Genomic DNA, 115,343 nt, shown 5'->3' with positions numbered 1-115,343 from the left:
TCTTGGGTGGTGGAGTTTCGCCATCGTCGCGGTGGGTTAGTGCTGTTGACGGATGCTCATGGCGAGGAGTGTCTTTATCGAGATATCGACTTGGCTTCCAAGTCAGCGATGGCGGTGGGCTTTCAACAAGTTCGCATCGAAGATATCTAAATTATTAACCAGCCCCTTACCTTTCTGTACAAAAAGTTATAAAACATTCACTTCTATTCTTTCTAGTTATTAATGAGAGTGGTTAATCTATCGTCACGCAATGAATAGGGATGTCGTGACAATGTCCAATGGAAACTCTCAAAAACAAGAACTGCCGGCTCTAGCCGCACCTCTGAATGACCAGCAGCTCGGGCAGCTGCAACAAACGGTCTCCGATCTTTCTTCTCAACAACTGGCGTGGGTCAGCGGATACTTTTGGGGATTAGCGCAAGCGCAGCCTGCGTCAGCTTCTGCACCATTAGTGCAAGCAGCGGCTGCGGTAGCAGCGAAGCCTGCAGGTAAGCTAACTATCATTTTTGCTTCTCAAACGGGGAATGCGAAAGGCGTTGCAGAATCATTGGAGCAACAAGCAAAAAGCTTGGGCGTTGAGGCCCAACTGTTTGATGCCTCTGATTACAAAGGTAAACAACTCGCTAAAGAGACACATGTTATTTTCGTGGCCTCGACCAATGGGGAAGGCGAAGCACCAGACAATGCAATTGAACTGCATGAGTTCCTGCAGTCCAAGAAAGCCCCCAAACTGAATAACTTAAAGTACGGTGTGATTGGTTTGGGTGACTCAAGCTACGAGTTCTTCTGCCAAACCGGTAAAGATTTTGATGCCTTCTTGTCAAAGCTAGGGGCAACGTCTTTCATTGAGCGAGTCGATTGTGATGTTGATTACGAAGCATCAGCTCAAGAGTGGGTTGCGAAAGCGCTTGATGTGGTTCAACAAGATTTAGCCTCTGCGCCGGAAGCGGATGTGGTTCAGTTACCAGTAGGTCAATCAGCCAATCAAGCTTCGGTGTACAGTAAGCAAAACCCTTACACAGCGACACTATTAACGAGCCAAAAAATCACGGGTCGTGATTCGGGTAAAGATGTTCGTCATATTGAAATTGATCTAGAAGAGTCGGGTTTGACCTATCAACCGGGAGATGCACTGGGTGTTTGGTTTGAGAACAGTGCAGATCTTGCCAAAGCGATTCTAGAGCGAGTGGGGTTATCAGGTGTTGAAAGCGTTACGGTTGATGACGAGAGTCTCTCTATTCACAGTGCGCTTATCAGTAAGTTTGAGATCACCAGCGCAAATCCTCAGTTTGTGACTCAATATGCCCAGCTGTCTGGCAGTAAGAAGCTACTTAAGCTGGTGGAAGATAAAGACAAGCTGCGTGAATATTCGGGCAACACGCAAATTGTCGATGTGCTTGCAGAGAAGAAAACCCAGTTGTCAGCCGATGAGCTAATTGGGTTATTACGCAAACTGACACCCAGACTATATTCCATCGCATCGAGTCAGAGTGAAGTTGATGAGGAGGTTCACCTTACCGTTGGTTTAGTTGAGTACGACAAGGGGGATGAGAAACGCTATGGCGGTGCCTCAAGTTTCCTAGCCCAAAGACTTGAAGAAGGTGGTGAAGTAAAGGTTTTTGTAGAAAACAACAACAACTTCAAGCTGCCTGAAAATGATAGTGCGCCGATCATCATGATTGGCCCTGGTACGGGCATTGCGCCATTCCGTAGCTTTATTCAAGAGCGAGACAATCGTGACGCTTCAGGTAAGAGTTGGCTCTTCTTTGGCGACCGCACATTTACTCAAGACTTCTTATACCAAGTTGAATGGCAGAAATATCTCAAATCTGGCGTGCTTGATCGCTTAGATGTCGCCTTCAGTCGAGATCAAAAAGAGAAGGTCTACGTTCAACAGCGAATTTTAGAAAACGCAGAGCAAGTGTGGCAATGGCTGCAAGACGGAGCCTATATCTATGTGTGTGGTGATGCGACCCGCATGGCAAAAGATGTTCATGAAGCACTAATTCAAGTGGTAGAGCTTCAAGGCAATAAGACACGCGAGCAAGCGGAAGAGTGGGTAAACACACTACGTAAAGAAAAACGTTATCAAAGGGATGTGTACTAATGAGTCAGCAACAAGAAGTATTAGGTGAAGTGTTAGGCCCACTGTCTGATAACGAACGCCTCAAAAAAGAGAGTCACTTTCTACGTGGAACGATTGAGTCTGATTTGAGCGATCAGATCACCGGTGGCTTTACCGCGGATAACTTCCAGCTTATTCGTTTTCATGGCATGTACCAGCAAGATGATCGTGATATTCGCAATGAGCGAGCTAAGCAGAAACTAGAGCCTTTGCATAATGTCATGCTTCGAGCTCGAATGCCTGGCGGTATTATCAAACCGAAGCAGTGGTTGGCGATTGATAAGTTTGCAACAGACCATACTCTCTATGGCAGTATCCGACTGACAACGCGTCAGACCTTTCAGTTCCATGGAGTATTAAAGCCAAACATTAAACTGATGCACCAAACACTCAATAGCATTGGTATCGATTCGATTGCTACGGCGGGGGACGTTAACCGCAATGTGTTGTGTACAACCAACCCAGTGGAATCTGAATTGCATCAAGAGGCTTATGAATGGGCCAAAAAGATCAGTGAGCATCTACTACCTAAGACTCGTGCATATGCAGAGATCTGGCTTGATGGCGAAAAGGTAGAGGGTACACAGGATGAAGAACCTATTTTGGGTAGCAACTACTTACCACGTAAGTTCAAAACCACGGTTGTAATACCACCCCAGAACGATGTTGATGTTCATGCCAATGACCTCAACTTCGTTGCAATAGCCGAGAATGGCAAGTTAGTTGGGTTTAATGTCTTGGTGGGGGGCGGACTAGCAATGACGCATGGTGATACTTCGACCTACCCACGTAAAGCGGATGACTTTGGTTTTGTACCGTTAGAGAAAACCCTCGACGTTGCTGCCGCTGTCGTGACGACGCAGCGAGATTGGGGTAATCGCTCGAACCGCAAAAATGCCAAGACAAAATATACCCTCGACCGAGTAGGTATTGATGTATTTAAAGCTGAGGTAGAAAAACGCGCGGGTATTGCGTTTGCACAGAGTCGTCCTTATGAGTTCACTGAGCGAGGCGACCGCATCGGTTGGGTTGAAGGTATTGATGGAAAGTTCCATTTAGCCCTGTTTATTGAGAATGGACGTCTACTAGATTACCCAGGCAAACCCCTTAAGACTGGCGTAGCGGAAATCGCCAAAATTCATAAAGGCGATTTCCGAATGACCGCAAATCAAAACTTGATTGTGGCTGGCGTAGCTAAAACTCAGAAGGCGAAGATTGAGAAAATCGCGCGAGCGCATGGCCTCATGGACGATGGAGTTAGTGAGCAGCGTAAAAACTCAATGGCTTGTGTTGCGTTTCCAACCTGTCCGTTGGCAATGGCCGAAGCTGAACGATTTTTACCAGAGTTTGTTTCCCAGGTGGAAGAGATCTTAACCAGCCACGGTATCAATAAAGAAGAGAGCATCATTCTTCGAGTCACAGGCTGCCCTAATGGATGTGGTCGAGCCATGCTGGCGGAAATCGGACTGGTCGGGAAAGCACCGGGTCGTTACAACTTGCACTTGGGCGGTAATAAAGCCGGTACACGAGTGCCGAAGATGTACAAAGAGAACATCACTGATCAGCAAATCTTACAAGAGATTGACTCGCTGGTGGCTCGATGGGCTGCAGAGCGCGAAGTTGGTGAAGCGTTTGGTGATTTCGTGATTCGTGCGGGAATCATTGAAGAAGTCATCGTATCAAAGAGGGATTTTCATGCTTGATTCTGTCACTTCAAAATTGAAGTTAGCAGAACTACTCTCATTAACTAAGACGGAGCAAATACTCCGTCTTGCAGAAATCAATGCAGAGTTAGAACAGCTAACTGCGCAACAAAGAGTTGAATGGGCTCTGGAGAATCTACCGGGTAACCATGTAGTGTCATCCAGTTTCGGGATACAGGCTGCATTGATGTTGCATCTTATGACGCAAGCCAAGCCAGATATTCCGGTAATACTAACGGACACTGGATATCTATTCTCTGAAACTTATCGCTTTATCGATCTTCTAAGTGAGCGTTTGACACTTAACTTGAAAGTCTATCGATCAGGGCAAAGCCCTAATTGGCAAGAAGCCAGATATGGGAAACTTTGGGAACAAGGTATAGAGGGAATAGAAAAGTATAACAAACTGAATAAGGTCGAACCAATGCGAAGAGCGCTCGCTGACTTAGATACCCAGACTTGGTTTTCTGGCCTGAGAAGAGAGCAATCAGAGTCGAGATCGAGTTTGCCTATTCTATCTATTCAAAATGGAGTATTTAAGTTTCTCCCTGTAATTGATTGGAGTAATAAAGATGTGCACTACTATTTAGAAGAGCACAACCTGCCTTACCACCCATTATGGGATGCAGGGTATCTTTCGGTTGGTGATACTCATACTACGAAGAAGTGGGAACCTGGGATGTCTGAAGAGCAAACACGTTTCTTTGGCTTAAAAAGAGAGTGTGGCCTGCACGAAGACGATGGGGAACAGTACGGTTCAGGAATATAGAGAGTAATTTAAGACTCTTGATAGAAAAGAAGGTCGCGTTTAGCGGCCTTTTTATTGGCGTTATATCTCCATTGTGGATAACTCTGTGAATTATCGGTTTGTATAATTGGGGTAAAGTTGAATAAATAGGGTTTTGATGGGAATATCGGCACTTAAGCGTTATTTTTGCAATTTTATGAAAATAACGCTTGCCAATGTGATGCCGATCTCTATAATGCCTCCTCGTCGACAGGGCAAGGGCTCACAAGGGTTTCAAGCATGTCTGACAGGTCAAATTAGAAAAGAAAAAAATTCAAAAAAAGTGTTTGACACTTTGAATTAAATCTCTAGAATGGCCGCCTCTTCCGAAGTGATTCAAGTCACAAAGAAGAGAAGCTCTTTAAAAATTAAAACCTATCAATCTGTGTGGGCACTCGTTGATGATAATCCAAAATGAAGCTTAGGCTTCAACTTAGATTTCAATGAACTGAGTGACCAATCGATACTTAGTATCGGCACAGTCAATTCATTATCGTTCTGTTGGAACGATAATAGCTTTAAAATTACATTAGTAGTTTTGAAGTCAGTATTCATTGAGTCAGTTCTTCGGAACATCAAAATCTTAAATTGAAGAGTTTGATCATGGCTCAGATTGAACGCTGGCGGCAGGCCTAACACATGCAAGTCGAGCGGCAGCGACATGATAGAAGCTTCGGTGGAAATCATGGGCGGCGAGCGGCGGACGGGTGAGTAATGTCTGGGAATATGCCTTGATGTGGGGGATAACTATTGGAAACGATAGCTAATACCGCATAATGCCTTCGGGCCAAAGAGGGGGACCTTCGGGCCTCTCGCGTCAAGATTAGCCCAGGTGGGATTAGCTAGTTGGTGAGGTAAAGGCTCACCAAGCCGTCGATCTCTAGCTGGTCTGAGAGGATGACCAGCCACACTGGAACTGAGACACGGTCCAGACTCCTACGGGAGGCAGCAGTGGGGAATATTGCACAATGGGGGGAACCCTGATGCAGCCATGCCGCGTGAATGAAGAAGGCCTTCGGGTTGTAAAGTTCTTTCGGTCGCGAGGAAGGCGTTGATTTTAATAGAATCGGCGATTGACGTTAACGACAGAAGAAGCACCGGCTAACTCCGTGCCAGCAGCCGCGGTAATACGGGGGGTGCAAGCGTTAATCGGAATAACTGGGCGTAAAGGGCACGCAGGCGGACTTTTAAGTGAGATGTGAAAGCCCCGGGCTTAACCTGGGAATTGCATTTCAGACTGGGGGTCTAGAGTACTTTAGGGAGGGGTAGAATTCCACGTGTAGCGGTGAAATGCGTAGAGATGTGGAGGAATACCGAAGGCGAAGGCAGCCCCTTGGGAATGTACTGACGCTCATGTGCGAAAGCGTGGGGAGCAAACAGGATTAGATACCCTGGTAGTCCACGCTGTAAACGCTGTCGATTTGGGGATTGGGCTTTAAGCTTGGTGCCCGTAGCTAACGTGATAAATCGACCGCCTGGGGAGTACGGCCGCAAGGTTAAAACTCAAATGAATTGACGGGGGCCCGCACAAGCGGTGGAGCATGTGGTTTAATTCGATGCAACGCGAAGAACCTTACCTACTCTTGACATCCAGAGAATCCTGTAGAGATATGGGAGTGCCTTCGGGAGCTCTGAGACAGGTGCTGCATGGCTGTCGTCAGCTCGTGTTGTGAAATGTTGGGTTAAGTCCCGCAACGAGCGCAACCCTTATCCTTTGTTGCCAGCACGTTATGGTGGGAACTCAAAGGAGACTGCCGGTGATAAACCGGAGGAAGGTGGGGATGACGTCAAGTCATCATGGCCCTTACGAGTAGGGCTACACACGTGCTACAATGGCGTATACAGAGGGCGGCGAGCCAGCGATGGTGAGCGAATCTCACAAAGTACGTCTAAGTCCGGATTGGAGTCTGCAACTCGACTCCATGAAGTCGGAATCGCTAGTAATCGCAAATCAGAATGTTGCGGTGAATACGTTCCCGGGCCTTGTACACACCGCCCGTCACACCATGGGAGTGGGTTGTACCAGAAGTAGATAGCTTAACCGCAAGGGGGGCGTTTACCACGGTATGATTCATGACTGGGGTGAAGTCGTAACAAGGTAACCGTAGGGGAACCTGCGGTTGGATCACCTCCTTACCAAAAAAATCAAGCGCGAAGCTAGGCGAGAGTTTAGCGTCGCGACGACAGCAAGTGTTCACACAGATTGTTTGATAGAGTAGACAGGACAGAGATGAATGAAAGTTAGGCATTCAAGCGGTTAAAATCTTGCAGAAATTTGCAAAATCGCTAAAATACTTAACGCTCAACTGGCAAAAGGAAAGCATCTTTAAATGATGTCCCCATCGTCTAGAGGCCTAGGAACAGGAGGTCAGCGGTTCGATCCCGCTTATCTCCACCAAGCATCGTGAGTCGTCATACCTAAGGTAGCAAGCGGTTGAATTTGAGCAAAGATTTGCAATATTCAATAAAAAAGAGACCGCTTGTTAATTTAGGTATGATGAGAGTCGAAAGACATTATCATCGTTGTTCTTTAAAAATTTAGAAACAAGCTGAAAAACTGAGAGATTTTCGAAAGAAAGTCTGAGTATGTAATAAAATCTTAGCTGAACAAAAGCAGCTAAGTGTTTAGTTTAAAACAGACTTTAAATGTGTTGTTATGTTGTTTTTTCTTTCCTTTTGATTGAAATACAAAAACAAAAACATTTGAGGTTGTATAGTTAAGTGACTAAGCGCACAAGGTGGATGCCTTGGCAATCAGAGGCGATGAAGGACGTGCTAATCTGCGAAAAGCTTGGATGAGTCGATAAGAGGCGTTTAATCCAAGATGTCCGAATGGGGAAACCCAGTAGATGAAGAATCTACTATCACTTGCTGAATACATAGGCAAGTGAAGCAAACCGGGAGAACTGAAAACATCTAAGTACCCCGAGGAAAAGAAATCAACCGAGATTTCGTTAGTAGCGGCGAGCGAACGCGAAAGAGCCAGTGAGTAATAGCGGATTTATTAGAGGAATGAGCTGGGAAGCTCAATCATAGAGGGTGATAATCCCGTACTCGAAAATATTTCCGTGGTACTAAGCTCACAACAAGTAGGGCGGGACACGTGATATCCTGTTTGAAGATGGGGGGACCATCCTCCAAGGCTAAATACTCCTGATTGACCGATAGTGAACCAGTACTGTGAAGGAAAGGCGAAAAGAACCCCGGCGAGGGGAGTGAAATAGAACCTGAAACCTTGTGCGTACAAGCAGTGGGAGCAGATTTATTCTGTGACTGCGTACCTTTTGTATAATGGGTCAGCGACTTATATTTTGTAGCAAGGTTAACTGAATAAGGGAGCCGTAGGGAAACCGAGTCTTAACTGGGCGTATAGTTGCAAGGTATAGACCCGAAACCCGGTGATCTAGCCATGGGCAGGTTGAAGGTTGGGTAACACTAACTGGAGGACCGAACCGACTAATGTTGAAAAATTAGCGGATGACTTGTGGCTGGGGGTGAAAGGCCAATCAAACCGGGAGATAGCTGGTTCTCCCCGAAATCTATTTAGGTAGAGCCTTATGTGAATACCTTCGGGGGTAGAGCACTGTTTCGGCTAGGGGTCCATCCCGGATTACCAACCCGATGCAAACTGCGAATACCGAAGAGTAATGCATAGGAGACACACGGTGGGTGCTAACGTTCATCGTGGAGAGGGAAACAACCCAGACCGCCAGCTAAGGTCCCCAAGTACTAGTTAAGTGGGAAACGAAGTGGGAAGGCTTAGACAGCTAGGATGTTGGCTTAGAAGCAGCCATCATTTAAAGAAAGCGTAATAGCTCACTAGTCGAGTCGGCCTGCGCGGAAGATGTAACGGGGCTAAAACTAGTCACCGAAGCTGCGGCATCAATGGAAACATTGTTGGGTAGGGGAGCGTTCTGTAAGCGGAAGAAGGTGAGTCGAGAGGCTTGCTGGACGTATCAGAAGTGCGAATGCTGACATAAGTAACGATAAAACGAGTGAAAAACTCGTTCGCCGGAAGACCAAGGGTTCCTGTCCAACGTTAATCGGGGCAGGGTGAGTCGGCCCCTAAGGCGAGGCTGAAAAGCGTAGTCGATGGGAAACGGGTTAATATTCCCGTACTTGGTGTAATTGCGATGTGGGGACGGAGAAGGTTAGGTTATCAGGGTGTTGGATTACCCTGTTTAAGCTGGTAGTTGGGAAGATTAGGCAAATCCGGTCTTCTATTAACAACGAGAAGTGATGACGAGACTCTACGGAGTTGAAGTAACCGATACCACGCTTCCAGGAAAAGCCACTAAGCGTCAGATTACACTAAACCGTACTATAAACCGACACAGGTGGTCAGGTAGAGAATACTCAGGCGCTTGAGAGAACTCGGGTGAAGGAACTAGGCAAAATAGCACCGTAACTTCGGGAGAAGGTGCGCCGGCGTAGATTGTAATCCCTCGCGGATGAAGGTTGAACCGGTCGAAGATACCAGCTGGCTGCAACTGTTTATTAAAAACACAGCACTCTGCAAACACGAAAGTGGACGTATAGGGTGTGATGCCTGCCCGGTGCTGGAAGGTTAATTGATGGTGTTATCGAAAGAGAAGCTCCTGATCGAAGCCCCAGTAAACGGCGGCCGTAACTATAACGGTCCTAAGGTAGCGAAATTCCTTGTCGGGTAAGTTCCGACCTGCACGAATGGCATAATGATGGCCAGGCTGTCTCCACCCGAGACTCAGTGAAATTGAAATCGCCGTGAAGATGCGGTGTACCCGCGGCTAGACGGAAAGACCCCGTGAACCTTTACTATAGCTTGACACTGAACATTGAATTTTGATGTGTAGGATAGGTGGGAGCCTTTGAAGATGACACGCTAGTGTTGTTGGAGGCGTCCTTGAAATACCACCCTTTAACGTTTGATGTTCTAACGAAGTACTCGGAACGAGTACTCGGACAGTGTCTGGTGGGTAGTTTGACTGGGGCGGTCTCCTCCCAAAGAGTAACGGAGGAGCACGAAGGTTGGCTAATGACGGTCGGACATCGTCAGGTTAGTGCAATGGTAGAAGCCAGCTTAACTGCGAGACAGACAAGTCGAGCAGGTGCGAAAGCAGGTCATAGTGATCCGGTGGTTCTGAATGGAAGGGCCATCGCTCAACGGATAAAAGGTACTCCGGGGATAACAGGCTGATACCGCCCAAGAGTTCATATCGACGGCGGTGTTTGGCACCTCGATGTCGGCTCATCACATCCTGGGGCTGAAGTAGGTCCCAAGGGTATGGCTGTTCGCCATTTAAAGTGGTACGCGAGCTGGGTTTAGAACGTCGTGAGACAGTTCGGTCCCTATCTGCCGTGGGCGTTGGAGAATTGAGTTGGGGCTGCTCCTAGTACGAGAGGACCGGAGTGGACGAACCGCTGGTGTTTCGGGTTGTGTCGCCAGACGCATTGCCGAGTAGCTAAGTTGCGGAATCGATAACCGCTGAAAGCATCTAAGCGGGAAGCGAGCCCTGAGATGAGTCTTCCCTGGCACTTTAAGTGTCCTAAAGGGTTGTTCAAGACTAGAACGTTGATAGGCAGGGTGTGTAAGCGTTGTGAGGCGTTGAGCTAACCTGTACTAATTGCCCGTGAGGCTTAACCATACAACACCCAAGGGGTTTTGATGGACTCAAAGCAAGAATATTGAATGTGTGCACATTAACTTTTAAAAGCTTTCCGAATTAAGAATTTGCTTGGCGACCATAGCATTGTGGACCCACCTGATTTCCATGCCGAACTCAGAAGTGAAACGCAATAGCGCCGATGGTAGTGTGGGGCTTCCCCATGTGAGAGTAGGACATCGCCAGGCTTTAATTTCGACTTGTCTCGATGAGACGAGTCACCATAAAGTTTTAAGAAATATCTTAAAGTTTTATGTTGACTTACAGAGTCAATCGCGTATTATACGCATCCGCTTCGAGGTTAAGGTCTTGATAGCAAAGCTCTTTAACAATATAAACCTATCAATCTGTGTGGGCACTCGTTGATGATAATCCAAAATGAAGCTTAGGCTTCAACTTAGATTTCAATGAACTGAGTGACCAATCGATACTTAGTATCGGCACAGTCAATTCATTATCGTTCTGTTGGAACGATAATAGCTTTAAAATTACATTAGTAGTTTTGAAGTCAGTATTCATTGAGTCAGTTCTTCGGAACATCAAAATCTTAAATTGAAGAGTTTGATCATGGCTCAGATTGAACGCTGGCGGCAGGCCTAACACATGCAAGTCGAGCGGCAGCGACATGATAGAAGCTTCGGTGGAAATCATGGGCGGCGAGCGGCGGACGGGTGAGTAATGCCTGGGAATATGCCTTGATGTGGGGGATAACTATTGGAAACGATAGCTAATACCGCATAATGCCTTCGGGCCAAAGAGGGGGACCTTCGGGCCTCTCGCGTCAAGATTAGCCCAGGTGGGATTAGCTAGTTGGTGAGGTAAAGGCTCACCAAGGCGACGATCCCTAGCTGGTCTGAGAGGATGATCAGCCACACTGGAACTGAGACACGGTCCAGACTCCTACGGGAGGCAGCAGTGGGGAATATTGCACAATGGGCGCAAGCCTGATGCAGCCATGCCGCGTGTGTGAAGAAGGCCTTCGGGTTGTAAAGCACTTTCAGCAGTGAGGAAGGCGGGTACGTTAATAGCGTGCTCGTTTGACGTTAGCTGCAGAAGAAGCACCGGCTAACTCCGTGCCAGCAGCCGCGGTAATACGGAGGGTGCGAGCGTTAATCGGAATTACTGGGCGTAAAGCGCATGCAGGTGGTTTGTTAAGTCAGATGTGAAAGCCCGGGGCTCAACCTCGGAACAGCATTTGAAACTGGCAGACTAGAGTACTGTAGAGGGGGGTAGAATTTCAGGTGTAGCGGTGAAATGCGTAGAGATCTGAAGGAATACCGGTGGCGAAGGCGGCCCCCTGGACAGATACTGACACTCAGATGCGAAAGCGTGGGGAGCAAACAGGATTAGATACCCTGGTAGTCCACGCCGTAAACGATGTCTACTTGGAGGTTGTGGCCTTGAGCCGTGGCTTTCGGAGCTAACGCGTTAAGTAGACCGCCTGGGGAGTACGGTCGCAAGATTAAAACTCAAATGAATTGACGGGGGCCCGCACAAGCGGTGGAGCATGTGGTTTAATTCGATGCAACGCGAAGAACCTTACCTACTCTTGACATCCAGAGAACTTTCCAGAGATGGATTGGTGCCTTCGGGAACTCTGAGACAGGTGCTGCATGGCTGTCGTCAGCTCGTGTTGTGAAATGTTGGGTTAAGTCCCGCAACGAGCGCAACCCTTATCCTTGTTTGCCAGCACTTCGGGTGGGAACTCCAGGGAGACTGCCGGTGATAAACCGGAGGAAGGTGGGGACGACGTCAAGTCATCATGGCCCTTACGAGTAGGGCTACACACGTGCTACAATGGCGCATACAGAGGGCAGCCAACTTGCGAGAGTGAGCGAATCCCAAAAAGTGCGTCGTAGTCCGGATTGGAGTCTGCAACTCGACTCCATGAAGTCGGAATCGCTAGTAATCGTGGATCAGAATGCCACGGTGAATACGTTCCCGGGCCTTGTACACACCGCCCGTCACACCATGGGAGTGGGCTGCAAAAGAAGTGGGTAGTTTAACCTTCGGGAGGACGCTCACCACTTTGTGGTTCATGACTGGGGTGAAGTCGTAACAAGGTAGCCCTAGGGGAACCTGGGGCTGGATCACCTCCTTATACGATGATTATTGCGATGAGTGTTCACACAGATTGATTAGGTTTGTAAGTTAAGAGTAAGGAAACCTTTTCCAGATGGGGCTATAGCTCAGCTGGGAGAGCGCCTCGCTGGCAGCGAGGAGGTCTGCGGTTCGAACCCGCATAGCTCCACCATCTTTAAGTGTTCTTCCTTAAGAATCTTTAAAAATGGTTACTTCTTTTGAAGTGATTAGCTCTTTAACAATTTGGAAAGCTGACGAATAACAACAATCCCCATCTCTTTGAGATGCGTTGTTATTCAATTAAAAGTTCTCAAATCCTAAAACTACGGTTTTAGGTACCAACACACATTCAAGTGTTCTTGGAAGTATCGAAAGATACTTATATTTGAGTCCGGCAAAATCGAGTCTGCATCATGTATAAAAATTGCAGACAACTTTGGTTGTTTAAACAACAACTCGAAACTCCTTCGGGTTGTATGGTTAAGTGACTAAGCGTACACGGTGGATGCCTTGGCAGTCAGAGGCGATGAAAGGCGTATTAACTTGCGATAAGCCTAGATTAGATAGTAAAAATCTTTGAGTCTAGGATTCCTGAATGGGGAAACCCAGCACCATAAGGTGCTATCACTAACTGAATACATAGGTTAGTGAGGCGAACCGGGGGAACTGAAACATCTAAGTACCCCGAGGAAAAGAAATCAACCGAGATTCCGAAAGTAGCGGCGAGCGAAATTGGATTAGCCCTTAAGCTTTTAGTGAGACAGGTGAAGCCTCTGGAAAGTGGCGCGATACAGGGTGATAGCCCCGTAACCGACATCTCATCATCAGTGAAATCGAGTAGGGCGGGACACGTGATATCCTGTCTGAATATGGGGGGACCATCCTCCAAGGCTAAATACTACTGACTGACCGATAGTGAACCAGTACCGTGAGGGAAAGGCGAAAAGAACCCCTGTGAGGGGAGTGAAATAGAACCTGAAACCGTGTACGTACAAGCAGTAGGAGCACCTTCGTGGTGTGACTGCGTACCTTTTGTATAATGGGTCAGCGACTTATATTCAGTAGCAAGGTTAACCATCTAGGGGAGCCGTAGAGAAATCGAGTCTTAACTGGGCGTCGAGTTGCTGGATATAGACCCGAAACCAGGTGATCTAGCCATGGGCAGGTTGAAGGTTGAGTAACATCAACTGGAGGACCGAACCGACTAATGTTGAAAAATTAGCGGATGACTTGTGGCTAGGGGTGAAAGGCCAATCAAACCTGGAGATAGCTGGTTCTCCCCGAAATCTATTTAGGTAGAGCCTCGGACGAATACCACTGGGGGTAGAGCACTGTTAAGGCTAGGGGGTCATCCCGACTTACCAACCCTTTGCAAACTCCGAATACCAGTGAGTACTATCCGGGAGACACACGGCGGGTGCTAACGTCCGTCGTGGAGAGGGAAACAACCCAGACCGCCAGCTAAGGTCCCAAAGTATAGCTAAGTGGGAAACGATGTGGGAAGGCTTAGACAGCTAGGATGTTGGCTTAGAAGCAGCCATCATTTAAAGAAAGCGTAATAGCTCACTAGTCGAGTCGGCCTGCGCGGAAGATGTAACGGGGCTAAGCTATACACCGAAGCTGCGGCAATGACTTAGGTCATTGGGTAGGGGAGCGTTCTGTAAGCCGTTGAAGGTGGACTGTAAGGTCTGCTGGAGGTATCAGAAGTGCGAATGCTGACATGAGTAACGATAAAGGGGGTGAAAAACCTCCTCGCCGGAAGACCAAGGGTTCCTGTCCAACGTTAATCGGGGCAGGGTAAGTCGACCCCTAAGGCGAGGCCGAAAGGCGTAGTCGATGGGAAACGGGTTAATATTCCCGTACTTCTTACAATTGCGATGGGGGGACGGAGAAGGCTAGGTGGGCCTGGCGACGGTTGTCCAGGTTCAAGTGCGTAGGCTTGAGAGTTAGGTAAATCCGGCTCTCTTTAAGGCTGAGACACGATGTCGAGCTACTACGGTAGTGAAGTCATTGATGCCATGCTTCCAGGAAAAGCCTCTAAGCTTCAGATTGTAAGGAATCGTACCCCAAACCGACACAGGTGGTCGGGTAGAGAATACCAAGGCGCTTGAGAGAACTCGGGTGAAGGAACTAGGCAAAATGGTACCGTAACTTCGGGAGAAGGTACGCTCCTCGCGGTGAAGTCCCTTGCGGATGGAGCTATGGGGAGTCGCAGATACCAGGTGGCTGCAACTGTTTATTAAAAACACAGCACTGTGCAAAATCGTAAGATGACGTATACGGTGTGACGCCTGCCCGGTGCCGGAAGGTTAATTGATGGGGTTAGACTTAGGTCGAAGCTCTTGATCGAAGCCCCGGTAAACGGCGGCCGTAACTATAACGGTCCTAAGGTAGCGAAATTCCTTGTCGGGTAAGTTCCGACCTGCACGAATGGCGTAATGATGGCCACGCTGTCTCCACCCGAGACTCAGTGAAATTGAAATCGCTGTGAAGATGCAGTGTACCCGCGGCTAGACGGAAAGACCCCGTGAACCTTTACTACAGCTTGGCACTGAACATTGAGCCTACATGTGTAGGATAGGTGGGAGGCTTTGAAGCGAGTACGCCAGTATTCGTGGAGCCATCCTTGAAATACCACCCTTGTATGTTTGATGTTCTAACTTAGCCCCATTATCTGGGGTGAGGACAGTGCCTGGTGGGTAGTTTGACTGGGGCGGTCTCCTCCCAAAGAGTAACGGAGGAGCACGAAGGTGGGCTAATCACGGTTGGACATCGTGAGGTTAGTGCAATGGCATAAGCCCGCTTGACTGCGAGAATGACAATTCGAGCAGGTGCGAAAGCAGGTCATAGTGATCCGGTGGTTCTGTATGGAAGGGCCATCGCTCAACGGATAAAAGGTACTCCGGGGATAACAGGCTGATACCGCCCAAGAGTTCATATCGACGGCGGTGTTTGGCACCTCGATGTCGGCTCATCACATCCTGGGGCTGAAGTCGGTCCCAAGGGTATGGCTGTTCGCCATTTAAAGTGGTACGCGAGCTGGGTTTAGAACGTCGTGAGACAGTTCGGTCCCTATCTGCCGTGGGCGTTGGAAGATTGAAGGGGGCTGCTCCTAGTACGAGAGGACCGGAGTGGACGAACCTCTGGTGTTCGGGTTGTGTCGCCAGACGCATTGCCCGGTAGCTAAGTTCGGAATCGATAACCGCTGAAAGCATCTAAGCGGGAAGCGAGCCCTGAGATGAGTCTTCCCTGGCACTTTAAGTGTCCTAAAGGGTTGTTCAAGACTAGAACGTTGATAGGCAGGGTGTGTAAGCGTTGTGAGGCGTTGAGCTAACCTGTACTAATTGCCCGTGAGGCTTAACCATACAACACCCAAGGGGTTTTGATGGACTCAAAGCAAGAATATTGAATGTGTGCACATTAACTTTTAAATAGCTTTCCGAATTAAGAATTTGCTTGGCGACCATAGCATTGTGGACCCACCTGATTTCCATGCCGAACTCAGAAGTGAAACGCAATAGCGCCGATGGTAGTGTGGGGCTTCCCCATGTGAGAGTAGGACATCGCCAGGCTTTGAACATTATCTATTTGAAGCACGATTTAGATAAGACTTTAAATAGACCACTGCGGAGTGGTAGTTCAGTTGGTTAGAATACCGGCCTGTCACGCCGGGGGTCGCGGGTTCGAGTCCCGTCCACTCCGCCACTTATACTAAGCCCTAGTCGAAAGACTAGGGCTTTTTTACGTTTGTGCTTTTTGATTGAAGATAAAAATCGCTTTTATCTTCCACATTCACTTCAAGTTAAGAAGACTTGTCTGGCTCTTCGGTTGTAACCTGCAAGCGACTTTCTAGATTCGTCAGCTCTTGTACTTGATTAATCAGGTCCATACGACGGGCGTCATTGCTATCTGACCAAGTTAGGCCAAGGAATGTAAATAGGTCACCCTCATCGCGTTGATAGACAACATCGGCTGTAAACTCATCACCGTCTGGGATCGCTACAATGACCTTTTCAGGTATTTGAATACGGTTTGATACTAATACGCCAGCTCCTCCCATACTGATATCTTTTATCACAGCACGTCCCAATAGCTTGTTTTTGAACCAACCAGGCTGTTTCAATTGAACAGCAAGTCCATTAGCTTGCGACTTAAATGGCTCTTCAGGCATCCAAAAGTACCAGCGAATATATTTTCTTTTTGCTTCGTTATCTGACTTCATTCTGACTCATATTATTTTCGGCATAGCTCTAGTCATTAAAAACGACCATGTTGGCTAAAAGTAAAATGGCTAGACCTGTTTTCTTTGTTGTTTAGACGTCTAGATATCTGAATTTTGTGTGGTAGGATGTAGGAAATGAACAAGGAATGAGGCTGTAAAGTGGGAACAAATGTAAGACAGCAGATCGAAGCACAACTGAAGCAGAAGATCTTGTTAATCGACGGCGGCATGGGCACTATGATTCAAGATCATAAGCTTGAAGAGAGTGACTATCGTGGCGAGCGCTTTTCTGATTGGCATTGTGATCTTAAAGGGAATAACGACCTGTTGGTTCTTACTCAGCCAGAGCTCATTAAAGGTATCCATAATGAGTACTTAGAAGCAGGGGCAGACATTCTTGAAACGAACACTTTCAATGCTACGACCATCGCTATGGCCGACTATGACATGGAGAGTCTAAGTGAAGAAATCAACTTCGCTGCCGCGACATTGGCGAGAGAAGCAGCAGATGAATGGACTGCGAGAACGCCCGATAAACCAAGATACGTCGCCGGTGTTTTAGGGCCAACTAACCGTACATGTTCAATTTCACCGGACGTTAATGACCCTGGCTATCGCAATGTCACTTTTGATGAGCTCGTTGAAGCTTACTCTGAATCAACTCGCGCTCTGATCCGAGGTGGTAGTGATCTTATCCTTATCGAAACCATCTTCGATACGCTGAACGCGAAAGCGTGTGCTTTTGCTGTAGATAGTGTTTTCGAAGAGCTAGGTCAATCACTACCAGTCATGATCTCGGGGACGATCACGGATGCCTCTGGCCGAACGCTTTCTGGACAAACAACGGAGGCATTTTATAACGCGCTTCGTCACGTCAATCCAATTACTTTTGGTCTCAACTGTGCCCTTGGCCCAGATGAGTTGCGACCATATGTAGAAGAGCTATCACGTATTTCGGATACGTTTGTCTCAACACACCCAAATGCGGGCTTACCAAATGCGTTTGGTGAGTACGATCTGTCGCCAGAAGATATGGCGCTTCATGTCAAAGAGTGGGCTGAGAGCGGCTTCTTAAATATGATAGGTGGTTGTTGTGGTACAACCCCTGAGCATATTCGTCACATGGCACTTGCCGTGGAAGGCGTTGCTCCTCGACCTTTACCGGATATTCCAAAAGCTTGTCGTCTATCTGGTCTTGAGCCTCTAACGATCGAAAAAGAAACTCTGTTTATTAATGTCGGTGAGCGAACCAATGTTACCGGCTCGGCACGATTTAAACGATTGATCAAAGAAGAGCTTTACGATGAAGCACTTGAGGTCGCAAGACAGCAGGTCGAGAATGGTGCCCAAATCATCGACATCAACATGGATGAGGGGATGTTGGATGCTGAGGCTTGTATGGTCAGATTCCTCAACCTTTGTGCATCTGAGCCTGAGATTTCTAAAGTACCCATTATGGTCGACTCCTCTAAGTGGGAAGTCATAGAGGCGGGTCTTAAGTGTATTCAAGGTAAAGGCATCGTAAACTCTATCTCTCTTAAAGAGGGTAAAGAGAAGTTTGTAGAGCAAGCGAAACTGATTCGACGCTATGGCGCAGCTGTTATTGTGATGGCCTTTGATGAAGTTGGTCAGGCGGAAACGCGTGAGCGCAAATTGGAAATTTGTACCAATGCTTACCGTATCTTGGTGGATGAAGTGGGTTTTCCTGCTGAAGATATTATTTTTGACCCGAATATCTTTGCTGTTGCGACAGGTATCGAAGAGCATAACAACTATGCGGTCGACTTTATTGAGGCCGTCGCTGATATCAAACGAGATCTGCCTTATGCGATGATCTCTGGGGGGGTATCAAACGTCTCCTTCTCATTCCGTGGTAACAACTATGTTCGTGAAGCTATTCACGCAGTCTTCCTCTACCACTGTTTTAAAAACGGTATGGATATGGGGATCGTTAACGCAGGTCAGTTGGAGATCTATGACAACGTCCCAGAGAAACTTCGAGAAGCGGTAGAGGATGTGGTTCTTAACCGACGTGATGATGGCACAGAAAGACTGCTAGAAATTGCTGAAGAGTATCGCACCAATGCTGTTGGTAAAGAAGATGACGCTTCTGCTCTAGAGTGGCGTACTTGGCCGGTTGAGAAACGTCTAGAGCATGCCTTGGTGAAGGGCATCACAGAGTTTATCGTTGAAGATACAGAGGAAGCTCGAGTCAATGCGACTAAGCCACTTGAGGTGATTGAAGGCCCGCTTATGGACGGCATGAACGTGGTCGGTGATCTCTTCGGCGAGGGTAAGATGTTCTTGCCTCAGGTTGTTAAGTCAGCCCGTGTAATGAAGCAGGCAGTTGCCCATCTTGAGCCTTATATTAATGCCGAAAAACAAGCGGGAAGCTCAAACGGTAAAATCCTTCTTGCGACGGTGAAAGGTGACGTTCACGACATTGGTAAGAACATTGTTGGTGTGGTTCTGCAGTGCAATAACTATGAGATTATCGATCTCGGAGTCATGGTTCCATGTGAGAAGATCCTAAAAGTCGCTAAGGAAGAGAACGTTGACATTATCGGTCTCTCTGGCCTAATTACGCCTTCTCTAGACGAGATGGTTCATGTTGCTAAAGAGATGGAGCGACTAGACTTTGACTTACCGCTATTGATTGGCGGTGCAACCACCTCAAAAGCGCATACGGCTGTTAAAATCGAGCAAAACTACAAGAATCCAGTGGTTTATGTAAACAATGCGTCTAGAGCGGTGGGGGTATGTACCTCACTACTTTCTGATGAGCTAAGACCTAAATTTATCGAGAAACTTGATGCGGACTACGAGCGTGTTCGTGAGCAACATAGCCGCAAGAAGCCAAGAACAAAACCGGTAACGCTCGAGCAAGCTCGTGCGAATAAGGTTGCTATTGATTGGGCTAGCTACACGCCACCTCAACCTGCAAAGCCGGGGATTCATGTGTTTGATGATGTGAGTGTGGCAACACTTCGTCAATATATCGACTGGACGCCGTTCTTCATGACTTGGTCACTGGTTGGTAAATACCCGAAGATCTTAGATCATGAAGAAGTGGGCGAAGAGGCGAAGCGATTGTTCGCCGATGCTAACGAGTGGCTAGACAGAATTGAAGCGGAACAGCTGCTTAAAGTTCGCGGTATGTGTGGTTTATTCCCTGCAGCCAGTGTCGATGATGATATTGAAGTTTATACCGATGAGTCTCGCACGCAAGTCGCTAAGGTTCTGCATAACCTACGTCAACAAACCGAGAAGCCGAAAGGCTTTAACTACTGTCTGTCAGACTATATTGCGCCAAAAGGCAGTGGTAAGAAAGACTGGATTGGTGGCTTTGCGGTTACAGGTGGCATTGGAGAGCGTGAGTTAGCGGACGAGTTCAAAGCGCAGGGTGATGATTACAACGCGATCATGATTCAAGCGGTAGCAGACCGTCTTGCTGAGGCTTTTGCAGAATACCTTCATGAGCGCGTACGAAAAGACATTTGGGGTTATTCGCCGCAAGAGCAGCTCAGTAACGAGGACCTGATTCGTGAGAACTATCAAGGTATTCGTCCAGCACCAGGCTATCCAGCGTGTCCAGAGCATACTGAAAAGGGCAGTTTGTGGGACCTACTTAATGTAGAAGAGACGATTGGGATGTCACTTACGAGCAGTTACGCGATGTGGCCAGGAGCATCGGTTTCAGGATGGTATTTTTCACACCCTGACTCGCGCTACTTTGCTATCGCTCAAATACAACCCGATCAGGTAGCAAGCTATGCAGATCGTAAAGGTTGGGATCAGCTAGAAGCCGAAAAGTGGCTAGGTCCTAACATTAATGGTTAATTGATTAAGCCTAACTAGAAAGCCCCTCTCGATGAGGGGCTTTGTTTTGCTACCGAGAAAAATTACTGTTCAAACAGCTCTTGGTGTAAACGCTGTATTGCCTGTTTGGCTACAGATTCATGCAGAAGGAAGCATAAGTTATGTTGGCTAGCACCGTAACAAATCATGCGTAAGTTGAAATCTTCTAGCGTCCCAAAGACTTGCTTCGCTGAGCCTTTTGACGAGCTCATATTATTGCCAATAAGAGCGACAACACTTAGGTTGTGTTCAACTTCAACATGACAAAGCTCTTCCAGCTCTTCACGCACCGCCTGTGGAAGCTGAGGTGCGCCACCACTGGTATCTGTTTGATCAAGGGTGAGTGATACACTGATCTCTGATGTCGTAATAAGATCGACAGAGATCTTATGTTTAGCCAGGATCTCAAACACCTTTGCTAAAAAGCCATAAGCGTGGAACATTTTGGCACTGCGCAGAGTTACCATGGTTTGATTATTGCGAAGTGCTAGCGCACGGTACAGAGGCGATGTTTCCGCATGATGGCGAATCCAAGTTCCCCCTTTTTCAGGCTCGCGTGAAGATCCAACAAAAACAGGAATGTCGTGTCTGAGGGCAGGCACGAGCGTAGAAGGGTGAAGGATCTTTGCGCCAAAATTTGCCATTTCTGAGGCTTCACTAAAGCTTATCTCAGAGATTGGTGCCGCTTTTGGCGCGATTCGCGGGTCAGTCGTATAGATACCCGGGACATCGGTCCAAATTTCTAGGCCGGAAGCCTGTACAGCCTCTGCGATAAGCGCGGCACTATAATCACTACCACCACGGCCTAGTGTTGTGGTATCGCCGTCTTGATTTGAGCCAATGAAGCCCTGTGTAACAACCACTTGTTCTTTGCAAAGCGGAACCAGTAGCGCTTGTGCTTGTTGTGCTGTCTCTTCGAGATCCGGTTCAGCGCGACCAAATTGACTGTCCGTCTTGAGCACATCACGTATATCGAAACGAGTGGCGTTGATACCACGTTCGCGCATCAGTTGAGCGAGGATATGTGTCGACATCAGCTCACCACAGGCAACAAGATGGTCGGTGAGTTTTGTACTCGATTGAATAGACGCCGCCTCTGCCAAGCTGGTGACGGTATCAAGAATGGCGTACACCTCACTAGCCGCTTCTGCACCATTTTCTAGTTTAGATAGAATCGCTTCGTGAATATCAGCCAGTTGCTGTAGTACTGACGTGCGTTGCTCTTGGTCTTGTACGCCGTTTGCTAGTTCAACTAACAAGTTTGTGACACCAGAGCAAGCACTGCTGACCACTAGGCGGGTTGATGGGTGGCTCTCGATAATAGAGGCACAACGGCTCATTGCTTCAAAATTAGCGACACTTGTTCCGCCAAACTTAGCGACATTGAATGTGCTCACGGTAGTACTCCTGATACTTCAAAAATTAATACATCCAGTGTGTTTGAAGAGGAGTGAGCATTCAGAGGTGATATGAAAGTGAAATTACCTCAGAAGCTCATCATCAGGCCGTGCTGATGACAGTTGAAGGGATTCAGCCCATTCAACCGACAGGAGTGTATCGCATTGTGCTCCCATCTCGGCGCTACTCCCCCTGAGTGAATAGTATTGGAACTGCGATTCCACTATTACACCTGCCTGGGCAGCGCTCCTCTTCTGTTATTGTGTAATCATTGAACGGCTTTAGTATAAAAATGTCAATGAATATTTGAGCTTGGCAACAGTTTTACCATTTAGTCTCTTAAGGAGTGGTACTACCTCTATAATTAAGAGCCCAATAGCGAAAGTTACTCAACTGATAAATTTAGTTTGGGTAGCAGAGATGGAATAACAACAACGATATAACGGAGTGATGAATGTCTATCCAAAGCTTTTTTCCCCCAAGACGTGTATTGATGGGCCCTGGTCCATCGGATATCTCCCCACAAGTTCTTCAAGCGATGAGTAGACCAACCATTGGTCACCTAGATCCATTGTTTATTAATATGATGGATGAGGTTAAGTCGCTTCTAAAATATGCTTTCCAAACACAAAACGAGTTCACGATTGCAGTTTCTGCTCCTGGCAGTGCCGGCATGGAAGCGTGCTTCGTCAATTTGATCGAGCCTGGCGATAAAGTCATTGTTTGTCGCAATGGTGTCTTTGGTGAACGCATGCGTGAAAATGTGCTTCGAGTCGGCGGTGAGGCCGTTCTGGTGGATGATGAGTGGGGTAAACCTGTTTCAGTTGATAAAGTAGAACAAGCCTTTGCAGATCATCCAGACTGCAAACTGCTTGCCTTTGTTCATGCAGAGACGTCAACGGGGGCATTGAGTGATGCACAAGCCCTGGGAGCTCTGGCTAAGCGTCATAGCGCTTTGACGATTGTTGACACGGTGACTTCATTAGGTGGCGTACCACTAAAAGTCGATGAGTGGCAGCTTGATGCAGTCTATTCAGGTAGCCAAAAATGTTTATCGTGTGTACCTGGATTATCACCTGTGACCTTTTCTCCAGCAGCGATTGAGAAGATTCAATCTCGGTCGACACCTATCCAAAGCTGGTTTCTAGATCAAAGCTTGGTGCTGGGCTATTGGAGTGGGGATGGCAAGCGCAGTTACCACCACACTGCACCAGTAAACAGTTTATATGCATTGCATGAGTCACTCGTTTTGCTGCAAAACGAAGGGTTAGAAAATGCTTGGCAGCGTCATAAAGCGATGCATAACAAATTAAAACAAGGTTTAGAGTCTTTGGGGTTTGAGTTTGTTGTGGATGAGGCCTATCGTCTCCCACAGCTCAATGCCGTTTATGTTCCACAGGGCATCGACGAAGCGAAAGTTCGTAGCGAGCTTCTCAATGTGTTTAATCTTGAAATCGGTGCAGGGTTAGGCTCGCTTGCGGGTAAGGCGTGGCGCATTGGTTTGATGGGCTATGGTGCCTCTGAGCAAAATGTGGCGCTGTGTTTGAAAGCACTTGAAGAGAAAATCAAGTAAGCGCTTAAAATATCGAATAAAAAAATGGCGTAGGTGATTGTCTACGCCATTCAACTGTTAATTACTCACTCGCTGCGCTCGTTGTCCTTTCAGAGCTCACCGAATTCGCATTTGAGACTGTGCTACCTGCCTTGCTGGGACCAGCATAAGTGATGGTGGAAAAGTCAGTGTTTGGGAACAAAAATTCGCCCTCTGAGCGTATCTGCGCCGCTTTCAACTCATCACCCATTCCCAGGTGTGCCAACACCAAGTTTTTATAAAATGCTGGTCGCGGTTTGTTCTGGATAACATTAAGAGACCAATCAATATAAGATTGAATATAAGCCTTTTCACCGGTCTGCAAGCCTATATCGAGATAGGTAACGTAGACATCCCAATCATAACGCTCTTTCCATGCGAATGGGTTCGATACTCGCTCTAGGATCTCTGGCTCTTTGGGGTTGGAGCGTTCGTATTGTGTTAGAACATGGTTAGAGTGCAGTGCACTTGCCATGTACATGATCGTCAGTGTTGGGATAAGGATACTCGCTATACGCAGTAGGCTCTTGGTAATGGCAGAGAAGTGCAGAGTGCTGGTACGGATCACACGCTGATCAAGCCAATAGAGTAGAACGATTAGGGTAATCCAGTGTATCGCAGAGTGATAAAATGGATACTCGAGCTGGGAGTGCAGCAGTATCGGAACAAATAGCGCTAACAGTGCTAGTCGCGTGCCTTTTTTGGCTTGAACCATACGAGTGAGTGTGAGCACAGCCGCTACTATCAGGCCCAACAAGGGGACAATACCGCCTTCTACACCCCAGAAGAGGGTCTCGTTGTGGGGGTGATCCATCGCGGGCAAACCGGGAGGATAGTTGTTATTGATTTGATGCTGGCGGGCGGTATACAGAGTGTAGGTTGATTCAAAGTTACCATAGCCCCAGCCAGTGAAAGGCTTCTCAATCAGCATATCGAGCGCTTGTGGAAAGGTGTAACGTCTCGGGCTTTCAAGATCGGCTTTTTGACCAATAAAGTCTGATTTTTGCTGTGATTGAGCGGCGCTAAACCCAAGCGCAACACCAAGGATCACTAGGCCAATCCATGTGAATGCACGGCGTTTAGTGGAAAAGCGCAGTAAGTAAGGGATGATTAGGGCAACCCCAATGAGAGCAGCCAACCAACCCGTTCTCGATGAGAGAACCACTAACAGCGGAGTTGTCATTAGCGGGGTTAGGTAAAGGATAGCGGTATCACCTAACGAGCTGTATTTGTTGTTTTTTCTAGCGAGCAAGTACCCAGACAAGACCAAGCCCGTAGCAAGAAAGCTCGCCATTACATTCGGTTGCTGAAAGATGCCGTAAGGGCGATTAGCAACGGTGTTGTAGCCTAAGCCGTTACCTGGTTCTAAAAAGAAGTACTGCATAAAGCCGATGGCTGATTCAATCAGGCAGGCGAGAATGATGTATTCTAAGATGCGCTGTTTGTCTTTGTTGCTAAATCGAAATTGCTGAAGGACAACAAAAAACACAAATCCTGCCCACAAGCCAAGTAAGCGCGTTGCTGCCCCTTCAGCATAAGCGGCTGGATATAAAATGGGTATAGTAAGAAGACCACATGCGATGAGCAGACCAACAGTGAACTTATTGTACCGCAGATAGTGGTTGGTACTGATTTGATATAATCCCACCCCTATAGCCAAACTCATACCAGCCCAAACGGTATTGTTGAAGGAGAGGGCTAACCCTGAGCCGCCAGGATTAGGCATAAAAACATGCATCAGCAGTAAGAAAACCAGTGCTAGACAGGTGATAAAGGGCTGATTTAAAGGAATAACGGGTTTGCTCTGTTCCAGTTGTGTTCCACTCACATGAATTGTGGCCATAGCTTATCTAACTCTTTGTCCTTAAAAGAAGAAACCAGCATTCAGCTGGTTTCGTTATTCTATCTGATATGCCTACTTTAACATAGGTTTCAAGAACCGAGCAGTATGAGAACCTTCGACTTCACTCACATCTTCTGGAGTTCCTTCGGCAATGATTTGACCACCACCTTGCCCGCCTTCAGGTCCTAAATCGATGATCCAGTCAGCGGTTTTAACCACGTCTAAGTTGTGTTCGATGACAACAACCGTATTGCCGTGGTCACGTAATCGGTGAAGGACGGTAAGCAGTTGCTGAATATCGTGGAAATGCAGACCCGTTGTTGGTTCATCCAAAATATACAGTGTTTTACCTGTGTCTCGTTTTGAGAGCTCGCGAGCAAGCTTCACACGTTGCGCCTCACCACCCGAGAGAGTCGTAGCGGCTTGCCCCAAACGGATATAAGACAGACCTACGTCTACCAGTGTTTTTAGCTTGCGTGCAATGACAGGTACAGGCTCAAAGAAGTCATGAGCATCTTCTACCGTCATCTCTAACACTTCATCAATGGTTTTACCCTTGTAGCGAACCTCTAGTGTTTCGCGGTTATAACGCTTGCCCTTACACGCGTCACAAGGAACATAAACATCGGGTAAGAAGTGCATCTCAACCTTAATTACCCCATCACCCTGACAGGCTTCACAGCGACCGCCACGCACGTTAAAGCTAAAGCGACCCGGCTTATAGCCGCGAGAGCGGGCCTCTTGAGTGCCAGCAAAGAGCTCTCGAATTGGCGTGAAAATGCCAGTGTAAGTTGCAGGGTTTGATCTTGGGGTACGGCCGATAGGGCTTTGGTCGATATCAATGACCTTGTCAAAGTGCTCTAACCCTTCAATGTTCTTGTAAGGGGAAGGCACCTGAGTTGTCGCGCCGTTAAGCTGGGTATGCGCAATCTTAAAGAAAGTATCATTGATGAGCGTTGATTTACCTGAGCCAGAAACGCCAGTAATACAGCTAAATAGGCCAACAGGAAGCGTAAGGGTCACATCCTTTAGGTTGTTGCCTGAGGCGCCGGAAAGCTTAACCACTTTCTTGCGATCAATAGGCGTACGCTCTTTCGGGACAATGATCGCTTTCTCACCCGATAGGTACTGACCGGTTAACGAGTTCGGATTAGCAAGTATGTCATCCACTTTACCTTCCGCGACGACTTGGCCACCATGCACACCCGCTCCAGGGCCAATATCAATCACGTGGTCAGCCATGCGGATCGCATCTTCATCATGCTCAACAACCAGTACCGTATTTCCAAGATCGCGCAAGTGGGTCAGTGTTTGCAAGAGGCGTTCGTTGTCGCGCTGGTGGAGACCAATCGATGGCTCATCGAGCACATACATGACACCAACAAGTCCTGCACCGATTTGGCTTGCTAGGCGAATACGCTGCGCCTCACCACCCGATAAGGTTTCTGCACTGCGTGATAGGTTGAGGTAGTTTAAACCGACATTTACAAGAAAGTGCAAGCGGTCATTGATCTCCTTCATCACCTTGTCGGCAATTTGTGCTCGCTGGCCTTCAAGCTCCAGCGTTTGAAAGAAATTAAGGGCATCAGCGATACTCAATTCAACGATTTCAGGCAGTGTGGTTTCGTTGATGAACACATTGCGAGCTTCGATTCTTAAACGCGTCCCATTACAGCTCGAACAAGATTTGGTGGAGATATACTTCGCCAGATCTTCTCGTACAGAGTTTGATTCGGTATCTCGGTAGCGACGCTCTAGCGTGTTGAGGATCCCTTCAAAAGGATGGCGTTTTACACGAATGTCGCCACGATCATTAACGTAGTGGAATTCGATTTCGGTACGACCAGAGCCTTTGAGGATCACCTCTTTCATCGGCTTCGAAAGTGATTTGAAAGGGACATTCAGATCGAAATCATAATGACTCGCCAATGAGGTCAGCATTTGGAAGTAATAGTAGTTCTTTTGATCCCATCCGCGAATGGCTCCTTCAGCCAGGCTTAGTGAATCATCGACAATGACTCGGTCTGGGTCAAAATACTGCTGTACCCCAAGGCCATCACATGTGCCACATGCACCTGCAGGGTTGTTGAATGAGAACAGACGTGGCTCAAGCTCTTGCATACTGTAGCCACAGTGAGGACAAGCAAAATTGGCCGAGAAAACGACCTCTTCACCTTCATCATCCATAGGGGCGACAACCGCAATACCACCAGAGAGTTCAATAGTCGTCTCAAACGACTCGGCAAGCCTTTGTTGAAGATCATCACGAACCTTAAAGCGATCGACAACCACCTCAATTGTGTGCTTCTTATGCAGTTCTAAAGGTGGTGGATCAGAAAGATCGCAGATGTCACCATCAATTCGAGCGCGGATAAAGCCTTGTGCAGCTAGGTTTTCAAGTGTCTTAACATGTTCGCCTTTACGCTCTTTGATAATCGGAGCCAGCAGCATCATTTTGCTGCCCTCTGGCATTTCGATGACTTTATCTACCATCTGGCTGATGGTTTGCGCAGCCAATGGCACCTTGTGAGTAGGACAGCGAGGCTCACCAACGCGGGCATATAGGAGGCGTAGGTAGTCATACACCTCAGTAATCGTGCCGACGGTTGAGCGAGGGTTATGTGACGTTGACTTTTGTTCAATAGAAATCGCCGGAGAGAGGCCTTCAATATGGTCAACATCTGGTTTTTCCATTAGAGACAAGAACTGGCGAGCATAGGCAGAGAGAGACTCTACGTAGCGTCTTTGACCTTCGGCGTATAGAGTATCAAACGCAAGTGAAGACTTACCCGAGCCAGATAGACCCGTGATCACAATCAGTTTGTCTCGAGGGATGGTGAGATGAATATCTTTCAGGTTGTGGGTTCTCGCCCCACGAACTTCTATGTTGTCCATAATGGCTTCGCTGTAAACTCCGAGTGGAATAAGTATTACATAGTGTGCGCTGTGTTCAAAGAAAATACTGTTTATAAAAACAGTAAGGCCACTCATGTGAGCGGCCTTAGATTAAAGTTTAGAGCGGATTTGGCGCTTAGCTAGATTTTTGCGTCGCGTGTTTACCAAGCTCTGCTGCTTTCTCATCTTTAAGGTAAAGATTTTCAAAGCAGTAGTTGGTTGCCTCGATGTAGCCTTCTACGCTACCACAGTCAAAACGCTTACCTTTGAACTTATACGCTAGAACACAGCCCGCTTTTGCTTGCTTAAGTAGCGCATCAGTAATCTGAATCTCACCACCTTTACCCGGTTCTGTGTTTTCAATCAGTTCAAAGATATCTGGTGTCAGAATGTAACGACCGATGATGGCAAGATTGCTTGGCGCAGTGCCTTTCTCTGGCTTCTCAACCATGTCATCAACACGGTAGATATCATCTTTGATCATCTCACCTGAGATCACGCCATACTTGTGAGTTTCATCTTCTGGCACCTCTTGAACAGCAACAATTGAGCAGCGGAACTGTTTAAACAGAGCAACCATTTGAGCGAGAACGCCTTCTTGTTCATTCACACACAGGTCATCAGCCAGAACCACAGCGAAAGGTTCATCACCAACAAGTTCACGGCCTGTTAGAATCGCATGACCTAAACCTTTCATTTCGCGCTGGCGAATGTAGGTGAAGTTTGCACTGTCAATGATCTCACGAATATCAACCAGCAGCTCTTCTTTGTTGGTACCGCTGATTTGATGCTCAAGCTCGTAGTTCTTGTCGAAGTGGTCCATGATGGAGTGTTTGCCACGCCCGGTCACAATGCACATGCCATTCATACCGGCTTGAATTGCTTCTTCAACGCCGTATTCGATCAGTGGCTTGTTAACGACTGGCATCATCTCTTTAGGCATGGATTTTGTTGCTGGTAGAAAGCGCGTACCGTAGCCTGCCGCTGGAAATAGACACTTCTTAATCATGTCAAATAGTCCTATGTGTTTTAGTTATGTCATGCTGCTAGATTATCACTGCATAGATGACTTAAGCATGAACCCTGATGGATTTTGTCTCGGGGAAGACTGACTCAAGTCTTAAACGCTAATCTTGCAACAGATAGTGATCCGCCCATGCTATCGCTTGTGACCGCTTTTTAACAGAGAGTTTGCGAAATATTTGATACAGATGTGATTTAACCGTGTGCTCAGTAATGCACAGAGTTTCTGCAATTTCCTTGTTCGAAGAGTTCGGTAGGCTCCTTAGTATTTGTAGCTCGCTAGCTGTCAGATTAACCACGACGGCAGGCTTTGGTGGTTTGAGAGTTTTCCGATAGTAGTGGAGTAATTGGCTGGTGACCTTTCTGGGAAGCCAGTTTTGACCATTGATCACCTCTCGCACCCCAGTTGCTATTTTATCTGTAGTTTCTGTTTTGAAAAACAGTCCTTTGAGATTGCCGTATTTGAGCAGTTCATCCGTGGTCAATCTTTTGGTGACATTGATGAGAATGGTATCAAACTCAGCAATATCAATTTCGAGCAGTGCAAGCTTTTTCAAAAGTGTGCTGCTTGATGAGTAGTCAAGAATGACTATTTTATTCAGGTGTCTAGGTTTCTCTTCGCAAAGGCCTTGTGGGTTTGTTTTGTAAATTTTTGTTTTTAGGCATGCCTCTAGTCGATTGATATGCATAAAGTTATCTTCTGGGTTCTGACACAAAAAATAGAGAGTGCGAGTATAGATTCCTCTCATAAAAGACGATCTCCTTAATCATTATTGTGTCTTTCATAAAAGCACAACAATACCTAGCTAATGGCATATCCTGTGAAAAGTGCGTGACGGTATAAAAAATAACGCTTTGGCAATGAAATTAGGTCTTAGAGTTATTGATATCACTCGCAATTTTACAGTTTGCAAGGGGCTACAAAACCTGCTTTCAGGTGGATAATAGAGTTTGCAAACTAGGCGATATCTGGATAAGCATGTTATCCTATCGATTGTCTTTTGAAACGAAACAAGAATACGGAGCGAAACATGGCTAGCCGTGGAGTAAACAAAGTTATCCTGGTCGGTAACCTGGGTAACGATCCTGAAATTCGCTACATGCCAAACGGCGGTGCAGTAGCAAACATCACTATTGCTACTTCTGAAAGTTGGCGTGATAAAGCGACTGGCGAACAGCGCGAAAAAACAGAGTGGCACCGTGTGGCGCTGTTCGGTAAGTTAGCGGAAGTTGCGGGTGAGTATCTGCGCAAAGGTTCGCAAGTTTACATTGAAGGTCAACTTCAAACGCGTAAATGGCAAGATCAAAACGGTCAAGACCGTTACACAACTGAAGTGGTTGTTCAGGGCTTCAATGGTGTAATGCAAATGCTGGGTGGTCGTGCTCAGCAAGGTGGCGGTATGCCAGCTGGCAATCAAGGTGGCCAACAGTCTTGGGGTCAGCCTCAGCAACCGGCTGCTCAAGCTCCACGCCAACCACAGCAAGCTGCGCCGCAACAAAATGCACCTCAGCAGCAACCGCAATATAATGAACCACCAATGGATTTTGATGACGATATTCCGTTTTAAGGATATCTCAGCGGTTCGATGATTATTGTTGATTTAGTAAATAACCCCAGCTTTATTCGCTGGGGTTATTTTTTTGTCGTAAAAAGACAAAATTTTCCTTAAATATCCATTAGAGTTCTAAGTTTTGTTGAGTCGATAGATATTAGTGATTAATGAACGTCAGGTTGCGAGAGTAATCAAGGATAGTTCTAGTTTTTTTACATATTTTACATCAATATCTCGACTCTCGATTGGGCACTCTTTTATACTGCGTACTTGAGAATGTAAAGGAAGCATTGCAACGGATGGCAAGGTATACACCTACCCTTAAATTAAGCACTCGGCTGGTGGCGTTTGTTACTATGATAGTAATCAGTGCGACCTTTATCCTATTTATTGGTGGTGCCCTGTCTTTTAAGCGTATAGGTCAAGAGTATATTCACCAATCACTCGCGGGTATTGCTGAGGTGGTGGATAAAGAGATGGAAGACCCAGACGCTGCCTATTCAATGCAGCGTTGGATTCCTAAAATGCTCCAGGCAAGTAATATTGTCGAAATGCGTTTGTCCTCAGAAGCGGGCGTCATTTACCGCTACAAAAACACCTCTTCACGTGCAGATAAGCATCTGTTGATGGAGAAAGAGTTCGACCTTGAACGCAATCCCGGTTATGTCATTGTTTTTACAGTAATGCCTCCTTATCTAGGCTATAGCTATTCCATTGGCGCAATGTGGTCTATCACCTTGGCGTTTGGTTTGATTACCTTTTGTTTAGTGCGTGGTGTTGGTTGGCTTAAACTCCAGCTCTACGGTTCAGAACTGCTGGAAGAGCGCGGCCGAATGATATTAGCGGGTCGTGTTGAGCAGTATGCACGCGGTCATGAACAAGAGTGGCCGTATACGGCAAGTGAGGCTTTAGATAAGTTAATTGCTGAGTTGCAAGATGCTCGGCAAGAGCGAAGCCGATTTGACACATTTATTCGTAGTCAGACCTTCTTGGATAAGGTGACTGGCAACGCTAACCGCATCTTATTTGACAGTAAGTTGGACTCAACACTAAACGAGAGTGGTTCTCGTGGTGGCGTGTTGATGCTACGCATTGATGATTGGGATGCACTAAAAGAGTCAAATGATAAATCATCTGTCGATCACTTCGTTGTTCAAATAGCTGAGAGCCTTTCCGCGATTATTCAGCGTTACCCCGATGCCATGCTATCTCGTTATTACTCAAGTGATTTCGCGCTGCTTATTCCGCATCAAGGAAGCAAAGAGCTGGCAACGATTGCCAACAGTTGCATTAAGCAGCTAGAAAAATTAACACCCTTGTCTCCGCTAGACCCTGATGATTGGTGTCATATTGGTGTCACCATGTATCAAGAGGGTGAGCATCCAAGCAGAATTATTGGTGAGACGGAAACGGCAGTAAAGAGCGCTCAACTACAAAGGGCGAGTGGATGGAGCAATTTTGAAAAACAGGCGGTAGAGAGCTCTGATAGAGGTAGCGTACGCTGGCGCACACTGTTAGATGAGGCGCTTCAGCCTGAAAAACTGATTTTATATACGCAACCTTGCTACCAGCTCAAAGCCGATAATCAGAAATCTCTGATTCACAATGAGGTGTTTATTCGCCTTAATGACCCTGAAAAAGGCGAGCTGAAAGCCTCTCGGTTTGGTTTGGCTGTTGAGTCGGTTGGTTATGAAGCGCGTGTTGATAAGGCAACGCTCATCCGCGTGCTGAAAGAGTTAGAAGCAGGTCGATTGCAAGGCAATATTTCGGTCAATATGTATGTGAAGCCTTTTTCGGACAAGGTCTATTTGCGTTGGTTTAGAGATGAGCTATTGCAACTGACCACCAGTATGCGCCAAAGGCTGTCTTTTGAGTTTGTCGAAGGGCAGTTGGTTGAGCACCTAGATTATATGCGCCCAGTGATTCGGATGTTGACTGGTCTTGGTTGTAAAGTTGTTGTTGGCCAAGCTGGAAGAACGATAGTAAGTACCTACTATCTAAAGGATTTAAATATCTCATACTTAAAATTACATAGAAGTTTGATTAAAAGAATCGATCAGCGTCATGAGAACCAGTTGTTTATTCGCAGTATGCTCGGAGCATGTGAAAGTAAAGATGCCATCGTGGTTGGTGTTGGTGTTGAAACAAAAGCAGAAGTAAAAACATTGCGTGATCTAGGGGTTTCCGGTGTGCAGGGACGGCTATACCAAAGTGAAGCGCCGCTGCTTATTGCAAAGAAGAATTCAAATAAAATTAAACAGAGCGACGATATGAGCCAGGTAATTAAACCGGGACGACGTAATCGTTGGAAGAAAAAGTAAGTCAGGAAATGATAAATTCGCTAATTCAAAGATTGAATAAAAAAGAGGTCAATGAAGCGAGCTCAATCGCCATTATTCAGCCCGCTGCTATTTATCTTTTGCATTCAGTAAAAAAAGAAGACAAGCAAATCTCAGTATCGCCTGTCGTTGACATATTACCTTTTGAACCCTCCGGCTGGGAATCGACATTATTTTCAGCGTTAAAGGCGAAATCGGCGCAAGGACGAGTGGACGTCATCTTGCATTCTGGCTTGTATCAGTCGTATCAAATAGAAACGCCTAAGCTGCCTAAAGAAGAGTGGCCGGTTGCACTGCCTTTTCTTTTAAAAGAGCTGTTGACGGAACGCGTGACGGAAGTGGTCGCAGATGCTTTTGCTTTACCAACAGGCAATAAAGCTCAAGCCTATGTCGTGCGCAAATTTTTGGTGATGCAGTTAGTTGAGGGCTTATCTTTGATAGGCTGCTCGCTGGGCCGTTTGACGACAGAAGAAGAGGTCTGGGGTGAGTCTGCTGGTGAGCTTGGTGACTTCCTTTTGCTGCAGCGCAGTAAGGGCGGACAGTTCCGCTTGAGTGCTTATCAACAACATCAAGTCGTTTTCCAACGAACTCTGCGAGGTGTGGTCGCCCCCGTCACGGGTGTTGCTAGCGCTGCACTGCAAGTTGATAGTCTCGCGTTAGAGCTGCAGCGCTCCATTGACTATCTGAGCTCACAAGTGAAAGGCGTGTCATTTCATCAGCTTCATGTGTGCTGTGACGAAGAGCAGCAACAAGAGTTAATCGAAGCACTGAATGAGCGTTTGAGCGTTAAGAGCTTGGCCTTGACCGAGGAACCGACGGAGTCGGGGCCGATCCTGGCAAAAACCGCTTCGGGTCTAAAGCGCATACAAATAAACCTATTCCCAGCTCACCTTAAGCCAAAGAAAGCGTTTTTCACCTTGACCAACGTGGTGGTGAGTTGGGGGATCGCTGCTGTATTACTGGGAGCGGTTTATGGTGCTTACAGTTGGCAGTTGAGTCAGTTAAACAGCGAGCTGACGATTGTTAATCAAGAGCGAGCCACACTGACATCACAAAAAACGGAACTGAATAAGCAGCTTGAAAAGCACCGCCCATCCTCTGAAAAAGTCGCTGCGGTTGAGCGGCTAAAGAAAGAGGTATCAGCGATGAAAGGCGCGCTGGAGGTGATCAACAATTACGATGAATCACAACAAATTGGCTATTCCGGTGTTATGCGTTCGCTGTCGGAATTAGGGCGCAATGATATTTCACTGTCGAGCATCTATGTTGATCAAGCCAATCTTGACCTTAGAGGTTTAGCGCGAACCGCTTCTTCTGTCCCTAACTGGGTAAACCAGTTTAAACAAGAGGTCAGCTTGGTGGGCCGCAGCTTTGAGCAGTTGAATATTGGGCGCAATGACGATGGCATTGTCACCTTCGAGCTTAAAACCAAAAAAGGACAGCAGTAATGAATCAGTATTGGCAGTCCTTGAGTGACAAATTTGATGCGATGAGCAGCCGTGAGAAATGGTTGATTACGGTATGCGGTTTTGTTGCCGTGATTATGTTGATGGTGACGTTGGCCATCGACCCTATATTGAACAAGGTTTCAGTCGCACAGAGACAGTTGGCAAGCATACAGTCATCGAATCAGATCCTGCAAGGTGAGCTTCTGCAGCTGACGGCTCGATTGAAGCAGGATCCCAACAAAGAGATTGATATCGAGTACAAGCGCTTGCTTAAAGACTCGCAAAAACTCTCTGAGCAGCTTTCAGGTGTGGTTGATCAACTTGTCACCCCAAGCCAGATGTCACTGCTGTTAGAAAACGTATTGCAGCAGTCGCAAAAACTCAATCTTGTCTCTCTTAATTCAATGGGAGCAGAGCAACTTCGCTCTACTCAAGGAGATGCAAGCAACACCTATTTCATTCACCCGGTTCGTATTGAGTTAACCGGTAAGTACTTTGACGTATTGGCTTACTTAGAAGCCTTGGAATCACTGCCCGTTAAATACTATTGGCGTAAGTTTCATTATCAAGTGGAAGAGTACCCTCAAGCTCGCTTGATCATGGAGGTTTACACATTGGGTGCACGTAAGGAGTTTATCGGTGGTTAAACAACTTCTTTTCATTACGCTGGCAACGATGAGTGTCGGCAGTTATGCGGCGCAAGACCCTACCGCCCCGCTTGGTTGGAGTGCGCCGAAAAAAAGCACGACACCTGTGAAACGTAGCTATCGAGTGCCCAAATTGAACAGCATCATTTGTAAACCTGAGCAAGCCGATTGTAGCGCCATTTTAAATAGTCGAATTGTTGCTACTGGCGACAGTGTTAACGGATATCAAGTCAACAAAATTACAGATCAATATGTGACCCTCACCCGCGCGGGCAAGCAATGGAAGTTGCAAATGTTCACATTAGACATAAAAGAATAAGGTATTGGTAAAGTCATGCGTAAACTCATTATAGCCATTGCAGTGGCATCGCTAGCCGGTTGCTCAATGGGACATCGAGACCCAGTGGAAGCAAAAGGTGCTTTGAATGAAGCGATTAACGAAGCCAATAGTCGCGCCTTAACTGAGCTGCCAAGCTCAGTAGAATCGGATTTGATGCCAGATTTAGATGGATCTGGCGTGAGCAGCTATGAGACGGTAAAGCGTTATCGAATCAAAGCGGATGAAGTCGAGGCAAGAGCTTTCTTCACCAGCTTAGTTCAAGGCACTGAGTACAGTGCCGCTATTCACCCCGCCGTGCGCGGTGCCATTACCGTTAACTTGACCGATGTGACATTGGATGAAGTGCTAGCGGTTGTACGCGATCTCTACGGTTATGAAGTGAGCCGTAAAGGAAAAGTGATTCAGGTATTTCCAGCCGACCTACGTACAGTGACGATTCCGGTTGATTACTTGCAGCTTAGTCGTAACGGGCGCTCTTTGACTTCCATAACCACGGGGACGATCACCAATACTGATGACAGCTCGAATAACAACAGTTCTTCAAACTTTTCATCTTCAAGCAGCTCATCAAGCTCAAATTCTAGCTCTTCAAACAGCACGTCCTCTCGAGGTGGTACTGAGATTGAAACCATCAGTGAGAGTGATTTCTGGCCTCAACTATCGACAGCAGTATCGCAGCTAATTGGCTCTGGTGACGGTCGCAGCGTAGTTGTTACACCGCAAGCGGGTGTGATCACCGTGCGAGCTTACCCTGACGAACTGCGAGAAGTGCGTGAGTTCTTGGGTATTTCTCAAGAGCGCATGCAGCGTCAGGTTATTCTTGAAGCGAAGATCCTAGAAGTGACGCTGAGTGATGGCTACCAACAGGGCATCAACTGGTCGAACTTATCCTTTGATGACGGTGCAGTGGTGATTGATCGCTTAGGTAACAGCGTTCTTCCGGGGATGGATACGATCGGCAGCTTGCTTGGTGGACAAACCAACGTCACGATCTCCGATGGGAGCTTTGAGGCGGTGTTGAGCTTCATGGGCACCCAAGGCGATCTCAATGTACTCTCCAGCCCGCGAGTGACCGCAACCAACAACCAAAAAGCCGTGATCAAAGTCGGTACCGATGAATACTACGTGACAGACTTTTCAAGTGTTGTCGGTTCAGGTGACAACTCAGAAGCTTCTCCAGACTTTGAATTGACGCCGTTCTTCTCGGGTATTGCATTAGATGTGACGCCACAAATTGATGATGGTGGCAACGTATTGCTGCACGTTCACCCTTCAGTTATTGAAGTGGAAGAGCAGGTGAAAGAGATTGGTTTTGGTGACCAGTCGGTAGTCTTGCCGCTCGCAAGAAGCTCGATCCGTGAATCAGATTCTGTGATCCGTGCTCGTGATGGTGATGTGGTTGTTATTGGTGGCTTGATGAAATCAAGCACGTCAGAAGCGGTATCGAAAGTGCCGTTCTTAGGGGATGTACCCGCGCTGGGGCACTTGTTCCGAAATACCACTGAATACACGGAAAAAACGGAGTTGGTTATCCTGTTAAAGCCCACCATCGTTGGTGTTAACACCTGGCAGAAAGAGCTTGAGCGTTCAAGAGACTTGCTGCAAGAGTGGTTCCCAGAGCAGTAAGCTGTTGATCTAAAAATGTATCTAGAACACTTTGGTCTTTCTCAATACCCGTTCCATCTAACTCCAGATACCGAGCTGTTTCTGGGGTTAGAGTCGCACTATGAGGCGATCCAGACAGTGCTGTCGGCATTGCAAATGGGCGAGGGTTTGATCAAGGTGACAGGAGAAGTGGGGTCCGGTAAGACCATGGTTTGTCGTATGTTGATCAACCATCTATCGGATGTCGCTCAGCTAGTTTACTTACCGAACCCTGCGTTAAGTGGGGATGAAGTCAGAGTCGCCGTCGCAACCGAGCTTGGACTTGAGTCGACTTCGCGTTTGTCGATTGTGGAAGAGATTCAATCTCACCTCATTGAACTGTCTAAGCAGGGGCTGAGAACGGTCGTGCTGGTGGATGAGGCCCAAGCCCTTTCTGATGAGGCTCTTGAGGTCTTACGCTTGTTCGGCAATCTAGAGACCGAACGGAATAAACTGCTGCAGATTGTGCTTTTAGGTCAACCTGAGCTTGATGAACGTTTGTCGCAGCACCACCTGCGACAGTTTCGTCAACGTATTACATTTAGTGCTCAGCTTCGTCCGTTAACGCTTGACGAGGGTGTGGCTTATATTGATGCGAGGCTCAAAGCCACAACAGAGCAACAAGACATCTTTTCATTAGCCGTTAAAAAAGCGATTTGGCGCGCGGGAAAGGGCAACCCTCGCTTGATCAACCAGATAGCCCATAAAGCCTTGATATTGGCCTTTAGTCGGCAAACCAGTCATATCAATAATGAACATCTGTTTGCTGCGATTCACGATACGGTGGATAGCTGCAAACCTAAATTTAAAACCCCTATGCTGTGGGGGTGGAGTAACTCATGAGTGTTATTAATAACGCCTTGTCAGAGCTAGCGAACAAGCAGAGTGAGTCCAAACACTCGATCGAAAAGGCGGATATTGTGCCTGTGAAGCGCCGAACTGTGCTGCCCTGGGTAGTTGGAACCTTTGCACTGACCATCGCTGTTGGAGGTTGGGCGGTGTCTCAACAGTCCAAACAAATACGCTATGCTGAGTTTGAAAGTGTAGAGAGTCATTTGGCTGCGCAAATACCAGAGCAACCGAGTGATGTTAGCCCTCAAACACCAATAAACTCTCCCACACAAAGAGTGGCAAATAGCTCATCGGCAATCTATTCAGCGCAGTCAAAGACAGTGACTGAAGTTGCTATTGAGCAGCCGGCCGCTGTGAGTACACAGAAAACACACACACAATCCAAGCCTGCTGTTCATACTAAACCCGTGGAGCAACCAATGCTTATCGCGAAAGTCGATGCACCTGCTCCGAAGCAAAGCATGATGATTGAGCAGGTTGAGCTGACCAAAGAGCAGCTTGCAAGAAACGCAGTACAGCGTGCTAAAAAAGCCATTGATGCGAATAACATTCAAGATGCCCTCTCATCGTTTAACGAGGCGCTGCGACACACCCCTTATGATGAAAAAGTTCGTCAACAATATGCGGCGCTTTTCTACGGTAAAGGGGATGCACGCAAGGCATTCGAGATCCTTCAATCAGGTATCCAGCTCAATCTAGATGGTGAAACGCTACGCATAGCGCTGTCGAAGATGTTGATCAAAGAGAAGCAGCATGAGGCAGCATTAACCCCATTGGTTCCGTTATCTGATACGCCTTCACTTGAGTATCTCTCTTTGCGTGCCGCATTGGCACAAAAAGCCGATCAAGATGATCTTGCTCTCGATAGTTATCAGCGTTTGGTCAGCCTTGACGCAGAAAACGCTCGCTGGTGGCTTGGTTTAGCGATCCAACAAGAGAGACAGCTCGATCTTGAGAGCGCAAAAGCGGCTTATCAAAAGTCGTTAACTACGATCGGCATCTCAACACAATCACAAGCCTTCGCTCGTGAGCGATTGAAGTTAATTCGCACCTTACAGGAGAGCGGCAGTGAAAATTAAGCTAAGAAAACGCCTTGGTGACCTACTCGTTGAGGAGGGGGTCATCACCGAGGAGCAGGTCCAGCAGGCACTTACTGCTCAGAAGTCGACAGGTCGAAAGCTAGGTACGGCACTTATTGAGCTTGGTTTTTTGACTGAGGCGCAGATGCTGAACTTCCTGTCTCAACAGCTTAATCTGCCGTTGATTGATCTTAGCCGCGCCCAAGTTGATGTCGATGCGGTGCAGATTCTGCCTGAGGTGCATGCTCGTCGCTTACGAGCGCTGGTTATTGGACAAACAGAGACGTCACTTCGCGTCGCAATGAGTGATCCTGCCGATCTCTTTGCTCAAGAGTCGCTGCTCAGCCAACTCCCAAACCACTCCATCGATTTTGTTATCGCGCCAGAGAAACAGATCGTAGAAGGGTTTGATCGCTACTATCGCCGCACCAAAGAGATCGCCTCATTTGCAGAACAGTTACAAGCGGAGCACCAAAGCACTGACGTGTTTGATTTCAGCCTCGTTGATGAAGACAGCGAGAGTGATGATGTAACGGTTGTTAAGCTGATAAATTCGCTGTTTGAAGATGCGATTCAGGTTAATGCCTCTGATATCCATATCGAGCCAGACGCTAATGTATTGCGTATCCGTCAGCGTATTGATGGTGTCTTGCATGAAACCTTGTTGAATGAGGTCAACATCGCGTCAGCTCTGGTTCTGCGCTTGAAGTTGATGGCGAACCTCGACATCTCAGAAAAACGCCTGCCACAAGATGGCCGCTTTAACATCCGCACTAAAGGCCAATCGGTTGATATCCGTATGTCGACCATGCCAGTGCAATACGGTGAGTCGGTGGTGATGCGTTTGCTTAACCAGTCAAGCGGTGTTCGTGCGATGGAAGAGTCAGGTTTGCCGCCAGAGCTGCTTGCTCGCTTCCGCCGCCAGCTAAAACGACCACACGGTATGATCCTCGTAACAGGCCCTACCGGTTCGGGTAAAACCACCACGCTGTATGGTGCCCTCTCTGAGTTGAACAAGCCGGGTAAGAAGATCATCACGGCGGAAGATCCGGTCGAATATCGTTTACCGCGAGTCAACCAGGTGCAAGTGAATCCAAAGATCAACTTGGACTTCTCTACCGTACTGCGTACTTTCTTACGTCAAGACCCGGACATTATTCTGATTGGTGAGATGCGTGACCAAGAGACCGTCGAGATTGGTTTGCGTGCCGCTCTAACGGGTCACTTAGTATTGAGTACCCTTCACACCAATGACGCAGTCGACAGTGCTCTGCGTATGATGGATATGGGCGCGCCAGGCTATCTGGTGGCCAGCTCTGTACGTGCGGTACTCGCTCAGCGTCTGGTAAGAAAAGTATGCCCAGATTGTAAAACCGAAGATACGGTGGAAACCCATCGTGAACAGTGGCTGTCACAACGCTTCCCTAACCAAGTCGGCGCGACGTTTATGCGTGGTAGTGGCTGCCAGAACTGTAACCTAACCGGTTACCGTGGACGTATCGGTGTATTCGAGCTGCTTGAGTTTGACCAAGCGATGATGGACTGCTTGCGCGGGAATGATGCGGTGGGCTTTGCTCAACAAGCACGAAAAGCAGAAGACTATAAACCACTGTTAGCCTCCGCTATGGAGCTTGCTTTGCAAGGGGTTGTTAGCCTCGATGAGGTAATGACACTTGGTGAAGGTGATACTTCGGGTAATGCCGAAGCGATCATGATGTAGAGGTTTGTATGCCTACTTATCAATATCAAGGGCGCCATCTTGATGGTAACAAAGCCAACGGAAAAATCGAAGCTGCAACTGAAGAACTGGCAGCTGAAGCGTTGATGAACAAGGGGATTATTCCTACGCAGATATCAGAAGGCGGCTCTGGTGGCCTCAACCTTGATCTGCAAAGCTTGTTCACTCCAGCGGTACCGTTGGAGGTGTTGGTGATTTTCTGTCGTCAGCTATACAGCTTGACTAAGGCAGGCGTACCACTGTTGCGTGCAATGCGAGGTTTGACCCAAAACTGTTCCAATAAACAGTTGAAAGAAGCACTGGAAGAAGTGTGTGCCGAACTAACCAATGGTCGCGGTCTTGCGGCTTCGATGCAGTTACATTCTCGTGTGTTTAGCCCCCTGTTTGTCTCCATGGTAAACGTTGGTGAAAATACGGGTCGTTTGGATGAGGCGCTGTTGCAACTGGCTGGTTATTACGAGCAGGAAGTGGAAACTCGCAAGCGAATTAAAACCGCGATGCGTTATCCAAGCTTTGTTATCAGCTTTATCGTGATCGCCCTTTTTATTCTGAATATTAAGGTGATACCGCAATTCACCAGCATGTTCAGTCGTTTTGGTGTCGATTTACCACTCCCCACACGCATCATTATCGGCATGTCAGAATTTTTTGTTGATTACTGGGCATGGATGTTAGCGGCAATTTTTGGTGGCCTGTTTGCGTTTCAGGCATGGGTGCGCACGGCAGAAGGGCAAGAAAAGTGGGGCAAAATCCGCCTCAGAATCCCGATTGTCGGTGGCATCGTCAATCGTGCCTTAATGGCGCGCTTTTCTCGAACGTTTGCCTTGATGCTGAAATCAGGCATCCCGTTAAACCAGTCTCTCGCATTGGCGGCAGAGGCATTAGACAACAAATACCTCGAAGCTCGTTTGCTTGAGATGAAATCACAAATCGAGTCGGGCAGCACGGTGTCATCAACCGCGGTGACGAGTGGTATTTTTACCCCACTCGTTATTCAGATGATCTCGGTGGGTGAAGAAACCGGTCGTATCGATGAGTTGTTGTTGGAAGTAGCGGATTTCTATGAGCGTGAGGTGGACTACGATTTGAAAACTCTTACCGCACGTATTGAACCGATCTTATTGCTGATTGTCGCTGGGATGGTGTTGTTGTTAGCCCTTGGTATCTTCTTACCTATGTGGGGAATGCTAGATGCTATCAGAGGTTAGTTATGGCGGATAACTATCGGCGCTTACAAACTGCAATATGGGGTTGTGTCGTGCTTTTATTGATTGCCGTGTTTTTACAGCATTGGCGCAAAATGGAAAGACCGATAGTTGATACAGCATTTATCATTGCAGGCAAAGTGATTTTAGAGCAAGCAAATATTTATCACCAAGAGTGGCTATTACTGAAGCAGCCTACTAGCTTGTTTTTAGATGGTCGAGATTTATACATCAACAATAAAGGGTGGGTTGTCCCGATTAACTCTCTAGGGGAGATGGATTGTTACTATTGGTGGTCAGCGCTTTATCCGGCAAATCAGATACTGAAAAGTGATTTTGAGTCAGTCGAATCTGAAGTTAACGGAAATGACTACCATTGTTCGTATTATGGTAACAATCAGAGCTTATCCATTAGTCTTGTGAATAATAGGTTTTCGGTTGATGTGACTTTGGTTGCTAAATGATGAAATAATGTTGTAACGAGTGTTCTTGTAGGAGAAATACTCTAGTATAATGTGATCTTGTTTCAAGGGATGGGTTAAACATATGAAAAAGAACCAACAACGTGGCTTTACACTAGTGGAACTTATTGTAGTTATAGTCGTTCTTGGTTTGTTAGCGGTTGCTGCACTACCGAGATTTGTTGACGTAACAGAAGAGGCTAAAAAGTCGAGTATTGAAGGGGTTGCAGGTGGCTTTGCTACTGCAGTCCTTTCAGCTAGAGCTCAGTGGGAGGCTGAAGCTCGTCCTAACATCAGTTCAGATAATTATGTCAATTATGACGGTACTGAGTTTTGGCTGACACGTGCAACCAATAATGGTGGGAATGATACGGGTTTTCGCAATGGGTACCCTTATGCCCTCAAAACCAGTGACTCAGCTCCGGGCCAAGGCACGACGAATGCTCGCTGTATCGAGTTAATGGAGAACCTTCTTCAAAGCCCACCAAAGGTCGGTACGGTTGCACAAGCTTCCTCAGACTCCAGTTATAAATACTCAGCTGAAGCTGATGGCGCTGCAGACACTTGTACCTACGTTCAGCGAGAGGGCTCAAGCGAGCACGAGTTCGTTTATGAACTCACAACGGGACGTGTAACTGTCACGTTAGAATAATTAGTTCGAGATTTTTAAATTTAATATGAGAGATAAAATCATGAAAAGACAAGGCGGTTTCACACTAATCGAATTGGTGGTAGTCATCGTTATTCTGGGCATTCTGGCAGTTACTGCTGCGCCTAAGTTCCTTAACCTTCAAGAAGATGCACGTAAATCTTCACTACAAGGCCTGAAAGGCGCTATGACAGGAGCGGCAGGCATCGTGTATGGCAAAGCAGCAATTAATGGCGTAGAAAGAGAAAGTGATGATAGTGTAGAGGGCATTGCTACAGTATATGGCTACCCGTCAGCAACTTCAGCAGGCATTGCGTTAGCAGTTACTGGTCTATCTGAAGACTGGAGTGGCTTCGAGAGTACCTCTGGTGCAGTTAATACATATGTGGTTACTTTTAAGGATGATTCGCTTGATGCTGGAACTGTTGAAAGCGGAAATTGTTTCGTTTACTACCAACAAGCCACAAGCACTGCTGTTGGCACAGAAGCGAATGCATTTGTAGTTGATTCTGGCTGCTAATTGCTTAAGTGTTAGTTTTAAAAAAGGCCAGCCATTGCTGGCCTTTTTTAAGGAAAAGCTATGAATAATAAAGGTTTTACATTAATAGAGCTGGTTGTTGTCATTGTTATTCTCGGCATTTTAGCTGTAACAGCGGCACCTAGATTTCTTAATTTGCAGGAAAATGCGAGAAAGTCCTCTCTACAAGGCTTAAAAGGGGCCATGGAAGGTGCGGCTGGAATCACTTACGGCAAGGCTGCAGTCGAAAACCAAGAACGGTCTTCTGCTGCGGTAGACGTAGCAGGTATAGAAACTCGATGGGGCTTTCCAACGGCAAGCTCAGCAGGTATCGAGGCAGCCGTTACAGGTTTAGATAGTAATGATTGGGTTTTGTCTCATGAAGGGCAATCCAATGACGATACGGCCTACACTGTTGTGACATTTTACGATGCTGATAAAGAAGGCGATACGAGTGCGATTACTGATACTGGTTGTTACGTAAGGTACGATCAAGCACAAGGAACAGAAATCAATCAAGTTGCTTCTGCTACTGTTTTTGATGACAACTGCTAGTTAGTTTCTCCTAGGTTGAGTCTTTTTTTGGGCTCGACCTAGTATCAAAAATAATGTTGATTCTCAAATTGTGCTCTCATTGTTAATTTACTGATTGCCCTATACTTTGTTCTATCTAATTCACATTTAAGTGTCTCTTCATGACCAAGAAAAACGGATTTACTTTAGTCGAATTGATCGTTGTGATCCTTATCTTGGGAATCATGTCTTCCTATGCTGCCAGCCGATACCTCGGAAAAAGTAGCTTTTCTGCGTATACCTACCAAGAAGCCGCTGTTTCTGTTATTCGTCAGGTTCAAGTTAATCGTATGCAATCAAATTTGCATGATGAGTCTGGTGACTTAACTCCGTTTATTTTATCTGTAAAAGATCAATGCCTTGGTTCGCTGTACTCCTGTGTGCAAAATGATCCAAATATAACTCAACGTAGTGATCTCATCGCTATCGATTCAGGCTCGTTTTCAGCCAGAGAAATGTGTCCGACAAATTCAGCTGTAGATTCTGTGAGTTTTGATTTGTTGGGTAATCCCGCACTTGATAAAAACCAGCCTGATCCTAAGGTGCAAATAACGATAGATGATGGTGAAGTCGTGGCATTTCTTTGCATTAACTCTCAAGGGTATGTATCGAAGGGAGAGTGCTTGTGTTGATTAAATACCGAGGCTTCACTCTGATTGAAAGCGTCATCGCTATAGTGATTTTGGCGATAGCGATGCTCACTATTACCACCATGCTCGTGCCGAATGTCCAGCGCTCTGCTGAACCACAATATCAAGTACAGGCAGCAGCCTTGGCAGAAACTCTGTTCAACCAAATTCTCTCTCGATCTTTTGATGAAAACAGTGCGCATGATGGTGGGTTGGAGCGCTGTGGGGAGACGGGTATGCTGAATTGCACAGTGATCGGTAATTTTGGTCCAGATGGTTCAGAGGTAACGCCTGACACCGATCCCGCAACTGGTTTGCTCTACTATGCATATAATGATGTTGATGACTATGGCGCCGCGGATGGTAATCCGATGGTATACCGACCTAACTGTACTGGTGGTAATTGTAGAGAGCTTAATTATTTGGTCTCAGACCCTGACGGGACTTATCAAAACTTCAGTGTCGCGATAACGGTGACGTACGAACAAGCAGATGTACTAAAAAAAATACAGCTTGAAATAAACGCATCAGATCATGGCCCATACATTTTTAGCGCGTTTAGAGGAAATTACTGATGAAAAGTCGTGGTTTTACTCTGATTGAGATGATTATCACTCTGATTATTGTTGCTGTTATTGCACTGGGTATCGCTGGTTTTGTGCAGTATGGAACGCTAGGTTTTGCACAGACAGTCGAGAGACAAAAGCTTCATACTCAAGCTCAATTTGTTTTGCAAAAAATGACGAGAGAAATTCGTCATGCGGTGCCTAATAGTTTTAGTCAGCCTATCTCTATAACTGCTCGTCAATGTTTGTCATTTTATCCAATAAAGTTTTCTGGCTTTTATGCGCTTAGCGGAGAAAACGATACATCGATGGACTTTATTGTAGGGCAGGACTCTTGGTCTGACTGGATCGCGGTAGGGCCGGGAAATACACCTGAAATCAAAATGGTGATTAACCCAACGAGTAGTCAATCGTTGGATGACAACAGTTTTGCTGTGAATACATTAGTCAACTCTTCGAGCTCGTCTTGCTTATTCGATGCTGATAATGATATCGGAGCGCTAAGTGACGGGGTTGGCTGCCAGATCAGCGCTTTGAATGAAGAGTCAGTTGCCAATCGCTTTTATATGTATGAGCCCAGTCAACAAATTACCTACTGTTTTGATAGTGCGAATGAAATGTTGTATCGCAATGATATTCCATTAGCTGACTCAGTCACTTTTTCTTACCTTGCTTATGAGCCACCTAGCCTAAATCAAAATGCGTTGGTACACATTGAAATGAAAATGTACTACCAAGACGAGCAGTCAACCTACCAACAAGAAGTGCAGGTGTTAAATGTTCCGTAGTGCAAGAAAACAGCAAGGTAGTGTGCTTATTGTGGCTGTCTTTGTCATTGTGGTGATGGGTATGATGGCGGCGATGCTTAACCGCATGCAATGGTCTAACCAAGATAGTCATGTGCGTGAAGTCAACGGCACGCATGCGTGGCTAGCTGCGCAGTCTGCTTCTGAGTGCATGCTTGTTAATGAGTACCCTCTCAGTGTTAGCGGCGCTCAACCAACGTGCTCGTTGAGTGATTTGAAGGTTTTTTATCAAGACAATCATAATTGTGTTATCGACTCAGAACGTTCTAGAGATTGGGCATTGGGTGAAGACAGTTATTTTCAAATTAGTAGTCGAGCAGTGTGTGGGTCTAAGTTGCACCAAGTTGAGCGTCAACATGAGGTATGGGGTAAAGAATGATTAAGCATTTTTGGGTTGGATTAGCTTTAGTTATCTCATCTTCGTTCGCAAGTGCAAATGATTTTGATCCTAGTACATGTGACGCCTTACGTTCTGATAACGATTTTTCCGTAAGCTTCTCAATCACCAATGCGCAGTACCAAGAAACAGTGTGGGCGGATAAAGGTGTAGGTGGTGGTAACCAAGATGCATTAGCGCTTTGGACGGACAACCCAGCCATCGGCCCTGACGGTACTGTCGTGACAATGAGAGCAGGTAACGAGATTCAGAGGAATCAGGACTATCAGATACTGCTCACCTATGATTCAAGTGTTTCTGGGAATAAGCAAGGATTACTGCAGTATTACCTTTTGCAGGGGGGGCAGTGGCTCGAAATTGATGAAGTGATCGCAGACTTCTCATCTTTGAACTCTGTTCATATTGATATTGAGGGTGAAAGTGTCGATGACTTAGAGTGTGCGGATGGTATTGTCACCCCTCCGCCACCAGAGTTTTCTGATGATGCTCAATATGAGTTCGGCGTAGTGGACTGTAGTTCAGGCAGTTGTACGATTCGATTCAATCAAACCTATGATTTTGTACCACTCGTGTTTGTTATGCCCACGATTTCAACGGTAGAACCAGACAGGCAAAGGCCCGCAACGCTGAACATTTCTTCTGTGTCACGGACAGAAGCCCATGTGTCTTACAAGTCGGTAAATGTTTTAGGTGCTAACCGAGACACCGAGATGAGCAGTGTAAGCTATCTTGTTATTGAGCCTGGCATAGCCAATTTCGGTGGCCATACAGTGCTTGCGGGTTACCTTGATACCGCTCGTTATAAATCGAAAAATGGCTCACAATCTTCCGAACGTGTTGATTTCAGTGATTTTGGCTTAGATTCCCCTTTTTCCACCAACCCCGTTGTACTTCATCAGATTCAATCAAACAACAATGGTGATAAATGGCTGACATCAGGAAAAGCAAGAACAAACCAAGATCAGGCATCAGCGTCTCTATTTCTAGAAGCCTCTGCATCAAAGAACACGCCCTACCACACTGAACGTTTGGGCTTTCTTGCGACAGAAAGTGTGCGTAATTTAAATGTTGGGGATTATGTCGTTGAGTTTGCCCGTGGAACAGACACGATTTCTCAAGGTTACCCGGGTTCAATGGCTAATGGTTGCGAAAACTCTTGGGTTCAAACTCAACTTACTCAATTAGATGGGATAATAGCTAACAAGCAAGAGCGAGCAGGTGGGCATGGTGGCTGGTTACGTCGCTGTGAGATTACTGAAGATGCTCGGGTGAGCTTTGTTGTGGATGAGGATTATTTTAATCGAGGACATATACCAGAGGAAGTGGGGCATTTTGCGTTTGAACTCGTTGAGCCAGAAATTCCAGATATCTGCCCTTACTTTCCTGCAGTAGCACAGAGTTGGGCTGGCTCACTTGAGTCTCACTTTGATTTTCCTTCGGGCTCTGACGGAAAGCTTATCGGGACAGTTAATTTACTTGGAGAGGTTGGCTTTAATAGAGTAAGCAAAGGGTGGGATAGCCAGAAAGCATGTGATGGAAAAGAGTGTCGTTCTAATGGTGATTTGATATTGCCCAATGAGCCACCTGTCTTGGATTTGAATATTATTGGGGGTGAGCTGGAGCTGGGCAATAACAGTGGACCTCAGGAAGTTCCTGGTACCAATTTTACTAAGTTAACTATTGGTAATGCAGGAGAGTACACTATGTCAGCTTCTGTTTATGAGATCGGTGAACTGGTGATTCAAGGCAGTGCAAAAGTCACCTTTCCAAATGCTACCTTATTGAAAGTTAACAAAATTACCCTTAGCAACAATGCTATATTGCAAGTTGATAGTGACCCGTTGATCATATGGGCAGAAAACTTGGGAGAGACGAAAGCACTGATTGACTTTCAGGATACTGGTCCAGATATTGAAGCTTATTTATTTAGCCGAGATACGATCAAACTTGAAGGCTCAATGAAAGTCTTTGGGGCGGCAACAGCAGATGAGCTTCTCATCAATGGTAGTGCAAGACTTGAATATATGGATTTAGGCTGTGGGCAGACACCCAGTGACTATCGCATAGAACTTACTCCAATCTCCGATATTGCCCTGACCTGTGAAGATATTGAACTCACTGCGACTGTCTATAATGGGGATAATGTTTATACTGCGTTCAACGGCAATATCACGCTTGACGGCGATACCTTTACTCCACAAACAAGCCAAGCTAATGCAGGTGTAGCAAACTTTAGTCTGAGCTCTGGAGGAGCTGCGCATACTAAGTCAGAGTTATATGCAGAGGCTCAAGTAGAGGGTAGTACTTATCGAAGTAATACTTCTGACAACTATCAGTTCGTACCCTATCGCTTTGATATCACAGAACAGTTTGTTATTGCTGGGCGTGAATATAGTGTTTCAGGAAAAGTTCTCGCATGTGACAACAATAATGGAGTTGTTGATGTCGGCTATTCAGGGACACCGACAGTATCTTATGGGCTTGATATACCGGCTACAGGAGGTCGGGGCGTTCTGAGCTTCTTGCCTACCTTCAGCTCTGGAACCATCACTTCAGCGACAAACAAATTAAAGTTTGATGATTCGGGTGTTGTTAGCGTGACGCTAACCGATGATAACTTTAATTGCGATGGTTTTAGTGACTGTCCGATTGAGGGTGAAGATAAGCTTACAGGTCAGTTTAAGGTAAATGCTCGTCCGTGGACTTTAGCGATTTGCGGTACTCATTTGGAAAGCGGAACAGCCTCTACTGGAAACGCATTTGTTGCCGCAGGAGCTCCGTTTGGTGTCGAGATCATACCGATTAATTGGTTGGGCTCTACGGGACAAGAGTACTCAGATGTTCAGATTGAAACGACTCAATCACTTTGTGATAGTGCTGTGGTTACAGAGAACTTCCGATTGACTGGTTCGCCAAACACGACGACCAGTTTGAGCCAGATACTTGACTCCCCTGCAGGAGGTAGTCCAGGAGTATTTACGGATAAAGATGTAGCCCATGACTCTACAAATACCGATGGTATTTACTATGTAAATGATTTGACCTGGAGTGAGGTTGGAAGTTTGCGTTTATACACCTCCACTCAAACATCAAATATTGACAACGAATATCTTGGAATGAAGATAAACCAAGGGTTTCGAATTGTAGGTCGTTTTTATCCTGACCACTTTGTTGTTGAAGAAGGGGCTTGGGTTGCTCAGGATAATCAAGGTGATGTGAATTATTTGGGGCAAGAATACAAACGACTGGATTTAAAAGTTTACCCGTACAACACGCTTAATCCGAGTCAGCGGGTAAGAAACTACTCTTTATTCTCTACTGATCATCAAGCTTACTTCCCACGCTTAGAGGACAATCAGTATGCTTCTCGCATTACTGGCTGGGAGTCATCAAAAGCTGAGAACAAAAAAGGTTGGGGGGATGATAGCCAGCTAAGTGCAGCAGTATGGCAACCTACTTTCACTCCAACTTTTGAGCGGTTAGGATTCGGTGGAGCCACAACGAACGTTGATGGTCCATTCAATACTAGTGATACAAACTCGACAGCAACTTCATTAGAGTTAGTTATTCAAGGTGATGATCCTGTTCGATTTGGAAATACAAGCTCAACGGCTTCATCAGAGGATACACAGTTGCTTAAGCCGGAGTGGCAGCCACCAGCTCGCTACGGTCGTATGGTCCTAGCTGATGTGTCAGGCTCAACAAGTGGTAGTATTCGCGTGCCGTTGCGAGTGGAGTATTTTGATGGAAGTAGTTTCGTTGTGAACGACGATGATGACGCATCGGGATTTGACCACAACAAGCACTGTACTCTGGATGGAGTGAGCACTAATGCAAGCTTTTCGTTTGATGGCGCCGAGAGCTCAGTGAGTAGTGGTACCAATAACAACTTGTTAGCTTTACGTTCAGGAACCAATACGGATAGAGAAACAGTACGTCTGTTTCTTCGACAGGGTGGGTTTGGAGACAATCCTTCTGACATTAATTGTCAGGGGCAAAACTTCACCCAACCTTGGCTCCAATACAACTGGCGAGATAAAGGTGATGAAGATCCATCCACCCTCGTTACCTTCGGCGTCTACCGAGGTAATGATCGCATAATCTTCCGTGGAGAGCCGGGTCTTACCGGACAATAAACCCGAGAATTTTTACCCTAGGTAAAGAATCTGTCAGAAATTGCGGGTTTTCCTCCATGTTTGCTCACCAATGCCTTGCTGTCCTAGCAAGGCATTGGTACATTTAGAGCAATTTTCTATCTTCTAATTCTTGCAGGACGAGCAAAGAATATGTTCAAAAAACTCCGTGGCATGTTTTCGAACGACCTATCGATCGATTTAGGTACTGCCAACACTCTGATTTATGTAAAAGGCCAGGGCATTGTCCTTGATGAGCCTTCAGTCGTTGCTATCCGTCAGGACAAAGGTCGTGGCGGTAAAACCGTAGCTGCAGTTGGCCATGCCGCGAAACAGATGCTAGGTCGTACACCTGGCAACATTTCTGCGATTCGTCCGATGAAAGATGGTGTTATTGCCGACTTCTACGTTACTGAAAAAATGCTTCAGCACTTCATCAAGCAAGTGCATGAAAACAGCTTCCTTAAGCCAAGCCCTCGCGTATTGGTTTGTGTTCCTTGTGGCTCTACACAAGTTGAGCGCCGTGCAATCCGTGAATCAGCACTCGGTGCAGGTGCTCGTGAGGTTTACCTGATTGATGAGCCAATGGCAGCAGCAATCGGTGCTGGCCTACGCGTATCAGAGCCAACGGGTTCGATGGTGGTCGATATCGGTGGTGGTACCACTGAAGTTGCCGTTATCTCACTGAATGGTGTGGTTTACTCTTCATCGGTACGTATCGGTGGTGACCGCTTTGATGAAGCGATCATCAACTACGTGCGCCGTAACTACGGCAGCTTGATTGGTGAAGCAACGGCTGAGAAGATCAAACACGACATCGGTTCAGCTTACCCAGGTGATGAAGTGCTTGAGATTGAAGTGCGCGGTCGTAACCTTGCAGAAGGTGTGCCACGCAGCTTTAGCCTAAACTCAAATGAGATCCTAGAAGCACTGCAAGAGCCACTAACGGGTATCGTATCAGCGGTCATGGTTGCACTAGAACAGTGTCCACCAGAGCTGGCATCAGACATCTCTGAAAATGGCATGGTACTGACGGGTGGTGGTGCGCTATTGCGTGACCTTGACCGCCTAATCGCAGAAGAGACGGGTATCCCTGTTGTGATCGCTGAAGAACCTCTAACGTGTGTGGCTCTTGGTGGCGGCAAAGCGCTAGAGATGATCGACATGCACGGTGGCGATCTGTTCAGCGACGAATAAGCACTACGCTTTCATAGTTATTAATAGCAACACAGCAGCAAGCGATGTACTTGGATACATCGCTTGATGATCAAGGAACTCTCATCCTATGAAGCCGATTTTTGGCAGAGGACCTTCACTTCAATTACGCCTTTTAATAGCGGTGACTCTATCAGCCAGCCTTATGCTGGCTGATAGTCGTTTAGATGCGTTTTCAAGTGTCCGTTATTTTCTCAACACACTCGTTTCACCACTGCACTATGTGGCGGACACCCCACGTCGTATGTTTGATGGTTTCTATGACCGTTTTCATACTCGTGGTCAGCTACGTAACTCGAATATGGCGATGCGCCAAGAGATGCAGGTGCTCAAGAGTGAGCTGTTATTGTTACAACAATATAAAGAAGAGAATCAGCGTCTGCGCGAACTATTAGGCTCTCCGTTTATCCGCGATGAGCGTAAAGTAGTGACCGAAGTGATGGCGGTGGATACCACACCATACAGTCGTCAGGTAGTGATTGATAAGGGTTCATTGGATGGTGTTTTCGAAGGTCAACCTGTGATCAACGAAAGCGGTGTAGTTGGGCAAGTGACGTTTGTCGGTGCCAACAACAGTCGTGTATTGCTGCTCGGTGACAGTAACAGTGCTATCCCAGTACAAGTGTTGCGTAATGACATTCGTGTTATCGCCACAGGCTCGGGCAAGATTGACTCTATTGACCTTGAGCACATACCAACCAGCACCGACATTCAAGAAGGTGACCTTCTGGTGAGTTCTGGCTTGGGTGGTGTTTACCCTGAGGGCTATCCAGTTGCGGTAGTCAGTACGGTGAATAAAGACACTCGCCGCGAGTTTGCCTCAATTCAAGCGGATCCAACGGTAGATTTTGAGCGCCTGCGCTACTTGCTTTTGGTTTGGCCGAATGATGATCGCGTTGAGAAGGTGATGAATGATATTGATGAGAATGAAGTAGAGGAGATTGCCGATGAGGAGTAGTTCATTTGGCGGTCGTCTGATCATTTTCGCCACTTTCTTAATTGCATTAGTTCTACAGACGTTGCCTTGGCCTGGAAGCCTCGATGTTTTTCGTCCTGCATGGCTATTACTCGTGGTTTGCTACTGGGTAATGGCGCTGCCACATCGAGTCAACGTGGGCACGGCGCTTATCCTTGGTCTGTTGTGGGATATACTACTCGGTTCTACTTTAGGTATCCGGGGTATGATGTTCTCAATCATCGTTTACTTGGTTGCTCTGAATTTCTTAGTACTGCGTAATATGGCGCTGTGGCAGCAAGCTTTAATTATTGCTTTGCTGTCAATGCTGTTTGAAGTGATGGTATTCTTGGGTGAATACCTGTTACAAGACATCGTGTTTAATCCGTCATCATTATGGAGTGGATTGGTTACCTGCATATTGTGGCCGTGGATGTTCTTATTGCTACGTCGTGTACGCCGTCATTGGCATATCAAGTAATCGTAAAATAGGTAGAAAGGGATGTACGATAGGCCTTTAGTTTTAGCGTCAGGTTCGCCAAGACGTTCTGAGTTACTGACACAGTTGGGCTACCAATTTAGCGTAGTAAAACCAGACGTTGAAGAAGCGCAGAGTGCCGGAGAGTCGGCACAAGAATATGTCGCGCGTTTATCGAGAGACAAAGCTAAAGCGGGCTTTTCGCTAGCAGGCAATGACAACGCAGTCGTTATTGGTTCGGATACGATCGTCGTTTCAGGCGATAAAGTATTGGAAAAGCCAGATAACCTCACACATTCAAAACAGATGCTGACTCTACTTTCCAATAGTAAGCATCAAGTGATGACTGCTGTGACTGTCATGTCAAATACAGAGATTGAAACATCGGTGGTAGCCACCGACGTATGGTTCAAGCCACTCAGTGACCAAGAAATAGAACAATATTGGCAGTCAGGCGAACCATGCGATAAAGCTGGAAGCTATGGGATACAAGGATTAGGTGGACGCTTTGTGACTCGCATAGAAGGGAGCTACTACGCCGTAGTTGGCTTACCTTTGTATGAAACCGACCAGCTGTTGCGCAAATTTTTATGATTCAGATTGGGGTGCGCACATGAGCGTAGAGTTGTTGATTAACGTAACACCGAGTGAAACTCGTGTTGCGATGATTGAAGGGGGAGCCCTTCAAGAAGTCCATGTTGAGCGTGAAGCAAAGCGTGGTATTGTCGGAAACATCTATAAAGGCAAAGTCAGCCGCGTCTTGCCGGGTATGCAAGCTGCGTTTGTTGATATTGGCCTTGAGAAAGCCGCGTTCTTACATGCATCAGACATCGTTCCTCACACTGAATGTGTCGCAGAGAACGAGAAGAAGCAGTTTCAGGTTCGTGACATCTCGGAGTTGGTACGCCAAGGCCAAGATATTGTGGTACAGGTGGTGAAAGATCCCCTTGGCACTAAGGGTGCACGCCTAACAACCGACATTACTCTACCCTCTCGCTATCTAGTATTTATGCCTGGAGCGAGTCATGTGGGTGTTTCTCAGCGTATTGACAGTGAAGACGAGCGTCATCGCCTGAAAAAAGTCGTCTCTCAGTATTGCGATGAAGACGGAGGTTTCATTATTCGTACTGCCGCGGAAGGTGCTGACTGCAAAGAGCTGACTCAAGATGCCAAATTCCTCAAGCGTCTGTGGGGCAAAGTAAAAGAACGTCGCAGTAAATACATTACTCGCTCGACCCTATATGGTGAACTTGGTCTTTCACATCGAGTGCTTCGTGACTTTGTTGGTACTGAATTGACAAAAATTCTTGTCGATTCGCGCCTAGAGTATGAAAACCTAAAAGAATTCTGTTCTGAATATGTGCCTGAGCTGGCTGAAAAGCTCGAGCTGTACGAAGGTCAGAAGCCTATCTTCGATATGTACGACACAGAGAATGAGATTCAGCGTTCTTTGGAACGTAAGGTAGAGCTGAAATCGGGTGGCTACCTGATCATTGACCAAACTGAGGCAATGACGACGGTTGATATCAACACAGGTGCCTTTGTTGGACGTCGTAACCTTGAAGAGACGATTTTCAACACCAACGTTGAAGCGACACAAGCGATTGCTCGCCAACTGAGGCTGCGCAACCTTGGTGGTATTATCATTATCGACTTTATCGACATGGCATCAGAAGAGCACCGTAAGCGAGTACTCACTTCATTAGAGGCTGCTCTGAGTGGCGACCGAGTGAAAACCAATATCAATGGCTTCACTCAGTTAGGTCTAGTGGAGATGACACGTAAGCGCACACGTGAAAGTATTGAGCACGTTCTGTGTAGCGAGTGCCCAACGTGTGAAGGTCGCGGCAGCGTGAAAACCGTTGAGACGGTGTGCTATGAGATCTTACGTGAGATCACGCGAGTAAACCGTGCTTACGATGCCGATAACTTTGTTGTTTATGCAGCGCCTGCAGTGGCAGAAGCGCTCGAAGGTGAAGAGTCACATGCCCTGGCCGAGCTTGAAGTATTTATTGGCAAGCAAGTTCGTATCCAAGCTGAACCGCTCTACATCCAAGAGCAATTTGATGTTGTCATGATGTAGGATCTCGAGTGAGTAAATCCATGACACGCCTTTGGCACTGCATTTTGTGGTTGTTGGTTTCAGCAATGGTAATATTAGCCATTGCTGTTACTGCGCTGCGTGTCACTTTACCTAAACTCAATCATTTCCAAACTGAAATCCATCAGTTTGTAAATCAATACACGGGTCTCGACCTCGAAATTGAAGACGTCCGTGGCTATTGGCTTAACACCCACCCCTCTATCTCTTTGCAAAGCATCAGCGTTGATTTACCCGCTGCTTCAAATATTCATATGTCGGCTGAGCGTTTAGATATTGAGTTTGACCTTATTCAGTCAGTTTTAGCGCTAAAACCAATAATTGCTGAGCTTAATGTACATGGCCTTCACTTAGATCTGCAGTCAATCGATCTGTTTGGTCGTGCAGATAAAGGGGAAGACCAGAGTGCGAGCAAGAGCAACAGTGGAGCGTTAAGCCAAGTCGAGCAGCTATTTTTACGCCAGCTTGATGACTTCTCACTTTATGATTCCAAAGTCGCTTATGTCGCGATTGACGGAGAGTTTCGTGAGTTAGAGATAAACAAGCTGCGTTGGAACAACGAAGGCAAGCGTCACCGTGGTGAGGGTGTCGTCAGTATCGCCGATGCTTATCTCAGTGAGCTTAAAGTCAGTGCGGATTTTTATGATCATGGCTCTCTTCGAGATGTCTCAGGCGAGTTTTATGTCCAAGCGGATTCGATGTCGATTGGCCCATGGCTAACGGAGTATCTGCAAGCGGAGACGGGGATTCAAAGTGGTCAGCTGAGCTTCGCAACTTGGCTTACTCTATCAAATAGCAAGCCTGTCGATGCTTACTTAGAACTGATGCCTTCAGACTTAACCTGGATTGAAGGTGAGCAACATGAGCTGTTAGTTGAGTCGGGCATATTTAAACTCTTTCCGCTGGAGAACGGTTTAAAAGTAAGTGGTCACTCATTGAATATTCGCACTGATGATACAGAGTGGCCTGAGCTAGACTTAGCGTTTGATATTACTAATCAAGGCTGGCGTTTGAATATCTCGGAGCTGGATATTTCCGCAGTGGCTCCACTGACTAAACTGCTACCTGATTCTGAAAGCACCTCTGAGTTCTTATCTCAGCTTGCACCTAAGGGGCAAGTAGAAGACCTCCGTATTTCGATGAGTGAAGGCATTGATACTCTGGCTTACTCGGCGGACCTGTTTAACGTCGGAATTACGCAGTGGGGATTGTTGCCGGGGGTTAATAAGGCCAATATCGCGGTATCGGGTGATGCATACCAAGCCAAGGCGACGCTCTCGTTGTTTGATGATGTATTGCCGTACGGTGATGTGTTCCAGGCGCCGCTCAATGTGCGTCAAGCTCATACTGATATTGTTTGGCAGCGAGACGATAGTGGCTGGTCACTTTGGTCAGATAAAGTGACGGCGGCGACGCCAGACATTCAAGTTTTGGGGGCATTCCGATTAGACTTTCCTCAAGACCAAAGTCCATTCTTGTCCTTCTACGCTGAAGCTGACTTGTTTAATGCTGGCCAAACATGGCGCTATCTGCCAACACTAGCTTTAGGGCAAGGGCTGACTGATTACCTCTCCACTTCTATTCAAGGCGGTCGAGTCGAAACGGCCAAGCTACTGTGGTACGGCGAGTTAGGTGATTTCCCATATCAGCAGAATAATGGCATTTTCCAAGCCTGGGTTGGACTTGAAGATGCCAAGTACAGCTTTGAAACATCATGGCCTTTGCTGACTGACCTGCAACTCGACTTGCTGTTTGAAAACGAGTCGATGTACCTGGACTCGCGCTCAGCAACGCTGATGGATCTTAAGGCATCACGCGTAACTGGCCGTATTCCGTCATTGAGTGGTGATGGACATATTGAAATTGAAGCTCAGGCTTCCGGCCCTGGTCCAGCCGTTCGTGATTATATGACGGCTTCTCCGCTGGTGGACTCTGTTGGTGCGGCTTTAACCGCTATCGATGTCCAAGGTGATGTCGAAGCGAGTTTTCAGCTGAATATTCCATTTAGTGATGATGGAGAAGCGCGCGCTTGGGGTAAGGCAGAGCTAAAAGACAACCATGTCACTATTGATGCGCCACCGATGATCCTGGAGTCGGTGAGTGGCTCTATTGAGTTTGATAACGATGTGGTGACGTCGGCGGGCTTAGAGGCTCAGTTACTCAAACAGCCAGTCTCAATTGATTTTGTTGGTGAAAATGCCGGGCGTGGATATGCGGTTGATATTGATGTGATAGGTGATTGGGAAGTGGATCCTCTGCTGCCTTACATCGGCGCACGCTGGCTTGACCCATTATCCGGGAATGTGCCTTGGCATATGGGGATCGACATTCAGCTCAATGATGTCGGCTTTACTTATCAAATTGATGGTGAAGCAAATCTCAAGCAGTTAGCAAGCACTTACCCATACCCATTGGATAAACCCAAGAATCAGGCTGGCTCAGTAAAACTGCAAGCCTCGGGTAATCAGCAGATGGTGTCTGCTCGCCTTGAGTTGCCGCGTGCTAAGTATCAAGCCGAGATTGATATACGCCCGGATCGTCCGGTGCTCAATGCGACTCATCTCGTGGTTGGCAACGGCAGTTTCAAGATCAGCCCGATCGCAGGCCATACTGCACAAGTTCGCTCTCCGCGCTTTAACTTAGATGAGTGGATGAGTATCTCAGAGCAAGAAGCGACGCCACAGGTTAAGGTAGTGATAGATGAACTCAATACCCCAGCAGTGCCGGTACCCCAACGTATCGATCTTGATGTAAAAACACTGACGTTTGCCAAAATGGATTGGCATGACGTTAACTTTGGCGCACGCAAGAAAGGCAGTGATTGGACGGTCACATTAGATAGCCAACAAGCCAAAGGACGAGCGAAATTTGAGAATGGAACTGATCTTTCAGTGTCACTTGAGCATCTTAATATTTATGTACCGGGTCTGGATGAAGCGCTAGCTGATGAGCCGACCTTGATTGAGAGTATGGATGCGGATCAGCCTTTAATATCTGATGCTGATCGCCAGCTCCACCAGGCGATGCCAAACATTGACCTCACCATTGATGATTTTTGGATGCAGGGTTACAAGCTGGGTAAAGTGAACGTAGACCTACATAGAGAAGGGGATACGCTCGATTGGAAGTCGATAAAAATCGAGAGCGGCAGCAACCAAATTGATATTTCCTCACAATGGACATTGACGCAAGATCAAAGCTATACAAAGCTGAAAGTAGATATTAAAGGCGACAACAACAGCGATGTGATGGAGCGCTTTGGTATTAGCTCGGGTATTCAGCAAGCGCCGTTTGAGCTCCAAGGACAAACGCGTTGGGATGGTGCTCCTTGGTCAATGAAAGTCGACACGTTGCAAGGAGACGCAAGAATCAAACTCGGCAAAGGGATTATCTCAGACGTCAGCGGCGCCGCTCGCTTACTCGGGATGTTCAGTCTGGATTCGATTATTCGTAAGATGCAGCTCGACTTTACTGATGTGTTTGACCGAGGCATGGCGTTTAACTCGATTACCGGTAATGGTCAATTCCGTAATGGCATCTTCCTGACCAATGATATTAAGATGGATGCAATCGCGGGTGAGATGCGAATCAAAGGCATCGCCAATTTGAATGATCAAACAGTGGATGCGGAAGTGAACTTTACTCCGGACATTACGTCGGGTATTCCGGTATTAACTGCGTTTGCAGTAACGCCTCAAACTGCTCTTTATGTGCTGGCTATTACCACGGTGGTCTCTCCAATTGTTGAGGTCTTTACTCAGGTTAATTATGAGGTGAAGGGGCCATTCGATTCGCCAATCGTACAGGAAATTTCTCGTAGCCAAGGTGAGTTTGCGCTTCCTGAAGAGTTAAGAGCAGAAGCAGACAAATAAGGATAGGTAGACATGGATCGTGTCGGTATCATTCAGATGACATCAGGGCCAAGCCCAGAGAAGAACCTTGGTTATATTAAAGAACAGGTTTTTCACTTGGCCAAACAAGGAGTGAAATGGGTCATCACCCCAGAGAATGCTCTGGTTTTTGGTCGCAAAGAAGATTACCACCAAGCAGCGGAACATCTAGGTATGGGGCCGCTGCAACTCGAACTTGGGCTTCTGGCTAAAGAGGCGGGTGTGTGGCTGATCATCGGTAGCATGCCCATTAAGCGTAGCCAAGGGGTTTCAACCACAACGTTGGTATTCAATGAGCAGGGTTTGCTGGTGACGCATTATGATAAGCTGCATATGTTTGATGTCGATGTTAACGATGCGCACCGCAGCTATCGAGAGTCAGAAACCTTCACCCCTGGCAGTAAAATAGAGACGATCGAGACACCTTTTGGTCACCTCGGTTTGTCTATTTGCTACGACCTTCGTTTCCCTCAATTGTATTCCGAGCTCATTCGTCTCGGAGCAAATATCCTATTAGTGCCGGCAGCATTCACCGCTGTTACTGGACAGGCCCACTGGCGCTCGCTGCTAATGGCTCGAGCAATAGAAAACCAAGCGTTTGTGGTTGCCGTCAATCAAACGGGCGTTCACCCGTGTGGTAGAGAAACCTGGGGGCACTCGATGATCATTAGTCCATGGGGTGACGTTCTGCTTGAGTTAGGTCAGAGGGCGCAAAATGGTGTCGCTGATATCGATCTTTCCGTGGTGAATGAGCTGAGGCAAAATATGCCAGTGACGCAACATTCAAGATTTCAAAATCGTTTGGTGTAATCCGAGCGAGAACATTAGGTATTTATAAAAAGAGCAATTTATGAGCATAGACCGCATTGAAGAGGCGCTTCTCGCCCCAGCAGGATTAACTGAACAAGATATTGCCGATACCCTTTCAAGTATCGCAACTCGTCTGATTGACTATGCTGATATCTACTTCCAGTCGAGTTGGCATGAGTCTCTTGTGCTTGAAGACAGCATCATCAAAGATGGCTCATTTAACATCGACCGAGGTGTTGGTGTTCGCGCTATCACGGGTGAAAAGACCGGTTTTGCCTACTCTGATCAAATTCAATTAGACAGCCTCAAACAGAGTGCTGTTGCTGCGCGTGGAATTGCCCAGCAAGGTCAAAACGGCAAAGTGAAGGCCTTCAATCGCACCGATAACCAAGCCTTCTATCAAGCGGTGAATCCACTCGATTCATGGCAGAAAGAGCAAAAAACGAAGCTACTGAAAGAGCTTGATGCTTACATTCGCACCAAAGAGCCGCTGATCCAAGAAGTTTCGGTTAGCCTAAGTGGCGTGCATGAGCAGATGCTCGTCGCCGCAACCGACGGCACGTTTGCCGGCGATATTCGCCCATTGGTTCGCTTGTCTATCAGTGTGTTAGCGCAGCGTGGTGATCGTCGTGAGCGTGGTAGTGCTGGTGGTGGTGGCCGTGTTGGCTACGATTTCTTCCTAGATGATATGGAAGGACAGCAGCGCGCTTACCACTTTGCCGATGAGGCGATTCGTCAAGCGATGATCAACCTTGAAGCGGACGCAGCGCCAGCGGGCACGATGCCTGTTGTTTTGGGCTCTGGTTGGCCCGGCGTACTATTACATGAAGCGGTGGGTCATGGCCTTGAGGGTGATTTTAACCGTAAAGAGTCATCTGTGTTCAGTGGTAAAGTCGGCGATCAAGTCACTTCGAGCCTATGTACGATTGTGGATGATGGCACCATGATGGATCGCCGTGGTTCACTCAACGTTGATGATGAGGGTGTGAATGGTCAGTACAACACCTTGATTGAGAACGGTGTGTTGAAAGGCTATATGCAGGATAAGCTTAATGCGCGTTTGATGGGGGTTAACCCAACAGGTAACGCACGTCGTGAATCTTACGCACACCTGCCGATGCCACGCATGACGAATACTTACATGCTTCCTGGTGAACATACGCCAGAAGAGATCATCTCAACGGTGAAGAAAGGGCTTTACGCGCCAAACTTTGGTGGCGGTCAGGTGGACATCACCTCTGGCAAATTTGTGTTCTCGACATCAGAAGCTTACTTAATCGAAGACGGCAAGATCACTCGCCCGGTGAAAGGGGCGACACTCATAGGCTCAGGCATTGAAGCAATGCAGCAGGTTTCTATGGTGGGTAATGATCTTGATATCGACCGCGGTGTAGGTGTCTGTGGTAAGGCTGGGCAAAGCGTGCCTGTGGGAGTAGGTCAGCCTACGCTCAAGCTAGATGCCATCACAGTGGGTGGTACCGAGTAACCACGACTCTTTACCTATTTTGGATATAAGAAAAGCAGCCTTGAGCTGCTTTTCTAGTTTTTGGAACATGGGTAACCCAAAGCTGCTCTGAGCGCTTTGGGTCACCTATGATCCTTTTGCTTTCAAAGCCCATCGCGCTCAATAGGACAGCTCATACAACGCGCGCCTCCGCGACCGCGACCAAGCTCATTACCTGGGATAGGCAATACGGTAATCCCTGCTTTGTCATATTTCTCATTGGTATAGACATTACGCTCATAGCCAATCACAACGCCAGGCTTTACGGTTAACACGTTATTCGCATCGTTCCACTGTTCACGTTCTGCCTCATAGCTATCACCGCCCGTGGTGATGATTTTTAGATAATCGAGACCCAGAGCCAGTTCGATAGCGTGGATGAAGTTAGGTACTTGTTCGACTTTGACTGAGCCATTTTTCGGTGAAATACGCCATGTAGGAAGATCATTGCGCATGATCTCTGGGTACATGGAGAAGGTGTCGATATCCATATGGGTCATGACGGTATCAAGGTGCATACACGAGCGATGCTTCGGTAGCTCAATGGCGATCACCTGTGTCGCTTGTCCATTAGCAAACAACTTAGCTGCTAAGTTTTCAACACCTTGAGGAGTGGTGCGCTCCGACATGCCAATTAACACAGCGCCTTTACCAATCACCAGAACATCGCCGCCCTCAATATTGGCATTGTCATAATGAAGATCTTCATTACCAAAGTACTTCACAAAGTCTTGTCCGGCGAACACGGGGTGCCAGCGATAGATGGCGCGTAAATGGTTGGTTTCACGCTGGCGCGCAGGTTTCATCATTGGGTTGAGTGACACACCGCCATAAATCCAGCAAGAGGTGTCTCGTGTGAACAGGTGGTTGGGTAGTGGCTCAATCACAAAATCCAGCGGGCGATGCATTTTTGGTAGCATCGAGTCTGACTTTAGCTTGAGTTCGGAGTAGGCAAGGCCACCCAGCAGAACCGTCGCTAAGTGATGCTCATCCATTGAAGCTAAGTAATTACGAAGATCGTTGGCGAACGTCGGCCCATAACGGAAATCAGAGATTTGTGTGTCTAGCAGCCACTGCTTCGCTTCGGGAACCGCCAGTGTCTCTTCGAGAAGGTCATGCAGCAGCAATACTTCCACATCTTGATTACGCAATGTGTTTGCAAACACATCGTGCTCTTCACCTGCCGCCTCCACCGCTAACACATCATCGAACAGTAACTCGTGACAGTTCGATGGCGTGAGGTGGGTGAGGGCGCGCTCTGGCCGATTGAGTAGTACTCTTCTTAACTGTCCAACCTCGGACCCAACGTACAGCTGACTCATTTTGTATCCTTACCAATTAATCCTAACCCGTATTTATGACAAGCTTGTTATCAAGATGCAAGTCCAAAAGTAGCGTGGTACCTCTGTGAAATGACTAGTTTTCGGTCTATCAATCTAAGTTTATCTTCAATATCAATATAAAATGTTGATTGGATTAATTTGTTACAAACGAGATAATGTGACTGCTTATGCGAGTGAAATCACTCTATTTACTGCCCTATGCGTTCATTTGCCATACTAAAGCAGTTCTCGTCACTTCTCATATTGTGTGGGCTTATCACAAAACACTGAATCATCACACGCGCAATAAATGTTATCTAAATGTTGTTAATTGGCCGTTTGCAGGCGATTTATACGCGAAGATCTGGCATTTAATAAGGATCCGTGCCATATTTCCACGAAATCTCAAACCATCACTTATCGACCCTGGAGTCCCTTAATATGTCTCAAGAAGATGAATACATGTCTGTTGAAGAATTGATTGAATTTCAGAAAGAAGAGACCCGCGATATCATTCAAGCACTGCTTGAAGATGGTAGCGATCCTGACTCCCTGTACGACATCGAGCACCACCTATTTGCAGAAGACTTCGACAAGCTAGAAAAAGCAGTTGTTGAAGCGTTCAAAATGGGCTTTGAAGTACTAGAAGCAGAAGAGACAGAAGACGAAGATGGCAACAAGCTGCTTTGCTGTGATGCAACAATGGAATCGGCACTGGATGCTGATTCCATTGATGCTCAAGTTGAAAAGCTGGTTCACCTTGCTGAGAAGTACGACATCATCTACGACGGTTGGGGTACGTACTACGAGGGTGAAGATGCTATCTACCCAGAAGAAGACGACGAAGAGTAATTCGGATTGTCTGGTGAAGGCCGAGCAAATGCTCGGTCTTTTTGTTTGCATTGTGCATCAACAAAATGCCTCACAGGTCACATCATTGAAAAATGAGCCAGATCACAAAGCGGATTCGTATAGTGAACTGGGTCTCATTACTTGGGTATAACTGCTGAATGAGTTAATATTTGCCCCACTAAAAATGACGTGATTGGAATCGGCGATGCTGAGAGTTGCCATTAATGGATTTGGCCGTATTGGACGTAATGTATTGCGTGCGGTCTACGAAAGCAGTAAACACCAGCAAATTCAGGTGGTGGCGGTCAATGAACTGGCACAGCCGGATGCGATGGCGCACCTCCTTCAATACGACACCAGTCATGGGCGTTTCCATAAACGAATCACCAACGACCAAGAGCATATCTATGTTCATCATGAGTCTGGTGAATACGACTCTATTCGCATTCTTCATCTAGCAGAGATTGAACTGCTGCCATGGCGCGATTTGGGTGTCGATATCGTACTCGATTGTACGGGTGTATTCGGCTCACAAGCGGATGGCCAACAGCACATCCAAGCGGGTGCTGAGAAAGTCTTATTTTCACACCCGGGCAGCCAAGATTTAGACAACACCATTATCTATGGTGTCAACCAAGATACTCTGCGTGCAGAACATAAAGTAGTGTCGAACGGCTCGTGTACCACTAATTGTATCGTGCCCATCATTCAAGCGCTTGATGATGCGTTTGGCATCGATTCTGGCACCATTACCACTATCCATTCGTCAATGAACGACCAACAGGTCATTGATGCATACCACACCGATCTACGTCGTACTCGTTCAGCGAGTCAGTCCATCATTCCTGTCGACACAAAATTGCACAAAGGAATTGAAAGAATTTTTCCGAAATTTTCTAACAAGTTTGAGGCAATTTCTGTTCGTGTACCGACAGTAAATGTAACTGCGATGGACTTAAGTGTCACAATTAATACAAATGTGAAAGTTAATGACGTAAATCAAACCATTGTGAATGCCTCTCGGTGTACATTACGGGGTATCGTTGACTATACTGAAGCGCCGCTCGTTTCCATCGATTTTAATCATGATCCCCACAGTGCGATCGTCGATGGAACACAAACAAGAGTGAGCAATGGGCATCTCGTCAAGATGCTCGTCTGGTGCGATAACGAATGGGGCTTTGCCAACCGAATGCTGGATACAGCACTGGCAATGCAAGCATCAGACAAGAGCGAATAAGGGGACCGAGAGAAATATTTATTTTTCACTTGAAAATAAATATAACGTCTCCATATTTGTTACTAGTTTGAAGGATTAACGAGCTCGGCCGGATGCCGGGCTTAACAAACATTAATTATTAAGTTGAGAGGACAAACCATGTCTGTAATCAAGATGACTGACCTGGATCTAGCAGGTAAACGCGTATTCATCCGTGCTGACCTTAACGTTCCAGTGAAAGATGGCAAAGTAACTTCAGATGCACGTATTCTTGCATCACTTCCTACGATCAAAATGTGTCTAGAAGCTGGCGCTAAAGTAATGGTGACTTCTCACCTAGGCCGTCCAACGGAAGGCGAGTACGCAGAAGAGTTCTCTCTACAACCTGTTGTTAACTACCTAAATGACGCTCTTGATTGTGACGTTAAACTAGCGAAAGACTACCTAAACGGTCTAGAGCTAAACGCTGGTGAGCTTGTTGTTCTTGAAAACGTTCGCTTCAACAAAGGTGAGAAGAAGAACGAAGAAGAGCTATCTAAAGCATACGCTGCACTATGTGACGTATTCGTAATGGATGCATTCGGTACGGCTCACCGTGCTCAAGCGTCTACTCACGGTGTTGGCATGAACGCACCAGTAGCATGTGCAGGTCCTCTACTTGCTGCGGAACTTGAAGCACTAGGTAAAGCAATGGACAACCCAGAGCGCCCACTAGTGGCTATCGTTGGTGGTTCTAAAGTATCAACGAAACTGACTGTTCTTGAGTCTCTATCTAAAGTTGCGGACCAACTTGTTGTTGGTGGTGGTATCGCTAACACGTTCATCGCTGCTGAAGGCCACAACGTAGGTAAGTCTCTATACGAAGCAGACCTAGTTGAAACAGCTCAGAAGCTAATGAAAGAGTGTTCTATCCCAGTAGCAACTGACGTTGCATGTGCAAAAGCATTCGATGAGAACGCTGAAGCTGAAATCAAGCACGTTTCTGAAGTTGCTGACGACGATATGATTTTCGACCTAGGTCCAGATTCAACTGCTGCTCTAGCAGAAATCATCGGTAACGCGAAAACTATCCTTTGGAACGGCCCTGTAGGCGTATTCGAATTTAAGAACTTCGAAGCAGGTACAGCAGGCATCTCTAAAGCAATCGCAGAGTCTGCAGGCTTCTCTGTAGCAGGTGGTGGTGACACGCTAGCGGCTATCGACAAGTTCGGTATCAAAGCTGACGTATCTTACATCTCAACAGGCGGCGGTGCTTTCCTTGAGTTTGTTGAAGGTAAAGTACTTCCAGCAGTAGCGATGCTAGAAGAGCGCGCTAAGTAATTTTGTAAAAGCGGGGGAGTTGCTCTCCCGCTTTTCTGTTTGCTGCACGCCTAAATGATTTCTGCTAGAATTCGACGTGTTGTGAGCAAACGTTTGCAAAAATTTAAACGTAACAGTTAATTTTAAACGACAGAATATATAGGATTAATTCCATGTCTAAGATCTTCGATTTCGTAAAACCAGGTGTTATCTCTGGCGACGACGTACAGAAAGTATTTGAAGTAGCTAAAGAAAACAAATTTGCTCTTCCTGCAGTAAACGTTGTTGGTACTGACTCTGTAAACGCAGTACTAGAAGCAGCAGCTAAAGTTAAGTCTCCAGTTGTTGTTCAGTTTTCAAACGGCGGTGCAGCTTTCTTCGCTGGTAAAGGCGTTAAACTTGAAGGTCAAGGTGCTCAAATCCTTGGTGCTGTAGCGGGTGCTAAATATGTTCACGCTGTAGCTGAAGCTTACGGTGTTCCAGTTATCCTACACACTGACCACGCTGCTAAGAAACTTCTTCCATGGATCGACGGTCTACTAGACGCGGGTGAAGAGTTCTTCGCTCAAACTGGTAAGCCACTATTCTCTTCTCACATGCTAGACCTTTCTGAAGAGTCGCTAGAAGAGAACATTGAAGTATGTGCTAAGTACCTAGAGCGCATGGCTAAAATGAACATGACAATCGAGATCGAACTTGGTTGTACTGGTGGTGAAGAAGACGGCGTTGATAACTCTGATATGGACGCATCTGAGCTTTACACTTCTCCAGAAGACGTTGCTTACGCATACGAGAAACTAAGCGCTGTTTCACACCGCTTCACTATCGCAGCTTCTTTCGGTAACGTACACGGTGTTTACAAGCCAGGTAACGTTGTTCTAACTCCAACTATCCTACGTGATTCTCAAGCATACTGTGCAGAGAAGTTCGGTATTGCACCTAACGCTCTAAACTTCGTATTCCACGGTGGTTCTGGTTCTACTGAAGCAGAAATCCAAGAGTCTATCGGCTACGGTGTTATCAAAATGAACATCGATACTGATACACAGTGGGCTACATGGGACGGCGTTCGTGCATACGAAGCTGAAAACCGTGACTTCCTACAAGGTCAAATCGGTAACCCTACTGGTGAAGATGCGCCAAACAAGAAGTACTACGATCCACGCGTATGGCTACGTGCTGGTCAAGCTTCAATGGTTGCTCGCCTAGAGAAAGCATTCGCTGACCTAAACGCAGTAGACGTACTATAATTTAGTACTCAAACCGTTTTTGAAACCCGCTCTTTGAGCGGGTTTTTTTATACCTTGAGTTAATTTATTAACGAAATCACAACAAAGGTATGGAAACTCGTCAAGAAGTTGCTTAGGCTGTAAGAAAATAGTGAAATTAATTCAATAAAGAGCTGTTTTTTAGGCGGTTACTGATAAAATTCCGCCGCTCGAAAAGAGTGAGTATTTCGCATGGTTTCATAAGAAGTCATGACAACCAACCGCGAGTACTTTTTTGTGCTCTTATATTTCTATCTAAGACACAGGGACATTTAGGTTAGATATTTTAAGGATTAACTATGTCAACAGAATCAACAGGCATCGAAACTCCGCTCGTGGATGGAGTCGTAGAGGCTGAAAAATGGTTAACGAACAATAGCGATCTATTGATTCAATACGGAGTGAACATTCTCTCTGCACTGCTGATCCTCTTTATCGGTAATATCATCGTTAAAGCAGTCGCAAATAGCGTCTCAAAAGTGCTAGAGAAGAAGAAAATGGACAAGGCTGTTATCGAGTTTGTTCATGGTTTAGTTCGCTATCTACTCTTCGTGATTGTTCTTATTGCGGCATTGGGTCGAGTAGGGGTACAAACCGCCTCAGTCGTCGCTGTTATTGGTGCAGCCGGTCTTGCTGTTGGTCTTGCTTTGCAAGGTTCATTGTCAAACTTTGCGGCTGGTGTCTTAATCGTTGCATTTCGTCCATTTAAGTCAGGCGACTATGTTGAAATTGGTGGTGTAGCGGGTTCGGTTGAATCTATCCAGATTTTCCAAACGGTACTTAAGACACCAGATAACAAAATGGTAGTCGTACCAAATGCATCCGTCATCAATGGCCCAATAACGAACTATTCTCGCCACAATACTCGTCGTGTAGATATGGTGATTGGTGTCTCCTACAGCTCAGATCTGCAACTCACCAAGAAAGTGATTCGCGAAACGTTAGAGAAAGATGAGCGTATTCTCAAAGAACCAGATATGACCATCGGTGTGCTTGCACTAGCCGATTCATCAGTCAACTTTGTGGTTCGCCCATGGTGTAAAACCGCGGATTACTGGGATGTGTTCTTTGATTCACAGCAGGCCATCAAAGAAGCACTTGATGCCGCAGGTATCGAAATTCCATTCCCACAAATGGATGTGCATCTAAACAAGGTTGAAGCCTAGTCTTTAACCTGATGATACTGAAAGCGAGGCTTAGGAGCCTCGCTTTTTTAGTTTCTGAGCCACCTTACTTTGAGATATGAGATAGGTAAACTTTATGTCAGTTTGTGGGTCTTATCTTGTTGTAGGTAGAGTCATTTGGCTATGCTGGCTTTAGGCTCACAGTTTTAAATGGCAATGAGTAAGGAATCGAAATGATGAAAAGAACAACTTCCACCCTTCGATTAGTCGCCGCGCTGACGTTTGGGTTGAGTTTGCCGCTAACGAGTTTTGCATCTGGGCTAGACTTTCCAAATATTAGTACCAGTGGCTATGGCGAAATATCGGTCTCACCAGACAGTGCTTTGGTTTCTGTACGAGTTGAAATGATCGCAAAAACCGCGGAGCAGGCAAAAAGTAAAGTTGACCAGTCGGTAAGTCACTTTGTCCAACAAGCTCAAGAGAAGGGGGTTGAGCGTCAGCAGATAAACAGCTCAAACTTACATATTGCACCACAATATCGATACCCTAAAGATGCGCAACCTGAGCTAGAAGGTTACCGAGCGACACGCACCATTACACTGACGGTTTTGGAGCTTGAGAAGCTCAACAGTTATCTTGATTTGGCGATGCAGTCAGGCATCAACCGAGTCGATAGTGTCAAACTACAAACGACGCAATACGATAGTTACAAGCAGCAGGCGCTCGAACTCGCCATTAAAGATGCACAAAGCAAGGCAACATCGTTGGCGAAAGGGTTTGATCAGCGAGTTGAGCAAGTATGGGAGATTCGCTATCAGCAAGATCAGCCTAGAGTGATGCGTGCTGTGGCCATGGATAGTGTTGGGGAATCAAATTCTTATATGGATAAGGCAATTGTAATTAGGGATAAAGTTGATGTGGTGTTTAAGCTCTCCAGTCAATAGTCTATTTTTTGATTAATTTTATTAGAGATTATGTTTTCACTATTAAGGCGTTTGTTGGTCTAATGTTATAGTAAGTGGTTGAGACTATAAATTTTAAAGCTCGCCCCTATTGGGGCGAGCTTGCATTATTAACTATAGAGAGAGATTGAGTGAAGCCCCTCCGTATTATCGCTTCTTCTACCATTATTCTCCTGATTTTGATTGGTGTGTTGTTTGGCCACTATTTCCACCGCTATCACGACAGCCAAGCTGAAAATATCGAGCGAGCGATTACAGAAGCCCAAGGTCAGCTCGATTACATTGAGCGTGAGTACTATCTGCTAAATGAACGTTTGGTCTCTTCATCGCGTCTTCTTGCCGAAAATCAAAGTATGTACGATTACATCTTGCAGCCGAGTGAAGAGATGAAGAAGGTTCTCGAGCAAGTCTGGGCATCGGTTGCCGCAGGGCAAAAGTGGTATCGCTCGATTCGAGCGATCGATTTAGCAGGGCAGGAGGTCATCAAAGTGACCTATGATCGAGAGAATGATCAGGCTAGCGCGTCGACAAGTTATCGAAATCTCTCAGATAAAGACTTTTTTGGTTATGTACAGTCTTTACACGATAATCAATTTGGTACGTGGCAAATAGAATTTGAAGACCCTCCTTTGGGAATGGTGGACTCTCCGGTTAGACCCGTAATGAAAATCATGACTCCAGTCTCTACTCTAGGTAAACGAGTGGGTTACTTAGTAATTGATTTTGATGTGAGTTTTTTGTCTGACATGGTGACATACTCTCCCGACCCTACACTTGCCGCCGATCTCATCTCATATACCGGTTATTATGTTGCGGGACAAAAAGAGCATATGTTGTTCGGAGAGGTATTGCCCGGTCGCAGTCACTTTAACTTTGCTACCATGAACCCGACGGTTTGGCAAAAGATGACAGACAGTCCGAGAGGCTATTACTTCGAAGATGGTACGCTATCGGTATTCACCTTTATCGGAATTTTGCCTGAGCGCGCACTGTATGCTGTGATTCAGATGCCGCCGGATGAATTGGAAGGGCGTGCAGAGCAAGGGCTCGGTGACTTAGTTCAAGAAGCCATATTTGTATTAATGCTGCTGCTCATCATTCTGCTCCCGATCGCCTTTACATTAGCGTATTACTACAAGCGAGATATGGATGGCAAACTCGCTCGTGCTGCTTTGAATGGTATGTCTGCCGTGCTCATTACTGATAAGAATAATAAAGCGATTTTAGTGAACAAAGAGTTTAGTATCTTGACAGGTTATGAGAGCAGTGTTGTTACAGATAAAGACATGCTCGTTAGACTCTTGGGCAAGGATAGCCATGCGATTATCGAAGCGATTAATAGTGAAGTAAAGACTAAGAAGTTTTGGGAAGGGGAGCTATTACTCTATAAGTATAATGGCGATTCAGTATCTGTGATTACTCGTATCCAGCCTGATTACTCCCCTTTGGGAGATCTTAAGTACAATATTATCTCCTTTGTAGATATCAGTGAACGTAAACAGCTTGAAGAGCGTCTAAGAGCATTGAGCGAGCTTGATGACTTAACGGGTCTATGGAACCGTCGTAAGTTTGAGCAGGAACTGGGGCGTGCGGCTTCAATCGCGGAGCGATACAAAGATAAACAACCCTCATGTTTGGCGTTAATCGACATTGATCACTTCAAACGAGTGAATGATGACAAAGGTCATGACGAAGGTGACAGAACTATTCGTGTTGTGGGAAAAATTCTCACCGATAGTCTTCGCACAACGGATTTCGTTGCACGGATTGGCGGAGAGGAGTTCGCTCTGCTAATGCCTCATACAACCTTAGATGAAGCTCAACACGTATTAGAGCGCATTTTAGTGGCCGTCGCAGATAGTCAGGACATTGATGTGACGATCAGTGCGGGTTATACCGATATGACAGGCGACAAAGATCGTTCATACAAGTGGGCCGACATCGCTTTGTATCAATCAAAAGAGAACGGCAGAAATCGAGTTTCACGCTGTTTGAGCGCTCAAGATTACCTCTAATAGCGGCGGCGGTTAGTAAGCGATTTAATTCTCTATTTCATAGACATAAAAAAAGAGAGCCGAGGCTCTCTTTTTCTTTGCTTGTTGTTCGACGAATTATAGTACGTGAACAGAAGCCGTGTTAGTTGTGCCTGAAGCAACTAGTGCGCCAGATACCATAACAACGATGTCGCCTTTCTTACCAAAACCAGACTCAAGAGCGTACTCTTTACCGTTTTTGTAGAACTCATCAGTGCTGTCGATAGAATCAACTAGAACTGGACGAACACCTTTAGTAAGAACTAGCTGTGCAGCAGTCTTAGCGTTAGTTGTTAGAGCAACGATGCTTGCAGATGGGAAGTACTTACGTACTGAGCGTGCAGACTTACCGCCTTCTGTAGCAACGATGATTAGTGGAGCAGCTAGTTTCTCAGCTGTGTCTACTGCACCTTTACATACTGCTTCAGTGATACGTAGGCGTGGGCTGTCTAGACGAGAGCCTAGTTCAGCTTTAAGTGCGCCGTCTGTACGGTTAGCAATTTGAGCCATGATAGCTACTGACTCAACTGGGTATTTACCTTTCGCAGTTTCACCAGAAAGCATTACAGCATCAGTACCGTCCATGATTGCGTTCGCAACGTCACCCGCTTCTGCACGAGTTGGACGTGGGTTGTTGATCATAGAATCAAGCATTTGAGTTGCAGTGATAACCGTCTTACGTGCACGGTTACACTTCTCGATCATCATCTTCTGAGCGAAGATTACTTCTTCAGCTGGGATTTCAACACCTAGGTCGCCACGAGCAACCATGATGCCGTCAGAAAGCTCAAGAATCTCGTCAAAGTTGTCAACGCCTTCTTGGTTTTCGATTTTAGAGATGATGTGGATGCTTTCGCCGCCGTTCGCGTCTAGAAGCTCACGGATTTCTTTAACGTCTGCTGCTTTACGGATGAAAGATGCTGCAACGAAGTCAACGCCTTGCTCACAACCGAACTTAAGGTCAGCTTTGTCTTTCTCAGAAAGTGCTGGAAGCTGTACAGATACGCCAGGAAGGTTAACACCTTTGTTTTCGCCTAGAGCACCGTTGTTAAGAACTTTACACTTAACTTCAGTTTCAGTGGTCGCGATAACTTCCATTTCGATTAGGCCGTCATCAACAAGGATAGTGTTACCAGCTGATAGGTCTTTAGCGAAACCAGCGTAAGTAACTGCTACAACGTCTTTGTTACCAACTACAGATGCGTCTGTAGTGAAAGTAAATTCTTGACCAGCTACTAGATCAACGTCGTTGCCGTCTTCTAGTTTGATAGTACGGATTTCTGGACCTTTAGTGTCTAGAAGGATAGCTAGTTGCTTACCAACGTTAGTCATAACTTCACGGTAGTTTGCGATACGTGCAGCGTGCTCTTCGAAGTTACCGTGAGAGAAGTTAAGACGCATAACGTTCATGCCTGCGTTTACTAGTTCAGTTAGCTTCTCTACAGATTCAGTTTTAGGGCCAATCGTACATACGATTTTGGTCTTTTTCATGGAAAATACTCTCCGGTAAGTATTGTTACAATTTGAAAGTTAAACAGTCAGCCTGAAGTGTAGGTGATAACACGGGGAAATGTGCTCATTTCCTCTTCAATATCATCTCTGATACCTACAATTTTTAATTGAAAGTCTTTCATCTACTTTAGTCATTTTATGACTGTTTCATTTCGAATAAATGAAAGATTCTTTCTATTTATCCCTTAATAATGTCGATAAAAGGCATAAATTGAGACAAATTCTGTAATAAATTTTCTTTTGGTGCGCGAATTCTAACACTGAAAGCGACAAATTTCACGATCATAACTTGTCTTAGGACAAGGTTTTGGCCTGATTTTTTTATTTTTTACTTCGAAATAAATAGACGGTTAAGTTTCGTTTGGTCTATACTCACTTTCGATTTGAAACTTAGTGCTAGAGATAAGATGTCGAAACGAAACACACAGATGCGTAGACACGCGATTTCCAACCTTGTGAATGAGAAGGGCGAAGTGAGCGTTGAAGAGTTATCCGCACTGTTTGAAACGTCAGAGGTCACGATTCGTAAGGATCTTGCTTCACTAGAAAAAAACGGTCAGTTGTTACGTCGTTATGGTGGCGCGATTGCTTTGCCGAAAGAAGTGGTGACCGAAGAATTGACGAAAAATGTTTCGACTCGAAAGGTAGCGCTGGCTCAAGCCGCTGCGGGTTTGATTCGTGATCACAATCGCATTTTGATTGATAGCGGGAGCACAACAGGTGCTTTAATTGAGCAGTTATCAACAAAACGTGGCCTAGTTGTGATGACTAACTCATTGATGGTCGCTAATGCCCTGAATGAATTGGAAAATGAACCTACACTTCTAATGACAGGTGGAACTTGGGATCCTCACTCAGAGTCTTTTCAAGGCCAGGTTGCGGAATCAGTATTACGCTCTTACGACTTTGATCAGCTTTTCATTGGTGCCGATGGCATCGACCTCGAACGCGGAACAACCACGTTCAATGAGTTGGTCGGTTTGAGTCAAGTTATGGCCGATGTTGCGCGTGAAGTGATTGTCATGATTGAGTCTGAGAAAATCGGCCGAAAAATCCCAAATTTAGAGCTTGCGTGGCAAGAGATTGATGTCTTGATTACCGATCAAGATATTAGCCCAGAGCAACGCGAAGCTATCGAAAACAAAGGCGTAAAGGTTGTTTGCGCCCACTAATTTTAATTTAACTCATTCGTGAGCCTTTTTGCTTGCTGCCTGTGAATGAGAAATCCTATTATTTTGGAGTAACGTTATGTGTGGAATAGTTGGAGCAGTCGCTCAACGTGATGTCGCTGAGATTCTTGTAGAAGGTTTACGTCGTCTTGAATACCGTGGCTACGATTCAGCGGGTGTTGCTGTCGTTGATAGTGAAAGCAACCTGACTCGTGTTCGTCGTCTGGGTAAAGTACAAGAGTTAGCTGACGCGGTTGATGAAGCGAAAGTTGTGGGTGGTACAGGTATCGCACACACTCGCTGGGCAACGCACGGCGAGCCTTCTGAGATCAACGCTCACCCACACATGTCTGGTGATATCGCGGTCGTACACAACGGTATCATCGAAAACCACGAAGAGCTGCGTGAAATGCTGCAAGGCCGTGGTTACGTTTTCGAATCTCAAACCGATACAGAAGTGATTGCTCACCTTGTTGAGTGGGAACTGCGCACTTCAGAAACTTTGCTTGAAGCACTGCAGAAAACCGCAACGCAACTTGAGGGTGCATACGGCACCGTAGCGGTTGATCGCAAAGACCCATCACGTATCGTGGTTGCGCGCTCTGGTAGCCCAATCGTTATCGGTTTTGGTGTGGGTGAGAACTTCCTAGCCTCTGACCAACTTGCTCTGTTGAGTGTGACTCGCCGCTTTATGTACCTAGAAGAGGGTGACGTAGCTGAAATCACTCGCCGTGAAGTCAAAGTCTTTGACGCACAAGGCAATGCAGTAGAGCGCGAAATCGTAGAATCAAATGCAGAACACGATGCAGGTGATAAAGGTAAATACCGTCACTTCATGCAAAAAGAGATCTTCGAGCAGCCAACAGCATTGATCAATACAATGGAAGGCCGTATCTCTGACACTAATGTGATTACGAATGCAATTGGTGTAAACGCAGAAGAGATCCTAAGCAAAGTGGATCATGTTCAAATCATCGCATGTGGTACGTCTTACAACTCAGGCATGGCAGCTCGCTACTGGTTTGAATCTATCGCTGGCGTTAGCTGTGATGTCGAGATTGCATCGGAGTTCCGCTACCGTGATTTCGTTGTACGTCCAAACAGCCTGCTGGTGACGCTTTCTCAATCAGGTGAAACAGCTGATACGCTGGCCGCACTTCGTCTTGCAAAAGAGAAAGGCTACATGGCAGCAATGACGATCTGTAACGTTGCTGGTTCTTCACTGGTTCGTGAATCTGACTTTGCCTTCATGACTCGTGCCGGTACAGAAATCGGCGTAGCGTCAACCAAAGCATTCACTACTCAGCTAGCCGCAATGCTAATGATGGTGGTTTCTATCGGCCGCCTACAAGGTCGTGTTGATGAAGCCCGCGAAGCTGAGATTGTGAAATCACTGCACAAGTTGCCATCTGCGATTGAGCAAGCTCTGGCATTTGATAAAGAGATTGAAGCGCTAGCACCTGATTTTGCAGACAAGCACCACACGCTATTCTTGGGGCGTGGCGAGTACTACCCAATCGCGATGGAAGCGTCTCTAAAACTCAAAGAGATCTCATACATCCACGCTGAAGCTTACGCAGCAGGTGAGCTAAAACACGGCCCACTTGCACTTATCGATGCAGATATGCCAGTGGTTGTGATTGCACCAAGCAACGATCTTCTAGAGAAGTTGAAGTCGAACGTTGAAGAAGTGCGTGCTCGTGGTGGCCTACTGTACGTATTCGCTGATGTGGATGCTGGTTTTGAAGGTGATGAGAACATGAAGATCATCAAGATGCCACACGTGGATGAAATCACTGCACCGATCTTCTACACAGTTCCAATGCAGCTTCTGTCGTACCACGTTGCATTGATTAAGGGTACAGACGTTGACCAGCCTCGTAACCTTGCAAAAGCAGTAACTGTTGAATAATCAATTGTTTATGGTTGATCTTTAAGTTCAGTCATCAGATGTAAGAGTATTTAGCCTCCCATGTGCCAAAAGCGATGGGAGGCTTTTTTATATCTGAAATTGATGGGGTTGTGTTATGGAAGTAGAGAGATGACTTCATCCAACGATCTAAGGATGGTTGTACGCTCAACAAGTTCAGGGCTTGGTGGCAATAGGTCTGGAATCATCACAGCTTGACAGCCCGCGGCAAGTGCTGAGCGTATGCCATTATTTGAATCTTCCAGCACCATACACTCTTTATCTTTATACCCTAGGCGTTGGTAGGCCATCTGATAGCAGTCTGGGTGTGGCTTACCCCTTTCTACATCTTCTGCTGTGATGACTAAATCAAACTTAGGCAGGTATGAGGTGGCTGCAAAGTTATGCTTCACTTCTGGGAGGTGGGAGGAAGTCACAATCGCCGTAGCCAGTCCTTTCTCCTTGATTGCTGTGAATAGTGGAGCAAACCCTGGCTTCATTGCGATTCCGTTTGCACGTAACTTGGAGAAGTGTTTATCACGCACTTGGCGAAATCGTTCTAGGTCAAAGTGGTTGGGGAAGTGCTCGACGAGCATTCTTTCACATTCCGGGTCTTGAACGCCGATGAAGTGTTGATAAAAATCATCGCTAATACTTAACTCTTGCTCGCGTGCTGCATATTGCCAACTCTTTTTGTACACGGACTCTGTGTCAAAAATGAGCCCATCCATGTCAAATAAAACCGCTTGAATCATACTCGCTCCGATACTGATGTGATCGTATCCCATTTAATCATATCAATGCGCTCAATACTCTAGAATACAGAGTGTAATTTAATTACATATCAATATGTTTCCGTACTAGTTGCTTAGTATTTGAGCTCTGTAGTGTATATTTCACGCTATGAAATAAAATCGATAGTAATGTTGATCTCAAATACGTGATCCTAATCACTAACTATTTAGGGGGTGCATTTGCACTAAATGTGATCTATATCTTATATAAGTGATAATCATTATCATTTAGTGAGTGATGTAATTTACTGACAGGGTGTTTATGTGATCAGGGTCACGCATAATTTATTTGTATGGATATTCAAAGGTGATCTACATCCCGTTTTGGTTGGCTTTGGTGTGTTTTTGAAATGTTGTGATACATTTTTAGCAACTTTTGAAGAAACACACTTTGGCATTTAGCCACCTAATAATAAAACCGAGGTCCCCTATGTTATCACCAGAAGCAAAGATCAAAGTGCAGAACTTTGGTCGTTTTCTCTCCAACATGGTAATGCCCAATATCGGCGCATTTATCGCTTGGGGTTTTATCACCGCGCTATTCATCCCTACGGGTTGGTTGCCAAATGAAACCCTAGCTGCACTTGTTGGTCCAATGATCACTTACTTGCTGCCGCTATTGATCGGTTACACCGGTGGTAAAATGGTCGGTGGTGATCGTGGTGCCGTTGTTGGTGCGATTACGACAATGGGTGTGATTGTCGGTACTGATATCCCGATGTTCATGGGGGCGATGATTGTTGGTCCTCTTGGTGGTCTAGCAATCAAGAAGTTTGACGAATCGGTGCACGGTAAAGTGAAGAGCGGTTTTGAGATGTTGGTGAACAACTTCTCTGCCGGTATCATTGGTATGATCTGCGCCATTATCGCTTTCTTCCTGATCGGTCCTGCGGTTAAAGTGCTATCAAATGGCCTTGCTGCTGGTGTTAATGCGATGGTCGAGGCGGGCTTGCTTCCTTTGGCATCAATCTTCGTTGAGCCCGCGAAAATTCTATTCCTCAACAATGCGATTAACCACGGTATTTTCTCTCCACTCGGTATCCAACAGTCTGAAGAGATTGGTAAATCTATCTTCTTCTTGATTGAGGCAAACCCTGGCCCAGGTCTTGGTCTTCTGCTTGCTTATATGGTGTTTGGCAAAGGCAGTGCAAAACAGTCAGCGGCAGGTGCCTCAATTATCCACTTCTTGGGTGGTATTCACGAAATTTACTTCCCTTATGTTCTGATGAACCCCCGTCTAATCCTAGCGGTTATTGCTGGTGGTATGGCAGGTGTATTCACCAACGTTCTATTTAGCTCGGGCCTTATCTCTCCAGCGTCGCCTGGTTCTATCTTTGCGATTCTATTGATGACACCTAAAGGTGCGTACATTGGCGTTATCTTGTCCGTTGTGGCAGCAACGGTCACCTCATTCTTAGTTGCTTCGGTTCTACTTAAAACAACATCGCAAACGGATGATGAAGACTCACTAGAGAAAGCCTCTGCGCAAATGAAAGACATGAAGGCCTCTTCTAAAGGTGCAGTATCGGGCGCAGATGTGAACCTAGCAGAAGTGAAAGCGGTCTATGTTGCGTGTGATGCAGGTATGGGTTCAAGTGCAATGGGTGCAGGTCTACTGCGTAAGAAAGTAGAAGCCGCAGGTCTAGATATCTTTGTCACTAACCATGCGATCAACAACCTACCGGCAGACTCGCAGGTAGTGATTACACACAAAGATCTCACAGACCGTGCTCGCAGTACTGTGCCGGGTGCTATGCACATCTCGCTAAGTAACTTTTTAGACGGCTCTGTCTACGACAAGTTGGTTGCGGAGCTCGCTGAGGCACAAAGTGGTGCAGCAAGTTCGCCAGTTCAACAGGCTGTAGAGGTAACAGTTCAAGAGGAAGACAGCAAACTTTCTCTAACCAAAGAGAGTGTTTTCCTTGGTCTAGAGGCAAAGAACAAAGAAGAGGCGATCAAGTTTGCTGGTGAGCAACTGGTTAAACTTGGCAACGTTTCTCCGGAATATGTTGATGGCATGTTCGCTCGTGAAGAGTTGGTATCCACTTACCTTGGCGAATCAATCGCGGTACCGCACGGGACGATTGAAGCTAAGCAGTACGTGCAGAAAACCGGCATCGTCTTCTGTCAGTACCCAGAGGGTATCCAATGGGGTGAAGAGGAAGATGATATCGCCAAGATGGTTATCGGCATTGCAGCCCAAGGTGACGAGCACAACATGGTATTGATGGCGATTACAAATTCACTTGATGATGAAGAAGCAGTTGAGCGCTTACAGAACACGACTAACCCAGAAGATGTTCTACAAATTCTCAACAGTTAATAGGCTTCGAGTCTAGCTCCTGAGTGAATGAGGTCAGTTTCCCCCTGCTGGCCTCCTTTTTCGAATCAGTCTTTATAGGTTACTGCTTTGTGAGATGTCGAGCAGTCAGCTATATAGATTCAACATATAAAGGTTAATAATTATGAAAGCGTTACATTTTGGTGCAGGTAATATCGGTCGTGGCTTTATTGGCAAACTGTTATCGGATGCTGGCATTAAGGTTACATTCGCTGACGTTAATGAAACTGTCGTCTCTGAACTACAAAAGCGCAATGAGTATCAAGTGAAAGTGGTTGGTGAGCAGTGTGTGGTTGAAACCGTAAGTAATGTGACAGCGGTAAACTCGGCAACGGACGCAGTCGTCGATTGCATTGCGGAATCAGACATTGTTACAACGGCAGTCGGTCCGACCGTTCTAAAAATTATTTCTAAGTCAGTTGCACAAGGCATCGAGAAACGTGCAGCGGCAAACAATTCGGCACCAATGAACATCATTGCCGCTGAGAATATGGTACGTGGTACTAGCCAGCTAAAAGAAGCGGTATATGAGCATTTGTCAGAGGAAATGAAGGCATTTGCTGAGGCAAATATAGGGTTTGTTGATTCGGCGGTCGATCGCATTGTACCTCCAGCAGAAGCGGGTGAAACAGATCCTCTAGCGGTCACGGTTGAGACGTTCAGTGAGTGGATTGTCGATCAGACTCAGTTTAAAGGTGAGATTCCAAACATTCCCGGTATGGAGTGCACTGACAACCTAATGGCATTCGTAGAGCGTAAGCTGTTTACGTTGAATACAGGTCACTTAATCACCGCTTATCTTGGTGTACTCGCGGGTCATGAAACGATTAAAGAGTCGATTGAAGATGACGCCATTCGTGCAGAAGTGACAGCAGCGATGGAAGAGAGTGGTGCAGTACTGATTAAGCGCTATGGTTTCGACCCTGAAGCGCATGCGGCGTACATCCAGAAGATTTTGGGGCGTTTTGCGAACCCATTCCTTCGTGATGAAGTTGACCGCGTTGGTCGTCAGCCAATTCGTAAACTGAGTCCGCAAGACCGTTTGATCAAACCACTGAACGGCACGCTGGAATACGGTTTGCCAAATGCTCATCTCATCAAAGGTATCGCCGCCGCATTCCATTATAAAAATGAGGATGACCCACAGGCGGTTGAACTGCAGTCAATGTTTGCAGAAAAGGGATTTGCCGCAACTCTTGCGCACTATTCAGGGCTGAATAGTAACGATGAAGTTGTTACACTAGCCGAGCAAGCCTACCTTGCACTGAAGTGATCTTAGAAAAAGTGCCACATCAGTGGCACTTTCCCATTTTGGGAAGAAAACAAAATTATAGTAAATAACCTTATTTTCTGCGATGTAACAATGTCAATACACAGTAGCCATGAAACCGAATTGCTAGAAGCACTTGCCGAGTCAACAGATGCGGGAGAGTGTTTGCTATGTGCCTATGATGCACTTGAAGATATGGTGGATGCGCTATTACAAAATATTTTCCAAAAAGATGACTACTCGGTGAAGTTTGTGGTCGACCCGTTGTTAACTTCTGATGGTCCTCTGGGTGATATTATGATTCGTGCCAAGTTGCTGCTCGGCCTTGGCGTACTAGATAAAGAGACCTATGACGATATAGAGATCTTCGTCACCTTGAAAGCGTGGGTGAAAGTGCAAGAGGGTGTGGTCGATTTCTGTGATGAGAACATTTTGTTTGAGCTTAATCGAGTGCAAGCAATCAAACAGACCATGCCGATTATCTACTCGCCAGAACAAGTGGAAGGTTTGTCGGATGAACTCAAAGAGATGTTCCTTATTCGTCATTTTCAAAAAGTACGTTCAACCATTGTCTTGGCGGTCACCAGCTTAATCCAGAGCTTGGGTAAAGAGAACGCACTGACATCATAGAGTTAACTACTAGACATAAAAAACCGCTTCACGAGAAGCGGTTTTTTATTATCCGTTGAGCAATGAAGCTTATAGACCTTTGATATTCTCGGCTTCTAGCTCAGAGAAGTACTTCACCGTCTTCACTTTTAGCTCTTGTTGCGCAGCTTCGTCAGCAACAATGATTGCCTTAGGGTGCATTTGCAGCGCTGTCACTGTCCACATGTGGTTGATTGAACCTTCAATCGCCATTTGTAGGGCCTGAGCCTTGTTGTGACCTAAAGAGAGGATCATGACTTCTTGTGCATCAAGCAGAGTCGCTACACCAATCGTTAGTGCGAATTTAGGCACTTGGTTGATGTCGTTGTCAAAGAAGCGAGAGTTCGCAATGCGAGTATCTTCAGTCAGCGTCTTGATACGTGTGCGAGACTGCAAAGAAGAGCCAGGCTCATTGAAAGCGATGTGACCATCAATACCCACACCACCCATGAAGAGGTTGATCTTGCCGTAAGATTTGATCTTCTCTTCGTAAGCCGCACAGTGCGCATCGATGTCATCAGCCAACCCGTCAAGTAGGTTGATGTTCTCTTCTTGAATATCAACATGGTTGAAGAAGTTGTTGTACATAAATGAACGGTATGACTCTGGGTGATTTGGGTCAATACCTACATACTCGTCCATGTTGAAAGTCACAACATGTTTAAAGCTAACGTAGCCAGCGTTGTATAGTGAAATCAGTTCTTTATATGTGCTCAGAGGCGTGCCACCTGTAGGCAGACCGAGTACGAACGGTTTATCTGCAGTTGGGTTGAACTTATTGATTTTATCTGCAATGTGGCGTGCCGCCCATTTGCCCACTTGTTCTGCATTTTGAAGAGGAATCAGTCTCATCGGTCAATTTCCTATCTGAAGTAGTCTTGCATCTATTAGTTAATTTGCATTGTAAAATAAGAATCAAAAACTCGCTAGTGTTTTAGATCAAAATTTGAGTGATTTATGATCTCCAGCTAAGGGTATGCTTAAAAATCAGTGCTTTTTTCTGAGTTATTTTTTAGAAAAGATAAAGTGCTGATAGGGAAAACCAGCCATTGAGAGAATGGCTGGTTTAATACAGGGTAGTCTAAGCGTGCATGGATAGGTAGGCTTTGGCAGATTCGCTATCCATATAGCGAGCAAGAGTTTTATGGTCCACTTTGGTGAGGTCCACCACAATTAAACCATCTAAGGCATCATTGAAGTCAGGGTCGACATTAAAGCTCACCAGTTTTCCATTTAAGCCCAAATATTGGCGCAATAATACGGGTACACCTTTGCCAGAGTCGATACGAGCAATCACACGTGATAGAAGTTGCAGGTCGACGAGGGAAGTCAATAGTTCGGCCTTCCAGTCGTGGCTTTGTTTAGTGAATGGGTTCAGTGGCTTTACGAGACAGGCACACTCTTTATCGTAATGATGCATTGAAAGTGCTTCGGTGAGAAGCTGCTTTGCCGTGTCGTTGTACTCGTCGCTGATGGAGACAGGACCAAACAGGTGTGTGTATTGTGGGTTACGCGCCACAAAGGTCGCGATGCCTTTCCAGAGAAGCAGAAGGGCACTCATGCTCTTTTGGTACTCTTTCGCGATCACTGAGCGTCCCATCTCAATCGAATGATTCTGTCCGATGCGCTCAATGAAATTCTGTTGGTAATCAAACAGTGTACGAGAATACAGTCCCTTGAGCCCTCGGGTCGCCATGATCTTGTCGACGAGACCCAGTCGATAGGCTCCGACCAGTGATTGGTTATCATTGTCCCAGACAAAAAGATGCAAATAGTCTTGATCAAAGCGATCAATGTCGATCGCTTTTCCAGTGCCTTCACCCACTGCACGGAAATTCATTTCTCGCATGCGACCAATTTCGTGCATTAAGTGTGGAATTTCCTCATAGGTTGCGCAGTACACACTGTATTGCCCGCTACTGAGCAGCAAAGCTTGCTCGCGCAGTGCTTTTAGCTCCTCAAGCACCAAATGTTGTGGCTTTGCTGGCGCAATGGGCTCTAACTTGCTGATTTGTTGATGTTGGACTTTTCTGTGCTGGGCTTGATGACGCAGTAAGTAGGTATTGAGGCGCAGATAGTGTACGGCTTGTTTATCATCAAGACTAAGCAGTTCTTTTGCTTTAATCGGTTGGCCGACAGCGAGTTTAATTGGGTGCTGTTTTTTGTTGAGTAACTCTCTTCCTAGCATCAGTGTGCGCAGCATAGGGTGGATCTTTCCTGCCGCATAAAAAGGTTTGGAGTTGTGCCCATGGATAAAGAATGGAACCGTTGTGGCTTTATTGCGCTTGACTAAGGAGGCGACAGAGCGGTGCCAGTCCTTGTCTTCGACCAACGAAAGATCACGCTGGGTTGGGTGAGAAACTTCTCCTGCGGGAAAGATCAGAAGCAGTCCTTGCTCTGCTAGATGCTGGTTGGCGATGCGCAGCGCAGAGGCGTTAGCGCGTTTGGTTTGATCTTGCTCTAGTACATCCACTCCAATAAACAACGAGCTGAGCTCAGGGACCAGTTTGAGGTATTGATTGGCAAGAATTTTTACGTCAGGGCGAACCATCAAAAGTAGCTCCGCCAATATGACGCCTTCAATGCCACCTAAAGGATGGTTGGCGATAACAACGGTTGCCCCTGACTTTGGTACCGAGTTTAGCTGACCGCTTTCGATCTGGTAGCTGATCCCCAGTGACTCCAAAGCAAATCGAAGAAACTCTTGCGTGGAGCAGTTTACTGGGCGCTGTGCGTAAAGCTGGTCGAGCTTGCTCAAGCCCGTCGCCCATTCAGCAACATTCTCACCAATACCAAACGGGGTTTTTCTTGGTAAGCGAAAGGGGCTATTTCTCATTGTGTATATCCATTCAACGGTGCTTTTTTCTCCAAATTAGAGAAGTAAGATGACAATTGAGTGGAAAAAAATTGAACAAAAAATGACTTAATAAAAATGTGATGTCGAAATGAAAAGACACAAATTAGGCGACTAAAAGATATTGAGTGAACAAGTGTACGCTGATATTCTAGCGTACACTTGTTCACTCAATGGTGTTTAGGGAAATGACGCAGCACAATCACGTGGTGGAAGAGAAGCCACCTCTTATTTGGCTTAATGTCGCTATTTTTAGTTTAACGGCGTTGGTCGCAATTATTGGTGTGCCAGTTTATGGCTGGTTTCATGGCTATGGTTGGGAACATCTGATCTGGTTCTTGGTTACTTACAGCTTCTGTAATCTCTCTATTACTGCAGGCTACCACCGTTTGTGGTCACACAAAGCGTATCAAGCTCATGCTTGGGTAAGAGTCATCTTTGCCATTGGTGGGGCATTTGCGCTGCAAAATAGCGCCCTTCACTGGTCCTCTGATCATCGCCCACACCACAAGTTTGTCGATAACAATGAGAAAGATCCTTACAGTGCAAAACGCGGTTTTTGGTACTCCCATATTGGTTGGATGCTAAGAAACTACAATCAAGACCGCTACAGTGATTACAGCAACTGCCGTGATCTGCAGAAAGATAAGGTTGTGATGTGGCAGCACAAATATTATGTGCCGTTAGCGATTGTGACGAACGTGGGTATTCCACTGCTGTTAGGGGTAATCTATGGCGATATTGTTGGCATGCTGTTGGTTGTTGGCGTACTGCGTTTAGTACTGAGTCATCACTCAACATTCTTTATTAACTCCCTCGCACACATCTGGGGCTCACAGCCTTACACCACCAAAAATACGGCGAGAGATAACGGCATATTGGCCATCTTTACCTTTGGTGAGGGTTACCACAACTTCCACCACATTTTTGAAGGGGACTACCGCAATGGCGTTCGTTGGTGGCAGTATGACCCAACTAAATGGTTGATTAAGTTAATGTCTATTTGTGGTCTTGCGAGTCACTTAAGAGTCACGCCGAATTTTCGTATAGAGAAGGCAAGGGCGTTAGCTAAGCTCAACCAAGCCAAGGACAAACTGCAAGAGCGTCCAAATTGTCAGTACATCGTCTCAAGGCTTCAAGCAGAGTATGATCAACTGGTCACGAATATGGGTGACTACTATGAGATGAAAAAGCAGCTGTTAGAGAACAAAAAGCAGAAGCTTACCAAGAAGTATGAGTTGTCAGTGGCCAAGTTAGAATGTCAGCAGATGAAGCGTCGACTGCAAGAGCAAAAGATGCGTTGGAATGAGCTTGTTGCTCAATATGCATAACCAATGACGTAGATTCGCTAATACAGCGATGACTCGTATTTAGGCTCGATGTGTCACCACATCGAGCCTTTTTTGCAGATAGAGCTAAGTAAAAGTAACAAATAAGACAGAGTTAACTGAATGTAGCTTTGGTGGGGTTTTGTTGCTTTTTTGTTGGTTAATCAGTTTTTTAGCAAGTAATATAAAACTGAGTGCAACTGAGGATAATGAGAATATAAATGATCGATAGGCTTAGAAAGGAATCTAAATACTCTATTCGAGTCACTGTCGGAGTCATCTTTGTGTTAGCCACAGTGATTACCGCCTCCGCCGCAGTTTCCTTGCAGTACTACTTCAGCTCTAAGTTTGCGTCTGAGCGAGCGATTGGCGAGTTTTCGATTGCCGCGAAAGGCTTTAGTCACTACGTTAATGATTTCGACGCTAGGATGACAAACGCTACCCGGTTAATGCGCGACCTCGTTGCAGACTCTGGGAGAGAAGACAGAGACTGGTTGAGACTCTTCTCTGGACTAGCGGATGCCAATAATGAAGTCTACAGCGTCTACTACGCGACTCAAGATGAACGCTTCTACCAAGTGATCAACTTAAACTCGTCTGCGACAGTTAGAGAGCGAATAGGAGCCTCGCCCGATGATCGTTGGGCAGTGATCTCGGTGATTGGTGATGATGAGGAACGCATCAAAGAGATAACCTTCTACGATCAAAACTACTCGGTCACAGGAACACGAACCGAAGAGAGCAACTATTACCCCACACAACGACCTTGGTATCGCTCTTCGAACGCTCAAGTTGTTAATAAAACCAAGCCTTACCTGTTTCAACATTTGAAAGTGACCGGGCAAACTTTTTCAATGGCCGATTCAGCCAGTGATTTGGTCGTCGGGGTTGATGTTTTGCTGTCATCCCTCTCACAACGTTTGATGGAACAGCTCGATAGCTACAGTGCTCAAGCCTATGTGTTTAATGCTGATGGCGAAATTCTCGCTAGCAATGAATCTAAAATCGATGGTCAGGCTATTCCACACAGCCCACCATTAGCACTCACTCCAGAGCAGCAAAACCTCATCAGCCAAGCGGGCTCACTCAAGGTGTCTAACCAGGCATCTTGGGCACCGATTGATTACGCTTTATCCGGTCAGCCTCGTGGTTATGCGATCGACCTACTAAATCTGATTGCCACTTCAACCGGGATACCGTTCGAATACATCAATGGCTTTACATGGAATGAGTTGTTAGAGCAGTTTCAATCGGGTGGCATTGATATGCTGCACTCGTTGCAAAAGCATGAAAGCGCTTATGTAGACGGTGCCTATAGCCAGCCTCTCTATAATTTGGACTTTGGCGTGCTAATACCAGGAAAGCAAGCCGAATTACCAAGCCTGAAAACACTATCCGGTCAGCGTATTGCAATTCTTAGCGGCTGGTCGATTATCCCTAAACTGAAACAAGATTTACCTGACGTTGAGCTGGTGGAAGTGCCGGATATTGTCGATGCCTTGCGCCTGTTGCAAGACGGTAAAGTGGCGGCTGTTATTGATAGTGCCCCGATTCTTCAGCAGGCCGCAGACCAATATTTCCTTGATGACACGAGAGTGGTGACGGAACTGCCGCTATTGAAGCAATCCTACTCTACGGGGTTTCACTTGGTATTGAATGAACAGCACAGTGAATTGATTGAGATAATCGATCTCGCCATCAACAATATTACCCATCAGCAGTGGCAGGTGCTGGATGATAAATGGTTAAAGCCGCTAGAAGCGGGCGCGGTGGATACCGAGCGACTCGTTCCATACCCTAAGTTTTACCAATTGCTCAAAGAGAAAAATCAACAAGGGGTATTGGTTGAGCAAGAGGTGAATGATGAGACGCTTCTGTTCTATTTACAGCCAGTGATGATCCAAAACGTTGATGAGTATTTTGCGATTGTGGTGCCCAAGTCAGAAGTGCTTGCTTTAGTGAACCAACGTACCAAGGCGACGATTTGGTTTACATCCGCGGTATTGTGTTTGCTTCTGCCCCTTATTTGGCGCATGGCAAAGCCTATTGTAAATCCAATCAATGCACTCAAAACCGAAACGGAAAAAATAGAGCAGCGCCAATATGGTCAAGTACAAAAGGTCGACACTCAGATTAAAGAGCTGTGGGAGCTCTCCAAATCGATTTGTGAGATGTCCAGTGAGTTGCAAAAACATGAAAAGCAACAAGAAGAGTTTATTGAGTCCTTTATTCGCCTAATCGCGCAAGCGATCGATGACAAGTCCGCGTATACAGCGGGGCATTGTAACCGTGTTCCAGAGATCGCCATGATGCTCGCAAAAGCCGCTGAGCGCAGTGACAGTGAAGCGCTAAAAGATTTCAAATTTAAAGATGAAAAAGAAGAGCGAGAGTTCCGTATTGCTGCTTGGCTTCATGACTGTGGCAAGATCACTCAACCGGAACACATCGTTGATAAGGGAACCAAACTCGAGACCAACTACAACCGTATTCATGAAGTTCGCATGCGATTTGAAGTGCTGTGGCGTGATGCCGAGATTAAGAGCTTACAAACACAGCTTGCAGAGCCGGAAAACGCAGAGCAAGCCAAGGCAGAGCGAGAGAAAAGGCAGCGTGAGCTGCAAGATGATTTTACCTTTGTGGCTGGAGTGAACATTGGTGGTGAGTTTATTGATGACCATAAACTGCAACGCATCAAAGAGATAGCCAATCAAACTTGGCTCCGTCATTTCGACAACCGCTTAGGCTTGTCCCAAGTGGAAGAGATGCGCTTTATTGAGGAGAAACCGTCACTACCCGTTGCTGAATCATTATTATCCGATCGCCCTGAACACTTGATTCAACGCGAGCGTGACACGGATTTTGATCCTCGTTTTGGAATTAATGTTCAAACGCCTGAGTATCTATATAACCTAGGCGAGGTCTACAACCTCTCTGTCGCACGCGGCACATTAACTGCGGAAGATAGATACAAGATCAATGAACACATGATCAGCGGCATCAAGATGTTAGGAAGTCTACCTTTCCCCGATGAGCTGAAAATGGTACCACGCTACGCAACGACTCACCATGAGACCCTCAAAGGCACCGGATACCCAAGAAAGCTCTCAGCAGACGAGCTAACAACCCAAGACCGTATCATCGCTATCGCTGATATATTTGAGGCCCTCACCGCTGCTGACAGGCCTTACAAGAAGGGTAAACCGTTAAGTGTTGCCATCGATATCATGCACAAAATGGCGTTAGACAGACACATCGATATGGAACTGTTTAAACTGTTCTTAACCAGCAAAACCTATTTGGCTTACGCTGAAAAATTCTTAGCAGAGGGGCAGTTAGATGAGGTAGATGTTGAGAAATACGTGAGTTAGAAAAAGCCAGAAAAGCAAAAGGCCTGAGAAGTGAATTCACTCTCAGGCCTTTCTTGTTCTTATCGAACTGAATTTGGTGGCCCCTCGCAGACTTGAACTGCGGACCAATCGATTATGAGTTCATTTTATATTGGTTCAATATGAATCGCCATGTACAGTGGTGTTAACCTAATCTACTGTTTTTAATGGTTTTACACTCATATTTTTGTTGTTGTGTGAATGTGGCTGTTCACCGCTGTACAATTTTTCTGCTATAAATATGCTATAAATAACTTTTACTGATTTTTGGGCAACGGATGGCTATCAAAAAAAAGATTACAAGTGCGACTCTCAAGGCATTAACACCAGAAGAAAGACGGCTCAATGACACAGAAGTTTCAGGCTTTCATGCCATCAAATTTGAGTCTGGTAAGGTAGTTTATTACGTTTACTTTAGGCTGAACGGTAAGCAGGTAAATTATAAGATTGGATTGGCGACAGACCTTACCCCCGCACAAGCTCGCGATATTGCAAAGCAAAAGTTAGGTGAAGTTGCTTCAGGTAAAAATGTCCAAGAAGAGAAGAAAAAGGCTAGAGAAGATACAAAGAGAAGGAAGTTTCTAAACTTCGAAGTCTTTTTAGACAAAAAGTACAGCGCTTACTTGATAGCAAGAAACCCTAAAACCGCATCGAAGACAATCAATCACCTCAAAAGTCGTTTTAAACACCTCTTATCGAAAGATCTAGACCAAATTACTGCTTGGGATGTAGAGAAATGGAGAAATGAGAGGGTTAAGCTAGGTCGTGCACCTTCAACTATCAATTACACAGTTAATACCCTAAAAGGAGCTTTGTCGCGCGCAGTTGAATGGGGGCTTATCGAGAGCCACACCCTGTCGAAAGTGAAAACCATAAAACATGACAACACGAGAGTTCGTTATCTAACTCAAGAAGAACAATCTAGACTACTCGCGAGCATTTATACTCGAGATCAGTTAATTCGTGAAAAGCGCCGTTCTGCAAACCAACATCGTGAAGTACGAGGAGAGGAACCTTATCCTTCATTAGATAATGTTAGATTTGTGGATTACGTGGAGCCAATTATCTTAACTGCAATGAATACGGGGTTGAGAAGAGGCGAATTGATGGCTTTGAAGTGGACAGATATTTCGTTTGATAACCGATATCTGACAGTTCGTGCAACGATAGCAAAATCGAAGAAATCGAGAGTTGTTCCCCTTAATGATACAGCTTATCAGGTGCTTTTTTCGTGGAGAAAGATGCATCCAAAAAATGAGTACGTTTTTGTATCAGGCCAAGATAAGCCGCTTACAGACATAAAGAAACCTTGGCTTAAGCTTGTTGAAAAAGCTGGCTTGGTTAATTTTAATTTTCACGATTTGCGCCATCACTTTGCAAGTCAGTTAGTTATGGCTGGTGTTGACTTGAATACAGTTCGAGAACTTCTTGGGCACTCCGATTTGAAGATGACTCTTAGATATGCTCACTTGGCTCCTGAGCACAAAGCGGCAGCGGTTAATCTAATAGGCTAGTGTTTAGACCTAATAGGCTTCATTAAGCTGGCTAGAAGAGTCGGCTGAAGCTTGTTTTTTTGTGGCTTTAAGCCATAGAAGCCATTCAGTTCACCCTCTACTGAAATACGGTGATTCCTTTCTCAAACCACAGTTATCAAAGTTTGAAGCCGAACTATGTCACTAGATATTGATGTAGTAGCATATCCATATCAAAAAGGAGTTACTGGTATGAATATGGACATTAGTCAAAGAAAGTTTATCAGGCTTGAGGAAGTCTCTGAAAAAACTACTCTGACAGTCGGAGATGTGAAGGATGCGATAGAGTGTGGTCAACTGACTTTGAACGCCTTCGTAGATTTACAAAAACTCGGTGCTATATCTACAGATGGAGCTACTGTATCTGTAGAAGCTGTATTTGATTACAGAGGAATGGTGAAACTACCAAAAAAAGTCTCAATGGATCAGCAGTTTACAGGGAGGAACCTAACCCTGAACTCATGTTACATATTAGAAGTTGGAAATGTGTCTAATTGGCAGTCAGTAAATAGTGTTTTTGGAAACCTTGAGCCTTTAAAGCTCGGCTTCAGCCTTGATAAATCAGCCATACCAAGCAAACCGTTTGGCGCATATACCCGCTTACAATCCCGCCCTACTGCCGAGAATGTTGCCGGGAAGTTCTTTAATTCTCTGGCAGACAATTTTACTGATTTTATCTCCGAGGAAGCCAAACAGAAGTGTCGTTCAGACTTTCCCGTTGATAATACTCATGTACTGACTAATGAAGCTGTTCAAGTTGAAGTAGAGCGACTAAGGCTAGATTTAGACGAGATAGAGGCAGTGTTCAAGGGCTCAGTATCAAGCAAAAAACAGGACAGGAGATCGCTGAAAACCTTACCCCAAGTGATTACCCATCCAATTGAACAGATCGTCTATCGAGTGTTGTCTGTTGATAATAACGCCAAGCCCAAACAGATATGGGAGCAGATAAGGAAAGATGTCGATAACGTTGGACGAAACCGAAAGTTTGATATTGATAATCTCATAGACTCTATGGATGCAGACAATCTCACTTGGTTTGGTAAGGGCGTGAACTCAGTCAATGAAATGGGGTATGACGCTTTTAGAAAAACTATTGTTTATCGCGCTCGTAAGTTTCTAGGTCAGCAAACTTAAATCATGCCCTTAGCTTGGTAATGTATTTCTTTTTATATAGAAAAAAGCCCCGACATAGTGAGAGAGGTGAATTCGGGGCTTGCACGAATAGTGTGCGAATGTTGGGTAATGGAACACTGTAGGGTGACTTTTCTATTTCACCTTTTTCTTCTTTCTGAACCATGATGTGGAAGTAACTCTTCCCAAATCATCGAGAACTTTTGTTTTCTTGTATACTTCAAAGCCGATAGTTTTAGCTACCCTGCCAAGAGCCTGACCAAAAAGGGAGTTTGGGCTTTTAAAACCAAGTGGTAGAGCTATAAACTCACCATCTACGCTGAGCTTTACTTCCTGTGTACTAAACACCGTGTCTTCACTATCAAGATCATACTCATGGCTTAGGCAGTGAAAAATTAACGATTCATTACGCATTTTTAGATTTCTCCTTTTTCTACTTAGATTGGTTGTGAAACTTAACTGGATTTAGATGTTTCGCGTCCTAGTTCATAGGCCTTATTTAGTCCTACGCAAATTTCCAAAGCACTTACCTCATGACATAGCTCTGGCTCTTCTAAGATCATAACTATTTCCTTGTCTCTCTGGTTAAGGAAGAACTCGTACTGATTTTTGTCTGTTTTACGATAGAAAAAACTCACAGGTCATATCCTTTTGCTTGCCATTTGTGGTTATCTTTGATCACAAAGTCATTGATGTCAATTAAATTTGGTTCACCTATTTGAGTTTGATTGTCCATATCGATCAATTTGTGTAGTAAGGAGCTTGAAAGAGGTGGAGAGGATGGTTATACTCTGAATAAGTTAAACAAATAGAATGAGGCTTTATATGTTGCCGTTTATGGATGACCCTGATTTTCCGATGGCCCTGAAGCAGGCTCGAATACACTCCGGTATCAGTTATGCGGAGTTGGGTAGGAAAGTTGGTATAGCACCAGCAATGCCAGCTAGGTATGAAAGAGGGGAGTCTCAACCCACTGAAATGACATGGCATAAGTTGAACCAGGTTTTATTTGGAGAAAGTGCAGTTGTTGATGCTAGCGGCGAGGTGTCCAAGTCATTAGCTAGTGCAACAGTTGTAGAGTTAGTCGAAGAGCTAAAAAAAAGAGGCGTAAGCAAGGTAGAGCTACACTTTGATTAACCTTGATTGCAAACCGTCATCCGTAGCGTCATATGACGTTTTGAGGCAATACATTTAAATCTCCACGAACAAAAGGAGATTTTCAAATGGCTACAGCATGTATTGATAAACGCGCATATACAGAAAAAGAAACAGCAACTTACATAGGAATGAGCCGCTCATTCCTCCGTCAGTCCCGCATGGAAGGGCATCGAGGTAATCGTACTATTGCCCCACCATTTATTAAAATTGGTACTGCTGTTCGCTATCTAAAAGAAGATTTAGATGCTTGGCTTGACAGCCATACTAAGCGTGATCACCTCTCACAAGGAGGTGATTTTCATGCCTAATCTAGCCCTCACTCAAGAACAGAAAAAGCTACTCAAGTGGATGAGTGTTGGACACACTTTCAAGGTGTGCTCTGACTATGGACCTAAGCAATGGGACATTATCCCGAGCAAGAGGCTACCAATAAGACTCTTTCAAACTACAGTCCAGAAGTTATATCAGCATGGTTTGATTTCATTTGAACCCATTTACTACTTTGGTCAGCGTTGGGATGAGTTTTCCCTCACTGAAAAGGGGAAGGCTGCCCTATGACTTGCAACCTTGACCTTAGTTGTATCCCTTATGATGATAGAGCCTTTGTTGTACAAAGGCTTTCTCCATTTCCAGAGACAATTCAATCAATACTTCTCAAAAACTACTTCTCTTATAAGACTAAATTTCAACGGAATAGTTACCTTCGGGAGACTGTTCAGCAGATCTCAAACAAACTTTCTATTCCATTTGATGAGTTAGAGCTTCATTTGTCAGAGGATGATCTCAGAGCTAAGGCTTTGCACCTAGCTAAATCTGCTTTGGCTCTACGCAGGCAGTACTTAGATGATGCGCTATCTGTTGACGCATTGAGGTTATTTGTTATCAAGCAAGGTATTGATTTAGGTAAAATTACTTATTCCATTGCTGGTGAAGTTGCAAGATATAGTGACCGAAAGTGGTGGCTTAGAAAGTTAAGATTAGCTCTCAGAAGAAACGTAGAAACGGTTCTCCATCACTTAAACCAAGTCAACAAAATCAGAAGCTTGTACTGTTCATATCATACATTGCTGTCACGCAAGAATCAGAAGGCTTATCAAAAAGCCTATTTAGAAAATACAATTGCTACTAACAATTTTGGACAGAGTTTTTCTCTTTTAGAGCTTTCTCAAAAGGGGGTAGCAGACCCGAAAATTAGAAAGGGAGAGTTGATGATGAGAGCTAGAGGCTTTGAAGAGTTATCTCAAGAGTTAGGGCATGAAGCGTGCTTTCTTACAATTACTTGCCCATCTAAATATCATCGAAGCTACTCGAAATCAGGTCAACCTAATCCCAAATGGGGAGGTTTTACTCCTTTAGATGGGCAAGATTACTTGAATAGTATTTGGGTACTTATAAGGGCGAACCTAAATCGACTCAATATACGCTTTTATGGCTTTCGAGTTGCTGAACCCCAACACGATGGAACGCCTCACTGGCATTTGCTCCTGTTCGTAGAAAAAAAAGATTACCAGTTAATGGTAGATACTATGAAGGCATATGCGATGCGAGAGGATGGAGGTGAACTTGGGGCAACAGAACACCGATTTACTGAAGTTAAAATTGACCCTTCCAAAGGATCAGCAACAGGTTATATCGCCAAATACATATCTAAAAACATCGATGGTAGTGACTTAGATACGGGCGTTTATGGTGAAGACCCCTTAGATGCAGCTGCAAGAGTTGATGCTTGGGCTGCATGTTGGGGAATCCGTCAGTTTCAGCAACTGGGAGGGTGCTCAGTCACCGTTTGGCGTGAGTTACGTAGGCTCAAGAAATCAGAGGACTTGAATCAAGCTCAAGAAGCAATTCGAGTTTCAGCCGACCAAGGGAAGTGGAAAGAGTTTACGACATTAATGGGAGGTGTTTTTGCTAAGAGAAAGCAGCAAGTATTTAAGCCCTATTATGAAGTTACCGTCGATACCAGTACCGGAGTGGTGAAGTCTAGCCCTTATTGCGGAGAGGAGCTTTTAAGGGCTTTGAAAGGTGTTGTTAGTGAGACAAACAAGTATGTGACTCGCCTTTTTGAGTGGCGTGTAGAAAGCTGCATGCGATTTGGCTTTTAACTTGGAGTTCTGTGAATAAGTGTAATTCAAACTATACACTCCACAATGATACGAAGTTGCACAGTGTTTATTATCGGGAGGTAGTTGAGTTGGATTCAATTTTGAACAATAGATCAAGTTAATGAAACTGATAACATAGTCACCAGTTGATATGGAATGTGTTGAGTTTATGGTGTACTTTGTCCCAATGAAGTGCTCTGAGATTACTCATTGGTTGACCTTGTATATTTCATTTCAAACTAAAGAACTTAGGGAATTGTGTGAGTTCGCCAAAGTTGCTCAAGATAAATTAGGTGAGCTACTGGCGAGGAAGCTCCGTTCTCGCTTGTCAGATGTCCTTGCAGCTGAAAGAGTTGCTGATTTACCGCTAGGAAACCCAAGAGTAGAGTGCAAAAATGCGACAGAGTATCTTATAATCAACTTGGATAAAAATGTATCAATGTGGTTTGTGTGTGGGCACACTAATCCTCCCATTAATGATAATGGAAGTATCAATTGGGCAACTGTAATCAGAGTTAAGCTAATGTTTATAGGCGAAAATAATGTTTGTTAGTAACGATTTCAACCCAGATTGGGTATCTCCTCCAGGAGATACCATCATCGATCTTATGGATGAAGTAGGGCTATCGATAGAAGAGCTTAGTAAACAGATTGGTCTACCTAAGTCAAAAGGACAATCTTTAATAGATGGTGAGCTGACTATTAGCGAGCCGTTGGCCTCTCGTCTCGAGACCATTTTTGCTGTATCCCAACAGTTTTGGCTCTCACGGGAAAGTGCTTATAGAAAGCACGTCGTTAGACAGGAAGAGCTGAATAACTCGTGGTTAGAGTCTCTTCCAACTCGAGATATGAGTAAGTTTGGATGGATACCAAAAGGGTTAAGCGGAAAAAAGAAACTCAATGGCTGTTTGAAATTTTTTGGCGTTGATTCGGTAACTGAATGGTTTGATGAGTACAAGCATAGAAATTTGTCTGTAGCATTTAGGAAGTCCAATACCCTGACTACTGTTCATGCAGCGGAGCTCGCGTGGTTAAGACGTGCAGAATTACTATCTCGCCAAAATCGCTGTTTTGAATGGGATCGTGATGCCTTACGTTCGAGCCTCAATGATATTAGGCGTTTAACGTTAATACCAGCCCCTCAGGATTTCCTCCCCAAGTTAAAAAATATACTTGCTTCTTGTGGGGTAAGCCTCGTTATATTACAAACTCCAAATGGGTGCAGAGCTAGTGGAGCGACTTGTTTTTTTGAAAAAGACAAAGCCACATTAATAATGAGCTTTAGATACTTATCAGATGATCATTTCTGGTTTACGCTCTTTCACGAAATAGGCCACCTTGTACTCCATGATATAGGGGTTCTGAGGCTAGAAGGCAAGGGAATATGTGAAATGTCTGACAAGGAAGAGTTGGAAGCGAATGACTTTGCTCGTGAGATTCTAATTCCTAACCAATATATTCCTGAGTTGCGTCAGTTCAGTGTAAAAAACTGGAAGGGTATAATCAGATTTGCAAGACGTATTGGTGTTTCTAGAGGAATAGTTCTAGGACAGCTTCAGCATATGGGAGCTATACCATACTCCCACCTTAATAGGTTAAAAACCAAGTATAATCGTGAGCAGCTTGGTGGATAGATTATCCGCCAAAATATTTATACTTGCTTGGTGATTTTTGCCAGTTGCACAAGGCATCTTCAAGTATTTGCATTTTTAACTTGTGAGCGGGTATAACCTGACTTAACTTGTAAAGTTCATTATTAAGGTTATTGATGCTTATATTGTGCTTTTTGTCATTGAATAGAACTAACTTTGACCCGGATAATGGGCCAGTTGCACCAGAAAGATAAAGATCTTTGGGGTCTATGTCTAACAGATTAACTTTTGCTAACATTGTCAAATAATCAAACTTTGCGGTTCGACCAAAAGATACAACACTTTTCATACTACTATACAACACATCAAAAAGTGCCTCTGAAGACAGTTTAGTTCCTGCGATACATTCTGGCTCGGAGAACCTAATTTCATGGCTTCTTGAGCCACCTATCCATTTTACGTAGCTTTCAATTACTCGATGAGGGGCTCTTTTACTGTTTGGTTTTAGAGTCTCATATTTTCTATGATTACCATATTGTCGCTCAATGCTATCGTTACACATTATAACATAAGCTTTTTCATACCATTCTATAAACTGTTCAATGTCTTGAGAAACTAAATCCCACGTCCAAACTTTACTTCCTAGCCCACCATAAATATCTTGACAGAGTTTCCACCCAGTTTTTTTACTTTTTCCAAAGTGAGTAGCTAGAAAAACCAGCCAACAAGCCTCGTCATAATTGCCTTTTTTACTTTGAAGCCATGCAGCTCTTAGTGGATCAAAAAAGTCACTGTATGGATTGGCTCTTAAAATTGAAATCTCTCTTGTACCAATAACCGTAACATACTCTATTCTTCTGATGCTATCGAGTATTTGCATTGAAAGGGTGCTATATAGTTCTGGAGTATACAGTCCTTGTAATTTGCAACCTTTATTATATTGGTAGAGGCTTGACTCTATCAGTTTTAATATCTTGTCTTTGTCCACTAGTGAAGTCCTTTATCCGAGAGTCGGTAAAAATGGAATACTGAGTGTTATTCAGTTTTCTCGCGGTAGTAATTGCCGTTCTTAAATCCTTATTATCTAGAGCTGTATAGATTTGTAAAAGTCTCAGTATGTCCTTCCAGTAGTCTTCTAATTGAACGTTATCTAGGTCTATATCTTGGAGAGTTCTTATTTTGTTTTCACATTCTAGAATTGTATTCCGTATAGAAATAAAGTTTTCCTCTGGCATAGGTTCCATGAGGTCATGAGTGGCCATATAACCCTCATTTTGCATGTTTTTTACTTTTTCAATATGTTTATCATAAAGGTGAAGGCTTACTACGAAATGGTGGTACTTTCCTAGGTCACACCCTAGACTTGAAGCAACTATTTCCTGCAACATTGTAAAGCAGAAAATATCATGCGGTAGGCCTAAGTAGGCATCGTTTGACCTCATCATAGTGTATAGGTCTAGTCTGTTCTCTCTTACAGTAAACTGTAAAGTCAGAGTACACGGCACGTCTTTATAGTTTACTTGAATGTCACTAGCGTCAAATAGCTGAATAACTGCGCGTCTAGTAGTACTGCGTTCTTTGAGCAACTCAAGAATATTTTTTAGTTGGTCGTGCTTGTCATGCATGTGGAATATTCTGGGTCCATATGCACCGTTTATGACACCATTATCTTCTGCACATTTCTCATACTTGCTGATGTAGTGTTTTATGAAACTGACATCTCCAGTCCCAGATAAATACCATAGTAGTTCACCGAGGCAACTGAAAATCTTGCCTCTTGACTCAGAGCGACTAATTCTTGCTCTAGGGTTATTTAGTACTAAGTTGCAACCTAGCAATTCAGTTGTGCTGCCTTTCGTTGCACAGTTAGACTTTCCCCGCTCTAGAAGTGCGTCATAAACAGAACGCATCAAATCATCTATGGTATCTTCTCTAAAATACATGCAAGCCCCCATGATTTTTAGAAAAATATTACCAAAGTGTTTAATGAGTTAGTATCTAGTCAGTACATTAGTGTGAAGCATAGTAAGTATTGCTTTACTGGCTCGCGATCACGTTATCATTGTTTTAGTGTATCTAAAATCCAAGCCTCCGCTTTGTTAAGAACTTTATTCGCACGTTCAATAAGCTCTTTTTGTGAGTATACAGTGTCATTCCTATAGTAGTTGATAGGGTACTCATCCTTCATTGCATCTTCTAGTACTGAGCTAAGGATAAGTAATGATGACATCAAATCGAGTATTTCCGGCGGAGGTATGTAAGGAGCGTCAAATATTTCCTTATTGATTGTTCGTAGCTGAGTTTGCGCCTTTGTTATACGCCAACTAATCGAACCCAGTGTAGAGTCTAATAAACCTTGCTTAGCATCCTCTTCGAGCTCTTGAAGGCTTGTCAATGTAATATTCGATTTTGCTGTAGCTTTAATCGCCCCAGATTGGAAGCCGGACTCAGACAGAAGAAAGCCTCTGTCTGCACCGATGTCTTGGACAATAGAAGAAAGTGCCATCACTTTTTCTTTTGGGATGCTTTTCTTCCAGTTTTTACACTCGATGACCCAGGTGAATTGGATACCTTGGATATTGCCTTTTACTAGAACATCTACCTCATGCTTTCCTCTTACTCCATGGACGATAGCTTCAATCTCAGTGTCGAGCCCTAGCTCTTTGAAGAAGTGTGCAACACTTTCTTGATACTGTTTCCAGTTGATAGCATCTCTCCCTAGTCTTTGGTGATACTTACCGTTTACATAAAACAGTACTAACCCATTAATAGTCAAGATAGAGCGAACTGTTTTGGATGATGTATCTCTATTCTGCTCTGTGGGCTGGGGGGAGAGTTTTGTGTATGGAGTCGGGCAAAGGTAAGGTGCTTAATTAGGTGTGCTATAAATACGCTATAAATAGCTAGAAAAGCAAAAGGCCTGAGAAGTGAAATCACTCTCAGGCCTTTCTGTATATGGTGGCCCCTCGCAGACTTGAACTGCGGACCAATCGATTATGAGTCGACTGCTCTAACCACTGAGCTAAGGGGCCAATAGGTGGTTGATTATAGGGGAAGGGGGTAAGGCTGTCTAGAGAGGAGGGGGGGCAAATGCGTTTAGTTTTTATCCACTTAGATTGCAGATAATAAAAAAGGTGAGCAAGCGCTCACCTTTTATTCGAAATAGCGGTTTCGATTACTCGTCTAGGAAGCTGCGCAGAGTTTCTGAGCGGCTTGGGTGACGCAGTTTACGAAGTGCTTTTGCTTCGATCTGACGAATACGTTCACGCGTTACGTCGAACTGTTTGCCAACCTCTTCTAGAGTGTGGTCAGTGTTCATGTCGATACCAAAACGCATACGAAGAACTTTTGCTTCACGTGGTGTAAGGCCCGCTAGGACGTCACGTGTTGCACCGCGTAGGCTCGTTGCTGTTGCTGAATCAACAGGTAGCTCTAGCGTAGTATCTTCGATGAAGTCACCTAGATGCGAATCTTCGTCATCACCGATTGGTGTCTCCATTGAGATTGGCTCTTTCGCGATCTTCAGTACTTTACGGATCTTGTCTTCTGGCATTTGCATGCGCTCTGCCAACTCTTCTGGCAGCGGCTCACGGCCCATCTCTTGTAGCATTTGACGAGAGATGCGGTTCAATTTGTTGATCGTTTCGATCATGTGAACCGGAATACGGATCGTACGTGCTTGGTCTGCGATAGAACGAGTGATTGCCTGACGGATCCACCACGTTGCGTAAGTCGAGAACTTGTAACCACGACGGTATTCAAACTTATCAACCGCTTTCATCAGACCGATGTTACCTTCTTGGATAAGATCCAAGAACTGTAGACCACGGTTGGTGTACTTCTTAGCAATCGAGATAACCAGACGTAAGTTCGCCTCTACCATCTCTTTCTTCGCGCGGCGAGCCTTCGCTTCACCGATAGACATGCGACGGCTGATGTCTTTAATGCTTTGAACCGTCAAAGAAGTCTCTTCTTCGATGATAGCTAGCTTTTGAATACAGCGGCGGATATCTTCTTCGCTACGGCGAATCTTGTCTGCGTACGGTTTGTCAGAAGCTAATACTTCATCTAGCCATGCATCAGATGACTCATTGCCAGTGAATAGCGCAATGAATGATTTCTTTGGCATCTTGCCGTATTCAACAACAGAACGCATGATCAGGCGCTCTTGCGTGCGCACGCGATCCATTGAAGTACGTAGTTCATCGACTAGGTAGTCGAACTGCTTCGGCGTTAGACGGAACTCAGCGAATACTTCTTTAACAAGCTCACCCGCTTGTTTTGCTTGAGAGCTGTCTGCACCGTGCTCGTTGATCGCTAGCTGACGGTTTTGGAAGGTGTTGCGTAGCTCTGTAAATTTCTCCAGTGCTAGCTCAGGATCGATACCTGTATCTTCTTCTTCCTCTTCCCCGTCTTCGCTCTCGTCGCTGCCTTCATCGTCTTCATCTTCAAGGTCAGCTTCTGCTAACTCTGAACCGATGTGCGTTGCTGTCGGTGCTGTAGTACCATCATCGTTAGGATCAACGAAGCCTGAGATGATGTCGGTTAGACGCAGCTCTTCTGCTTGAACCTTATCAAATTGCTCTAATACGTAAGGAATAGTCCCTGGGTATTCTGTAACAGCACTTTGAACTTGGTTGATGCCATCTTCGATACGCTTAGCAATATCGATCTCGCCTTCACGCGTCAGTAGCTCAACCGTACCCATTTCACGCATGTACATGCGCACTGGGTCTGTTGTACGGCCGATTTCGTTCTCAACGCTAGAAAGCGCTGCTGCTGCAGCTTCTGCTGCATCTTCATCGGTGATGTTGTTATCATCATTGATCGCAAGATCATCAGCATCAGGTGCAGTTTCTACTACTTTGATGCCCATGTCGTTGATCATCTGAATGATGTCTTCTACCTGTTCAGAATCGACGATTTCTGCAGGTAGGTGGTCGTTCACTTCTGCGTAGGTCAGATAGCCTTGCTCTTTGCCTTTAATAACAAGGAGTTTTAGCTGTGACTGCGGACTTTGCTCCATAGACGGTATCCAACTTCGTATCTGGTAAAGAAATTAAGTATGCGAATGCAAACCACGTATGATAACAAATTTTATCTTTGCTGACTAATTCAACAGGGTTACGCTTTTAAATCAAGCATTAACGCTTGCAGCTCCCTTTTCTCTTCGGTTGATAAACCGACGCTTCTTGCTTTTGCCTGCAGGTTTTCAATTTGTTGTTCTACGCACTGGGCAAGTATTTTGTCCAGTGAGTCGATAAATATGTCTTCTTGATTATCATCGTCGAGTGGAATATCCCAACTCGCGAGACGAGACAGAAGGGTCTCATTTTGGCGTCCCCGCCACTGTTCCATTAACTGGCCTGTGCTGATATTGGGGCTCGCCTGACAATATTCAAGCACCTCTATCAATAAACTTAGCCCAGGAAGTGATAAATGTCTCACTGTTGATAAGTCGGGCACCATATCAGCATAGTTCGGATTTTGCATAAGCAAAGCGATGACGGCGCGCATTGGTGTGCGTTTTATCTCTTTGTGAGGTTGCGGTCGTGTTTCTGGCGCTGCTTTACGCTTCTCACGATGCCCCATAAAGCCAGTCAGCTTATCAAGGCGCTCATCCAGCTCCTGCTGCAAGCCCTCATTTGGGATCTTGTTGATCAGCTCGTTGGAGACGTTACGCAGTGTTGATTTACCTTCACTGGTGCCTAAGTTGATGGAGTGGGTTTCAATTAAGTTTTGGAACAGGTATTCAGACAGCGGTATTGCGCTGTGAACCTGTTGTTCGAAGTTCTCTTTGCCAAATTGACGGATATAGCTATCAGGGTCTTCGCCATCCGGTAAGAAGAGGAACTTGAGTGTGTTGCCGGATTTTAAGTATTGCAGAGCATTTTCTAGAGCGCGCCAAGCGGCTTCTTTACCTGCTCTATCACCATCGTAGCAACACACAACGGTATTGGTTTGTCTAAACAGGTTGTGAATGTGTTCGCCAGTGGTTGAGGTGCCCAGTGATGCAACGGCATAGTCGACGCCATATTGCCCCAAAGCCACCACGTCCATATAGCCTTCTACTACCAAGATTTGTGGCGGCTCACGATAGGCTTGCATCACCTCGTAAAGGCCGTATAGCTCTTTACCTTTATGAAATATCGGGGTTTCTGGTGAGTTGAGATACTTTGGCGTGCCATCACCAATCACGCGACCACCGAAGCCAATCACACGTCCACGTCGATCACGAATTGGGAACATAACACGACCACGAAAGCGGTCATAGCGGTTGCCCTTATCGTTTTCAATTAACATGCCGCCACTCACCAGCATGTCTTGAGTTTGACGGTTTTGGCCAAAGTTTTTGCGCACCAAATCCCACTCATCTGCCACGTAACCGATACTAAACTTCTGTACTACGTCTTTTGAAAGCCCACGCTCTTTGAGGTAGTCAATCGCTATCTTGCTTGAGCCGAGTTTGAGTTGTTGACGATAGAACTGGGCGATACTGCCCATCAGGTCATAAAGGTTGCGCTTTTGTTCAGTGCTGGCTGTTGGCCCTTGGTGTTGGGTGTGGCCCGGGCGTTGTTCACGCGGGACTTCTAAGCCTAGATAAGAGGCCAGTTCTTCAATGGCTTCGACGAACTCTAATCGTTCGTACTCCATCAAAAAGTCGATGGCGTTACCGTGTACACCACAACCAAAACAGTGGTAAAACTGCTTTTCTTGGCTGACACTGAAAGAGGGGGTTTTCTCGTTATGGAATGGGCAGCAAGCGCCGTAGTTTTTGCCTTTCTTCTTGAGCTTTACACGTGCGTCTATGATGTCGACGATATCAAGTCGAGCAAGTACATCATCAATAAAAGCGCGAGGAATGTGTCCAGCCATAGAATCTAATACAACCCTTTTATAACGAAATAGACCAATAGAAGGTGCGAGCTTCAGATACAAACAAGCCGCGCATTCCGAAGGATAGCACGGCTTGTTGTAATAGGAATTTGGGATTAAGCCAGTTTAGAGCGAACTAAACCACTGACTTTACCCATATCTGCACGCCCTTGAATTTGCGGCTTCAAAACGCCCATTACTTTACCCATGTCTTGCATGCCCGCTGCGCCAGAATCCGCAATCGCACTTTCAATCAGTGCAGCTACTTCTTCGTCTGTCAGTGGTTGAGGCATGAAATCCTCAAGTACGGTAATTTCTGCTTTTTCCACGTCTGCTAAATCTTGACGATTGGCAGATTCGTATTGAGCGACAGAGTCGCGACGTTGTTTAACCATCTTGGTCAACACAGCAATAATGTCGTCGTCAGACAGAGTGATCTGCTCGTCAACTTCACGTTGCTTAATCGCCGAAAGAGCTAAACGAATAGTGCCAAGGCGCAATTTGTCCTTGGCTTTCATCGCTAATTTTTGCTCTTCTTTGAGAGTATCAATAAGAGCCATAACTAGAGTCCGTTACCGAGCTTAGTTATTAGTACAGGCGAACGCGACGAGCGTTTTCGCGAGCAAGCTTCTTAGCGTGACGCTTTTGAGCTGCTGCTTTAGCGCGTTTGCGAACTGTAGTTGGTTTTTCGTAGTGCTCACGACGACGCACTTCAGAAAGGATACCTGCTTTTTCGCAAGAGCGCTTGAAACGACGTAGTGCAACGTCGAACGGTTCGTTTTCACGTACTTTAACTACTGGCATATGCCTTTCACCTCAGGGGTTATTCGTTAACGCTGGAAATAAAGGGACGGAACGCGTTATTGGTTCGGCCGATAACCAGCTTGATCAAAAATGGTGCGGAATTTTAATCCGATCACACTAGCTTTGTAAAGCCTTTTATCGATTATTGTCTGTACAAAATTTGTTTGCAAAGGCAAGGCGCGGTAAGATTGCGCGTATTAAGAGATTTATCGAAAGTGAAACGAGAATACCATGCGCATTGTAGGCATTGAAACCTCTTGTGATGAAACAGGCATCGCTATCTATGACGATGAAAAAGGTCTGTTGTCTCACCAATTATACAGCCAAGTAAAGCTACATGCCGATTATGGCGGTGTGGTTCCTGAATTGGCATCACGCGATCACGTGAAAAAAACCATTCCTCTTATTAAAGAGGCCCTCAAAGAGGCCGGTTTAACGCCAAAAGACATTGATGGTGTTGCTTATACTGCTGGACCTGGTCTGGTTGGTGCGCTACTTGTCGGCGCAACGATTGGTCGCAGCCTTGCTTACGCTTGGGGTGTTCCTGCTGTTCCTGTTCACCATATGGAAGGGCACCTGCTCGCTCCTATGCTAGAAGATAACCCACCTCCATTCCCGTTTGTCGCGGTATTGGTGTCTGGTGGTCACTCTATGATGGTGGAAGTGAAAGGCATTGGTGAGTACAAAATACTGGGTGAGTCGATTGATGATGCTGCGGGTGAAGCATTTGATAAGACAGCTAAGTTAATGGGACTGGATTACCCAGGTGGCCCTTTGCTTTCCAAACTCGCAGAGAAAGGCACGCCGGGTCGCTTTAAGTTCCCACGACCAATGACGGATCGCCCAGGTTTAGACATGAGCTTTTCAGGCTTGAAGACATTCACGGCTAACACGATTGCTGCAAATGGTGATGACGAACAAACACGCGCTGATATTGCGCTTGCGTTTGAAGAGGCGGTATGTGCCACTTTGACCATCAAGTGCAAACGTGCGTTAGAGCAAACGGGTTTCAAGCGTATCGTGATTGCTGGTGGTGTCAGTGCAAACCGTCGCCTGCGAGCTGACCTTGCGAAATTGGCTGAGAAAATTGGTGGCGAGATATATTACCCGCGTACAGAGTTCTGTACCGACAATGGCGCGATGATTGCTTTTGCAGGCATGCAGCGCTTGAAAAATGGTGAGGTTGCAGACCTAAGCGTACAAGCTACCCCACGTTGGCCGATAGATTCGCTTGAGCCACTAAAGTCTTAATTGACGTTGCCACAGACTATTTGAAACGCGCTTAGGCGCGTTTTTTTTCGCCCACTTTTGGTTCGGTACCTTCGAATAGGCGACGAATGTTTTGATGGTGCCTCAAGACGATTAAGCAACAGAGCATCGCAACCGGTAGCGTGTATTGGGGCTTAATCAGCCAAGTATAAAACGGTGCAAGTAATACCGTAACAATAGCGGCGAGTGAAGAGTAGCGAAATAAGGTGGCGATGGTTAGCCAAGTTAGAATGACTAACCCTGTGAGGTCTAAACCGATGGGAGCGAGAGCACCCAGCGCCGTCGCGACGCCTTTTCCACCTTTAAAGTGAAAAAACAGCGGATACATGTGGCCAAGGCAGGCTGAGATTGCCACCAAGCCGAGTAGCCATGAATCAATCTGCAGGAAATAGCCGCCCCAAACAGGAATCGTCCCTTTTAACATGTCGCACAGTAGCACGGCCGCGGCTGCTTTTTTTCCACCGATACGCAAGACATTGGTCGCCCCTGGGTTATGAGAGCCTTGGGTTCTTGGATCAGGCAGTCGCAGTAGACGACAGATCAAAACCGCACTCGAGATCGAGCCTAAAAGGTAGGCGAAAATGATCATACTAAGTGCTAGTGGCGTCATTAGGCGTTACTCGTGTTAAAAGATGGTCTTGCGAGCGATTACTGGTATCATATCGCGATATTTTTCTATGCACTACTTTATTCACGCGATCAGTCGTCACACAAAGAATGGTACAGCCATCGGTGTTAGTCAGTATTCAGCGTTGAAACCAGTATAGTAGGTGCTTTCAACTCAATTAGGTATCCGACCTCTCTTTTCTCGGTACCCTATGATTAGGAACGTCATTGTGAAGGACATTGTTTTCATCGAACAGCTTGAAGTGATCACTACCATTGGTGTGTATGACTGGGAACAAGAAATTAAGCAAAAACTGGTACTCGACATCGAGATGGCCCACGACAATCGACCTGCTGGTTTGAGTGATGATGTGAATGATGCTTTAGACTACTCACAAGTCAGTGAAGCGGTATTGCAGCATATTGAAGGTGGTCGATTCCTGTTGGTGGAGCGTGTGGCAGAAGAGATCGCGCAGATCATTATGGATCGTTTCTCTGTGAGCTGGATTCGTATTCGCCTGACCAAGCCAGGTGCAGTAGCACAAGCTCGTGGTGTGGGTGTCGTGATTGAGCGTGGAAGTCGATGAACACCGTTTATATTGGCATTGGCACCAATATTGACCGTCATAAACACATAGAGGCGGGCTTGCGAGAGCTTGAGCAGTTGGGGGGCAACCTCACTGCATCGACTATCTATGAATGTGATGCGGTGGGCTTTGAGAGCCAGTCCTTTTTCAATCTGGTCGCCAAGCTAGATACTTTACTCTCTCTTGACGAGCTCGCGACAAACTTACGTGAGATTGAGATACGCTGGGGTAGGCCTTGCAACGCGGAGAAAAACCAACCACGCACGCTGGATCTCGACATTTTAATGTTTGGTGATTTGGTGAGTGAGAAACCGACTTTGCCGCGTGATGATATCTATAAGTTCGCCTTTGTTATTCAACCCTTGTTTGAAATGAGCCCAGATCTGGTGATTCCAGGCACGACACAAACTGTCAAACAAGTATGGCAGACTAAACAATCACTTTTAACCCAAGAACTGACCAAGGTAGAACCTTGGTTTGATATAAATAACTAAGAGATAACAATGACGTATTTTGAAGCGTTTGTGCTGGCCTTAATTCAAGGTTTAACGGAATTCCTCCCTATTTCTAGCTCTGCCCATTTGATCTTGCCTTCTGCAGTTTTAGGTTGGGACGACCAAGGCTTAGCCTTTGATGTCGCTGTTCACGTCGGAACACTGGCAGCGGTCATGATCTATTTCCGCAAAGAGGTTGTGACCTTGTTGCAAGCTTTTATTGGTTCGATCTTTAAAGGTGAGCGCGGTAAAGAAGTGACGCTAGCCTGGATGATCATTATCGCCACCATTCCAGCGTGTATTTTTGGTCTACTAATGAAAGATATCATCGAGATTTACCTGCGCAGTGCATGGGTAATCGCGGTAACCACCATCGTGTTTGGTTTGTTGCTTTGGTATGTTGATCGCAACGCCAAGCAGAATATGGATGAGTATCAAGTTGGCTGGAAAAAAGCGCTATACCTTGGCGTGGCTCAAGCAATGGCGATGATTCCAGGCACGTCGCGCTCTGGTATTACGATTACCGCTGCGCTTCATCTTGGCTTTACCCGTGAAGCTGCTGCGCGCTTCTCATTTCTAATGTCGATTCCGATTATTCTTCTTGCTGGCTCTTATTTAGGTCTTAAACTTGTGATGAGTGGCGAGGCAATTAACGTGGGTCATTTGACCACGGGGGTTATTGTTTCGTTTATCAGTGCGTACCTGTGTATCCACTTCTTCTTGAAGCTGATTTCACGTATGGGTATGACACCGTTTGTGATTTACCGACTTGCTCTCGGTATTGGTCTATTTACTTTCCTAATGATGGGCTAACATCATGCGACTCTTTGCCTTGATGCTGCTATTGATTCTGGGCTGGCTACAATATCACTTGTGGCTAGGGAAAAATGGCGTAGCGGATCTGACCACAACGAAGAAAGAGCTCGCAGCTCAGCTTCAAGTGAACCAAAATCTACGTGAACGTAACAATGAAATGTTTGCGGAGATAGACGATTTGCGTCAAGGCTTAGATGCGATTGAAGAGCGTGCCCGACATGAGTTGGGCATGGTGAAGGAAGATGAAACCTTTTACCGGATTGTCGGTGAGGACTCTCAACATTAATTAAAGGTTAGCAATGCAAACCATCTACGCGATTATTCCTGCCGCTGGTGTAGGAAGTCGTATGCAAGCAGATAAGCCCAAGCAATATCTGACTTTGCAGGGCAAAACAATCCTTGAGCATACCGCTGCTCTCTTTCTCCAGCGTGATGATATTAAACAAGTCATTATCGCCGTCTCAGCAGATGACCCATACTTTGACTCTTTATCTTTTGCTTCGCACCCGAAAGTCGTACGAGTGGCGGGTGGTAAAGAGCGAGCCGATACGGTGTTGTCCGCTCTTCAGTACATTGATGCTCAAGAGGACGGCGAATGCTGGGCAATGGTGCATGACGCCGCAAGACCGTGTTTGCAGCAAGTGGATATCGATAAGCTTAAAGAGGGGGTTTCTGGCCACCCAGTCGGAGGCATCTTAGCCGCGCCTGTTCGCGACACCATGAAGCGCGGTAATGCACAAGCGAATATCGATAGTACGGTTGACCGAGATAACCTATGGCACGCATTAACGCCTCAGCTATTCCCTCTTCAATCACTGAAAGAGAGTCTCGAGAAAGCACTGAGTGAAGGTTATCAAGTCACTGACGAGGCCTCTGCACTTGAGTTTGTCGGACAAGCGCCTGCATTAATCGCGGGGCGTGCTGACAACATAAAAATTACTCGTCCAGAAGATTTAGCGCTCGCGCAGTTTTATCTAATGAACGCGACATCCAATCAACAATAAGGAGCCTTTATCATGAGAATAGGTCATGGTTTTGATGTACATAAATTTGGTGGTGAAGGCCCGGTGATTATTGGTGGTGTTGCTATTCCGTATGAGCAAGGGCTGATTGCACATTCTGATGGTGATGTTGCGCTTCATGCCCTTTGTGATGCACTGCTTGGTGCCATTGCGGCTGGCGACATTGGTCGACACTTCCCTGACACCGATGATAAATGGAAAGGGGCGGACAGTCGCGAACTGCTAAAAGATGTGTATCGTCGCGTCAAAGAGCAAGGCTATGTGTTGGGTAATGCGGACATTACCATCATGGCACAAGCGCCGAAAATGGCACCGCACATTGAAGCGATGTGTACTGTTATCGCACAAGATTTAGAAACGGATGTTGCCAACATTAATGTGAAGGCAACCACCACCGAACGTCTGGGTTTTACCGGGCGTAAAGAAGGCATTGCGACAGAAGCTGTAGTTTTGCTGTTTAAGCAGGAGTTGTAACGATGTTTGATATTTTAAGTGAATTCTCATATGCGTTTGGCAAGCCAAGCGCGAAAGCAAAGATTAAAGCGCAAGCAGCCGACTTTGTTGTTATTGAAGATCTCGGCTTTGAGCTCACCGGAGAAGGTGAGCACTTGATGGTGCGTATCCAAAAGACGGGTGAGAACACGGCTTTCGTTGCTAATGAGTTGGCAAAAGCCTGTGGTGTTGCGTCTAAAGCGGTAAGTTGGGCTGGTTTGAAAGACCGCCATGCAGTCACGGAGCAGTGGTTGAGTGTGCACCTTCCAACAGGTGAGACGCCTGATTTTTCAGCTTTCCTAGCGCAGTACCCAAGCATCAAAATTCTGGATATTACACGCCATAATAAGAAACTGCGCCCCGGTGATCTTATCGGTAATGCATTCACGCTGCGTTTGACTGAGGTGTCAGATGTCACAGAGGTTGAGGCGCGCCTTGAAAAAGTGAAACAGCTAGGTGTACCGAACTATTTTGGTGCTCAGCGTTTTGGCCGTGAAGGCAACAACCTATCAGAGGCTCGTCGTTGGGGACGTGATAATGTCCGTACCCGCAATCAGAACAAGCGTAGCCTTTACCTCTCAGCAGCCCGCTCGTGGATCTTCAACCGTATTGTGTCTGATCGAATTGAACAAGGTTTGTTTGAGCAGGTGATTCAAGGCGATGTGATTGCTCAGCAAGGTGTGGCAGGATTTTCTGCACCAGTGGTAAAAGAGCAGATTGAATCACTCAACAGTGAGTTTTCATCAGGCACTATCAGCATCACAGCGGCGCTAGCCGGTGACAATGCGCTACCAACTGCAGACGCTGCCCTGGCTATCGAACAGCCAATAGTCGATCAAGAAGCGGATCTGATGGCGCTTATTCGTGGTAATCGCATGCGTCACGAGCGACGTTCTATTGCGCTTAAACCACAAGATCTCAGCTGGGAAGTGGAAGGGGACAGTATTACGCTATCGTTTAGTCTAGATGCTGGCTCTTTCGCGACTTCTATTGTTCGAGAGTTGGTGGAAGAGATCCCTGTTGAGCGAGTGTACGAAAACTGATGAAGATCCTTTTAAGTAACGATGATGGGGTGCATGCGGAAGGCATCCATCAACTAGCGGATGCCCTCAGAGATATTGCTGAGATTACGATTGTTGCACCAGATAGGAACCGCTCTGGTGCGTCAAACTCACTGACCTTAGAGCAGCCGCTGCGTGTCGCTGAAATAGCACCGCGCGTATTTTCGGTTCAGGGAACGCCAACCGATTGTGTCCACTTCGCTCTGAACGAGTTAATGAAAGATGATCTGCCCGATTTGGTATTGAGTGGGATTAACCATGGTGCCAATCTAGGCGACGACACGCTCTATTCAGGAACGGTAGCGGCAGCGATGGAAGGGCACTTCTTGGGTGTGCAATCGATCGCTTTCTCGCTCGTTGGTAAAAATCACTTTGCACAGGCCGCAAAAGTAGCGAGAACTCTCGTTGAGCAACATCTAGCGCAACCAATTCCTACTAATCGCTTGCTCAATGTTAATATACCTGATAAGAAGTGTGATGATTTCGAGATAAAAATCACACGTTTAGGTGCCAGACATCATGCGGAGAATATGATTAAGCAGCAAGATCCTCGTGGTCATGATATCTATTGGCTTGGTCCTCCCGGAAAAGAGCAGGATGCGGGGGAAGGGACGGACTTTCATGCTGTTGAGCATGGTTATGTCTCAATCACACCTTTACAAGTGGATCTCACCGCCCATGAATCTATAAGAGCAATGAACGAGTGGTTAAAGGATAAGAGTTAATGTCTCACCCACAAGCTGACAATTTGATCGCGTTTCTAGTAGCAAATGGGATCCAAGATCAAGCCGTACTCAATGCTATCTATCGTCTGCCTCGAGAGAATTTTGTGTCGCAGGCGATGGTTCATCAAGCCTACGACAATAATGCTTTGCCTATTGGCCAGGGGCAGACGATTTCACAACCCTATATTGTGGCGAGAATGACGGAGCTGCTGAATCTCAATCATAAGAGTAGAGTGCTTGAAATTGGTACCGGTTCAGGCTATCAGACGGCAGTGCTGGCGCAGCTCGTCGAGCATGTGTTCTCAGTGGAACGCATTAAAGCTCTGCAATGGGAAGCGAAACGACGTCTCAAGCAACTCGACTTTTACAATGTCTCAACCAAGCATGCCGATGGTTGGAAAGGCTGGCCGGTCAAGGGCCCGTTTGATGCAATTATTGTCACAGCAGCTGCGGAAACTGTTCCTCAAGCCCTTTTACAGCAGTTGAGTGACGGCGGTGTGATGGTGATTCCAGTAGGCAGTGATGAGCAACAACTACTGCGTATTATGCGCATGGGCGATGAATATCGTTCAGAAGTTATTGAGTTAGTTAGATTTGTTCCATTAGTGCCGGGAGATGTTGCTTAATCATGTCTTTCTCTTTGCGTGCCATATTGCTGGCTTGGGTCATGTTGTTGGTGGGATGCGCTGCATCTTCGCCAGCACCTGTCTCAGGTTTGAGCAAGTATGAAAATACGCAACGAGGCAGTTATCGAGGTAGCTTTTATGAGGTGCAGAAGGGGGACACCCTATACTTCATTGCTTACGTCACTGATAAAGATGTTAAAGAAATTATACAGAACAACCGCTTGCAAGAGCCGTACACCATCTATCCAGGGCAAAAATTAAGGCTCTGGGGACAGTCATACCAAGCGCCAGTCTATGGTAAACGCCAGCCTGAGCCAGAAAAAAAAGTCACCAAAACTGCAGCGGCTTCTTCAGCGAAAAAACAGCAGCCAGCCTCGCAGGCCAAGCCAGCTCAGGAGAGTAAAAACTCTACACAAGCGCAAGCTCAGAAACAAACTGGAGCGACCTCACAAGTTCAGCAAACGCCACCTAAAAAGCAGGTTGATCAATCCAAATCAAAGGAGTATGTTGGAAACAAGAGTCAACAATCTGTTAACAAAAAAGTTAATGACTCGAAACCAACCAACGGTAAAGTGGCCAAATGGTTATGGCCAACCAAAGGTAGAGTGGTTAAAAACTTCGCTGCAGGGGATCAAGGCAATAAAGGGATCGACATAGCCGGTCAAAGAGGACAAGCCGTCGTTTCAACTGCAGATGGAAGTGTCGTTTACTCAGGCAATGCACTGAGAGGGTATGGTAACTTGGTTATAGTGAAACATAACGACGACTATTTGAGTGCTTACGCCCACAACGATAAATTACTTGTGAATGAAGGACAAAGCGTGAAAGCAGGCCAGCAAATTGCCACCATGGGAAGTTCAGGTGCCAGCAGCGTCCGACTACATTTTGAAATTCGTTACCAAGGAAAATCAGTCAACCCCAAAAAATACTTGCCGTAGTTTTGTTTTACTTTGAAATGAGTGATTCGGTGACATTTTAAGTAGTAATGTCTTGCATGCTCGCCAGGGGAGGCGCTTATGAGTATCAGCAACACAGCAGCAAAAGTAGAAGATTTCGAGCTTGATTCAGAAGTGGAAACCACTCTAGAACAAGACAATGAAACCACTTCATCTGAATCGGTCGTTGGCAAGGATTCCCAAAAAGAGGAATTTGAAGCATCCACTAAGAGTCTGGATGCCACTCAGCTGTACTTGAGTGAAATCGGCTTTTCTCCACTATTAACGGCAGAAGAAGAAGTATTGTACGCCCGCCGCGCACTTCGAGGTGATGAAGCAGCACGCAAGCGTATGATCGAAAGTAACCTTCGTCTAGTCGTTAAAATTTCTCGTCGCTATAGCAATCGTGGTCTGGCTCTGCTTGATTTGATTGAAGAGGGCAACTTAGGTTTGATCCGAGCGGTAGAGAAGTTTGACCCAGAACGCGGTTTCCGTTTCTCAACTTATGCTACTTGGTGGATTCGTCAAACCATCGAGCGTGCCTTGATGAACCAAACCCGCACTATTCGCCTACCTATTCACGTAGTGAAAGAGCTGAACGTTTACTTGCGTACCGCACGTGAGCTGTCTCAGAAGCTTGACCATGAACCGACCGCAGAAGAGATTGCCACCCAGCTTGATAAGCCCGTTGGTGATGTCAGCAAGATGCTGCGTCTCAATGAGCGCGTGAGTTCGGTTGATACGCCAATTGGCGGCGATGGCGATAAGGCGCTACTGGATATTATCCCTGATGCGGTACACGCTGATCCGGAAGTGTCTACGCAAGACGATGATATCAAGCACTCGCTGCTTCATTGGCTTGATGAACTCAACCCTAAACAGAAAGAGGTGCTCGCACGTCGTTTTGGTCTTTTAGGTTATGAGCCATCAACGCTGGAAGAGGTGGGGCGCGAAATCAGTCTCACTCGTGAGCGTGTACGTCAGATCCAAGTTGAAGGTCTGCGCCGTTTGCGCGAGATCCTTATCAAACAAGGCTTGAATATGGAAAATCTGTTCAGCTTTGATGATGAACAGTAATTTTCATAGGTAGCCGTAATAAAAGTAAGGGCGTTCAATGAGCGCCCTTATCTATTTCTGCCACAGCTATCTATTTACAGCATTTGCTTGAGTCTATATAAGGCCTCAAGTGCTTGTCTTGGTGTCAGGTCATCCGGGTCGATCGTGGCAAGTGCTTCTTCGAGTTCACTTGGTTCAGGGATGAGGCTAAGTTGCACTTCCGCTTTTAGCTCGGCAGGCTTATTGCCAGTTGTGTTCTCTTGGTAAGAGAGCTGCTCAAGTTGCGTAAGCTTAGCGCGAGCATTCTTAATCACTGTCTTTGGCACGCCAGCTAACCCCGCTACTGCAAGCCCGTATGACTTGCTCGCTGCGCCCTCTTGAACGGCGTGCATAAAGGCGATGCTATCGCCATGTTCAACCGCATCCAGGTGAACATTGGCAAGCGTATCAATCTGCTGTGGCAGTTCAGTTAATTCAAAATAGTGGGTTGCAAACAGAGTTAGGGCACCAATCTTTTTGGCTAGCCACTCTGCTGTTGCCCATGCTAAAGAGAGGCCGTCGTAGGTACTGGTACCGCGACCAATCTCATCCATCAGTACTAAACTGCTGCTTGTTGCGTTATGTAGGATGTTCGCCGTCTCCGTCATTTCGACCATGAAGGTAGAGCGCCCAGAAGCCAGATCATCCGAGGCACCGATACGAGTAAAGATGCGATCGACCGAACCAATGTGAGCGGACTCTGCCGGGACGAAGGAGCCAATGTGTGCAAGCAGAGCGATCAAGGCCGTTTGACGCATATAGGTCGATTTACCGCCCATGTTTGGACCCGTAATGATCAACATACGACGGTCGGTATTCAAGCTGATCGGGTTCGCAATGAATGGGTCTTCCATGACTTGCTCCACGACTGGGTGGCGACCACCTTGAATCTGAATGCCTGGCTGTTCGCTCAATACTGGTCGGCAGTAATCGAGAGTGTCTGCACGCTCTGCAAGGTTTTGCAGGATATCTAATTGTGATAAGGCAGACGCTAGATTCTGCATCGACTCTAATTGTGGCAGTAGCAGGTCAAACAGCTCTTCCCATAGCTTTTTCTCTAGTGCCAATGCTTTTGACTTTGAGTTAAGTACTTTGTCTTCGTGCTCTTTGAGCTCAGGGATAATATAGCGCTCAGCATTTTTGAGCGTTTGGCGGCGTACATAGTGTGGCGGTACAAGATGGCTTTGCCCACGACTGACTTGAATGAAGAAACCGTGAACGTTGTTGTAGCCCACTTTTAGTGAATCGATACCGTGGCGCTCGCGCTCATCTTGCTCCATCTTATCGAGATATTCGGTGGCACCATCTGCAAGCTTACGCCACTCATCCAGCTCTGCATTGTAACCTTCAGCAATGACCCCCCCGTCACGAATGACAACCGGAGGATTCTCTTTAATAGCTCGCTCAAGGAGTTCGCAAGTATCATCCA

87 protein-coding genes, 3 tRNA genes, 6 rRNA genes and 1 riboswitch (2 of these 97 only partly in view) are annotated in these 115,343 nt (G+C 46.0%); of the genes, 74 read left to right on the top strand and 22 right to left on the bottom strand.

The genetic code is table 11. The features are described from left to right. The 12 genes from GT360_RS12795 to GT360_RS12740 form a co-directional block, all read left to right on the top strand. Positions 1-150, top strand: the 3' portion of a protein-coding gene (locus tag GT360_RS12795; RefSeq protein ID WP_164649238.1) for a hypothetical protein. It extends 81 nt beyond the left edge of the window; only the last 150 of its 231 coding nucleotides appear in the window; its start codon lies beyond the left edge, outside the window; it ends in the stop codon at positions 148-150. A gap of 100 nt (positions 151-250) precedes the next feature. Continuing rightward, positions 251-2,107, top strand: a complete 1,857-nt coding sequence (locus tag GT360_RS12790; RefSeq protein WP_164649237.1) for an assimilatory sulfite reductase (NADPH) flavoprotein subunit — start codon at positions 251-253, stop codon at positions 2,105-2,107. Next, positions 2,107-3,828 carry an assimilatory sulfite reductase (NADPH) hemoprotein subunit gene (cysI, locus tag GT360_RS12785; protein WP_164649236.1) on the top strand — a complete coding sequence of 574 codons (1,722 nt, stop codon included), beginning with the start codon at positions 2,107-2,109 and terminating at the stop codon, positions 3,826-3,828. Before GT360_RS12790 ends, cysI begins: the two co-directional genes overlap by 1 nt. Then, positions 3,821-4,597, top strand: coding sequence for a phosphoadenylyl-sulfate reductase (locus tag GT360_RS12780; RefSeq protein WP_164649235.1), 777 nt, complete (start codon positions 3,821-3,823; stop codon positions 4,595-4,597). The genes cysI and GT360_RS12780 overlap by 8 nt, the downstream gene beginning before the upstream one ends. Before the next feature lie 603 nt (positions 4,598-5,200). Then, positions 5,201-6,751: ribosomal RNA gene (locus GT360_RS12775) — 16S ribosomal RNA — on the top strand. A gap of 579 nt (positions 6,752-7,330) precedes the next feature. Continuing rightward, a 23S ribosomal RNA gene (locus tag GT360_RS12770) occupies positions 7,331-10,239 on the top strand. 89 nt (positions 10,240-10,328) lie between these two features. Continuing rightward, positions 10,329-10,445: ribosomal RNA gene (gene rrf / locus GT360_RS12765) — 5S ribosomal RNA — on the top strand. A gap of 361 nt (positions 10,446-10,806) precedes the next feature. Beyond that, positions 10,807-12,358 (top strand): 16S ribosomal RNA (locus GT360_RS12760). A gap of 77 nt (positions 12,359-12,435) precedes the next feature. Next, a tRNA-Ala gene (locus tag GT360_RS12755) sits at positions 12,436-12,511 on the top strand. A 306-nt stretch (positions 12,512-12,817) separates the two neighbouring features. Beyond that, a 23S ribosomal RNA gene (locus GT360_RS12750) occupies positions 12,818-15,704 on the top strand. A 90-nt stretch (positions 15,705-15,794) separates the two neighbouring features. Continuing rightward, positions 15,795-15,911 (top strand): 5S ribosomal RNA (rrf, locus tag GT360_RS12745). Together the 16S, 23S and 5S rRNA genes with 2 tRNA genes alongside form the textbook arrangement of a ribosomal RNA operon. Positions 15,912-15,967: 56 nt before the next feature. Then, a tRNA-Asp gene (locus GT360_RS12740) sits at positions 15,968-16,044 on the top strand. A gap of 97 nt (positions 16,045-16,141) precedes the next feature. On the opposite strand, the gene GT360_RS12735 is transcribed toward GT360_RS12740, so the two are convergent. Further along, entirely contained in the window at positions 16,142-16,561 is a 420-nt protein-coding gene (locus GT360_RS12735; protein WP_164649234.1) for a PilZ domain-containing protein, read from the bottom strand. Between the two features lie 159 nt (positions 16,562-16,720). On the opposite strand from GT360_RS12735, the gene metH reads away from it, so the two are divergent. Further along, entirely contained in the window at positions 16,721-20,401 is a 3,681-nt protein-coding gene (gene metH / locus GT360_RS12730) for a methionine synthase (RefSeq protein ID WP_164649233.1), read from the top strand. Between the two features lie 62 nt (positions 20,402-20,463). On the opposite strand, the gene lysC is transcribed toward metH, so the two are convergent. Then, entirely contained in the window at positions 20,464-21,816 is a 1,353-nt protein-coding gene (gene lysC / locus GT360_RS12725; RefSeq protein WP_164649232.1) for a lysine-sensitive aspartokinase 3, read from the bottom strand. An 85-nt stretch (positions 21,817-21,901) separates the two neighbouring features. Beyond that, a riboswitch (Lysine riboswitch) is annotated at positions 21,902-22,079 on the bottom strand. Positions 22,080-22,271: 192 nt separating this feature from the next. On the opposite strand from lysC, the gene GT360_RS12720 reads away from it, so the two are divergent. After that, positions 22,272-23,390 (top strand): pyridoxal-phosphate-dependent aminotransferase family protein, encoded by a 1,119-nt coding sequence (locus GT360_RS12720; RefSeq protein ID WP_164649231.1) that lies wholly within the window; start codon positions 22,272-22,274, stop codon positions 23,388-23,390. Between the two features lie 61 nt (positions 23,391-23,451). On the opposite strand, the gene GT360_RS12715 is transcribed toward GT360_RS12720, so the two are convergent. The 4 genes from GT360_RS12715 to GT360_RS12700 all read right to left on the bottom strand — a co-directional run bounded on the left by GT360_RS12715 (position 23,452) and on the right by GT360_RS12700 (position 29,918). Continuing rightward, positions 23,452-25,251 carry a PglL family O-oligosaccharyltransferase gene (locus tag GT360_RS12715; protein WP_164649230.1) on the bottom strand — a complete coding sequence of 600 codons (1,800 nt, stop codon included), beginning with the start codon at positions 25,249-25,251 and terminating at the stop codon, positions 23,452-23,454. 72 nt (positions 25,252-25,323) lie between these two features. After that, complete coding sequence (uvrA, locus tag GT360_RS12710) at positions 25,324-28,146, bottom strand: excinuclease ABC subunit UvrA (RefSeq protein ID WP_164649229.1); 2,823 nt, start codon at positions 28,144-28,146, stop codon at positions 25,324-25,326. A gap of 136 nt (positions 28,147-28,282) precedes the next feature. Next, positions 28,283-29,155 (bottom strand): UTP--glucose-1-phosphate uridylyltransferase GalU, encoded by an 873-nt coding sequence (gene galU / locus GT360_RS12705; protein ID WP_164649228.1) that lies wholly within the window; start codon positions 29,153-29,155, stop codon positions 28,283-28,285. A 118-nt stretch (positions 29,156-29,273) separates the two neighbouring features. Next, a complete protein-coding gene (locus GT360_RS12700; protein WP_164649227.1) occupies positions 29,274-29,918 on the bottom strand; it encodes a response regulator transcription factor in 645 nt (214 codons plus the stop codon). Positions 29,919-30,200: 282 nt separating this feature from the next. Here GT360_RS12700 and GT360_RS12695 point away from each other — a divergent pair, with 282 nt between their 5' ends. The 27 genes from GT360_RS12695 (at position 30,201) to tldD (ending at position 61,680) form a co-directional block, all read left to right on the top strand. Then, positions 30,201-30,737 carry a single-stranded DNA-binding protein gene (locus tag GT360_RS12695; protein ID WP_164649226.1) on the top strand — a complete coding sequence of 179 codons (537 nt, stop codon included), beginning with the start codon at positions 30,201-30,203 and terminating at the stop codon, positions 30,735-30,737. Between the two features lie 284 nt (positions 30,738-31,021). Continuing rightward, entirely contained in the window at positions 31,022-33,043 is a 2,022-nt protein-coding gene (gene csrD, locus GT360_RS12690; protein ID WP_164649225.1) for an RNase E specificity factor CsrD, read from the top strand. Positions 33,044-33,051: 8 nt separating this feature from the next. Next, positions 33,052-34,509, top strand: a complete 1,458-nt coding sequence (locus GT360_RS12685) for a PilN domain-containing protein (protein ID WP_164649224.1) — start codon at positions 33,052-33,054, stop codon at positions 34,507-34,509. Further along, positions 34,509-35,156 carry a type II secretion system protein GspM gene (gene gspM / locus GT360_RS12680; protein WP_164649223.1) on the top strand — a complete coding sequence of 216 codons (648 nt, stop codon included), beginning with the start codon at positions 34,509-34,511 and terminating at the stop codon, positions 35,154-35,156. Before GT360_RS12685 ends, gspM begins: the two co-directional genes overlap by 1 nt. Then, positions 35,149-35,475 carry an MSHA biogenesis protein MshK gene (locus GT360_RS12675; protein ID WP_239502555.1) on the top strand — a complete coding sequence of 109 codons (327 nt, stop codon included), beginning with the start codon at positions 35,149-35,151 and terminating at the stop codon, positions 35,473-35,475. Before gspM ends, GT360_RS12675 begins: the two co-directional genes overlap by 8 nt. 15 nt (positions 35,476-35,490) lie before the next feature. Then, positions 35,491-37,122, top strand: coding sequence for a pilus (MSHA type) biogenesis protein MshL (mshL, locus tag GT360_RS12670; protein ID WP_164649222.1), 1,632 nt, complete (start codon positions 35,491-35,493; stop codon positions 37,120-37,122). Between the two features lie 15 nt (positions 37,123-37,137). Then, positions 37,138-37,983, top strand: coding sequence for an ExeA family protein (locus GT360_RS12665; protein WP_164649221.1), 846 nt, complete (start codon positions 37,138-37,140; stop codon positions 37,981-37,983). After that, positions 37,980-39,071, top strand: a complete 1,092-nt coding sequence (locus GT360_RS12660) for a tetratricopeptide repeat protein (RefSeq protein ID WP_164649220.1) — start codon at positions 37,980-37,982, stop codon at positions 39,069-39,071. The genes GT360_RS12665 and GT360_RS12660 overlap by 4 nt, the downstream gene beginning before the upstream one ends. Next, the gene (locus GT360_RS12655; protein WP_164649219.1) at positions 39,061-40,791 is read left to right on the top strand and encodes a GspE/PulE family protein; all 1,731 of its coding nucleotides are present in this window, start codon (positions 39,061-39,063) and stop codon (positions 40,789-40,791) included. The genes GT360_RS12660 and GT360_RS12655 overlap by 11 nt, the downstream gene beginning before the upstream one ends. Positions 40,792-40,799: 8 nt before the next feature. Beyond that, positions 40,800-42,017: a type II secretion system F family protein gene (locus tag GT360_RS12650; RefSeq protein ID WP_164649218.1), complete on the top strand. Its 1,218-nt coding sequence runs from the start codon at positions 40,800-40,802 to the stop codon at positions 42,015-42,017. Between the two features lie 2 nt (positions 42,018-42,019). Further along, entirely contained in the window at positions 42,020-42,478 is a 459-nt protein-coding gene (locus GT360_RS12645; RefSeq protein ID WP_164649217.1) for an MSHA biogenesis protein MshF, read from the top strand. Positions 42,479-42,560: 82 nt separating this feature from the next. After that, positions 42,561-43,127 (top strand): prepilin-type N-terminal cleavage/methylation domain-containing protein, encoded by a 567-nt coding sequence (locus tag GT360_RS12640; RefSeq protein WP_164649216.1) that lies wholly within the window; start codon positions 42,561-42,563, stop codon positions 43,125-43,127. 40 nt (positions 43,128-43,167) lie between these two features. After that, the gene (locus GT360_RS12635) at positions 43,168-43,644 is read left to right on the top strand and encodes a type II secretion system protein (RefSeq protein WP_164649215.1); all 477 of its coding nucleotides are present in this window, start codon (positions 43,168-43,170) and stop codon (positions 43,642-43,644) included. A gap of 60 nt (positions 43,645-43,704) precedes the next feature. Further along, entirely contained in the window at positions 43,705-44,196 is a 492-nt protein-coding gene (locus tag GT360_RS12630) for a prepilin-type N-terminal cleavage/methylation domain-containing protein (RefSeq protein ID WP_164649214.1), read from the top strand. A 140-nt stretch (positions 44,197-44,336) separates the two neighbouring features. Beyond that, positions 44,337-44,846 carry a type II secretion system protein gene (locus tag GT360_RS12625; RefSeq protein WP_164649213.1) on the top strand — a complete coding sequence of 170 codons (510 nt, stop codon included), beginning with the start codon at positions 44,337-44,339 and terminating at the stop codon, positions 44,844-44,846. Beyond that, on the top strand, positions 44,840-45,418 hold the full coding sequence (locus GT360_RS12620) for a prepilin-type N-terminal cleavage/methylation domain-containing protein (RefSeq protein WP_239502554.1): 579 nt from the start codon (positions 44,840-44,842) through the stop codon (positions 45,416-45,418). The genes GT360_RS12625 and GT360_RS12620 overlap by 7 nt, the downstream gene beginning before the upstream one ends. Beyond that, positions 45,418-46,197 (top strand): PulJ/GspJ family protein, encoded by a 780-nt coding sequence (locus tag GT360_RS12615; RefSeq protein WP_164649212.1) that lies wholly within the window; start codon positions 45,418-45,420, stop codon positions 46,195-46,197. Before GT360_RS12620 ends, GT360_RS12615 begins: the two co-directional genes overlap by 1 nt. Continuing rightward, entirely contained in the window at positions 46,187-46,594 is a 408-nt protein-coding gene (locus tag GT360_RS12610; RefSeq protein WP_164649211.1) for an MSHA biogenesis protein MshP, read from the top strand. The genes GT360_RS12615 and GT360_RS12610 overlap by 11 nt, the downstream gene beginning before the upstream one ends. Then, a complete protein-coding gene (locus GT360_RS12605) occupies positions 46,591-50,748 on the top strand; it encodes a DUF6701 domain-containing protein (RefSeq protein WP_164649210.1) in 4,158 nt (1,385 codons plus the stop codon). The genes GT360_RS12610 and GT360_RS12605 overlap by 4 nt, the downstream gene beginning before the upstream one ends. A 150-nt stretch (positions 50,749-50,898) precedes the next feature. Continuing rightward, positions 50,899-51,942, top strand: coding sequence for a rod shape-determining protein (locus tag GT360_RS12600; RefSeq protein ID WP_164649209.1), 1,044 nt, complete (start codon positions 50,899-50,901; stop codon positions 51,940-51,942). Positions 51,943-52,030: 88 nt separating this feature from the next. Next, positions 52,031-52,918: a rod shape-determining protein MreC gene (gene mreC, locus GT360_RS12595; RefSeq protein WP_164649208.1), complete on the top strand. Its 888-nt coding sequence runs from the start codon at positions 52,031-52,033 to the stop codon at positions 52,916-52,918. Next, positions 52,908-53,396 (top strand): rod shape-determining protein MreD, encoded by a 489-nt coding sequence (gene mreD, locus GT360_RS12590; protein ID WP_164649207.1) that lies wholly within the window; start codon positions 52,908-52,910, stop codon positions 53,394-53,396. Before mreC ends, mreD begins: the two co-directional genes overlap by 11 nt. A gap of 21 nt (positions 53,397-53,417) precedes the next feature. Beyond that, positions 53,418-53,987 (top strand): Maf family protein, encoded by a 570-nt coding sequence (locus tag GT360_RS12585; protein ID WP_164649206.1) that lies wholly within the window; start codon positions 53,418-53,420, stop codon positions 53,985-53,987. A gap of 19 nt (positions 53,988-54,006) precedes the next feature. After that, a complete protein-coding gene (gene rng, locus GT360_RS12580) occupies positions 54,007-55,476 on the top strand; it encodes a ribonuclease G (RefSeq protein WP_164649205.1) in 1,470 nt (489 codons plus the stop codon). Positions 55,477-55,484: 8 nt separating this feature from the next. Next, entirely contained in the window at positions 55,485-59,366 is a 3,882-nt protein-coding gene (locus GT360_RS12575) for a YhdP family protein (protein ID WP_164649204.1), read from the top strand. 12 nt (positions 59,367-59,378) lie between these two features. After that, a complete protein-coding gene (locus GT360_RS12570) occupies positions 59,379-60,194 on the top strand; it encodes a carbon-nitrogen hydrolase family protein (RefSeq protein WP_164649203.1) in 816 nt (271 codons plus the stop codon). Positions 60,195-60,234: 40 nt separating this feature from the next. Continuing rightward, complete coding sequence (gene tldD, locus GT360_RS12565) at positions 60,235-61,680, top strand: metalloprotease TldD (protein ID WP_164649202.1); 1,446 nt, start codon at positions 60,235-60,237, stop codon at positions 61,678-61,680. 122 nt (positions 61,681-61,802) lie between these two features. Here tldD and arcA read toward each other — a convergent pair whose 3' ends face one another. Beyond that, positions 61,803-63,020: an arginine deiminase gene (gene arcA, locus GT360_RS12560; protein ID WP_164649201.1), complete on the bottom strand. Its 1,218-nt coding sequence runs from the start codon at positions 63,018-63,020 to the stop codon at positions 61,803-61,805. A 441-nt stretch (positions 63,021-63,461) separates the two neighbouring features. Between arcA and rraB the strand changes: the two genes are divergently transcribed. From rraB to GT360_RS12525, 7 genes are all read left to right on the top strand, one after another. Next, positions 63,462-63,872 carry a ribonuclease E inhibitor RraB gene (gene rraB, locus GT360_RS12555; protein WP_164649200.1) on the top strand — a complete coding sequence of 137 codons (411 nt, stop codon included), beginning with the start codon at positions 63,462-63,464 and terminating at the stop codon, positions 63,870-63,872. A gap of 205 nt (positions 63,873-64,077) precedes the next feature. Next, positions 64,078-65,112: an erythrose-4-phosphate dehydrogenase gene (gene epd / locus GT360_RS12550; protein ID WP_164649199.1), complete on the top strand. Its 1,035-nt coding sequence runs from the start codon at positions 64,078-64,080 to the stop codon at positions 65,110-65,112. A gap of 138 nt (positions 65,113-65,250) precedes the next feature. Beyond that, positions 65,251-66,411, top strand: coding sequence for a phosphoglycerate kinase (locus GT360_RS12545; protein ID WP_164649198.1), 1,161 nt, complete (start codon positions 65,251-65,253; stop codon positions 66,409-66,411). A 152-nt stretch (positions 66,412-66,563) separates the two neighbouring features. Then, on the top strand, positions 66,564-67,640 hold the full coding sequence (fbaA, locus tag GT360_RS12540) for a class II fructose-bisphosphate aldolase (protein ID WP_164649197.1): 1,077 nt from the start codon (positions 66,564-66,566) through the stop codon (positions 67,638-67,640). 317 nt (positions 67,641-67,957) lie between these two features. Continuing rightward, positions 67,958-68,824: a small-conductance mechanosensitive channel MscS gene (gene mscS, locus GT360_RS12535; protein ID WP_164649196.1), complete on the top strand. Its 867-nt coding sequence runs from the start codon at positions 67,958-67,960 to the stop codon at positions 68,822-68,824. Positions 68,825-69,015: 191 nt separating this feature from the next. After that, positions 69,016-69,726, top strand: a complete 711-nt coding sequence (locus tag GT360_RS12530; protein WP_239502553.1) for an SIMPL domain-containing protein — start codon at positions 69,016-69,018, stop codon at positions 69,724-69,726. 149 nt (positions 69,727-69,875) lie between these two features. Further along, positions 69,876-71,759 carry a sensor domain-containing diguanylate cyclase gene (locus GT360_RS12525; RefSeq protein WP_164649195.1) on the top strand — a complete coding sequence of 628 codons (1,884 nt, stop codon included), beginning with the start codon at positions 69,876-69,878 and terminating at the stop codon, positions 71,757-71,759. Positions 71,760-71,855: 96 nt separating this feature from the next. Here GT360_RS12525 and pykF read toward each other — a convergent pair whose 3' ends face one another. Further along, positions 71,856-73,268 carry a pyruvate kinase PykF gene (gene pykF, locus GT360_RS12520; RefSeq protein ID WP_164649194.1) on the bottom strand — a complete coding sequence of 471 codons (1,413 nt, stop codon included), beginning with the start codon at positions 73,266-73,268 and terminating at the stop codon, positions 71,856-71,858. A gap of 428 nt (positions 73,269-73,696) precedes the next feature. Here pykF and GT360_RS12515 point away from each other — a divergent pair, with 428 nt between their 5' ends. After that, the gene (locus GT360_RS12515; RefSeq protein WP_164649193.1) at positions 73,697-74,461 is read left to right on the top strand and encodes a DeoR/GlpR family DNA-binding transcription regulator; all 765 of its coding nucleotides are present in this window, start codon (positions 73,697-73,699) and stop codon (positions 74,459-74,461) included. A 76-nt stretch (positions 74,462-74,537) separates the two neighbouring features. After that, on the top strand, positions 74,538-76,370 hold the full coding sequence (gene glmS / locus GT360_RS12510; protein WP_164649192.1) for a glutamine--fructose-6-phosphate transaminase (isomerizing): 1,833 nt from the start codon (positions 74,538-74,540) through the stop codon (positions 76,368-76,370). 113 nt (positions 76,371-76,483) lie between these two features. On the opposite strand, the gene GT360_RS12505 is transcribed toward glmS, so the two are convergent. After that, positions 76,484-77,122: an HAD family hydrolase gene (locus GT360_RS12505; RefSeq protein WP_164649191.1), complete on the bottom strand. Its 639-nt coding sequence runs from the start codon at positions 77,120-77,122 to the stop codon at positions 76,484-76,486. A gap of 469 nt (positions 77,123-77,591) precedes the next feature. Between GT360_RS12505 and GT360_RS12500 the strand changes: the two genes are divergently transcribed. The 3 genes from GT360_RS12500 to GT360_RS12490 all read left to right on the top strand — a co-directional run bounded on the left by GT360_RS12500 (position 77,592) and on the right by GT360_RS12490 (position 81,402). Further along, complete coding sequence (locus GT360_RS12500) at positions 77,592-79,484, top strand: PTS mannitol transporter subunit IICBA (protein ID WP_164649190.1); 1,893 nt, start codon at positions 77,592-77,594, stop codon at positions 79,482-79,484. A gap of 142 nt (positions 79,485-79,626) precedes the next feature. After that, a complete protein-coding gene (locus GT360_RS12495) occupies positions 79,627-80,775 on the top strand; it encodes a mannitol-1-phosphate 5-dehydrogenase (RefSeq protein ID WP_164649189.1) in 1,149 nt (382 codons plus the stop codon). Between the two features lie 90 nt (positions 80,776-80,865). Then, positions 80,866-81,402, top strand: a complete 537-nt coding sequence (locus GT360_RS12490) for an MltR family transcriptional regulator (RefSeq protein ID WP_164649188.1) — start codon at positions 80,866-80,868, stop codon at positions 81,400-81,402. A 69-nt stretch (positions 81,403-81,471) separates the two neighbouring features. Here GT360_RS12490 and nagB read toward each other — a convergent pair whose 3' ends face one another. Beyond that, positions 81,472-82,272: a glucosamine-6-phosphate deaminase gene (nagB, locus tag GT360_RS12485; RefSeq protein ID WP_164649187.1), complete on the bottom strand. Its 801-nt coding sequence runs from the start codon at positions 82,270-82,272 to the stop codon at positions 81,472-81,474. 229 nt (positions 82,273-82,501) lie between these two features. Then, positions 82,502-84,256, bottom strand: coding sequence for a lysophospholipid acyltransferase family protein (locus GT360_RS12480; protein ID WP_164649186.1), 1,755 nt, complete (start codon positions 84,254-84,256; stop codon positions 82,502-82,504). A gap of 206 nt (positions 84,257-84,462) precedes the next feature. On the opposite strand from GT360_RS12480, the gene GT360_RS12475 reads away from it, so the two are divergent. From GT360_RS12475 to GT360_RS12460, 4 genes are all read left to right on the top strand, one after another. Then, positions 84,463-85,605 (top strand): fatty acid desaturase, encoded by a 1,143-nt coding sequence (locus tag GT360_RS12475; protein ID WP_164649185.1) that lies wholly within the window; start codon positions 84,463-84,465, stop codon positions 85,603-85,605. Positions 85,606-85,823: 218 nt separating this feature from the next. Further along, positions 85,824-88,970: an HD domain-containing phosphohydrolase gene (locus GT360_RS12470; protein ID WP_164649184.1), complete on the top strand. Its 3,147-nt coding sequence runs from the start codon at positions 85,824-85,826 to the stop codon at positions 88,968-88,970. A 296-nt stretch (positions 88,971-89,266) separates the two neighbouring features. Then, a complete protein-coding gene (locus GT360_RS12465; RefSeq protein WP_164649183.1) occupies positions 89,267-90,502 on the top strand; it encodes a site-specific integrase in 1,236 nt (411 codons plus the stop codon). Positions 90,503-90,658: 156 nt separating this feature from the next. Then, positions 90,659-91,657 (top strand): hypothetical protein, encoded by a 999-nt coding sequence (locus GT360_RS12460; protein ID WP_164649182.1) that lies wholly within the window; start codon positions 90,659-90,661, stop codon positions 91,655-91,657. 132 nt (positions 91,658-91,789) lie between these two features. On the opposite strand, the gene GT360_RS12455 is transcribed toward GT360_RS12460, so the two are convergent. Beyond that, positions 91,790-92,068 (bottom strand): hypothetical protein, encoded by a 279-nt coding sequence (locus GT360_RS12455; protein ID WP_164649181.1) that lies wholly within the window; start codon positions 92,066-92,068, stop codon positions 91,790-91,792. A 411-nt stretch (positions 92,069-92,479) separates the two neighbouring features. On the opposite strand from GT360_RS12455, the gene GT360_RS12450 reads away from it, so the two are divergent. The 5 genes from GT360_RS12450 (at position 92,480) to GT360_RS12430 (ending at position 96,548) form a co-directional block, all read left to right on the top strand. Next, positions 92,480-92,791, top strand: coding sequence for a helix-turn-helix domain-containing protein (locus GT360_RS12450; RefSeq protein ID WP_164649180.1), 312 nt, complete (start codon positions 92,480-92,482; stop codon positions 92,789-92,791). Between the two features lie 86 nt (positions 92,792-92,877). Beyond that, the gene (locus tag GT360_RS12445; RefSeq protein ID WP_164649179.1) at positions 92,878-93,120 is read left to right on the top strand and encodes a helix-turn-helix transcriptional regulator; all 243 of its coding nucleotides are present in this window, start codon (positions 92,878-92,880) and stop codon (positions 93,118-93,120) included. Further along, positions 93,113-93,370 (top strand): hypothetical protein, encoded by a 258-nt coding sequence (locus GT360_RS12440; RefSeq protein ID WP_164649178.1) that lies wholly within the window; start codon positions 93,113-93,115, stop codon positions 93,368-93,370. The genes GT360_RS12445 and GT360_RS12440 overlap by 8 nt, the downstream gene beginning before the upstream one ends. Then, positions 93,367-94,914: a replication endonuclease gene (locus GT360_RS12435; RefSeq protein ID WP_164649177.1), complete on the top strand. Its 1,548-nt coding sequence runs from the start codon at positions 93,367-93,369 to the stop codon at positions 94,912-94,914. Before GT360_RS12440 ends, GT360_RS12435 begins: the two co-directional genes overlap by 4 nt. A 542-nt stretch (positions 94,915-95,456) precedes the next feature. After that, complete coding sequence (locus GT360_RS12430) at positions 95,457-96,548, top strand: ImmA/IrrE family metallo-endopeptidase (protein WP_164649176.1); 1,092 nt, start codon at positions 95,457-95,459, stop codon at positions 96,546-96,548. Position 96,549: 1 nt separating this feature from the next. Here the strand turns inward: GT360_RS12430 and GT360_RS12425 are convergent, their stop codons facing one another. From GT360_RS12425 to rpsU, 8 genes are all read right to left on the bottom strand, one after another. Beyond that, positions 96,550-97,494, bottom strand: coding sequence for an alpha-glutamyl/putrescinyl thymine pyrophosphorylase clade 3 protein (locus tag GT360_RS12425; RefSeq protein WP_204274531.1), 945 nt, complete (start codon positions 97,492-97,494; stop codon positions 96,550-96,552). Further along, positions 97,442-98,449, bottom strand: a complete 1,008-nt coding sequence (locus GT360_RS12420) for a thymidylate synthase (protein ID WP_164649175.1) — start codon at positions 98,447-98,449, stop codon at positions 97,442-97,444. Before GT360_RS12420 ends, GT360_RS12425 begins: the two co-directional genes overlap by 53 nt. A gap of 116 nt (positions 98,450-98,565) precedes the next feature. Further along, the gene (locus GT360_RS12415) at positions 98,566-99,282 is read right to left on the bottom strand and encodes a restriction endonuclease (RefSeq protein ID WP_164649174.1); all 717 of its coding nucleotides are present in this window, start codon (positions 99,280-99,282) and stop codon (positions 98,566-98,568) included. A gap of 180 nt (positions 99,283-99,462) precedes the next feature. Continuing rightward, positions 99,463-99,538, bottom strand: a tRNA-Ile gene (locus GT360_RS12410). Between the two features lie 143 nt (positions 99,539-99,681). Next, on the bottom strand, positions 99,682-101,532 hold the full coding sequence (gene rpoD, locus GT360_RS12405; protein WP_164649173.1) for an RNA polymerase sigma factor RpoD: 1,851 nt from the start codon (positions 101,530-101,532) through the stop codon (positions 99,682-99,684). A 98-nt stretch (positions 101,533-101,630) separates the two neighbouring features. Further along, entirely contained in the window at positions 101,631-103,382 is a 1,752-nt protein-coding gene (gene dnaG / locus GT360_RS12400; protein ID WP_164649172.1) for a DNA primase, read from the bottom strand. Positions 103,383-103,498: 116 nt separating this feature from the next. Beyond that, on the bottom strand, positions 103,499-103,942 hold the full coding sequence (locus tag GT360_RS12395) for a GatB/YqeY domain-containing protein (protein WP_164649171.1): 444 nt from the start codon (positions 103,940-103,942) through the stop codon (positions 103,499-103,501). Positions 103,943-103,970: 28 nt separating this feature from the next. Beyond that, on the bottom strand, positions 103,971-104,186 hold the full coding sequence (gene rpsU, locus GT360_RS12390; RefSeq protein WP_001145625.1) for a 30S ribosomal protein S21: 216 nt from the start codon (positions 104,184-104,186) through the stop codon (positions 103,971-103,973). A 231-nt stretch (positions 104,187-104,417) separates the two neighbouring features. Between rpsU and tsaD the strand changes: the two genes are divergently transcribed. Then, positions 104,418-105,437, top strand: a complete 1,020-nt coding sequence (tsaD, locus tag GT360_RS12385) for a tRNA (adenosine(37)-N6)-threonylcarbamoyltransferase complex transferase subunit TsaD (RefSeq protein ID WP_164649170.1) — start codon at positions 104,418-104,420, stop codon at positions 105,435-105,437. 31 nt (positions 105,438-105,468) lie between these two features. On the opposite strand, the gene plsY is transcribed toward tsaD, so the two are convergent. Continuing rightward, positions 105,469-106,065 (bottom strand): glycerol-3-phosphate 1-O-acyltransferase PlsY, encoded by a 597-nt coding sequence (gene plsY / locus GT360_RS12380; RefSeq protein WP_164649169.1) that lies wholly within the window; start codon positions 106,063-106,065, stop codon positions 105,469-105,471. A 208-nt stretch (positions 106,066-106,273) separates the two neighbouring features. Between plsY and folB the strand changes: the two genes are divergently transcribed. The 11 genes from folB to rpoS all read left to right on the top strand — a co-directional run bounded on the left by folB (position 106,274) and on the right by rpoS (position 113,896). Then, entirely contained in the window at positions 106,274-106,648 is a 375-nt protein-coding gene (folB, locus tag GT360_RS12375) for a bifunctional dihydroneopterin aldolase/7,8-dihydroneopterin epimerase (RefSeq protein WP_164649168.1), read from the top strand. After that, on the top strand, positions 106,645-107,142 hold the full coding sequence (gene folK / locus GT360_RS12370) for a 2-amino-4-hydroxy-6-hydroxymethyldihydropteridine diphosphokinase (protein WP_164649167.1): 498 nt from the start codon (positions 106,645-106,647) through the stop codon (positions 107,140-107,142). The genes folB and folK overlap by 4 nt, the downstream gene beginning before the upstream one ends. 9 nt (positions 107,143-107,151) lie before the next feature. Further along, on the top strand, positions 107,152-107,955 hold the full coding sequence (locus tag GT360_RS12365) for an undecaprenyl-diphosphate phosphatase (RefSeq protein ID WP_164649166.1): 804 nt from the start codon (positions 107,152-107,154) through the stop codon (positions 107,953-107,955). Between the two features lie 4 nt (positions 107,956-107,959). Next, positions 107,960-108,244, top strand: a complete 285-nt coding sequence (gene ftsB, locus GT360_RS12360) for a cell division protein FtsB (RefSeq protein WP_164649165.1) — start codon at positions 107,960-107,962, stop codon at positions 108,242-108,244. A gap of 13 nt (positions 108,245-108,257) precedes the next feature. After that, entirely contained in the window at positions 108,258-108,962 is a 705-nt protein-coding gene (gene ispD / locus GT360_RS12355; RefSeq protein WP_164649164.1) for a 2-C-methyl-D-erythritol 4-phosphate cytidylyltransferase, read from the top strand. 9 nt (positions 108,963-108,971) lie between these two features. Continuing rightward, a complete protein-coding gene (ispF, locus tag GT360_RS12350) occupies positions 108,972-109,454 on the top strand; it encodes a 2-C-methyl-D-erythritol 2,4-cyclodiphosphate synthase (RefSeq protein ID WP_204274572.1) in 483 nt (160 codons plus the stop codon). Positions 109,455-109,456: 2 nt separating this feature from the next. Further along, complete coding sequence (truD, locus tag GT360_RS12345; RefSeq protein WP_164649162.1) at positions 109,457-110,515, top strand: tRNA pseudouridine(13) synthase TruD; 1,059 nt, start codon at positions 109,457-109,459, stop codon at positions 110,513-110,515. Beyond that, positions 110,515-111,258 carry a 5'/3'-nucleotidase SurE gene (surE, locus tag GT360_RS12340; RefSeq protein ID WP_164649161.1) on the top strand — a complete coding sequence of 248 codons (744 nt, stop codon included), beginning with the start codon at positions 110,515-110,517 and terminating at the stop codon, positions 111,256-111,258. The genes truD and surE overlap by 1 nt, the downstream gene beginning before the upstream one ends. Beyond that, entirely contained in the window at positions 111,258-111,884 is a 627-nt protein-coding gene (locus tag GT360_RS12335) for a protein-L-isoaspartate(D-aspartate) O-methyltransferase (RefSeq protein ID WP_164649160.1), read from the top strand. The genes surE and GT360_RS12335 overlap by 1 nt, the downstream gene beginning before the upstream one ends. A gap of 2 nt (positions 111,885-111,886) precedes the next feature. Beyond that, positions 111,887-112,822: a murein hydrolase activator NlpD gene (nlpD, locus tag GT360_RS12330; protein ID WP_164649159.1), complete on the top strand. Its 936-nt coding sequence runs from the start codon at positions 111,887-111,889 to the stop codon at positions 112,820-112,822. A 78-nt stretch (positions 112,823-112,900) separates the two neighbouring features. Continuing rightward, entirely contained in the window at positions 112,901-113,896 is a 996-nt protein-coding gene (gene rpoS, locus GT360_RS12325; RefSeq protein ID WP_164649158.1) for an RNA polymerase sigma factor RpoS, read from the top strand. 74 nt (positions 113,897-113,970) lie between these two features. Here the strand turns inward: rpoS and mutS are convergent, their stop codons facing one another. Further along, a protein-coding gene (gene mutS / locus GT360_RS12320; protein ID WP_164649157.1) for a DNA mismatch repair protein MutS crosses the window boundary here: on the bottom strand, positions 113,971-115,343 show its 3' portion. Its footprint extends 1,195 nt past the window's final position; 1,373 of the gene's 2,568 nt are visible here — the last part of the coding sequence; its start codon lies off the right edge, out of view; the stop codon is at positions 113,971-113,973.

The sequence above is a fragment of the Vibrio astriarenae genome (assembly GCF_010587385.1).
Lineage (GTDB): Bacteria > Pseudomonadota > Gammaproteobacteria > Enterobacterales > Vibrionaceae > Vibrio > Vibrio astriarenae.
This window is presented reverse-complemented; position numbering and strand designations above follow the sequence as displayed.

What these genes read in the sequence shown, in the direction of transcription:
- tldD (WP_164649202.1), top strand. Translation starts at nt 60,235, where the DNA reads ATGAGCATAGACCGCATTGAAGAGGCGCTTCTCGCCCCAGCAGGATTA.
- GT360_RS12440 (WP_164649178.1), top strand. Translation starts at nt 93,113, where the DNA reads ATGCCTAATCTAGCCCTCACTCAAGAACAGAAAAAGCTACTCAAGTGG.
- GT360_RS12450 (WP_164649180.1), top strand. Translation starts at nt 92,480, where the DNA reads ATGTTGCCGTTTATGGATGACCCTGATTTTCCGATGGCCCTGAAGCAG.
- uvrA (WP_164649229.1), bottom strand. Translation starts at nt 28,146, where the DNA reads ATGGACAACATAGAAGTTCGTGGGGCGAGAACCCACAACCTGAAAGAT.
- GT360_RS12735 (WP_164649234.1), bottom strand. Translation starts at nt 16,561, where the DNA reads ATGAAGTCAGATAACGAAGCAAAAAGAAAATATATTCGCTGGTACTTT.
- GT360_RS12660 (WP_164649220.1), top strand. Translation starts at nt 37,980, where the DNA reads ATGAGTGTTATTAATAACGCCTTGTCAGAGCTAGCGAACAAGCAGAGT.
- GT360_RS12615 (WP_164649212.1), top strand. Translation starts at nt 45,418, where the DNA reads ATGAAAAGTCGTGGTTTTACTCTGATTGAGATGATTATCACTCTGATT.
- GT360_RS12480 (WP_164649186.1), bottom strand. Translation starts at nt 84,256, where the DNA reads ATGAGAAATAGCCCCTTTCGCTTACCAAGAAAAACCCCGTTTGGTATT.
- GT360_RS12495 (WP_164649189.1), top strand. Translation starts at nt 79,627, where the DNA reads ATGAAAGCGTTACATTTTGGTGCAGGTAATATCGGTCGTGGCTTTATT.
- cysI (WP_164649236.1), top strand. Translation starts at nt 2,107, where the DNA reads ATGAGTCAGCAACAAGAAGTATTAGGTGAAGTGTTAGGCCCACTGTCT.
- rpoD (WP_164649173.1), bottom strand. Translation starts at nt 101,532, where the DNA reads ATGGAGCAAAGTCCGCAGTCACAGCTAAAACTCCTTGTTATTAAAGGC.
- pykF (WP_164649194.1), bottom strand. Translation starts at nt 73,268, where the DNA reads ATGAAAAAGACCAAAATCGTATGTACGATTGGCCCTAAAACTGAATCT.
- GT360_RS12475 (WP_164649185.1), top strand. Translation starts at nt 84,463, where the DNA reads ATGACGCAGCACAATCACGTGGTGGAAGAGAAGCCACCTCTTATTTGG.
- GT360_RS12395 (WP_164649171.1), bottom strand. Translation starts at nt 103,942, where the DNA reads ATGGCTCTTATTGATACTCTCAAAGAAGAGCAAAAATTAGCGATGAAA.
- ispD (WP_164649164.1), top strand. Translation starts at nt 108,258, where the DNA reads ATGCAAACCATCTACGCGATTATTCCTGCCGCTGGTGTAGGAAGTCGT.
- GT360_RS12530 (WP_239502553.1), top strand. Translation starts at nt 69,016, where the DNA reads ATGATGAAAAGAACAACTTCCACCCTTCGATTAGTCGCCGCGCTGACG.
- GT360_RS12430 (WP_164649176.1), top strand. Translation starts at nt 95,457, where the DNA reads ATGTTTGTTAGTAACGATTTCAACCCAGATTGGGTATCTCCTCCAGGA.
- GT360_RS12500 (WP_164649190.1), top strand. Translation starts at nt 77,592, where the DNA reads ATGTTATCACCAGAAGCAAAGATCAAAGTGCAGAACTTTGGTCGTTTT.
- rpoS (WP_164649158.1), top strand. Translation starts at nt 112,901, where the DNA reads ATGAGTATCAGCAACACAGCAGCAAAAGTAGAAGATTTCGAGCTTGAT.
- nlpD (WP_164649159.1), top strand. Translation starts at nt 111,887, where the DNA reads ATGTCTTTCTCTTTGCGTGCCATATTGCTGGCTTGGGTCATGTTGTTG.
- plsY (WP_164649169.1), bottom strand. Translation starts at nt 106,065, where the DNA reads ATGACGCCACTAGCACTTAGTATGATCATTTTCGCCTACCTTTTAGGC.
- GT360_RS12505 (WP_164649191.1), bottom strand. Translation starts at nt 77,122, where the DNA reads ATGATTCAAGCGGTTTTATTTGACATGGATGGGCTCATTTTTGACACA.
- csrD (WP_164649225.1), top strand. Translation starts at nt 31,022, where the DNA reads ATGGCAAGGTATACACCTACCCTTAAATTAAGCACTCGGCTGGTGGCG.
- GT360_RS12630 (WP_164649214.1), top strand. Translation starts at nt 43,705, where the DNA reads ATGAATAATAAAGGTTTTACATTAATAGAGCTGGTTGTTGTCATTGTT.
- GT360_RS12625 (WP_164649213.1), top strand. Translation starts at nt 44,337, where the DNA reads ATGACCAAGAAAAACGGATTTACTTTAGTCGAATTGATCGTTGTGATC.
- GT360_RS12600 (WP_164649209.1), top strand. Translation starts at nt 50,899, where the DNA reads ATGTTCAAAAAACTCCGTGGCATGTTTTCGAACGACCTATCGATCGAT.
- GT360_RS12605 (WP_164649210.1), top strand. Translation starts at nt 46,591, where the DNA reads ATGATTAAGCATTTTTGGGTTGGATTAGCTTTAGTTATCTCATCTTCG.
- GT360_RS12585 (WP_164649206.1), top strand. Translation starts at nt 53,418, where the DNA reads ATGTACGATAGGCCTTTAGTTTTAGCGTCAGGTTCGCCAAGACGTTCT.
- GT360_RS12570 (WP_164649203.1), top strand. Translation starts at nt 59,379, where the DNA reads ATGGATCGTGTCGGTATCATTCAGATGACATCAGGGCCAAGCCCAGAG.
- folK (WP_164649167.1), top strand. Translation starts at nt 106,645, where the DNA reads ATGAACACCGTTTATATTGGCATTGGCACCAATATTGACCGTCATAAA.
- mreC (WP_164649208.1), top strand. Translation starts at nt 52,031, where the DNA reads ATGAAGCCGATTTTTGGCAGAGGACCTTCACTTCAATTACGCCTTTTA.
- GT360_RS12720 (WP_164649231.1), top strand. Translation starts at nt 22,272, where the DNA reads ATGTCTATCCAAAGCTTTTTTCCCCCAAGACGTGTATTGATGGGCCCT.
- GT360_RS12685 (WP_164649224.1), top strand. Translation starts at nt 33,052, where the DNA reads ATGATAAATTCGCTAATTCAAAGATTGAATAAAAAAGAGGTCAATGAA.
- GT360_RS12420 (WP_164649175.1), bottom strand. Translation starts at nt 98,449, where the DNA reads ATGTATTTTAGAGAAGATACCATAGATGATTTGATGCGTTCTGTTTAT.
- fbaA (WP_164649197.1), top strand. Translation starts at nt 66,564, where the DNA reads ATGTCTAAGATCTTCGATTTCGTAAAACCAGGTGTTATCTCTGGCGAC.
- tsaD (WP_164649170.1), top strand. Translation starts at nt 104,418, where the DNA reads ATGCGCATTGTAGGCATTGAAACCTCTTGTGATGAAACAGGCATCGCT.
- GT360_RS12780 (WP_164649235.1), top strand. Translation starts at nt 3,821, where the DNA reads ATGCTTGATTCTGTCACTTCAAAATTGAAGTTAGCAGAACTACTCTCA.
- GT360_RS12465 (WP_164649183.1), top strand. Translation starts at nt 89,267, where the DNA reads ATGGCTATCAAAAAAAAGATTACAAGTGCGACTCTCAAGGCATTAACA.
- GT360_RS12695 (WP_164649226.1), top strand. Translation starts at nt 30,201, where the DNA reads ATGGCTAGCCGTGGAGTAAACAAAGTTATCCTGGTCGGTAACCTGGGT.
- GT360_RS12645 (WP_164649217.1), top strand. Translation starts at nt 42,020, where the DNA reads ATGGCGGATAACTATCGGCGCTTACAAACTGCAATATGGGGTTGTGTC.
- truD (WP_164649162.1), top strand. Translation starts at nt 109,457, where the DNA reads ATGTTTGATATTTTAAGTGAATTCTCATATGCGTTTGGCAAGCCAAGC.
- glmS (WP_164649192.1), top strand. Translation starts at nt 74,538, where the DNA reads ATGTGTGGAATAGTTGGAGCAGTCGCTCAACGTGATGTCGCTGAGATT.
- GT360_RS12365 (WP_164649166.1), top strand. Translation starts at nt 107,152, where the DNA reads ATGACGTATTTTGAAGCGTTTGTGCTGGCCTTAATTCAAGGTTTAACG.
- GT360_RS12460 (WP_164649182.1), top strand. Translation starts at nt 90,659, where the DNA reads ATGTCACTAGATATTGATGTAGTAGCATATCCATATCAAAAAGGAGTT.
- GT360_RS12435 (WP_164649177.1), top strand. Translation starts at nt 93,367, where the DNA reads ATGACTTGCAACCTTGACCTTAGTTGTATCCCTTATGATGATAGAGCC.
- GT360_RS12515 (WP_164649193.1), top strand. Translation starts at nt 73,697, where the DNA reads ATGTCGAAACGAAACACACAGATGCGTAGACACGCGATTTCCAACCTT.
- GT360_RS12445 (WP_164649179.1), top strand. Translation starts at nt 92,878, where the DNA reads ATGGCTACAGCATGTATTGATAAACGCGCATATACAGAAAAAGAAACA.
- GT360_RS12335 (WP_164649160.1), top strand. Translation starts at nt 111,258, where the DNA reads ATGTCTCACCCACAAGCTGACAATTTGATCGCGTTTCTAGTAGCAAAT.
- mscS (WP_164649196.1), top strand. Translation starts at nt 67,958, where the DNA reads ATGTCAACAGAATCAACAGGCATCGAAACTCCGCTCGTGGATGGAGTC.
- GT360_RS12715 (WP_164649230.1), bottom strand. Translation starts at nt 25,251, where the DNA reads ATGGCCACAATTCATGTGAGTGGAACACAACTGGAACAGAGCAAACCC.
- GT360_RS12455 (WP_164649181.1), bottom strand. Translation starts at nt 92,068, where the DNA reads ATGCGTAATGAATCGTTAATTTTTCACTGCCTAAGCCATGAGTATGAT.
- GT360_RS12700 (WP_164649227.1), bottom strand. Translation starts at nt 29,918, where the DNA reads ATGAGAGGAATCTATACTCGCACTCTCTATTTTTTGTGTCAGAACCCA.
- GT360_RS12650 (WP_164649218.1), top strand. Translation starts at nt 40,800, where the DNA reads ATGCCTACTTATCAATATCAAGGGCGCCATCTTGATGGTAACAAAGCC.
- surE (WP_164649161.1), top strand. Translation starts at nt 110,515, where the DNA reads ATGAAGATCCTTTTAAGTAACGATGATGGGGTGCATGCGGAAGGCATC.
- GT360_RS12470 (WP_164649184.1), top strand. Translation starts at nt 85,824, where the DNA reads ATGATCGATAGGCTTAGAAAGGAATCTAAATACTCTATTCGAGTCACT.
- rraB (WP_164649200.1), top strand. Translation starts at nt 63,462, where the DNA reads ATGTCTCAAGAAGATGAATACATGTCTGTTGAAGAATTGATTGAATTT.
- GT360_RS12490 (WP_164649188.1), top strand. Translation starts at nt 80,866, where the DNA reads ATGTCAATACACAGTAGCCATGAAACCGAATTGCTAGAAGCACTTGCC.
- GT360_RS12545 (WP_164649198.1), top strand. Translation starts at nt 65,251, where the DNA reads ATGTCTGTAATCAAGATGACTGACCTGGATCTAGCAGGTAAACGCGTA.
- GT360_RS12665 (WP_164649221.1), top strand. Translation starts at nt 37,138, where the DNA reads ATGTATCTAGAACACTTTGGTCTTTCTCAATACCCGTTCCATCTAACT.
- ftsB (WP_164649165.1), top strand. Translation starts at nt 107,960, where the DNA reads ATGCGACTCTTTGCCTTGATGCTGCTATTGATTCTGGGCTGGCTACAA.
- GT360_RS12790 (WP_164649237.1), top strand. Translation starts at nt 251, where the DNA reads ATGAATAGGGATGTCGTGACAATGTCCAATGGAAACTCTCAAAAACAA.
- arcA (WP_164649201.1), bottom strand. Translation starts at nt 63,020, where the DNA reads ATGAGTCAGCTGTACGTTGGGTCCGAGGTTGGACAGTTAAGAAGAGTA.
- epd (WP_164649199.1), top strand. Translation starts at nt 64,078, where the DNA reads ATGCTGAGAGTTGCCATTAATGGATTTGGCCGTATTGGACGTAATGTA.
- nagB (WP_164649187.1), bottom strand. Translation starts at nt 82,272, where the DNA reads ATGAGACTGATTCCTCTTCAAAATGCAGAACAAGTGGGCAAATGGGCG.
- GT360_RS12610 (WP_164649211.1), top strand. Translation starts at nt 46,187, where the DNA reads ATGTTCCGTAGTGCAAGAAAACAGCAAGGTAGTGTGCTTATTGTGGCT.
- rng (WP_164649205.1), top strand. Translation starts at nt 54,007, where the DNA reads ATGAGCGTAGAGTTGTTGATTAACGTAACACCGAGTGAAACTCGTGTT.
- gspM (WP_164649223.1), top strand. Translation starts at nt 34,509, where the DNA reads ATGAATCAGTATTGGCAGTCCTTGAGTGACAAATTTGATGCGATGAGC.
- GT360_RS12640 (WP_164649216.1), top strand. Translation starts at nt 42,561, where the DNA reads ATGAAAAAGAACCAACAACGTGGCTTTACACTAGTGGAACTTATTGTA.
- GT360_RS12635 (WP_164649215.1), top strand. Translation starts at nt 43,168, where the DNA reads ATGAAAAGACAAGGCGGTTTCACACTAATCGAATTGGTGGTAGTCATC.
- mshL (WP_164649222.1), top strand. Translation starts at nt 35,491, where the DNA reads ATGCGTAAACTCATTATAGCCATTGCAGTGGCATCGCTAGCCGGTTGC.
- mreD (WP_164649207.1), top strand. Translation starts at nt 52,908, where the DNA reads ATGAGGAGTAGTTCATTTGGCGGTCGTCTGATCATTTTCGCCACTTTC.
- folB (WP_164649168.1), top strand. Translation starts at nt 106,274, where the DNA reads ATGATTAGGAACGTCATTGTGAAGGACATTGTTTTCATCGAACAGCTT.
- dnaG (WP_164649172.1), bottom strand. Translation starts at nt 103,382, where the DNA reads ATGGCTGGACACATTCCTCGCGCTTTTATTGATGATGTACTTGCTCGA.
- galU (WP_164649228.1), bottom strand. Translation starts at nt 29,155, where the DNA reads ATGATTAAGAAGTGTCTATTTCCAGCGGCAGGCTACGGTACGCGCTTT.
- rpsU (WP_001145625.1), bottom strand. Translation starts at nt 104,186, where the DNA reads ATGCCAGTAGTTAAAGTACGTGAAAACGAACCGTTCGACGTTGCACTA.